The sequence below is a fragment of the Haloferax prahovense genome, from assembly GCF_000723845.1.
In the GTDB taxonomy this organism is placed as follows: Archaea; Halobacteriota; Halobacteria; order Halobacteriales; family Haloferacaceae; genus Haloferax; species Haloferax prahovense.
In genome coordinates, this window is record NZ_LK053002.1 from 56,286 (window position 1) to 170,667 (window position 114,382).

General features: G+C 66.0%; 102 protein-coding genes and 1 pseudogene (2 of these 103 only partly in view). 45 read left to right on the forward strand and 58 right to left on the reverse strand.

Annotated elements, in window-relative coordinates; genetic code table 11:
- From glmM to BN984_RS17290, 3 genes are all read right to left on the reverse strand, one after another.
- A protein-coding gene (gene glmM, locus BN984_RS17280; protein WP_049913475.1) for a phosphoglucosamine mutase crosses the window boundary here: on the reverse strand, positions 1-1,313 show its 5' portion. The gene continues 13 nt to the left of window position 1, outside the view; only the first 1,313 of its 1,326 coding nucleotides appear in the window; the start codon lies at positions 1,311-1,313; the stop codon falls past the left edge of the window.
- Positions 1,314-1,494: 181 nt separating this feature from the next.
- On the reverse strand, positions 1,495-1,809 hold the full coding sequence (locus tag BN984_RS17285; protein ID WP_004978141.1) for a HalOD1 output domain-containing protein: 315 nt from the start codon (positions 1,807-1,809) through the stop codon (positions 1,495-1,497).
- A 176-nt stretch (positions 1,810-1,985) separates the two neighbouring features.
- Complete coding sequence (locus BN984_RS17290; RefSeq protein WP_008094054.1) at positions 1,986-2,627, reverse strand: NADPH-dependent F420 reductase; 642 nt, start codon at positions 2,625-2,627, stop codon at positions 1,986-1,988.
- A gap of 183 nt (positions 2,628-2,810) precedes the next feature.
- On the opposite strand from BN984_RS17290, the gene BN984_RS17295 reads away from it, so the two are divergent.
- Positions 2,811-3,416, forward strand: coding sequence for a hypothetical protein (locus BN984_RS17295; RefSeq protein ID WP_008094055.1), 606 nt, complete (start codon positions 2,811-2,813; stop codon positions 3,414-3,416).
- Between the two features lie 3 nt (positions 3,417-3,419).
- On the opposite strand, the gene BN984_RS17300 is transcribed toward BN984_RS17295, so the two are convergent.
- The 12 genes from BN984_RS17300 to BN984_RS17355 form a co-directional block, all read right to left on the reverse strand.
- Positions 3,420-4,730, reverse strand: a complete 1,311-nt coding sequence (locus BN984_RS17300) for an MFS transporter (protein ID WP_049968867.1) — start codon at positions 4,728-4,730, stop codon at positions 3,420-3,422.
- 48 nt (positions 4,731-4,778) lie between these two features.
- A complete protein-coding gene (locus BN984_RS17305) occupies positions 4,779-5,216 on the reverse strand; it encodes a chemotaxis protein CheW (RefSeq protein ID WP_049968868.1) in 438 nt (145 codons plus the stop codon).
- Entirely contained in the window at positions 5,217-6,260 is a 1,044-nt protein-coding gene (locus BN984_RS17310) for a methyl-accepting chemotaxis protein (protein WP_049968869.1), read from the reverse strand. It abuts the gene before it with no gap.
- A 277-nt stretch (positions 6,261-6,537) separates the two neighbouring features.
- Entirely contained in the window at positions 6,538-7,524 is a 987-nt protein-coding gene (locus BN984_RS17315) for a metal ABC transporter permease (protein WP_008094059.1), read from the reverse strand.
- Entirely contained in the window at positions 7,521-8,339 is an 819-nt protein-coding gene (locus BN984_RS17320; protein ID WP_049968870.1) for a metal ABC transporter ATP-binding protein, read from the reverse strand. The genes BN984_RS17315 and BN984_RS17320 overlap by 4 nt, the downstream gene beginning before the upstream one ends.
- The gene (locus BN984_RS17325) at positions 8,336-9,436 is read right to left on the reverse strand and encodes a metal ABC transporter substrate-binding protein (RefSeq protein WP_049968871.1); all 1,101 of its coding nucleotides are present in this window, start codon (positions 9,434-9,436) and stop codon (positions 8,336-8,338) included. The genes BN984_RS17320 and BN984_RS17325 overlap by 4 nt, the downstream gene beginning before the upstream one ends.
- A gap of 166 nt (positions 9,437-9,602) precedes the next feature.
- Entirely contained in the window at positions 9,603-10,277 is a 675-nt protein-coding gene (locus BN984_RS17330; RefSeq protein WP_008094063.1) for a DUF2306 domain-containing protein, read from the reverse strand.
- A gap of 255 nt (positions 10,278-10,532) precedes the next feature.
- The gene (locus tag BN984_RS17335; protein WP_004978121.1) at positions 10,533-10,739 is read right to left on the reverse strand and encodes a cold-shock protein; all 207 of its coding nucleotides are present in this window, start codon (positions 10,737-10,739) and stop codon (positions 10,533-10,535) included.
- A gap of 149 nt (positions 10,740-10,888) precedes the next feature.
- Positions 10,889-11,482: a TetR/AcrR family transcriptional regulator gene (locus BN984_RS17340; RefSeq protein WP_008094068.1), complete on the reverse strand. Its 594-nt coding sequence runs from the start codon at positions 11,480-11,482 to the stop codon at positions 10,889-10,891.
- A 73-nt stretch (positions 11,483-11,555) separates the two neighbouring features.
- A complete protein-coding gene (locus BN984_RS17345) occupies positions 11,556-12,473 on the reverse strand; it encodes a DMT family transporter (RefSeq protein WP_049968986.1) in 918 nt (305 codons plus the stop codon).
- Positions 12,474-12,650: 177 nt separating this feature from the next.
- Positions 12,651-14,078, reverse strand: a complete 1,428-nt coding sequence (locus tag BN984_RS17350) for an FAD-dependent oxidoreductase (protein ID WP_008094071.1) — start codon at positions 14,076-14,078, stop codon at positions 12,651-12,653.
- Positions 14,079-14,169: 91 nt separating this feature from the next.
- A complete protein-coding gene (locus BN984_RS17355) occupies positions 14,170-14,589 on the reverse strand; it encodes a CopG family ribbon-helix-helix protein (protein WP_008094073.1) in 420 nt (139 codons plus the stop codon).
- 496 nt (positions 14,590-15,085) lie between these two features.
- On the opposite strand from BN984_RS17355, the gene BN984_RS17360 reads away from it, so the two are divergent.
- Positions 15,086-15,406, forward strand: a complete 321-nt coding sequence (locus tag BN984_RS17360; protein ID WP_008094075.1) for a hypothetical protein — start codon at positions 15,086-15,088, stop codon at positions 15,404-15,406.
- A gap of 79 nt (positions 15,407-15,485) precedes the next feature.
- Here BN984_RS17360 and BN984_RS17365 read toward each other — a convergent pair.
- The 4 genes and pseudogenes from BN984_RS17365 to BN984_RS17380 all read right to left on the reverse strand — a co-directional run.
- Positions 15,486-15,827, reverse strand: a pseudogene (locus tag BN984_RS17365) (nitrate ABC transporter ATP-binding protein); the annotation flags it as partial.
- 83 nt (positions 15,828-15,910) lie between these two features.
- Positions 15,911-16,339: a CopG family ribbon-helix-helix protein gene (locus BN984_RS17370; RefSeq protein ID WP_004978112.1), complete on the reverse strand. Its 429-nt coding sequence runs from the start codon at positions 16,337-16,339 to the stop codon at positions 15,911-15,913.
- 351 nt (positions 16,340-16,690) lie between these two features.
- A complete protein-coding gene (locus BN984_RS17375; RefSeq protein ID WP_049968872.1) occupies positions 16,691-18,049 on the reverse strand; it encodes a hypothetical protein in 1,359 nt (452 codons plus the stop codon).
- A 1-nt stretch (position 18,050) separates the two neighbouring features.
- Positions 18,051-18,659, reverse strand: a complete 609-nt coding sequence (locus BN984_RS17380; RefSeq protein ID WP_008094078.1) for a hypothetical protein — start codon at positions 18,657-18,659, stop codon at positions 18,051-18,053.
- Between the two features lie 110 nt (positions 18,660-18,769).
- On the opposite strand from BN984_RS17380, the gene BN984_RS17385 reads away from it, so the two are divergent.
- A complete protein-coding gene (locus BN984_RS17385; RefSeq protein ID WP_008094079.1) occupies positions 18,770-19,342 on the forward strand; it encodes a hypothetical protein in 573 nt (190 codons plus the stop codon).
- Positions 19,343-19,380: 38 nt separating this feature from the next.
- A complete protein-coding gene (locus BN984_RS17390; RefSeq protein ID WP_008094080.1) occupies positions 19,381-19,839 on the forward strand; it encodes a hypothetical protein in 459 nt (152 codons plus the stop codon).
- 21 nt (positions 19,840-19,860) lie between these two features.
- Here the strand turns inward: BN984_RS17390 and BN984_RS17395 are convergent, their stop codons facing one another.
- From BN984_RS17395 to BN984_RS17415, 5 genes are all read right to left on the reverse strand, one after another.
- Positions 19,861-20,316: a high-potential iron-sulfur protein gene (locus tag BN984_RS17395; protein WP_004978103.1), complete on the reverse strand. Its 456-nt coding sequence runs from the start codon at positions 20,314-20,316 to the stop codon at positions 19,861-19,863.
- Positions 20,317-20,481: 165 nt separating this feature from the next.
- Positions 20,482-23,142, reverse strand: coding sequence for a heavy metal translocating P-type ATPase (locus BN984_RS17400; RefSeq protein WP_049968873.1), 2,661 nt, complete (start codon positions 23,140-23,142; stop codon positions 20,482-20,484).
- Between the two features lie 95 nt (positions 23,143-23,237).
- Positions 23,238-24,647 (reverse strand): hypothetical protein, encoded by a 1,410-nt coding sequence (locus tag BN984_RS17405; protein ID WP_049968874.1) that lies wholly within the window; start codon positions 24,645-24,647, stop codon positions 23,238-23,240.
- Positions 24,644-24,901 carry a hypothetical protein gene (locus BN984_RS17410; protein ID WP_008094085.1) on the reverse strand — a complete coding sequence of 86 codons (258 nt, stop codon included), beginning with the start codon at positions 24,899-24,901 and terminating at the stop codon, positions 24,644-24,646. Before BN984_RS17410 ends, BN984_RS17405 begins: the two co-directional genes overlap by 4 nt.
- Positions 24,902-25,044: 143 nt before the next feature.
- Positions 25,045-26,109: a DUF7350 domain-containing protein gene (locus BN984_RS17415; RefSeq protein ID WP_049968875.1), complete on the reverse strand. Its 1,065-nt coding sequence runs from the start codon at positions 26,107-26,109 to the stop codon at positions 25,045-25,047.
- A 198-nt stretch (positions 26,110-26,307) separates the two neighbouring features.
- On the opposite strand from BN984_RS17415, the gene BN984_RS17420 reads away from it, so the two are divergent.
- A complete protein-coding gene (locus BN984_RS17420) occupies positions 26,308-27,954 on the forward strand; it encodes a PAS domain-containing protein (protein WP_049968876.1) in 1,647 nt (548 codons plus the stop codon).
- A gap of 77 nt (positions 27,955-28,031) precedes the next feature.
- Here the strand turns inward: BN984_RS17420 and BN984_RS17425 are convergent, their stop codons facing one another.
- The gene (locus tag BN984_RS17425) at positions 28,032-28,448 is read right to left on the reverse strand and encodes a VOC family protein (RefSeq protein WP_049968877.1); all 417 of its coding nucleotides are present in this window, start codon (positions 28,446-28,448) and stop codon (positions 28,032-28,034) included.
- A gap of 255 nt (positions 28,449-28,703) precedes the next feature.
- Between BN984_RS17425 and BN984_RS17430 the strand changes: the two genes are divergently transcribed.
- The 6 genes from BN984_RS17430 (at position 28,704) to BN984_RS17455 (ending at position 33,807) form a co-directional block, all read left to right on the forward strand.
- Positions 28,704-29,072 (forward strand): hypothetical protein, encoded by a 369-nt coding sequence (locus tag BN984_RS17430; protein ID WP_049913490.1) that lies wholly within the window; start codon positions 28,704-28,706, stop codon positions 29,070-29,072.
- Between the two features lie 418 nt (positions 29,073-29,490).
- Positions 29,491-29,928: a type IV pilin gene (locus tag BN984_RS17435; RefSeq protein WP_008094095.1), complete on the forward strand. Its 438-nt coding sequence runs from the start codon at positions 29,491-29,493 to the stop codon at positions 29,926-29,928.
- Between the two features lie 237 nt (positions 29,929-30,165).
- Positions 30,166-30,594 (forward strand): type IV pilin, encoded by a 429-nt coding sequence (locus tag BN984_RS17440; RefSeq protein ID WP_049968878.1) that lies wholly within the window; start codon positions 30,166-30,168, stop codon positions 30,592-30,594.
- Between the two features lie 154 nt (positions 30,595-30,748).
- Complete coding sequence (locus tag BN984_RS17445) at positions 30,749-32,086, forward strand: M20 family metallopeptidase (protein WP_049968879.1); 1,338 nt, start codon at positions 30,749-30,751, stop codon at positions 32,084-32,086.
- A gap of 16 nt (positions 32,087-32,102) precedes the next feature.
- A complete protein-coding gene (locus tag BN984_RS17450; RefSeq protein ID WP_049968880.1) occupies positions 32,103-33,218 on the forward strand; it encodes an aminotransferase class V-fold PLP-dependent enzyme in 1,116 nt (371 codons plus the stop codon).
- 112 nt (positions 33,219-33,330) lie between these two features.
- Entirely contained in the window at positions 33,331-33,807 is a 477-nt protein-coding gene (locus BN984_RS17455) for a YbaK/EbsC family protein (protein ID WP_049968881.1), read from the forward strand.
- A gap of 208 nt (positions 33,808-34,015) precedes the next feature.
- Here BN984_RS17455 and eif1A read toward each other — a convergent pair whose 3' ends face one another.
- Positions 34,016-34,300 carry a translation initiation factor eIF-1A gene (gene eif1A, locus BN984_RS17460; protein WP_081909257.1) on the reverse strand — a complete coding sequence of 95 codons (285 nt, stop codon included), beginning with the start codon at positions 34,298-34,300 and terminating at the stop codon, positions 34,016-34,018.
- A 148-nt stretch (positions 34,301-34,448) separates the two neighbouring features.
- Positions 34,449-34,748 carry a hypothetical protein gene (locus BN984_RS19510; protein ID WP_147298791.1) on the reverse strand — a complete coding sequence of 100 codons (300 nt, stop codon included), beginning with the start codon at positions 34,746-34,748 and terminating at the stop codon, positions 34,449-34,451.
- A 671-nt stretch (positions 34,749-35,419) separates the two neighbouring features.
- Between BN984_RS19510 and BN984_RS17465 the strand changes: the two genes are divergently transcribed.
- A complete protein-coding gene (locus BN984_RS17465; protein ID WP_004978076.1) occupies positions 35,420-36,670 on the forward strand; it encodes an orc1/cdc6 family replication initiation protein in 1,251 nt (416 codons plus the stop codon).
- Positions 36,671-37,203: 533 nt separating this feature from the next.
- Here the strand turns inward: BN984_RS17465 and BN984_RS17470 are convergent.
- The 3 genes from BN984_RS17470 to msrA all read right to left on the reverse strand — a co-directional run bounded on the left by BN984_RS17470 (position 37,204) and on the right by msrA (position 39,874).
- The gene (locus tag BN984_RS17470) at positions 37,204-37,788 is read right to left on the reverse strand and encodes a hypothetical protein (RefSeq protein WP_049968882.1); all 585 of its coding nucleotides are present in this window, start codon (positions 37,786-37,788) and stop codon (positions 37,204-37,206) included.
- Positions 37,781-38,605 carry a ParA family protein gene (locus BN984_RS17475; protein ID WP_008094106.1) on the reverse strand — a complete coding sequence of 275 codons (825 nt, stop codon included), beginning with the start codon at positions 38,603-38,605 and terminating at the stop codon, positions 37,781-37,783. The genes BN984_RS17470 and BN984_RS17475 overlap by 8 nt, the downstream gene beginning before the upstream one ends.
- 735 nt (positions 38,606-39,340) lie before the next feature.
- Positions 39,341-39,874: a peptide-methionine (S)-S-oxide reductase MsrA gene (msrA, locus tag BN984_RS17480; RefSeq protein WP_008094107.1), complete on the reverse strand. Its 534-nt coding sequence runs from the start codon at positions 39,872-39,874 to the stop codon at positions 39,341-39,343.
- Positions 39,875-40,063: 189 nt separating this feature from the next.
- Between msrA and BN984_RS17485 the strand changes: the two genes are divergently transcribed.
- Entirely contained in the window at positions 40,064-40,468 is a 405-nt protein-coding gene (locus BN984_RS17485; RefSeq protein ID WP_042665409.1) for a CBS domain-containing protein, read from the forward strand.
- 30 nt (positions 40,469-40,498) lie between these two features.
- Here BN984_RS17485 and surE read toward each other — a convergent pair whose 3' ends face one another.
- Together surE and BN984_RS17495 are read right to left on the reverse strand one after the other, a co-directional pair.
- Positions 40,499-41,374: a 5'/3'-nucleotidase SurE gene (gene surE, locus BN984_RS17490; protein WP_008094112.1), complete on the reverse strand. Its 876-nt coding sequence runs from the start codon at positions 41,372-41,374 to the stop codon at positions 40,499-40,501.
- Between the two features lie 30 nt (positions 41,375-41,404).
- Positions 41,405-42,337 (reverse strand): DUF6544 family protein, encoded by a 933-nt coding sequence (locus BN984_RS17495; protein ID WP_008094114.1) that lies wholly within the window; start codon positions 42,335-42,337, stop codon positions 41,405-41,407.
- A gap of 467 nt (positions 42,338-42,804) precedes the next feature.
- Here BN984_RS17495 and BN984_RS17500 point away from each other — a divergent pair, with 467 nt between their 5' ends.
- Complete coding sequence (locus tag BN984_RS17500) at positions 42,805-43,101, forward strand: winged helix-turn-helix domain-containing protein (RefSeq protein WP_049905314.1); 297 nt, start codon at positions 42,805-42,807, stop codon at positions 43,099-43,101.
- Between the two features lie 58 nt (positions 43,102-43,159).
- Here the strand turns inward: BN984_RS17500 and BN984_RS17505 are convergent, their stop codons facing one another.
- The 10 genes from BN984_RS17505 to BN984_RS17550 all read right to left on the reverse strand — a co-directional run bounded on the left by BN984_RS17505 (position 43,160) and on the right by BN984_RS17550 (position 54,022).
- A complete protein-coding gene (locus tag BN984_RS17505; RefSeq protein WP_008094119.1) occupies positions 43,160-44,197 on the reverse strand; it encodes a lipid II:glycine glycyltransferase FemX in 1,038 nt (345 codons plus the stop codon).
- A 52-nt stretch (positions 44,198-44,249) separates the two neighbouring features.
- Positions 44,250-45,338 carry a lipid II:glycine glycyltransferase FemX gene (locus BN984_RS17510; protein ID WP_008094120.1) on the reverse strand — a complete coding sequence of 363 codons (1,089 nt, stop codon included), beginning with the start codon at positions 45,336-45,338 and terminating at the stop codon, positions 44,250-44,252.
- 267 nt (positions 45,339-45,605) lie between these two features.
- Positions 45,606-46,928, reverse strand: coding sequence for an antibiotic ABC transporter permease (locus BN984_RS17515; protein WP_049968883.1), 1,323 nt, complete (start codon positions 46,926-46,928; stop codon positions 45,606-45,608).
- Positions 46,929-47,024: 96 nt separating this feature from the next.
- Positions 47,025-48,035 carry a polysaccharide deacetylase family protein gene (locus BN984_RS17520; protein WP_049968884.1) on the reverse strand — a complete coding sequence of 337 codons (1,011 nt, stop codon included), beginning with the start codon at positions 48,033-48,035 and terminating at the stop codon, positions 47,025-47,027.
- A complete protein-coding gene (gene wecB, locus BN984_RS17525) occupies positions 48,028-49,113 on the reverse strand; it encodes a non-hydrolyzing UDP-N-acetylglucosamine 2-epimerase (protein WP_008094123.1) in 1,086 nt (361 codons plus the stop codon). The genes BN984_RS17520 and wecB overlap by 8 nt, the downstream gene beginning before the upstream one ends.
- On the reverse strand, positions 49,110-50,543 hold the full coding sequence (locus BN984_RS17530; RefSeq protein ID WP_049968885.1) for a nucleotide sugar dehydrogenase: 1,434 nt from the start codon (positions 50,541-50,543) through the stop codon (positions 49,110-49,112). Before BN984_RS17530 ends, wecB begins: the two co-directional genes overlap by 4 nt.
- Positions 50,540-51,580: a Gfo/Idh/MocA family protein gene (locus tag BN984_RS17535; RefSeq protein ID WP_233517301.1), complete on the reverse strand. Its 1,041-nt coding sequence runs from the start codon at positions 51,578-51,580 to the stop codon at positions 50,540-50,542. The genes BN984_RS17530 and BN984_RS17535 overlap by 4 nt, the downstream gene beginning before the upstream one ends.
- Complete coding sequence (locus BN984_RS17540; RefSeq protein ID WP_049968886.1) at positions 51,577-52,680, reverse strand: DegT/DnrJ/EryC1/StrS family aminotransferase; 1,104 nt, start codon at positions 52,678-52,680, stop codon at positions 51,577-51,579. The genes BN984_RS17535 and BN984_RS17540 overlap by 4 nt, the downstream gene beginning before the upstream one ends.
- Positions 52,677-53,252: an N-acetyltransferase gene (locus BN984_RS17545; protein WP_008094127.1), complete on the reverse strand. Its 576-nt coding sequence runs from the start codon at positions 53,250-53,252 to the stop codon at positions 52,677-52,679. The genes BN984_RS17540 and BN984_RS17545 overlap by 4 nt, the downstream gene beginning before the upstream one ends.
- Positions 53,253-53,434: 182 nt before the next feature.
- Entirely contained in the window at positions 53,435-54,022 is a 588-nt protein-coding gene (locus tag BN984_RS17550) for a metal-dependent hydrolase (RefSeq protein ID WP_008094128.1), read from the reverse strand.
- Between the two features lie 366 nt (positions 54,023-54,388).
- Here BN984_RS17550 and BN984_RS17555 point away from each other — a divergent pair, with 366 nt between their 5' ends.
- The 3 genes from BN984_RS17555 (at position 54,389) to BN984_RS17565 (ending at position 57,759) form a co-directional block, all read left to right on the forward strand.
- Positions 54,389-55,468: a DUF354 domain-containing protein gene (locus BN984_RS17555; RefSeq protein WP_008094129.1), complete on the forward strand. Its 1,080-nt coding sequence runs from the start codon at positions 54,389-54,391 to the stop codon at positions 55,466-55,468.
- A gap of 198 nt (positions 55,469-55,666) precedes the next feature.
- Complete coding sequence (locus tag BN984_RS17560) at positions 55,667-56,725, forward strand: glycosyltransferase family 4 protein (RefSeq protein WP_049968887.1); 1,059 nt, start codon at positions 55,667-55,669, stop codon at positions 56,723-56,725.
- Positions 56,726-56,844: 119 nt separating this feature from the next.
- Positions 56,845-57,759 carry a DUF106 domain-containing protein gene (locus BN984_RS17565; protein WP_049968888.1) on the forward strand — a complete coding sequence of 305 codons (915 nt, stop codon included), beginning with the start codon at positions 56,845-56,847 and terminating at the stop codon, positions 57,757-57,759.
- A 196-nt stretch (positions 57,760-57,955) separates the two neighbouring features.
- Here the strand turns inward: BN984_RS17565 and BN984_RS17570 are convergent, their stop codons facing one another.
- A complete protein-coding gene (locus tag BN984_RS17570) occupies positions 57,956-59,806 on the reverse strand; it encodes an asparagine synthase-related protein (protein WP_049968889.1) in 1,851 nt (616 codons plus the stop codon).
- 303 nt (positions 59,807-60,109) lie between these two features.
- On the opposite strand from BN984_RS17570, the gene BN984_RS17575 reads away from it, so the two are divergent.
- Positions 60,110-61,912 (forward strand): hypothetical protein, encoded by a 1,803-nt coding sequence (locus BN984_RS17575; protein WP_008094138.1) that lies wholly within the window; start codon positions 60,110-60,112, stop codon positions 61,910-61,912.
- A 207-nt stretch (positions 61,913-62,119) separates the two neighbouring features.
- On the opposite strand, the gene BN984_RS17580 is transcribed toward BN984_RS17575, so the two are convergent.
- A complete protein-coding gene (locus tag BN984_RS17580; RefSeq protein ID WP_008094140.1) occupies positions 62,120-62,446 on the reverse strand; it encodes a NifU family protein in 327 nt (108 codons plus the stop codon).
- A 452-nt stretch (positions 62,447-62,898) separates the two neighbouring features.
- Between BN984_RS17580 and BN984_RS17585 the strand changes: the two genes are divergently transcribed.
- A complete protein-coding gene (locus BN984_RS17585) occupies positions 62,899-64,419 on the forward strand; it encodes a lipopolysaccharide biosynthesis protein (protein WP_008094141.1) in 1,521 nt (506 codons plus the stop codon).
- A gap of 456 nt (positions 64,420-64,875) precedes the next feature.
- Positions 64,876-67,563: a hypothetical protein gene (locus BN984_RS17590; RefSeq protein WP_049968890.1), complete on the forward strand. Its 2,688-nt coding sequence runs from the start codon at positions 64,876-64,878 to the stop codon at positions 67,561-67,563.
- 189 nt (positions 67,564-67,752) lie between these two features.
- Here the strand turns inward: BN984_RS17590 and BN984_RS17595 are convergent, their stop codons facing one another.
- From BN984_RS17595 to BN984_RS17605, 3 genes are all read right to left on the reverse strand, one after another.
- Entirely contained in the window at positions 67,753-68,736 is a 984-nt protein-coding gene (locus BN984_RS17595; RefSeq protein WP_181950726.1) for a DUF1616 domain-containing protein, read from the reverse strand.
- Between the two features lie 136 nt (positions 68,737-68,872).
- On the reverse strand, positions 68,873-69,988 hold the full coding sequence (locus BN984_RS17600) for a glycosyltransferase family 2 protein (protein ID WP_008094147.1): 1,116 nt from the start codon (positions 69,986-69,988) through the stop codon (positions 68,873-68,875).
- Between the two features lie 322 nt (positions 69,989-70,310).
- A complete protein-coding gene (locus tag BN984_RS17605) occupies positions 70,311-71,567 on the reverse strand; it encodes a polysaccharide deacetylase family protein (protein ID WP_049968987.1) in 1,257 nt (418 codons plus the stop codon).
- A gap of 392 nt (positions 71,568-71,959) precedes the next feature.
- Between BN984_RS17605 and BN984_RS17610 the strand changes: the two genes are divergently transcribed.
- The 4 genes from BN984_RS17610 (at position 71,960) to BN984_RS17625 (ending at position 74,923) form a co-directional block, all read left to right on the forward strand.
- On the forward strand, positions 71,960-73,390 hold the full coding sequence (locus BN984_RS17610) for a twin-arginine translocation signal domain-containing protein (protein WP_049968892.1): 1,431 nt from the start codon (positions 71,960-71,962) through the stop codon (positions 73,388-73,390).
- A gap of 143 nt (positions 73,391-73,533) precedes the next feature.
- Positions 73,534-73,809: a hypothetical protein gene (locus BN984_RS17615; protein ID WP_049968893.1), complete on the forward strand. Its 276-nt coding sequence runs from the start codon at positions 73,534-73,536 to the stop codon at positions 73,807-73,809.
- A complete protein-coding gene (locus BN984_RS17620; protein ID WP_008094155.1) occupies positions 73,806-74,237 on the forward strand; it encodes a type II toxin-antitoxin system VapC family toxin in 432 nt (143 codons plus the stop codon). The genes BN984_RS17615 and BN984_RS17620 overlap by 4 nt, the downstream gene beginning before the upstream one ends.
- 242 nt (positions 74,238-74,479) lie before the next feature.
- Positions 74,480-74,923 carry a hypothetical protein gene (locus BN984_RS17625; RefSeq protein WP_008094157.1) on the forward strand — a complete coding sequence of 148 codons (444 nt, stop codon included), beginning with the start codon at positions 74,480-74,482 and terminating at the stop codon, positions 74,921-74,923.
- A gap of 78 nt (positions 74,924-75,001) precedes the next feature.
- Here BN984_RS17625 and BN984_RS17630 read toward each other — a convergent pair whose 3' ends face one another.
- Both BN984_RS17630 and BN984_RS17635 read right to left on the reverse strand, forming a co-directional pair.
- Positions 75,002-76,300, reverse strand: a complete 1,299-nt coding sequence (locus BN984_RS17630; RefSeq protein ID WP_049968988.1) for a carboxylate--amine ligase — start codon at positions 76,298-76,300, stop codon at positions 75,002-75,004.
- Between the two features lie 373 nt (positions 76,301-76,673).
- Complete coding sequence (locus BN984_RS17635) at positions 76,674-76,913, reverse strand: DUF7120 family protein (RefSeq protein WP_004978002.1); 240 nt, start codon at positions 76,911-76,913, stop codon at positions 76,674-76,676.
- Between the two features lie 191 nt (positions 76,914-77,104).
- Between BN984_RS17635 and BN984_RS17640 the strand changes: the two genes are divergently transcribed.
- The 3 genes from BN984_RS17640 to BN984_RS17650 all read left to right on the forward strand — a co-directional run bounded on the left by BN984_RS17640 (position 77,105) and on the right by BN984_RS17650 (position 79,379).
- Positions 77,105-77,716 carry a hypothetical protein gene (locus BN984_RS17640; protein WP_049968894.1) on the forward strand — a complete coding sequence of 204 codons (612 nt, stop codon included), beginning with the start codon at positions 77,105-77,107 and terminating at the stop codon, positions 77,714-77,716.
- 58 nt (positions 77,717-77,774) lie between these two features.
- Positions 77,775-78,467 carry a hypothetical protein gene (locus BN984_RS17645; RefSeq protein WP_049968895.1) on the forward strand — a complete coding sequence of 231 codons (693 nt, stop codon included), beginning with the start codon at positions 77,775-77,777 and terminating at the stop codon, positions 78,465-78,467.
- Positions 78,468-78,638: 171 nt separating this feature from the next.
- Entirely contained in the window at positions 78,639-79,379 is a 741-nt protein-coding gene (locus BN984_RS17650; RefSeq protein WP_008094167.1) for a helix-turn-helix domain-containing protein, read from the forward strand.
- Positions 79,380-79,778: 399 nt separating this feature from the next.
- Here the strand turns inward: BN984_RS17650 and BN984_RS17655 are convergent, their stop codons facing one another.
- On the reverse strand, positions 79,779-80,012 hold the full coding sequence (locus tag BN984_RS17655; protein ID WP_233514273.1) for a hypothetical protein: 234 nt from the start codon (positions 80,010-80,012) through the stop codon (positions 79,779-79,781).
- A 362-nt stretch (positions 80,013-80,374) separates the two neighbouring features.
- On the opposite strand from BN984_RS17655, the gene BN984_RS17660 reads away from it, so the two are divergent.
- From BN984_RS17660 to BN984_RS17670, 3 genes are read left to right on the forward strand one after another with little or no spacing between them, the layout of a single operon-like run.
- Entirely contained in the window at positions 80,375-81,841 is a 1,467-nt protein-coding gene (locus tag BN984_RS17660; protein WP_081909262.1) for a sodium-dependent transporter, read from the forward strand.
- 1 nt (position 81,842) lies between these two features.
- Positions 81,843-82,166 carry a hypothetical protein gene (locus BN984_RS17665; RefSeq protein WP_049968897.1) on the forward strand — a complete coding sequence of 108 codons (324 nt, stop codon included), beginning with the start codon at positions 81,843-81,845 and terminating at the stop codon, positions 82,164-82,166.
- The gene (locus BN984_RS17670; RefSeq protein WP_049968898.1) at positions 82,163-83,227 is read left to right on the forward strand and encodes a proline racemase family protein; all 1,065 of its coding nucleotides are present in this window, start codon (positions 82,163-82,165) and stop codon (positions 83,225-83,227) included. Before BN984_RS17665 ends, BN984_RS17670 begins: the two co-directional genes overlap by 4 nt.
- 27 nt (positions 83,228-83,254) lie before the next feature.
- Here BN984_RS17670 and BN984_RS17675 read toward each other — a convergent pair whose 3' ends face one another.
- On the reverse strand, positions 83,255-84,721 hold the full coding sequence (locus BN984_RS17675) for an MATE family efflux transporter (protein WP_049968899.1): 1,467 nt from the start codon (positions 84,719-84,721) through the stop codon (positions 83,255-83,257).
- Positions 84,718-85,308: a TetR/AcrR family transcriptional regulator gene (locus BN984_RS17680; protein ID WP_008094178.1), complete on the reverse strand. Its 591-nt coding sequence runs from the start codon at positions 85,306-85,308 to the stop codon at positions 84,718-84,720. Before BN984_RS17680 ends, BN984_RS17675 begins: the two co-directional genes overlap by 4 nt.
- Positions 85,309-85,456: 148 nt before the next feature.
- Between BN984_RS17680 and BN984_RS17685 the strand changes: the two genes are divergently transcribed.
- Positions 85,457-87,469, forward strand: coding sequence for a sensor histidine kinase (locus tag BN984_RS17685; protein ID WP_049968989.1), 2,013 nt, complete (start codon positions 85,457-85,459; stop codon positions 87,467-87,469).
- A gap of 36 nt (positions 87,470-87,505) precedes the next feature.
- Here the strand turns inward: BN984_RS17685 and BN984_RS17690 are convergent, their stop codons facing one another.
- Positions 87,506-88,669, reverse strand: a complete 1,164-nt coding sequence (locus BN984_RS17690) for a pyridoxal phosphate-dependent aminotransferase (protein ID WP_049968900.1) — start codon at positions 88,667-88,669, stop codon at positions 87,506-87,508.
- Between the two features lie 144 nt (positions 88,670-88,813).
- Between BN984_RS17690 and acs (BN984_RS17695) the strand changes: the two genes are divergently transcribed.
- The 7 genes from acs (BN984_RS17695) (at position 88,814) to BN984_RS17725 (ending at position 97,736) form a co-directional block, all read left to right on the forward strand.
- On the forward strand, positions 88,814-90,730 hold the full coding sequence (gene acs, locus BN984_RS17695; protein WP_081909271.1) for an acetate--CoA ligase: 1,917 nt from the start codon (positions 88,814-88,816) through the stop codon (positions 90,728-90,730).
- 143 nt (positions 90,731-90,873) lie between these two features.
- Positions 90,874-92,640 (forward strand): bacterio-opsin activator domain-containing protein, encoded by a 1,767-nt coding sequence (locus BN984_RS17700; protein WP_049968902.1) that lies wholly within the window; start codon positions 90,874-90,876, stop codon positions 92,638-92,640.
- A gap of 198 nt (positions 92,641-92,838) precedes the next feature.
- The gene (acs, locus tag BN984_RS17705; protein WP_049968903.1) at positions 92,839-94,833 is read left to right on the forward strand and encodes an acetate--CoA ligase; all 1,995 of its coding nucleotides are present in this window, start codon (positions 92,839-92,841) and stop codon (positions 94,831-94,833) included.
- A gap of 55 nt (positions 94,834-94,888) precedes the next feature.
- The gene (locus tag BN984_RS17710) at positions 94,889-95,326 is read left to right on the forward strand and encodes a DUF4212 domain-containing protein (RefSeq protein WP_008094189.1); all 438 of its coding nucleotides are present in this window, start codon (positions 94,889-94,891) and stop codon (positions 95,324-95,326) included.
- The gene (locus BN984_RS17715) at positions 95,323-96,972 is read left to right on the forward strand and encodes a VC_2705 family sodium/solute symporter (protein WP_008094190.1); all 1,650 of its coding nucleotides are present in this window, start codon (positions 95,323-95,325) and stop codon (positions 96,970-96,972) included. Before BN984_RS17710 ends, BN984_RS17715 begins: the two co-directional genes overlap by 4 nt.
- A gap of 3 nt (positions 96,973-96,975) precedes the next feature.
- The gene (locus BN984_RS17720) at positions 96,976-97,452 is read left to right on the forward strand and encodes a universal stress protein (protein WP_008094193.1); all 477 of its coding nucleotides are present in this window, start codon (positions 96,976-96,978) and stop codon (positions 97,450-97,452) included.
- A gap of 68 nt (positions 97,453-97,520) precedes the next feature.
- Entirely contained in the window at positions 97,521-97,736 is a 216-nt protein-coding gene (locus BN984_RS17725) for a hypothetical protein (RefSeq protein ID WP_049968904.1), read from the forward strand.
- Between the two features lie 72 nt (positions 97,737-97,808).
- Here the strand turns inward: BN984_RS17725 and BN984_RS17730 are convergent, their stop codons facing one another.
- Positions 97,809-98,252, reverse strand: coding sequence for a DUF5518 domain-containing protein (locus BN984_RS17730; protein ID WP_008094197.1), 444 nt, complete (start codon positions 98,250-98,252; stop codon positions 97,809-97,811).
- Positions 98,253-98,321: 69 nt separating this feature from the next.
- Positions 98,322-102,470 carry a PKD domain-containing protein gene (locus BN984_RS17735; RefSeq protein WP_049968905.1) on the reverse strand — a complete coding sequence of 1,383 codons (4,149 nt, stop codon included), beginning with the start codon at positions 102,468-102,470 and terminating at the stop codon, positions 98,322-98,324.
- 378 nt (positions 102,471-102,848) lie between these two features.
- On the opposite strand from BN984_RS17735, the gene BN984_RS19195 reads away from it, so the two are divergent.
- Positions 102,849-103,217: a DUF1269 domain-containing protein gene (locus BN984_RS19195; RefSeq protein ID WP_244877486.1), complete on the forward strand. Its 369-nt coding sequence runs from the start codon at positions 102,849-102,851 to the stop codon at positions 103,215-103,217.
- A gap of 85 nt (positions 103,218-103,302) precedes the next feature.
- Here the strand turns inward: BN984_RS19195 and BN984_RS17745 are convergent, their stop codons facing one another.
- Positions 103,303-104,553: a tyrosine-type recombinase/integrase gene (locus tag BN984_RS17745; RefSeq protein ID WP_008094213.1), complete on the reverse strand. Its 1,251-nt coding sequence runs from the start codon at positions 104,551-104,553 to the stop codon at positions 103,303-103,305.
- 202 nt (positions 104,554-104,755) lie between these two features.
- On the opposite strand from BN984_RS17745, the gene BN984_RS17750 reads away from it, so the two are divergent.
- Together BN984_RS17750 and BN984_RS17755 are read left to right on the forward strand one after the other, a co-directional pair.
- Positions 104,756-106,225: an APC family permease gene (locus BN984_RS17750; RefSeq protein WP_049968906.1), complete on the forward strand. Its 1,470-nt coding sequence runs from the start codon at positions 104,756-104,758 to the stop codon at positions 106,223-106,225.
- Positions 106,218-106,979, forward strand: coding sequence for a universal stress protein (locus BN984_RS17755; RefSeq protein ID WP_008094217.1), 762 nt, complete (start codon positions 106,218-106,220; stop codon positions 106,977-106,979). The genes BN984_RS17750 and BN984_RS17755 overlap by 8 nt, the downstream gene beginning before the upstream one ends.
- Before the next feature lie 915 nt (positions 106,980-107,894).
- Here the strand turns inward: BN984_RS17755 and BN984_RS17760 are convergent.
- On the reverse strand, positions 107,895-108,710 hold the full coding sequence (locus BN984_RS17760; protein ID WP_004977952.1) for an IclR family transcriptional regulator: 816 nt from the start codon (positions 108,708-108,710) through the stop codon (positions 107,895-107,897).
- 400 nt (positions 108,711-109,110) lie between these two features.
- Positions 109,111-110,358, reverse strand: a complete 1,248-nt coding sequence (locus BN984_RS17765; RefSeq protein WP_008094220.1) for a Zn-dependent hydrolase — start codon at positions 110,356-110,358, stop codon at positions 109,111-109,113.
- A gap of 426 nt (positions 110,359-110,784) precedes the next feature.
- Here BN984_RS17765 and BN984_RS17770 point away from each other — a divergent pair, with 426 nt between their 5' ends.
- The 4 genes in view from BN984_RS17770 to BN984_RS17785 are tightly spaced (at most 15 nt apart) and all read left to right on the forward strand, a layout consistent with a single transcriptional unit that may run on beyond the window.
- Positions 110,785-112,458 (forward strand): ABC transporter substrate-binding protein, encoded by a 1,674-nt coding sequence (locus BN984_RS17770; protein ID WP_008094221.1) that lies wholly within the window; start codon positions 110,785-110,787, stop codon positions 112,456-112,458.
- 15 nt (positions 112,459-112,473) lie between these two features.
- On the forward strand, positions 112,474-113,433 hold the full coding sequence (locus BN984_RS17775) for an ABC transporter permease (protein ID WP_008094222.1): 960 nt from the start codon (positions 112,474-112,476) through the stop codon (positions 113,431-113,433).
- Positions 113,433-114,332 carry an ABC transporter permease gene (locus tag BN984_RS17780; RefSeq protein WP_008094223.1) on the forward strand — a complete coding sequence of 300 codons (900 nt, stop codon included), beginning with the start codon at positions 113,433-113,435 and terminating at the stop codon, positions 114,330-114,332. Before BN984_RS17775 ends, BN984_RS17780 begins: the two co-directional genes overlap by 1 nt.
- Positions 114,329-114,382, forward strand: the beginning of a protein-coding gene (locus tag BN984_RS17785) for a dipeptide ABC transporter ATP-binding protein (RefSeq protein WP_049968907.1). Its footprint extends 2,100 nt past the window's final position; the window shows 54 of its 2,154 coding nt (coding positions 1-54); the start codon lies at positions 114,329-114,331; its stop codon lies off the right edge, out of view. The genes BN984_RS17780 and BN984_RS17785 overlap by 4 nt, the downstream gene beginning before the upstream one ends.

Consider the following 114,382-nt stretch of genomic DNA (forward strand, 5'->3'; position numbering starts at 1 on the left):
CGCGCGCCCTCGACGAGCGAACGAACGTCCTCGAACAGGCGGTCGGCGTCGGCCTCGTCGCGGGCCTCGGCGGTGATGCGGACCAGCGGTTCGGTCCCGCTGGCGCGGACGAGGAACCAGCCGTCGTCGGTGTCGACGCGGATGCCGTCGATGGTGTCGACCTCGTCGTACGTCGCGTGGATGTTCCGGGCGATTCGGTCCATCGCCTGGTGTTTGTCGTCGAACGAGAGGCTCGCGCGGCGGGTGGCGTACGCCGCCCCGCCGAGGCCGGCGACCTGTTCGGACAGCGGGCCATCGCGGGCCACGAGGTCGGTGAGTTTGAGCGCCGCGTAGTGGCCGTCGGGCGCGAGCGTCTCGTCGGGCCAAATCCACGCGCCGGAGGGCTCGCCGCCGAAGACGTAGCCGGGTTCGGCGACCGTCTCGGCGACGTGGACGTCGCCGACCGGCGTGTAGGTGACGCGCCCGCCGGCGGATTCGACCACGTCCTGTACGAGGAGGCTCGTGTCGACGGGGACGGCGACGGCGTCGCCCGGGGAGACGGCGTCCCGCGCGAACAGCGCGAGGAGCGCGTCGCCGGCGACGTACGCGCCGGTCTCGTCGACCGCGACGAGTCGGTCCGCGTCGCCGTCGTGGGCGAGTCCCACGTCCACGTCGAGCGCGGGGACGGTCCGCCGAAGCGCCGTGAGCGTCTCCGCGTTCGGCTCGCTCTTTCGGGCGGGGAACCGGCCGTCCTGCTGGCCGTCGATGGTGTTGACCGTCGCGCCGAGTTCGTAGAGCGCGTCGACGGAGACGCGACCCGTGCCGTTGCCGAGGTCGAACGCGACGGACACGTCGTCGAGGTCGTCGAACGACGAGACGAGGTGGTTCACGTGGCGGGCCGCGGCGTCGGGCCACTCGCGCTCCTCGCCGAGTTCGTCCCACGGAGCGAGCGACACCTCGTCGCGGTTGAGTCGGTGGACGATATCGCGCGTCTGGGCCTTGTCGAAGGCGCGGCCGCTCGGCGTCCAGAGCTTCAGCCCGTTGTCCGACGCGGGGTTGTGAGACGCCGTGATACCGATACCGGCGTCCGCGCCGGCCCAGCCGACCGCGCGGGCGACCGTGGGGGTCGAGGCGACGCCGAGTCGGACCACGTTCGCGCCGCACTCGCGGACGCCTGCGCTCACGGCGTCGGCAAGGACGTCCCCGCTGAGGCGGGCGTCCTGTCCGACGACGACGGTACAGGCGTCGCAGCCGACCGCGCGGCCGATTCGAAGGGCGAGTTCGGCGGTCACGGTTCGGCCAACCGGACCTCTGATTCCACTCGTTCCGAACATACCGTGGGAGACGATGACAGGACGTTTTGGTATGTTTCGCCTACTGTCACGAACGGGCGGTCAGGCGGTACCTACTGGAAGGCGGCGAACCGCGAGGCCGGCGTAACGAATCGCGGGACCGTGTCACCACTCGCCGGAGGAGATGAGCGGTAAGTGGTCGGCGATTAGGCGGTGAGTCGCCTCACTGGAGGGGCTGGGCGTCGCCGATGGGGACCACTTCGATAGAACCGAGCGCGTCGAGCGTCACGCGGTAGCCCGCGTAGGAAAACGAGAGGAGCGCGTCCTCAGAACGGCCGAAGACCGTTTCGAGGGCGTCGGGGTCGATAGTCTGTGCGAGCGGCGGGAGCTGCGTCGGTCGGACGCCCTCGATTGCCGCAATACTCAATACAACGTTCGTACTTAGCAGCTCGGAAGAATCGCGGTCGACGCGGTACGACCCGGTCGCCTCGTCGTACGTCACGCGCGAGTCCTTCCAGTCGTTCGTCTGTGCCATCATGGGTGCCTTAACAGGCGTCTGTGTGCGATGGTGGCCCTTAAATCCATGCTATTTGTGAACAGTTGTAATTCGTGAACGTCACGGAAACGGACGGGTACGGCCGTGGTACTCCGCGAGCGCAATCTGGTGCCCACCATACACAATCAAAAATAGTGATAGTTTCGCGGGTGCGACGGTCAGCCCTGCCGAGCACGAAGCGTTCGGACGGTCTCACGCGCCTCTTCGACCGTGATTTCTCGCTTGTAGAGCGCTGAACCGGGTTCCAGTAGTTCGCCGCCCGGGACGAGCTCGCCGACGTCGACCGGGCCGAAGCCGATGTCGCGGACGAGGTCGGCGACGTGCGCCTTGGCGTCCGAGTCGTCGCCGGCGAGGAAGACCGCGAGGCGTTCCGATTCGGGGAGGTCGGGATGCCCGAGGTCGCGGAGCGTCTCCCAGTGGATGGTGTTGAACGACTTGACTAGTTTCGCGTCCGGGAGTTGGGCCGCGACGAGTTCCGAGGAGGTGTCGTCGCCGAGGTCGATGACGTGGAAGTTCTCGGTGTAGGGGTTCATCGCGTCGACGACTATCTTCTCCGCGAAGTGGTCCGCGTCGGGCAGCGACTCGCGCTCTCGGAACGGAACGGCGAGGAAGACCACGTCGCCGAACCGAATCGCCCGCGTCGGTTCCACCGCGCGAAGTTGCGGGCCGAGCGTCTCGGAGAGGTCCGCGAGCGACTCGACCCCGCTTTCGTTGGCTATCGCAACCTCGTGGTCCGACTCCACGAGGAGTTGGGCCAACGTCCCGCCGAGTCGGCCAGCGCCGAGTATCCCAATATCCATGAACAAAGATGTATGTTAACAAAGTTGAATCTTTGTGTGGTCAGCGGGACCGCGAGCGGCCCCTCTAACTCGGATTATCTACATCGTAATGTACCACATAACCGCATCAGACCTTCTCTATCCCGGAATCTTCAGCTATTCAGTACAATCATAATTTAGTATATATGTGTCGTTGGAAGCGACATGAACAGACGAACATTCCTCGGCGGCGTCGGAGCGGGCGTGGTGCTCCTCTCCGGCTGCCTCGGTGCGGAGGGTAACGCGCTCGACCCGGCGGCCGACCAGAACGACGACCCCGCGGGCGACGAACAGCCCGCGAAACCGGCGACCGACTCGCCCGAGTCGACTCCCGAACCGACGACCGAACAGCCCGCCGAACCGACACCCGAACCCACGCCGGAGCCGACGACCGACGCACCCGAAGACCGCATCGACTTCGAGCGCGAGGACGACGACCCGGACGTCGTGGGCACGCTCCTGACGAAGGGACCCGTGCCGGGCGTCGTCGTCTCCTCGGACCTCCCGTACGCGAAGGCGTGGCAGAACTACGCCGAGACCGACGAGGAGGCTGGAACCTACCGCGTCGGTCTCTCCGTGAACACCTCCTCGCGCATCGGGCGACTGAGCGTCGTCGGTCGAGTGTACGACGCCGAGGGTGACCTCGTGGCCGAGGACACCGACGTGAGCAACAACGTTCCGGCGGACAAGAACGCGCTCATCCACCTCGTCTTCGAGGGCGACCTCGAGGCGATGTACTACTTCGAGGTCGACCTCGTCGTCCCGAACTGAGCGTCAGGCCCCGCCGGCGTACGCCTCGAACTCTTTTCCGCGCAGTGCGAAGTAAACCACGCCGACCACGCCGACGAGCGACGCGACCGAGAAGGCGAGCGTGGGGTCGCTCGCGTAGAGCCAGCCGCCGAGCGCCGCACTCGGGATGACGATGGTGTTCCGCACGAGGTAGTACGCGCCCGTCACCCGTCCGCCGGCGTTTCGCTCCGCCGGGCCGACGATGAGCGCCTTGTGCGCAGGGAGGCCGGCGAACCGAAGCCCCGAGAAGGCGAACAGGGCGACGACGACCCACTGGTCCGCCGGCGCGAAGATGAGGAGGACCGGAAAGACGGCGTACACCGCGAACCCGAGTCCGACGACCGGCTTGAGCCCGGTCCGCTCGGCGAGTTTCGAGACGGGGAGCTTCGTCAGGAGCGCGACGACCATCTCGACGCCGAGGAGGACGCCGAAGAAGGCGGCCGGTCGAAGCGAGACGCCGAACCCGGTGAAGCCGACTTCGAGGAACTCCGTGACGACGATGACGAAAAAGACGTACACCATCCCGTTGGCGAACCGGATGAGCGTGTCCGCGACGAGGAGCGGGCGGAGCGTCTCCGGGAGCGACCAGAGGTCGTCGCGGAGCTGTGCGAGCCCCTCGAACGACTTGCCCAGCGAGTCTTCGCCCGCGTCGTAGAGGACGTGCTGGGCGACGGTGGCGACGACGCCGAAGGCCGCGGCGACGACGAGGACGTACCGGAAGCCCTCGACGAACGTCGCCGTCGCCGCCAACAGCGCGGCCGCGATGAGCGGTCCGAGGAGGAAGCCGACGCGGCGGAAAATCTCGGTGCTGGCGAAGCCCATCGCCAGTCGCTCCGGTGGGACGCTCTGTTTGACGATGGCGAACGTCGCGCCGAGGCCGAACGACTTCCACGCCTGCGTGAGAAAGAGCCCGACGAAAATCCAGAGCCACGGTTCGAGCGAGACGCCCGCGAGCGTCACCTCGGGGACCTGCGGGGCGACGAACCAGAAGAGAAAGCCCGCCGACGAGACGGTCCCGAACAGCGTGAGCGAGAGGCGCGACCCGAGGCGGTCGGAGAGCGCGCCGCCCGGATACGGGTACAGTGCCCCGATGAGGTTGCCGACGCTCCCGTAGAGGCCGACGACGGTCGCGCCGGCCCCGAGCACCCGGAGGTACTCCGGGACGTACCGGCCGGTCATCTGAAACGAGAGACTGAACGCGAACATCGCCACCGAGAGGACGAACACGTCGCGTTCGAGCCCGATGAACTGCCGGAAGGAATCGAAGCTATCGACGGCGTCCCGACGTGTTTTCATCGTCCGAGTGGTTCGCGGGAGCGCTCAAGAAAGTACGGTGCGGTCGGCCTATTCGTCGACCGGCGGGTCGACCCAGACGACGAGACCGTCGTCGCCCCTGACGACGCCGCGGGTCAGGTCGTCGCCGAACGGCGCGTCGTCGACGGTCTCGGGGTCGACCGTCGTCACGCGGTCGACCTCGTCGACCAGCCAGCCGAACACGGTCGCGTCCTCGTCGGCGGCGTCGAAGACGACGACGCGGGAGGCGTCGGGGTTCGAACCCACGCCGAGGAGGGAGGCCGTGTCGACGAGCATCGTCGTCGCGCCCCGGTAGTCCATCGCGCCGACGACGTGCGGCGGCGAGTCCGGGAGCGAGCGGGCCGGCTTGCGGTCGATAATCTCGGTGACGACGTCGAGGGCCACGCAGTAGCGCTCCGCGCCGATTTCGAATTCGAGAACCTGCGTCGGCTCGTCGAGCGCCGCGTCGGGCGCGTCCGTGAGCGACATCTACGCGCTCCGGGCGGAGAGCCCGTCTTCGGCCGCGTCGAGTTCGTCTTCGAGGTCGTCCACCTCGTCGTCGATGTGGCCGGCGAGGAGCGCGACCTCGGAAATATTCGCCGTCTGCTCTTCGGTGGCCGCGGCGACCTGGTCTATCTCGCCGGCGACCTCTTCTGCGCCCCGAGCGGTCTGGTCGACGAGGCTCGCCACCTCCTCGGTGCTCGCGGCCTGCTGGTCGGTCGCGCGGGCGACCTCCTCCGCGCCGGCGGCGGCCTCGCCGACCGCGGCGTCGATGTTCCGGAGCGCGGAGACGGCCGCGTCGACCTCCGAGATGCCGTCGTTGACCTCCTCGTTCGCCTCCTCGATGTTGCCGACGGTCGTCTCGGTCGTCTCCTGGATGTCGCCGACAACCGCCTCGATTTCGGAGACGCTGTCGCGGGACTGCTCCGCGAGGCTCTTGACCTCGTCGGCGACGACGGCGAAGCCGGCCCCCGCCTCGCCGGCCCGCGCGGCCTCGATGGAGGCGTTGAGCGCGAGCAGGTTCGTCTGGTCGGCGATGTCGTTGATGACTTCGACGACGCTGTCTATCTGGTCGACTTTCGCGCGGAGGTCGGTGATTTCGTCGTACACGTCGGTGGTCACGTCGTCGACGGTTTCCATCGCGTCCGCGGCGTTGTCCGCAGAGCTTCGGCCCTCGGCGGCGAGGTCGCGCGCCTGGTCACTCATCGCCTTCGTCTGGTCGGCACTGGAGGCTATCTGCTCGACGCTAGCGCTCAGGTTCGACACCTCGCCGGCGACCTCACGCATGTTGGTCGACTGGTCGCCCGCGAGGTCGCTTATCTCCTGTGCGCTGACGGCCACGCTCTCGGAGGCGCGGGAGAGTTCGGCGACGGCCGTGCCGATTTCGTCGGTCGCGTCGTCCACGTCGTCCACGTCGTCGAGAACCTCGTCGGTCGCCGCGCCGGCGGCACCGGGACCGGAATACGCGTCGTGCTGTCGGGAGGGAGCCCCGTCTCCGGCGGCCGGTTCCCGTTCGTTTCGCTCGATTGCCATACGAACGAGTGTGGGAGTAAACTGATAAGTATTCGCGAACAGTATCAATAGAGATAATCGAGGATTGCCGCTAATCGCCTCAAAACGGCCAAAAATAACGGATTCGGAGTTGATATTGCAGGATGGATACCACACTACCGACGCTGACAGAACCAGGAATCGTCTGTCGGTTTAAAATCACTTGTCCGGTCAAGGCCGGACTCGGCGGGGGCTCTCCAGAGTCGCTCCGGAGTCGCCCGTGACCGCGATTCGGTGGGAGGGCCGAAACGGGGGGTGTTCAGGCCAGTCGGTGCCCGGCGGCGACGGCGACGAAGCCCGCGAGCGCGACGAGGACGATGGAGCCGCCGGCGGCGAGCCCGTAGAGGTACGCGACCGTGACGCCGGCGACGCCCGCGAGTTCGCCCGCGAGAACGCCGTACAGGAGCGACTGCTTGAAGCTCCGCCCGAGCCGCGAGGCGGTGACGACGGGGATGACGAGCAGCGCCGCGACGAGGATGACGCCCATGATTCGCATCGCGCTGACGACGACGAACGCGGTGAGAATCGACAGAAGCGTGTTGACGGCGCGGACGTGGAGCCGCGACGCGCGGGCGGCGGTCTCGTCAAACGTGACGTACACGAGCGGCCGGTAGGCGACCGCGACCGAGCCGACGACGACGAGTCCCATCGAGACGAGAAGTCCCACGTCGGCCCGCGAGACGGTCGCCAGCGAGCCGAACAGGTACTGGTTGATACCGACCGAGATGCCGCCGCCGGTGAGCGAGATGAGCACGCTCCCGAGGGCGAAGCCGCCGGTCAGGACCATCGCCAGCGCGGCGTCGCTCCGGGCGTCGGTGTACTCGATGAGCGCCTGCACGACGAGCGCCGCGACGACCGCGACGACGAGCGCGCCGAGGAGCGGCGGGACCGCGAGTCCGAGCGTCGCCTCGAGGAAGAGCGCGAGCGCGACCCCGGCGAAGGCGGTGTGGGCGAGCGTGTCCCCGACCATCGAGAGGTCGCGGTAGACGAGAAACGACCCGACGAGCGGGCCGACAACACCGATACACAGCACCGAGAGGTACGCCCGCTGCATGTAGGGATAGCCGAGGAAGTCGAGACCGGTGACGCCGGCGAGCCACGAGAACACCCCGCCGACGACCGCCGTCAAGAACCAGTCGAAGAGTCCCGCGAACGCGTCGGCCACGAGGAGCGGCGCGAGTGAACCGGCCGCGGAGAACTCAACCGCGAGGAGGTCGGTCGCCGCGAGCGCGACGGGGCCGGTCACGACTCGTCCTCCGGTTCGTCGCGGGCGTCACCGTGAGAGTGGTCGTGCGGGTAGTCGTGAGAGTTGCCGTGGTGATGGCTGTGGTCGTGGTCGAGCACGCGCTGGTTCGCGCCGTAGGCCGCGGCGAGCGCGTCGCTGTCGGCGAAGTCGTCGGGGTCGCCGTGGAAGTACAGCCGCTTGTTGAGACAGGCGATTCGGGACGCGCGGGCCGTGACGACGCCGATGTCGTGTTCGACGAGGACGACCGTCATCCCCTGTTCGTTCAGTTCGCCGAGGAGGTCGTAGAACGCCTCGCGGGACTCGGCGTCGAGCGCGACGGTCGGTTCGTCGAGCGCGAGCAGGTCGGCCTCCGCGGCGAGCGCGCGGGCGACGAAGACCCGCTGGCGCTGGCCGCCCGAGAGCGACCCGACCCGGCGGTCGGCGAGGTCCGCGATGTCCACGCGGTCGAGCGCCGAGGCGACCGCCTCGCGGTCGTCAGCAGAGAAGCGACCGAACAGGTTCCGCGGGTAGCGACCCATCCGGACGACCTCGCGGACGGTGACGGGCATATCGCGGGCCGCGTCCGTCACGTCCTGTGCAACGTAGGCGACGCGCTCGCCGTCCGAGAAGTCGTGGGCGGGCCGGTCGAACAGTCGCACCTCACCGCGGGTCGGTCGCTGGAGGCCGAGCATCAGCGTCAGGAGCGTGCTCTTTCCCGACCCGTTCGGGCCGACGAGTCCGAGGAACTCACCTTCGGGCACGTCGAGCGAAACCCCGTCGACGACGGGTACATCGCCGTACGAGAAGGCCACGTCGCTGAGCGAGACGGCCGTCATTGCGCGCCGAGCGCCGTCCGGAGCGACGGGAGGTTCACCTCGCGCATGATGTCCACGTACCCCCAGTCGTTTTCCTCCCACTCAGTCATTACGCCGGGAAGCGGCGTGAGCGGGAGCACGTCCTCGGCGTCCGTCTCGGAGACGAGTTGCTGTGCGGCGCGGTCGGACTCCAGCGGGTCCGCGAGGACGTGTCGGATGCCGTGTTCCTCGATGGTCGCCTGCGCCCGCTCGATGTCCCGCGGCGACGGCTCCTCGTCCGGCGAGATACCGGTGAGCGCGACGATTTCGAGGTCGTAGCGGTCGGAGAGGTAGCCGTAGGCGTCGTGGCCGGCGACGAGAATCACGTCGCGGTCGCGGGCGGCGAGGCCGTCCTCGAACGCCGCGTCGAGTTCCGAGAGCGTCTCGCGGTAGGACTCGGCGTTCGCGGCGTAGGCGTCGGCGTTCTCGGAATCGACCGACTGGAAGGCGTCGCGGAGCGTCTCGGTCGCGGTGGCGACCCGCGTCGGGTCCAGCCAGAAGTGCGGGTCGAGCTCGCCGTGGTCGTGGCTCTCCGACTCCTCGGCGTGCTCGTCGTCGTGGTGTTCGGTCTCGTCGTGGTGTTCGGTCTCTTCGCTGTGTGTCTCGTTCGCGTGCGCCTCTTCGTCGTGCTGTTCCGCCTCGTCGTGGGACTCGTCGTCGTGGACGTGGCCGTCGGGTCCGATTTCGTGGAGTTCCACGTCCGCGGAGGCGTCCACCGCGGCGACGTCCGACCCGTCGGCTTCGAGCGACGACCGAATGTCGTCGGCCCACGGCTGAAATCCGGGCATTCCGTGGACGAACAGGTCGGATTCGAGTACCCGGCCCTGCACGTCCGGGCCGGGCTCCCAGCCGTGGCCGTGCTGACCGATGGGGACGAGCGTGTCGACGGACGCGGCGTCGCCAGCGACGTGTCGGGCCACGTCGCCGAAGACGAAGAACGAGGCCGTGGCCGTCGTCTCCGATTCGGCTGACGAGTCGGTCGAATCGGACGAGCCGTCACCGCCGAGACAGCCCGCGAGGCCGACGGCGGCGCTTCCGGCGACTGTCGCGAGGAACCTGCGTCGGGTCTTCGTTCGCATGTTATTAGAAAACTTCTTTGAGATAATAAGTGCTGTTATTCTATCTCCCATTGTTGTTATTCAATGTCAGCCCAGAATTCGTCGAGCGCCGTCACACTTCGCGGCGAGAGGCCGTCGGGACAGCGGTCGGAAGGTGGAGAGAAGAGCGGTCGCCCGCGGTTCGCAGTCAGTCGGCGGTCGAGGCGGCCGCGCCGGGCGACCCGCGTTTGTACTTCCGGATGGCCACGAAGATGAGCGGCGTGCCGACGACGGTGGGCCAGAGCCACGCGGCGACGGTCGGGAGGAAGTCGAAGTTGACAGACGAGAAGGCGGTCACGGTGGCGATGTAGCCGCCGCCCATGCGGCCGATGTGTTCGAAGAACCACTCGCGTGACTCCGCGCGCTCCCGGCGGAAGGCGGCGATGTCGCGGACGCCGAAGCCGGCACCGGCCGCGCCGAAGACGAGCATCACGGTGGCGAAACTGTCGCCGGCGAGGAACCGGAGCGCGCCCATGGCGAGGAGACCGACCCCGGCGGTGGTGAGCAGACCGACCGCGACCCAGTCGACGAGTTCCGGCCTGTCGGTCGGGCGCTTCCGCGAGAGGACGCGGTCGCCCGAGAAGACGAAGTAGTAGCTGAACACCGCGACGAGCGCGAGGAACGTCCGCCCGCGGGTCGGCGCGAGGGCGAACAACACGAGCGACGTGACCGCGACGACGGTCATCCCCGCGACGTAGACCCGGCCCGCCCGACGGTGGCGACGGCCGCCTTTCTTCGTGACTATCGCGCCGAAGCCGGCGAACAGTGCCGCGAATCCGGCGAGGATGTGGACGCCGAGCGTCGCGTCCTCGACGAGTATCATCGCGAAACCTCGATGGAGGCGGTTGACGGGTGCGGACGCTCGGTGCGATTTGGCGGGGCGTGGGGGCTGTGTAGGCTCGGCATAGAACCGAGTCGTTCGAGGAGCGATATAAATCTACTGAGTGAGTACTTACTCAGAGACGAGGGCGAACCACGACCGAGACAGTCGGCTCCGTCGAGAGCCTCGGCTCGCCGTGTAATCGTCTGAAAAGTCGAGGTGTCGTCTGCCGCTACAAACAGCAGTCGCGTCTCGGTGTTACTGCCGAACGACGTTCGCCGCGCGGGGGCCCTTGGGCGAGGACTCGATGTCGAACTCGACTTCGGTACCTTCCGTGAGGTCTTCGCCGCCGACGTCTTCCATGTGGAAGAACACGTCTTCGTCGTCGTCGAGGTCGCCGTCGTCAGTAGAGATGAAACCGTAGCCGCCAGTGTCGTTGAAGAAATCAACTTTGCCGTGTGCCATTACGAACAAATCGAAGGTCGGGCGACGGATAACCCTTCCGAGGGTCAAGGTACCACGACCCTTCGAAAGACATTCGTCCACCCACTCACGGCCGTTTCGGTAGATAAGTGCCAGACTGAGCGGGGACGACAGAAACAGACGGGCGGGTCTCACTCGACCAATAACGAGTCGATGTACGCCGACAGCGACTCCCGGAGATCGTCGCCGACGCCCTCCATCCCGAGCGCGAGGGCAAAGCCGGTGTAGCCGTCGGTCGCCGAGAGGACGAACGCGGCCGTTCCCTCGGGGTCGACCTCGCGGAAGACGCCCTGTTCGACGCCGTCGCGGACGATGTCGGCGATGACGTCGAGGGTGTGGCGCTCCATCCGGAGCAGCGGTTCGCGGAGCGTCTCGTTGTGCGGCGCGTGCGAGAGGAGTTCCATGACGGCGATGTTGACGCCGGCGGCGGCCGGGTCGTCCTCGTCGACGAGGAGGATGTCGCAGACCGCTCGAAGGCGCTCTTCGGGCCCCTCCGCGTCGATTTCGTCGAGGGTCCGCGCGAGGTAGTCCTCCGACGTTTCGAGGAACGCGACGATCATCTCGTCTTTCGAGTCGTAGTAGTAGTACAGCCCCGCCTCGCTCTTTTCGCTCTCCGCGGCCACCTTCTTCGTCGTCAGTCGAGCGTAGCCGTGCGTGGCGAGCGCCGCGCGGACCGCGTTCGCAATCTGTGCTTTCTGCTCGGGCGGCACGGAGTCGGCGGGCATGGTGAGTGAGTGTTCGCTCGCTCGCCTACTTGTGTCCGTTGTTCCGCGGGCGAAGCGCGGGACGCGACGACCGTCACTCCGCAGACCGACCGCGCGCTCCCCCGACCAACTCGCCGAGCGCCCGGCGCTTGATGAGCGCGAAGCCGACGAAGATGGAGAGGAACCCGAGCGCGGTCACGGAGTCGATGAGTTGACCGAGAAAGGCCCAACTGAGGAGCGTCGCGGAGACGGGTTCGACGTAGCCGATGAGGTTTATCTGCGTCGGGCCGAACCGGCCGAGCAGTTCGAAGTAGATGAGGAACGCGCCCGCGCCGCTGACGACGGCGAGATAAAGCAGCGATCCGACGGCGACGCCGGACCACTCGATAGCCGCGAGCGACTCGCCGGTGGCGACGCCCGCGACGGACAGGAGCGCGGCCCCGAACAGCATCGCCCACGCCTGGAGCGTTCGCGCCGGGATGTCCGACGAGAAGGGGCGCGTCAGGACGGCACCGAGGGCGAAGCACGCCGAGGCGACGAAGACGATGGCGACGCCGACCACGTCGCTGGAGAGGAGCGCGTTCGGGTCCGGTTGGGCGACGAGGCCGACGCCCAGAAAGCCGAAGCCGAATCCGAGGACGCCGAGCGGCGAGATGCGGTCGCCGAGGATGCCCGTCGCGAACAGCGCGGTCAGGACCGGTCCGAGGCTGATGACGATGGCCGCCACCGCGCCGGGGACGTGCTCCTGTCCGAGGTAGAGAAACGCGTGGTGCGCGCCGATGAGGAGGCCGCCGGAGACGCCGACGAGCGTCCAGTCGGTCCGGCTGTGCGGCCGCCAGTAGTCGGTCGAGACGGCGGCGTAGCCGAGGACGATGACCCCCGCGAGGAAGAACCGAAGCGCCGCGAAGTGCAGCGGCGGGAAGTACGCGAGACCGACTTCGATAGCGACGAACGAACTCCCCCAGAGGAGTCCCAGAAGGACGAACAGTCCGGTGGCGACCCGGCCGTTCACCGACACCACGCCCCGCTCGGCGGTCGGCGATGCGACTCCGCCGGACTCGTCGGCCGCGTCGGTTTCGTTTCGACACTCCCGCGCTCTGTTGGAGGTATATCCAGCACGTGAGCGTATCGTTACCACACAATCGATAATAGTCGTTTTGTTCGGTTCGAATCTCGAACCGCTCGCGGCTTACAGCGAGCCGCGGAGGACCTTCGCCGCGGTCAAAATCGGGTCCCAGACGGGGCTGAACGGCGGCGCGTAGCCGAGGTCGAGACGCTCCACTTCGGCGACGGTCAACTCGGAGGCGAGCGCGGTCGCCACGGTGTCGATTCTGACGGCGGCGCGGTCGGCTCCGACGATGGTGCCGCCGAGCAGTCGCCCTGTGTCGCGGTCGGCGACGAGCGTGACGGTCGTCTCGACTGACCCGGGGTAGTAGCCAGACCGCGAGCCGGCGGTGATGGTCTCCGAGACGGGGTCGAAGCCCGCGTCGCGCGCCTCGTCGAGGTCCGTCACGCCGGCGCGACCGCACTCGAGGTCGAACGCCTTCACGACCGAGGTGTTCGCGACGGTCCCGATGGGTTCGGGGTCGCCGGCGACGGTCTGGCCGATGGCGCGCCCGGCGCGGTTCGCGGGCAGGCCGAGCGTGTTCCACGTCGGCTCGCCGGTGACGACGTGGTCGATTTCGGCGCAGTCGCCCGCGGCGTAGACGCGCTCCGCGCTCGTCCGCCCGTAGTCGTCGACCGCGATAGCGCCCGTTTCGCCGAGGTCGACCGCGTCGGCGACGAGGTCCGAGTTGGGGCGGAGACCGATACCGACCATCGCCGCGTCGACCGCGAGTTCGTCGCCCTCGCAGACGACGGCCTCGACCCGGTCCGCGTCGTCGCCGCGGAGTCGCTCCACCGACGCGCCGAGGTGAAGCGTGACGCCATTGTCTTCGAGGTGGTCTTCGACCCGCTCGCCGACGGCGTCGCCGAAGGAGCTGAGGACGTGTCCGGAGCGCTGGAACAGATGGACGTCGAGGTCGTGGGCGGTGAAGGCCTCAGCCATCTCGACCCCGACGAACCCGCCGCCGACGATGGCGACCGACTCGGGCGGTTCCATCGCGCCGAAACGGGCCGCTCGCGCCTCGTCGACGAACCCGCCGCCGCCGAGGTCGGCGACCGAGGCCTCGTTCGGGTCGGTGAGGAACGACCGAATCGCCGCCGCGTCGTCCAGCCCGTGGAGCGTGAACGCGCCGTCGAGGTCGATGCCGTCTATCGGTTCGCGGAGCGCCCGCGCGCCGGTGGCGACGAGGAGGTCGCCGTAGGGCTGTTCGAACGTCCCGTCGGGGCCGTCGACCGTGACGACCCGCTCGTCGGTGTCGACGGCGACGACCTCGTGTTCGCGCCGGAGGTCGATACCGCGGTCGGCGGCCGCCTCGGGCGACAGCGAGAGCATGTCGGTGAGCTTGTCGACCTCGCCTTTGACGAAGTAGGGCGTGCCGCAGTGGGCGTAGGAGACCCAGCGGCCCTTCTCGAAGACGACGACCTCGCGGTCGGCGTTGGCGCGGGCGAGCTTGCTCGCGGCGGAGAGTCCGGCGGCGTCGCCGCCGACGACGACGAATGGTTCGTCAGACATTGTGAGAGAGTGGTACGCCCGCCGACACCTAACTTCCTTGGCCAACGACGAGTGCTTACGCAAGTTCGAAGAGGACGCCAACCCTTTCGAGTCAAAACGAGTCCGAGTCACTGACTTCGGCACTCATCACGTCGACCGGGACGAGGGTGTATTCGACGGAGACTGACTCGCCCGCCCCCCGGACAGTCGCAATGAACCGCAAGACATCGTCGTAAGCGGCTTCGACGACGAACGTCTCAACGCAGCCCGCGTTGTCGCCGAGGCAGTTGTGCGAGTTCGACCGAATCGACGCTTCGAACTTGTGGCGGAGTTCCATCATTCGGCCCTCTATCTTCGGTTTATCGTACCCAAAGACGACGGTTACCGTCGCTAAGACCTGTTGACCCTCGTAGTCAGTCTGTTCGTACTCCGCAAGGAGCGACTGGCACGCTTCACGAATAACCGCGCTTCGGCCGCTGTAGCCGTGTTCTTCCGCGAACGCATCGAGGTCGTCACGGAGCCACTCGGCCATCGAGGTGCTTACAATCGTCATGTGTTAAATTTCTATTCTAGAATAATAGAGATAGTGGATAATAGAACAATGTATTAATATCGCGTTCGTTTCAGGTGTTGTCATAGAGGACCTGCGGACGACACCGCTCCCTCGCGGAATCCGGGAGCGTCAAGGACTCGACGCTTTGGTCGGCTTGGGAGTTCCTCACGCACTGTAACTGCGGGTCTAACGGCTGACCCACTGCGAGAGTAATGGCAAAAAACATACATCACGAGGTGTGGATGGTTCTGTCATGAGCCCTCCCCTCTCGCGTCGACGGGTTCTCACACTCGGCGGTTCAACCGGAACAGCCGTCCTCGCCGGGTGCCTTGATGCCGTTACGGGAAGCGAACAGCAGGTCTGTACGTCGGGGTATCGTGACGTCGGAGACGCGTTCGCGAAGCGGTCGATAGTGAACTATCTTCGGTATGCGTCGTTGACCGTGCCGCAGTCGATTCCGACTGGCGGGAAACTGGTGGCGAAACTCACAAACGAGTCCGGCGACCCGCTCACCACGCTGGGCAAACCGCGATACATGATTCAGCGATTAGGGTCTGACGGCACGTGGCGGAACTCCATCGGCGTGCCTGAAGGACACGAGTGGTCGCCGTCTCAGCGGGTACTGGACCCCGGCGAAGAACTCCGGTGGGAAATGCGACTCCGCGCGAACGAATTTTCAGGCCCGTTCGAACGGTGTACGACACACACTCCAGCCACGTACCGATTCGTCTACTGGGGGTTCTCCGAACACGGCGCGGGCATCGCACTCGCCGCGCCGTTCGAGCTCGTCGAATAGCGACGGGAGGAACGCACGCATCGACAGCATGCGACGGGACGCTCACCGGCGTTGTAACGACGCAGCAGCAACCACCGAGCTATTCGTGGCTGCTGTCTACCGGACTGCCGAGTTCGTCTCTGATTCTCGCGACGTACTCGACAAACTCGTGGGCTGTTCGTTGACGCGGGCGTTCTAAATCGATAGAGATGCTCGAACGGACGGTCCCCGGGTCGGCGTCCACCACGACGACGCGGTCGGCCAGCGTCACCGCCTCGTCGATGTCGTGGGTGACGAACACGACGGTCTGTTCGGTCTGCGCCCAAATCTCGAGCAGTTCAGCGTGGAGGCGGTCTCGCGTCCGCGCGTCGACGCTCCCGAACGGTTCATCCATAAGTAGAATCTCCGGGTCGACAGCGAGGGCACGAGCGATGCCGACGAGACCAGCAACTGCGGTGGCAATTCCCCCGCCTGCAGGCGGGCGAAGATGCCAGCCGGAGAATATCCGAACCGTGAAAATCGAAATTAGCTCATATCCGCGAGCGGACCGAAGTCGTCGACCGGAAGCACCGAATAATCGATCGTAAGCGTGTCTTTCGTCGCTCTGATTTTTCCGACGAACGTCGAGATGTCTTCGAGCGACCCCTCGAGAACGAACAGTTCCATACAGTGGTGCCCCCCGACGTGGCTGTGGAAGTTCGACGCAACGATGTCCTCGTACTCGTGGCGGAGTCGCATCATCTTCTCTTCGACGCTCGTCGTCTCGTAATCGAAGACGACGGTTACGACGCCCATCAGTTCGCGGTCTTCGAGTTTCTTGTCCTCGAACTCACCGAGGAGGTTCCGACTCGCCTCTCGGAGTACTTCGCTCCGACCAGTATATCCGTGGTCCTCGGAAAACTGGTCGATTCGCTCGAGTAGTTCCTCCGGCATCGAGACGCTAACGACGGCCATATAACAATCAAACCGCCATCAAATATTAAGCCTTATTATCGGATTGGGTAGCATTGCGACGGAGGACACCCAACCGTTGCCAATCTCCCGCGTTTCACCGAGGGGAGGAGGTGCTATCTAAGTAGCACCTCACCCGGAGTTCGTCCATCGAGCGCTCGATTCGGTCGAGTGCGATAGTAGTGCGCGGGTTGCATGAACCAGTTGTGAGCGCCCCCATGACTCGCCATCCACGAGTTATCGAAGCGGTCGTCTCGAGAGTTTCCGAGAGTCGATGCAGAGACGCGGCAGTCGGACCGTAGCATACCGTCCAACAGTTCGCGGGGACGCGCCCAAAACGAAGAAGACGGCCCGTCAGCGGTGGACGCCGCCGCGCTCGGCCGCGAGCGTTCCGAGCACCCACGCGCTCACATCAGGCGTCTCGCGCGCGGCGAACTCGGTGGTCGCGTACTGCGCGAGCGCGTTTCGCGCCGCTCGGGGGTCGTCGTCCGAATAGTAGTCGTCGCGGAAGTAGTCGTCGCCGCGGCCGACCATGTGGGCGACATCGACCAACGCGCGCCGCGTCAGGTGCGGGTTCGACCCGTCCGACCGAGCGGCTTCGAGGGCTTCGAGCGCACCGAGTTTCGCGTCTCTGACCGCGGCCGCGGACTCGACCGACTCGTACCGGCCTCGCTTGACCGCCGTGACGGCGTCCTCGAACGCCCGGCGGTGCGTCTCGGCGGTGTGTGCACCCACGAGCGCGGTGGCGAATCGCCCGCTTCGGAGGGCTTCGGGGACGGTGTGGACGTTCGAACCGAAATCGATGAAGGTCTCCATCAGCAGGTCTTTGGCCGGCGTGGATTCGAGTTCCCCGGGGTCGAACCCTTCGGCCTCGACGACGGCCTCAAGCTCTCCCTCCTCGGGATACTCGGCCAAGCGGTCCGCGACGACCTCGACGAGCGAGGACGCGGTCGACTCGAACGCGTCGGTGAAGTCCAGCGGGTCGGCAATCGTCGCGAGATAGCGGTCGCGGACGTGGCGCGCGCCGCCGAGCGACGCCCGCGCGGACTCGACCGCGTCGAGCAGTTCGCCGACCTGCGGGGCGCTGTCGGTGTAGCGGCCGTACTCGTCGGCGTTGTCGAGATACCGGACCGCGGCCGCGACGAGGTTCTCGACGGCCTCGTACACCACGAGCGCCCGGTCCGGTTCGTCGCCGAGATACCGCGTACCGAGCCTGAACGACTCGATGTCGGCGCGGACCGCCTCAGCCTCGTCACGCACGTCCGATTCGGTGAGGTCGCCGACGGCGGCGTCGTAGGTCCCCTTCGCCATCGCCGCTGCCCCGCGAGCGTAGCGCAGTCCCCGAAGCGCCTCGAAGGGCGATTCGTCGGCGTCTGCGGGGGCGAGGTCCTCGGCGGCGTCCGCGTACGCCTCGGCGTAGATGTCCCGGACCGCCTCGTTCGGGACCTCTTCCGGGGACATCGTCTCGGGACAGGAATCGAGGAGTTCGCGGGCGCGAGCGCGGCCCTGTTCGAGGAACGAATCGGCAATCGGGGCCGGAACGCGGGCCGGGAACGCCGGCGACCCGAGTTGCCTGACCTGCCGGAGCCCCGCAGCGTCGAGGGCCGGGTCGTCCGATTCGGATTCGCCCGCGTCGAGCGCGGTACACCCCGCGAGCCCGGCGACGCCGACCCCGGCGAGCGAGGCGAGCACGTCGCGTCGCGTCCGGGGCATCTCAGGCGTCCTCCGTCTCGGTTCGGAGCGACGGCGGGAGGCGACAACTGCTTCCGCCGCCGTGTCCCCAACTCGACTCGTCCGTCGAGTACGGAAGTCGAATCAGCGAGGCGACGACGTGGCGGTCGTCCACGGAGCACTCGACCGAGGCGGCGCGGAGCGGGTGACAGAAGTCGAGGTGGACGACGCTGTCCGGCGGGTTCGTGACGTACAGCAGTTTCACCCGGTGGCAGGCGTCCGTCCGGTGCTGGGTGATGACGAGCGTCTGCTCGTCGAGGTCCGTCTCGTCGATGAACGCGCGGGCCTCGTCGATGCCGTCGGGTTCGGCTGCGACCGCGACGTTCTCGCGCTCCTCGTCGGTGGCGACGAGGAAATCGTCGAGATACGACGACCCCGTGTCCTCGTCTTCCCGGGCGGCGTCCCGGAAGATGGCGGTCTCGGCGTCGTTGCGAACTGTCAGGGCGTCGTAGTCGGTGACGAGCGCGTCCGGGGAGGGGCCGTGTGGCTCGTCTAAACTGGAACTGGACCCCTCGCCGGAACACCCGGCGAGCGCGGCGACAAGGGACGCGCCGCCAGCCTGGAGGACCTGTCTGCGGGTCGGCAGGGACATGTGTCGGTTTCCCAACCGAACGCCAGCGGTATGTGCCTTCTGATGCGCCGGGTCGCCGCCGGCCGAACCGCGGGACATTTCCCCGACGGCCGCCTCGTCTCGACCGACAGATGCGCGAGGACGAGTTGGCGACGCGGGTGGTCGAGCACTTCCGGGCGGCCTTCGACGACGTGGAGATTCACCTCGAAGAGCCGTACGACCACTACGGGAACCGCGGCGTCGCCGACGTGTACGTCAGGGTGCGGACGCCCGAACCGGTCGATTACCTCATCGAACTCAAGGCCGACGCCGCCGTCCGCCACGCCACCGGCGCGAACGAGGTGCTCCGCCAGTACCGCCGCATGGAGCGCTACTTCTACAAGGACGACGAGCACGCCATCCGGACGAAACTCGGCCGCGAGGGGCCGGGCGTCCACGCGCTGTTGCTGTTCGCGCCGACGAGACGCTGCGTCGAGCACGTCCGGGAACACGCCGCCCTGTACGAGTCGGTCGACCCCGACGCGACCGTCGAGGGCGTCGAGGCGGTCCGAAAGGTGGCCTTCCTGACCAACCTCGACCGCGCGCCCGAGGGCGAACTCGGCTTTCTCTCGCTCAACGGGCCGCTCGCGTTCGACTCGGTCCCCTTCCGCGAGGCCGTCCCGTCGGGGTCCCGCCTCGCGGACGCCCTCTGGGGCGACGACTAGCGGACACGCTCATACACCCCCCGTTCGTAGGGGCGGGCATGGGAACGATTCGAGAGTCGGTTCGAATCCCGTTGGGGGACCTCCGTCAGCAGGTCGCTGACACCTTCGGCGTCGCGGCGTCGCTCGTCGAGATACACGGCATCCGGCTCGAAGACGGGGCGCTCGAAGTCGACGCGAGCTACCCCGACGGGGAGGACGTGCCGGTCGTCGAACTGTTCGTCACCGACCCGACCGGGAACACCGAGTCCTACGTCACCGAGTTGGACGGCGCGAAGAACCTCCTCATCGCCGGCGAGGACGTGCTCGTCGAACTCGTCGACTACGACCCCGAGCGCGGCGAGGTGTTCGTCTCGGTGAAACACCGACAGGACGGCGAGATGGTGACCGTCCTCGGCTGCGGCGAGAAGTGGGTGATCCCGGTCGAGCGCGACGGGGTCGAAGAGTCCATCCGCTGTCGGATTCAGAGCGCCGTCGGGCCGACGGGCGACGACTCCTGACCGCGACCGCGGTTCGGAGCGTTACCCCTCGTATTCGACGTAGGAGACGCAGTACCCCTCGGGAGCGACTTCGCCCGCGACGATGGCGCACGCGCCCACGCCGTCCCCGTTTTTGTCCTCAATGTAGTACCGGCAGGTCGAACACTGCTTGCCGTCTTTCGGCTCGTCTTGGTACGAGACGGCCTCCTGCGACGAGAGGCTGTCGGGGTTGCGCTGGGTGCCGTCGAGGGACGTGGCGGTCGCGTACGCCTCGGGAACGCCCCCGGTCGACCCCGACGACTGCGTCGTGGTCGCGGTCGCCGTCGTCGTCTCGGTCGCGCCGCCACCGCCGCCGGAACAGCCGGCCAATCCGGCCATCGCGGCGGTCCCGGTGAGCCAGATGAACCGTCTCCGTGTGCGGCCGGTGTCGCGGGTATCCCGACTCCGCGTCGGTCGGTCGGTCGCGTCTCGGCGTGGCGTCCGCTCGTCGTCTCCCATGCCAACTTATGACGCGCGGCGTCGGTAAAACCGAGCCAGCCGGTTCCCATGCGGCAAGAATTGCGGACGCGTTGATGGTGTCACGCCACTAAGTAACACGGATACGCGAATCGGGCCGCGAGAGAGCGAAGATCGGGAAGTGAGGGGCGACGAGTCCCGTGAACCTCAGTCGTCCGGTCGAATCCGGGCGAGTCGCATCGCGTTGCCCGTCACGCCCATGGTCATCCCGGCGTCGCCCGCGAGGACCGCGAGCGCGACCGAGACGTAGCCGAAGGGCACGCCGACCGCGAGGACGGCCTTGATGGCGAGCGACGCCCAGATGTTCTGCCGGATGACGCCGTTCGCGCGGTGGGAGAGTTCGTAGAGGTACGGGAGCTTGGAGAGGTCGTCGGCCATGAGGGCGATGTCGGCCGTTTCGAGGGCGGTGTCGGTGCCGGCCGCGCCCATGGCGACGCCGACGGTGGCCGTGGCGAGCGCCGGGGCGTCGTTGATGCCGTCGCCGACCATGGCGACCGAGCCGTACTCGTCGAGGAGGCCCTCGACGGCGGCGACCTTGTCCTCCGGAAGGAGACCCGCGCGGAAGTCGTCGACGCCGACCTGCTCGGCGATGGCGCGGGCGGTCCCCTCGTTGTCGCCGGTGAGCATGACGACCGAGAGGCCGGCCTCGCGGAGTTTCGCGACCGTCTCGCGGGCGTCCGGGCGGACCTCGTCGGCGACGGCGACGACGCCTTCGAGGTCGTCTTCGGTCCCGACGAGGACGACCGTCTTGCCCTCGGACTGGAGTCGCGGAATCGTGTCCTCGACGAGGTTGAGACAGCCGTGGCGGTCACAGAGCTGTCGGACCTCCGCCGAAAGCTCCTCGCCGGGGCCGGTGACGTGGACGTGTTCGAGGTCGAAGCCGAGCTCCTCGAAGAAGCCGGGCTTACCGGCGAAGTGCGGGACGCCGTCGAGGTCGGCGCGGACGCCCTTGCCGGTGACGCTCTCGAAGTCGTCGACCTCGCGGGCGGCGACGCCCGTGCCCTCGGCGTGGGAGACGATGGCCTCGCCGATAGGGTGTTCGCTCCGGGATTCGAGGCCGCGCGCGCACCGAAGCACGTCCTCTTCGGAGTTCCCGTTGAGCGGGACCACGTCGGTGACGGTGAGTTCGCCCTTCGTGAGCGTTCCCGTCTTGTCCACGGCGATGGCCTCGATCGAACCCATCGCTTCGAGGTGCGTGCCGCCCTTGATGAGCACGCCGTTTTTCGCGGCCGACGTGATGCCCGAGACGACCGAGACGGGCGTCGAGATGACGAACGCGCAGGGGCAGGCGAGCACGAGCATCGTGATGCCGTAGACGAACCACGTCACCCAGTCGAGGCCGAACGCGAGGGGCGGTATCGCCGCGACCGCGACCGCGACGACGACCATGACGGGAGTGTAGTACGACGAGAAGCGCTCCACGAACTGCTCGCGTTCGGTCTTGTTGGCCTGTGCGTCCTCGACCATCGAGACGATGCGCGAGAGGGTGTCGTCGCCCGCGGCGGACTCGACGCGGACTTCGAGGTAGCCCGCCTCGTTGACGGTGCCCGCGAACACCTCGTCGCCCTCGGCCTTGTCGACCGGGACGGACTCGCCGGTGATGGGGGCCTGGTTGACCGCGCTGTCGCCCGCGACGACCGTCCCGTCGACGGGAATCTTTTCGCCGGGCTTGACGGCGACCACGTCGCCGATGTCGAGTTCTTCGACGGGAACGACCGTCTCCACGCCGTCGCGGAGGACCGTCGCCTCGTCGGGCGAGAGGTCCATCAGCTCTCGGAGGGAGTCGCGCGTGCGGTCCATCGAGTAGCGTTCGAGCAGTTCGGAGACGCTGAAGAGGAACGCGAGCGTCGCGGCCTCGAAGTAGAGGCTCGTCGGCCCGGAGATGAGACTCGCGGTCACGGCGCTGAGAATCGCCGCCGACATCAGGAAGTCGATGTCGAGACTGCGGTTCTTCGCCGAGTAGTAGCCGTTGCGGAGAATGGCCTGTCCACCGAGCGCCGCCCCGAGAATGTAGAGCAGTTCGACGACCGTGAACGAGACGCCGAGGACGCTCGCGACGACGAGTTCCAGCCCGAGTAGGTACTCCGCGGCGATGCCCGCCGCGAGGAAGCCGCCGCTTATCCACGTTTTCACCGCGCGCGTGCTGCGCCAGACGCTCTCGCGGTCCCCGCCGGCGTCAGCGTCGGCGTCGGTGTCCGCCTCGTCGGCGTCGGTTCCGGTGACCTCGTAGCCGGCGGCTTCGATGGCCGAGACGACCGAATCGAGGTCCGCGTCGGCCGCGAGCGTGACGACAGCGGTTCCGGTCGTCGGGCGCGTCTCGTACGACAGCACGCCCGGCGCACCGTTGAGCGCGTTTTCGACCTTTCCGGCGCAGGAAGCGCAGTCCATGTCCGGAACGGTGAACGAGACCTCGCGGGTCGAGGGGCCGTCTTCGACGGCGTAGCCCGCGCCCTCGATGTTGCCCCGGATGTCGTCGGGCGTGGTCCGGTCGGCGTCGTACTCGACGACGAGTCGGCCGGTCGTCGCCCGCGGGTCGATGTCGCCGACGCCGTCGAGTTTCCGGACGCTGGACTCGACCTTGTTCGCACAGGAGGCGCAGTCCATATCCGGCACGGAGAACTCCGCGCGGGTCGAATCGGCGGGCCCACCGGCGGAGTCGTCGCCCCCGGTCTCGCCGGCCGCCCCCGACTCCGACGCACCCTCGACCCCGCAGGCGTCGTCGCACCCGCATCCGTCGCCATCTGGCGGGTTAGTGGACGCGTCCGCCTCGTCGTCGGGGGCGGGCTTGCGTCCGTCGTGTTCGCTCATACTCGGCAGTAGTCAGGGACAGTTTAATAATTCACCTGTTAGTAACCGGGGTGTTACTGTTGCAATTTCACAACTCAATCGAACTGAGTTAATAATTAGAGGAACGGCGGGCTCGCCGTCGGCAGCGAGATGAGCCACAGGCTGAGAACCGTGTAGAGAATCATCACGGCGACGAAGGGGAACTGGCTCCGGACAGCCTGCAGTCGGCTGGGAAACGTCCGGTAGGCCTGCGAGTGCGCCACCCACACCGCGAGCAGGTGGCCGACGAGGACGAACGCGACGTTCAACCCGCCGAACCACGCGGGGAGCGTGAGGACGACCGGGTTCGCCGGCGACGACAGCGGCGACGACAACGCCCCCACCAGCATCGGCGACAGCGAGACGAAGAAGCCGACGTAGTGCGCGAGGTGATAGCCGGCGGCGATCGCGAGCAGCGAGGGCGCGAATTTGACCGCGAGGTCGAGCGGCGTCTCGAAGGTGTCGATGCGGCGGGCGGTCACCCGCGCCGCGAGGACGTACAGGCCGAGGAAGACCGCGAAGCCGCCGAGGTAGAGCAGTCCGTAGACGAGAAGCGGCGGAAGCCCGACGCCCGCGAGCGACCGGATGGCCGCCGCGCCCTGCTCGGTCGTGACGAAGCCGCTGAAGGTGAGTTCCCAGACGAGGACGACCGCGACGGCCACGTCGCCGAGGTCCGTCAGGTCGTCGTCGGTGACGAGTCGCATCCCCGGGAGGCGGAACGAGAGGCCGTCGTCGTCGAGCCGAACCGGTGCGACGCGGCCGTAGAAGTGCAGGAAGGCGGAGACGGGGTCGACCCTGTCGAACCACGTGTCCGCGCCGACGGCGACCGCACCGGCGAGCGTGACGACCGAGTAGGCGACGAGCGCGGTCGCGAGAACCGACGGCCGGGTCGTGACGTCGGTCGCGGTCTCGACCCAGACGAGCGCGAGAATCCCAGCCACCGCCGGCCAGCGACCGAGTCGCTCGGGATACGAGACGAAACCGTTCGGAACCGCCGAGACGACGGTTCGCCACGGGTTCAGCGCGCGCCACGTGTCGGCTACGAGGTACGAGAACATCGTGTATCCGGCGCGGAGTCCCGCGAAGACGACGATAACGGCGAAGCTGACGGTCGGGACCTGCGGGCCGGTATAGCCGAGATAGACCACGAGTGCGAGGAGCGCGAGGCCGAGGACGCCACCCGTGACCCGCAGGGCGCGCAGGACGCTGTCTGAGATACCCGCTTCGGACCCGGTCTGCCACAGGTGGACGCGCTCGATGAACCGGCGGTCGGTGACGAAACTGGCGAGGAGTGCGGAGGCCCCGACGGTCGCGCCGCCGGTGGCGAGATAGAGCCACTGCGGGACCGCGAGGTTGTCCTCCGACGCGCCCGCGAGGCCGACCGCGGCGTTGCTCGCGGCCGCCGGGTCGGCGAGAAGCGACAGGAGGCTCGCCAGTAGGAGACCGAGACCGAATCGTCTGAGGGAGAGGGGTCGGAGTCGGGTCATGATGCGAAGACGATAAACAGCATGAGGAAGCCGAAGTACAGCAGGACGAGGACGCCGAGCGCGCGGATGCGGAACGACTTGAGTTCGTCTTCCTCCTCGTAGTACGCCTCGCGGTACGCCTCGACCTCCCCGGCGTCGAGGTCGTCGGGGTGTCTCGCGCCCCGGTGGAGGACCAGCAGTCGCTCGGTCGGATACGCCTCGCCGCACGCTGTGCAGGTGTGGCGGTCGCGCGTCGCGTCGGTGTCCGTGGTCATCCGATAGTCACTCGAAGTTCGGGGAGGGTGGCTTCTGAACGTTTCTATCGCGGGTGTTCGCGCCGTTGACATCGAACGGGCCGGGGCCGGCGGCGGGCCGCGAGTGCGAGCAGCGAGACGCGCGACAGCGGCGGGGCGACGCCTCAGACGTCGAACCGCATCGATTCGAACTCCATGAACGCCGTCTCGTAGCCGTCGTGGCGCGCAACCTGTGGTGGCACGTCCACCGAGAGCGTCAGCGAGTCGCCAGATTCGACGCCGTCGACCCCCACGCCGTAGTGATAACTGAGGTCGGGGTCGAGCGTCCGGTCGAGTCGCGCCCCATCGAGCACCGCGGTTCCGCCGCGTTCGAGCGTGGCTCTGACGCCCATCATCGGCAGGACGAACTCGTTGTACGGGGTCCGCGCCGAGACGTAGAGGTACGAGCCGTCGACGCCGAACCGGGAACCGTCGTCGACGACGAGGGAGTCGAACAGGGCGTCGGCGCTCGTCCGTCGGCCGAGGTGGCGACCGGGGAGGTCGTCGACGGCGGGCGCTTTCCCGGTCGGGACACCCATCATCTCCATCGCGGAGACCGCGCCGCGCGACCCGGCATCGTCGCCGAGCCGACGCAGTTCCACGTCGTAGAGGTCGTCCGTCTCGAAGGCGAACTCGAACGTCGCCGTCTCGGCCGCGTCGAACCGCCCGGCGAACGAGCCGGTTCGGGAAAGCGAGGTGCCGCCGATGTGCACGCGGGCCTCGTAGTCGCCCTCGCCGTCGAGAACGTAGTTCGAGCCGTAGTGCATCCCCATCTGCTGGGAGAGCATCGGGTAGGCGACCTCCTCGCTCACGAGGTCGCCGTCGCGGAGAATTTCGATGGAGACGCCGGCGTCCAGCGGGAGGACGGTCCCCGTCTCAGCGTCCCACAGCGACGCCATGAGGTGAATCGAGTCGTCGGCCTCGACGACGGTCTTCCCGAGTTCCGAACCGGCGGCGGTCCAGAAGCGGTGAGGGTACGAGTAGGTGAGCGCGACGCCGTAGGGACCGGCCGTCGTCTTCCCGTACATCTTCATCCCCTCGGTGATGGCGGGCAGGTAGACCGCGGCCGGACGGTCCTCGACGAGCGGCGGGTCGCGCCACGCCGACTGCCGTTCGAACCCGCCGAGACACCCCGCGGTGGCGGCGATAGCACCGATTCCGAGCGTCTTGATGGCGTCGCGTCGTTTCATGGTGTCTCGATAGCGTCTCGTCGGCTCATGGTGAGAGACCGCCGCGCGTCTCCGCGAAGCGGTCGAGTTACCGCAGCTAGCGGCCCGGTGCCAATGTCGGTTGCGCTTCCGCGTCGGGTTTCGAGGGGTGGTGCCGTCGTTATCAACTGCCGGTTTCCCGCACCACGTTTATATCTCCGCTCGCGCTCCGTTCGGACGATGAACGACTCGCCGTTCGACGGTCTCGACGCCCGCACGATGGCGCTGGCGTACCTCGGCTTCGGGACCGCAGGCATCCTCGGCGGCGAGTTACTCCTGTCGGCCACGCTGGGTGCGCCCCCGGCCCCCGAAGCCGAACTCGTCAAGGGGTTGGTTTTCGTCGCCGTCTCAACCGCGTTCGTCTGGGCGCTCGCCTCCCGGAAAGACCGGCGAATCGAGCGCCAACAGGCGTCGATTCGTTCGTCGCTGGACCAGCTTCGAACCGTGGTCGCCGCGTCCCCGGTTCCGATTATCGCGGTCACGCCCGAGGGGCGCGTAACGAGGTGGAACGACGCCGCCACGGAGGCGTTCGGCTGGGAGCGCGACGAGGTGCTCGGCGAGCCGCTCCCCTACAGCGCGGGCGAGAACAGCGAAAACAGCGAGGAGATTATCCGGCGGACCATCGACGAAGACGGCCTGTCGGACGTTTCGGTCGAGCGACGGCGCTCGAACGGCGACCTCCGGGGGTTTCGGCTCTCGACGGCGGTCGTCCGCGACGCCGACGACGAGCCCGTCGAAATCGTCGGCGTCTTCGTCGACGTGACCGACCAACGGCGACGGGAGCGTCGCCTCCGCGAGTTCGAGCAGGCCGTCGAACGGGCGGGGCACGCGATTTACCTCACTACGCCCGACGGGGAGATTACGTACGTCAACCCGGCGTTCGAGGAGACGACCGGCTACGACGCCGCGGAGGCGGTCGGCGAGCCCGCGTCGATTCTCAGTTCGGGCGAGATGCCGGACGCGTACTACGACCGGCTGTGGCGGACCATCCAGTCCGGCGAGACGTGGCGGGAGCGGATTATCGACCGTCGGAAGAGCGGTGAGCTCTACACCGCGATACAGACTATCGCACCCATCGCGAGCGACGACGACATCCACGGCTACGTCGCCATCCAGTCGGACATCACCGAGTCGGAGCTGACCAGACAACGGCTCGGCGTCCTCAACCGGATGTTCCGGCACAACCTCCGAAACCGGATGAACGTCATCGAGGGCTACGCGGAGCTGATTCGCCGGAACGCGGCCGGCGTCACCGACGAGGACCTCACCGACGCCGCCGAGACCATCGTCGAAGCGGCGAGCGAACTCGTGGCGCTCTCGGAGAAGGCCCAGACCGTCTCGGACGCCCTCGAATCCGAGGCGACGCCGCGGCGCGTCTCGGCGCTCGTCGAGTCCGCCGTGTCGCGAGCCGAATCGACGTATCCCGAGGCGACGATACGAACGGACATCGAAACGGGGCTCTTCGCACGAGTCGACAGCCGCGTCGGCGCGGCGCTCGACGAGTTGATCGCGAACGCGCTCAAACACGGCGGCGAGACGGTCCACATCGACGTGTACCAAACGGAAGACGACGACTCGAAGCTCGTCGTCCGGGTCGCCGACGACGGGCCCGGCATCCCCGACGAGGAGTGGCGAGTCATCAAGCGCGGCGAGGAGACGCCGCTCGAACACGGGACCGGGATGGGGCTGTGGCTGGTCCACTGGGTCGTCAAGAAGGCGGGCGGAAGCATGGAGTTAGAACCGTCTCCCCTCGGGGGGACGGCCGTGACGCTGAAACTGCCGGTCGGAGCGGAGCGACCGCGAACGTGGTTCCCGAGCGAGGAGTGACCGCGCACCCCGCGATTGATCAGATACCACAAGCCCGACTAGCCGAGAGGTGACGCCCGTCGGGTCGAGCGTCCGATTCAGGTTTCGAGAAGTTCGACGAGGTTTCCCTCGGGGTCGCGGACGAACGCGATTCGCGTGCCGCTTTCGGTCGTCTGCGGTTCGCTGAGCGTCTCGGCGTCGGACGGGAGTTCCGCCACCGCGGCGTCGACGTCGTCCACCGAGAGGCCGAGGTGGGTCGCCCCGGGGCGGTTGAGCGTCGGTTCGTCGGTGTCGGCTCCGACCGGGTTGTACTCGACGAGTTCGATGCGTACGTCGCCGCCGTCGAGGTGGGCGAACCGCGCCGATGCGCCGTCGACGGAGACGGCGGTGGCGAACTCCTCGCCGCCGACTTCGAAGCGGGAGACGACCGGGAGGTCGAGCGCATCGCGATAGAATTCGAGCGTCGAATCGAGGTCACGAACGGTGATACCGACGTGGTGCGCGTTGGTGTTCACGGTTCGTCTGCGCGCGCAGAGCGTCAAAGGCGCTTCGTTCGAACCACGGTCGGCAGACGGCGACCGGCCGACACCGACCCGGGTTCGCCGCGCCGCCGTCTCGGTCCACTGGGTAGTGCTTCTCGTGCGCGCTCGCGAGGCGCGACGCGGGTCGGGGCCCCGTCGCCCAGCAGAGACCGTATCGCATATACCCGCTGGGCCGCCCAGATAGGGTACGATGGAACCGACAGGCACGCGATGCGAGGTGGTGCGGCCGTGAGCGAACCGTTCGTCGAATCGCTCCCCGGACGGGCCGTCCCCAAGTCGTTCGTCGCCGAACTCGAGACGAAAGAGGCGATTCAGCAGGCCGTCGCCGTCCGCGGTTACAACCTCGAACGCGACGGCGAGACGGTTCAGCACGCCTACCAACTGGTCGTGAACGTCCGCGGGAAGTACATTCTCGGGCTTCATCTCACGAACGGGACGTGGCGCGTCGTCTTCGACACCCGCGACCACCCGAAACTCGCACAGGAGGGCCCGCGCGCGGCCTACGAGGCCGTCCACGACGCGCTCTACGAGCGCGCGCCTTCCGACGCTGAGATAGACTTCGAGTCGACGCCGCGATTCTGGAACGCCACGCAGTAGGTCGTTCAGCGAGTTTTTTCTGCGTTTCAGCGTTCTCACGACCGTCACCGGTGCGTGCGAACGCGCGCGCCGCGGCGACGACCGGCCGAACCCACACCACCGTGTCCGCAGAAACTCGGGTGTGACACGGTTCGGACGGACGCGCCGTGCGGTCGCGGAGCGAATCCGAGGGGGAGAGCGTCAGAGCAGCGGTTCACCACCGGAGGTACCCGCCGATGGTATGCAGGTGGGATTGAACGGCTTAAATCCAGAATTCAGGCGTTAGGAGCGTCCTAACCGCTCGAATAGACCGGTAAGTCGCTGCGAAATTAAATATATCCGGAACATACGAAAGGCCAACAGGAGCCGGAACATGTGGCCGCTCGAAGTCCCGTGTGGTGGGCACGAGGTGGGTCTGAGGCCGGTCCTGGGTAGAACAATGGATATCAAGAAATTCCTTAGCGAATCACGCGCAGTCTCGCCGGTCATCGGCGTCATCCTCATGGTCGCGATTACAGTCATCCTCGCGGCCGTCATCGGAACCTTCGTCCTCGGTCTCGGCGACCAGGTCGGCGACACCGCCCCGCAGGCGAGCTTCAGCTTCGACTACGACGGTGCGCAGGAAATCACTATCACGCACGAAAGCGGTGACGCCATCGCCAGCGACGACCTGAGTGTCGTCGTCCCGTCGGACCTGACCGCACCAACCGTGACGAAGAACGACGGTGCTGACGACAACATGAACGCCGGCGAAACCATCGTCATCGAACTCGATGGCTCCGAGACCCTTGACAACGGCGACGAAGTGCGCCTCGTCTGGACCTCCGAATCGGGCTCCAACTCTGCGACCCTGCAGAAGTACACCTACAACGCCTGAACGGTCCGCAGCGTCACAGCCAACGAACCTCAATTTTTTCGGATGTTACCCCGAGAGCGACATCTATCTCCGATTCTGGTACGGATCACGCATGATACGTGAAACGTCTTCTCAATACTAGTTTATATCCTCAGAGAACGTCAGGGAATCTGTTAGGTTAGCAGGCAAGCGTTCGAGGACTGACTCACATTTTTCTCAACGGTCGCCTCTCGTCCGGCACACCTAGGAGAAACAACTATGCAAATCAAGACAATGTTTACTGAGTCCCGTGCAGTCTCGCCGGTCATCGGCGTCATCCTCATGGTCGCGATTACCGTCATCCTCGCGGCCGTCATCGGGACCTTCGTCCTCGGCCTGGGCGACCAAGTCGGCGACACCGCCCCGCAGGCGAGTTTCAGTTTCAACTACGATTCAACTAGTGGGTCCGAAGAGTTGACAATCACTCATGAAAGCGGAACTGCAATTGACGAAGCGCGTATCGTCGTAACTGACGGAACGACGGATACGAGCTGGGACGAAACTGACGACAAGATCCAAGCGGGTGATGACTTAGTCATTGACCTTTCGTCCTCTCCCCTCTCCGGTGGTGAGACCTACCGCGTCGTCTGGACCTCTGAATCCGGCTCTAACTCTGCGACCCTGCAGAAGTGGACCTACAACGCCTGATGGTAGAATCGGCGACGAGCCCCACCGCCTCTGATTCGGAACAACGATTTCTTTCGGAACCATCCCACGGAGAGACATCCACCTCGCACCGATAGTATTGTATTTATAGCACAAATTTACCCGTCCGCGGAGCGTACGCTCGGGCAGAGACCCCATGCCCAACGACCCGCCCGCCGTCGTCTACCTCCGCGAGCACCGCAAGGACATCGTCGACCTCGCGGCGACGCTCGTCGGCCACGACACGCAAAATCCGCCGGGAGACACGCGGGAGCTCGCGTCGTGGGTCGAATCGTTCTTTTCCGAACTCGGTATCGAGACCGAGCGCGTCGCCTCGGACCCGACGAAGCCGAACGTCGTGGCGACGCTCCCGGGTGCGACAGACCGGACGCTCGTCCTGTTGGGGCACCTCGATACGGTCCCGTTCGAGGCCGACGAGTGGACGCGCGACCCGCTCGGCGAGCGGGAGGGAAACCGGCTCTACGGGCGCGGCGCGACCGACATGAAAGGCGCAGTCGCCGCGATGCTCGCGGTGGCGAGAGCGTACGTCGAAACCGAGGTGGTGCCGGCGACGAACCTCGTGTTCGCGTTCGTCAGCGACGAGGAAGTCGCCGGTGAGGCGGGGTTGCCGACGCTGCTGGACCGGCGCGGGCTTTCGGCCGACGCCTGCGTCATCGGCGAGACGACCTGCGAAGGCGACCGACACTCGGTGACCGTCGCCGACCGCGGGAGCATCTGGCTGGAGCTCGAAGCGACGGGGACCGCCGCCCACGGCTCCCGACCGATGCTCGGTGAGAACGCGATTCACCGCCTCTACCGCGCAGTAAGCGACATCGAATCCGTACTCGGGGACAGGCGGTTCGAGTTCGACCCCGCGGTCCGGGCGCTCGTCGAGGAGTCCGCGGAGTACTACGCGCCGCGGTTCGGCGCGGACGCGGCGCGGGAACTGTTCGAACGACCGTCGGTCAATCTGGGCGTCCTGTCGGGCGGCGACCGAGTGAACGTCGTCCCCGCCGCGGCGCGGGCGAAACTCGACATTCGCGTGACTGCGGGCGTCGACACGGAAACGGTACTCGACGGCGTTCGGGAGATCGTCGCCAGTCACGACGGTGTCGAGATTGTCGACGCGGACTGGTCGGTCGGGACGTTCGAGGACCCCGACGGCCCGCTGGCGAACGCCGTGGGCTCGGTCGCCGAGGGCGTCACCGGCGGGCGCGTGTACCGCCGGAGCGCGACCGGCGGCGGCGACGCGAAACGGATGCGGAACGCGGGCATCCCGACCATCGAGTTCGGTCTGGGAACCGAGACGGCTCACGCGGCCGACGAGTTCACCACGGTCGGGGCGCTCGCCGGCAACGCCGAGGTGTACGCCCGACTCCCCGACGAGCTGTTGCGGCAATTCGATAGTGGTACCAGAACGTTTGATTCGACGGGCGTGTCACCAGCAGGCACGACTCCTTCGCGACGCGGACGACGAGAGAATACCTCGCGATGACACCCGATAACGCACTATGACACCCGACGAACTCCGAACGACGATTCCGGCCCTCGACGACGTCACGTATCTCAACACCGGCGCGCACGGCCCGAGCCCGCGCCCCATCGTGGAGCGGGCAACCGAGTTCCTCGAATACCACGAGTACGACTCGCCGGGCGACGACGGCCCCTACCCGACCGCGTTCGACGCCTACGAGGCCGTCCGCGAGGACGTGGCCGCGTTTATCGGTGCCGAGATCGAGGAGGTGGCGCTGACCCAGAGCACTACCGACGGTATCAACCGAATCGCCACCGCACTCGACTGGGAACCGGGCGACGTCGTCGTCCGCACCGACCTCGAACACCCGGCGGGCATCCTCCCGTGGCGGCGGCTCGAACGCGAGGGCGTGGAGGTCCGCGTCGTCGAGAGCGACGCGGGGCGGCTCGATATGGATCAGTACACCGACGCCGTCCGCGACGCCAAACTCGTCTGTTTCAGCGCCCTGACGTGGAACTACGGGACGCGGCTCCGCGTGCGCGAACTCGCCGACATCGCCCGTGACGCCGACGCGCTGTCGGTCGTCGACGCGGTCCAGTCGTTCGGCCAGTATCCCGTCGACGTGGAAGACTGGGGAGCAGATATCGTCGCCGGCGCGGGCCACAAGTGGCTGCTCGGGCCGTGGGGCGCGGGGTTCCTCTACGTCCGGCGCGAAATCGCGGAGGAAATCGAGCCACACGCCGTCGGCTACCGCGGCGTCACGGAGCCGAACGCCGACGGGCTCGACTTCGCGCCGGGAGCCAAGCGCTTCGAGGTCGGAACCACCAACCCCGCCCCGCACGTCGCGCTCCGAGAGGCTATCGGCATCGCCGAGCGCATCGGTCTCGACCGGACCGAAGCGCACATTCGCAATCTCGCGAGCCGATTCATCGAGGACGTCCCAGAAGGACGGCTGTTGAGCCCTCACGACCCGGAATCGGGACTCGTCTCGTTCGAAGTCTCCGACCCGGAGGGGACGGTCGAGCGTCTCAAGTCGGCGGGCGTGGTCGTCCGGACGCTCCCCGAGCCGAACGCGGTCCGCGCGTCGTTCCACAACTTCAACGACGAGTCGGACGTGGCGGCGCTTCGCGACGGACTCGACGGGGAGTGGTAGCTCCGTAGCTCGCGGGGGTGTCGAGAACGCGATTCGCGTGCGGTCGTTGACTCCCTCGCAGAATCTGCCTCGTCAGCGAACGTTCATATCCGGCGAGGGGGTACCCCTGAGTATGCATCCCACGGCACGCAATTTCGCCGACCAAGTACGCGATTCTCACGGGTTCGAAGTGACTATCGAGGAGTTTCCGGAGGGAACCAAGACGGCCGACGACGCGGCCGCGGCCGTCGGCTGCGACGTCGCCCAAATCGTCAAGAGCATCGTGATGCGCGTCGGCGACGAGACGGTTGTCGTCCTCACGAGCGGCGCGAACCGCGTCGACGAAGCCACGCTCGCCTCCGAGTTCGGCGTCGAACAAGGCTCGGTTCGAAGCGCCAACCCCGGCGAGGTGAAGGAGGCGACCGGCTGGAGCATCGGCGGCGTGCCGCCGACCTGCCACGCAACCGACTGTCCCGTCCTCGCGGACCCGACGTTCGAGTCGTTCGACCGGATTTGGGCCGCCGCGGGAACGCCCGAGGCGGTGTTCCGACTCACGCCGGAGGACCTTCAGACACTTTCGGCGCCGCGATTCGTCGACGTGTTCGAGTGAGGCGGGGGCGAAACGAGCGGACCTCCGGCAGGCGGTTCGCGCTCGCGCCTTCGTTCTATTTTGCCGGGCGCGACGAGAGCAACACCACTATGTCCGCTGTTCTGTTCCATCGGTACTAACGGAGAATCGCTGGAGAGAAAACGTGGGGTTATCGGAGAGCCACGGCTGGTTCGTCAGGCGAGATAAACTCTCCTTTCGGAGAAAATGATTACTGGATGTGACCTTCGCGCCGGAGCTGGTCCGCGTCCTCGCCGGTGTATCGCCATTCGATGTTGGCTTTCTCGTCCTGCCAGTCCCACGGTTCAACGAGCACGACGTCGCCCTCGTTGATCCACGTGCGGTACTTCATGCGGCCGGGGATGCGGCCCATGCGGTTCTTTCCGTCTTCACAGCGGACTCGGACGTGATTGCCACCGTTGTGCTCTGTGACGACTGCGAACAGCTCGTTGTCGTTGGGCATTCGAAGGTTTCGACGCCCTTGATTTTCACTCACGTTTTTGCTCGGACCCGGAGACGGATAACTTATCGGATACTCGTGATACCAAATGTCATGACGTTGAAATCGCGGTGGCGGCGGTTTCGAACACCACGTTGTCCGCTGTTTTCCGACAGATTGGCCGCCGGTAGAGGTTGGTTCGCGGTCACACACCATGTGGTTTCGCTCGAGGCCTCATTTTGGGATACCGGTCGCGGTCGGTCATCGCCGAGTCGTCGCTGAAGCGTTCGGACGCGTCGCGGGGGTTCGAGGATTCCCCAGTAACACCACTATGTCCGCAGTTGTTCGTCGTCTCGGCCCCTGCAAAGACGCTTTCTCCGAGTCGCGAGGTTCCACCGAGCCACGGAGGACAGATATCGTCGGTAGACGAGGTATCGGTAGACTGAGTCACCGCCACAGTATCACCGCTATCACCGCCGCGGTTGTCCACGTCCTTCTCGGTCACGTGTTCTCTCTCAGAGCGTTCATAGGAGTCAAGCGGAGCGAGGAACGAGAGTCGAGAGAACGGGTGTTCGGGTGAGCAGGCGAGCGAAGCAGTCGGGTCGACCCCGTCGTGTGAGAACTAACGACGCGTTTGTGTGGTAATCGCTTCAGTACGCGTTCCGTGGGTATTACCTGAGAGTGGTTGATTGGAATTGGATTGCCGTTCGTCGGTTAGTGGTTGACACGGACACCACTTTGTCCGCTGTTCTCGGTGCGTGTGAACGTAGGGACGAGGCGGTGCGAAAACGGGGAACACTCACACCACTTTGTCCGCTGTTCTCGGTGTGAGACGGTACCCCCCGTCGCCGTGAGCCGGTCCCCTACTGTCGGGTCCCTATCAACCAACTTAGTTCAGGAACGTTAGAATACGAATTAAAGTGGCCGTCCTCACACAGCTTCCATACAACTATAATTATTGTCTGTATTACGGAGTTAGTTTAAGCTATTGTATATTAAATCTTTCTCTATATCAGAACACGCGGCTCCGTCCAGTTGTTCCACCGGTTACCTTCGTTTCCCAGAACAGCGGACAAAGTGGAGGGGGTGTGTCCCCGCCCGAGTATATAAAACACGAGAACAGCGGACACTCCGGACGCGGTGGTTTTATCAACGAAGTGGTCGAACCGTGATAGTATGCCCCTATTCGAGCGGGACACCGAGATCTATCGGGACCGGGACGCCCTCCGCGAGGATTACCAACCCGAGGAACTCGTGGGGCGCGACGAGGAACTCCGTACCTTCCAGGCTGCGCTGCAACCGGTTATCAACGGCGAGCAGCCCAACAATATCTTCCTCTACGGGAAGACCGGCGTCGGCAAGACCGCCGCGTCGCGGTACTTACTCGGGCACCTCCGCGAGGACGCGAGTCACTACGACGACATCGACCTCAGGGTCGTCTTCCTGAACTGCGACGGACTCACGAGTTCGTATCAGATCGCGACCCGACTCGTCAACGAGTTCCGGTCGGAGTCGAACCAGATTAGCACGACGGGTTACCCGCTCGGATCCGTCTACGAGATGCTCTGGCAGGAGCTCGACGACTGCGGCGGGACGATAATCATCGTTCTCGACGAGATCGACCACGTCAACGACGACAGCATCCTCTATCAACTCCCGCGAGCGCGGGCCAACGGGAACCTCGACGCGGCCAAAGTCGGTCTCATCGGCATCTCCAACGACTTCTCGTTCCGCGACGACCTCTCGCCGAAGGTCAAAAGCTCCCTGTGCGAACAGGAGATTCACTTCCCCGCGTACAACGCGAAGAACCTCCGCGCCATCCTCGAGCAGCGCGCCAAGGTTGCGTTCCGCGAGGGCGTCCTCGCCGACGAGGTGATTCCGCTCTGTGCCGCCTACGGCGCGAAAGACGCCGGCGACGCCCGCCAGTCGATCGACCTGTTGATGAAAGCCGGCGATTTGGCCCGCGACGACGACACCGACCGCATCGAGGAAGAACACGTGAAACGCGGTCGGCGCGCCCTCGAGCGCGGCCGCATCAAAGAGGGAATCAACGGGCTGACCGAACACGGTCACCTCGTCCTCTACTCGCTTCTGACGCTCGAACTGGAAGACGAAACGCCGATTCGCTCCCGCGACGTCCGCCCCCGCTACACCCGCTTTACCGAACTCGCCAACCGCGACCCGCTCGTCCCGCGACGGATGCGCGACCACCTCAGCGAGCTCGCGATGCTCGGAATCGTCTCCGTCACCGAGCGAAACGAGGGTCGACGCGGCGGGACGTACCGCGAATACGCCCTCGATATGGACGTCGGGCTCATCGTCTCGGCCATGCGCGACACTATCGAACTCGTGGGCGTCCACGAGACGGTCGAACCCTTCCTCGACGGCGAGAAGACGAGCACGCTCGACGATTTCATCCAGCAGTAGGTGACCCGACTGAAGTTACTGCGGACATGATGGTGTTTGTCTCGAACCCACCTCCGCCGGAACGGCTCTCTGCCGTGTTTTGGAGGCGGTTGCTACTTCGACTCGTTCCTCAAAAGCATGCGTTCGTTCGGATTCGCCGGCCGTTTTCGTTACCGGTTTCCGACTGCTCGGAACACCACGATGTCCGCAGTAAATCGGCTATTTTCGCCGCTTATTCGAACAGCGGACAGTGTGGTGTTCCCAACTTACGCGACCGGCTGTTCACCAGGTAGCGGCCATCTCCGCGGCTCGCCGGCGGTACAACAGCGGACATACCGGTGTTCGGTGTCGCGCCTTTCCACGTTCGAACGCGACGTTCACTCCGCGTCTACGACAACAGCGGACGCCGCGGTGCGCAGCCGTCGTTTTCTCCGCTCCGCTGTCGATTGTCATCGGGCGTTTCGATAACCGGGCGGCGGGCTGTCGGTCTCGAACACCACACTGTCCGCTGTTCTCCGGACGTTCGAGCCGGTTTTGTTCGACTCTTCGGCTTCTCACTCCTCGCGAGTTTCGAGGACGGCGTCGGCGATTTTCTCGGGGTACTCGGCGGCGACGCGGACGAGAGCGTCGTGGAACTCGCGGCCGGTCAGGTCGCGCACGTCGTATTCTCGGCGGAGGTACGATTCGACTTCGAACTCGGCGTCGTCCAGTCGATCGAGCGTCGCAGTCCGGACGTAGATGCTCTTCGCGGTCGTCGCCTCGAACTCGAACGCCGGACCACCCGCTGTCTCCGTCGCCTGCTCCGTCTCGCCGGCGCTTTCCACGCCGTCTTTTTCCGCGGTCGACTCGACCGGCTCTCCGGGTTCGTCGCGTTCGCTGCTCTCGGGGTCCTCGCTGCTTTCGCTCGCGTCGTCGCTCTCGCTCGCTTCATCTGACTCCGAGTCGGTTTCGGGGTTCGAGTCGGGCGCAGAGTCGCCCTCGGACTCGGCTTCGACCGCTGGTTCGGGGGCTGACTTCTCGGACCCGTCGGGGGCGTCTTCGTCCGGGGTCTGCTCGTCGTCGAGTTCTGTGTCTGGTTCCGATTCCGATTCCGATTCCATCGCCTCGCCGAGGCCGGCGAACCGGTTTTCCTTAGGCATCGTCGGTCCCTCCGCGCTCGACGATTTCCGCGAGTTGGTCGAGTCGGTCGAGCATGTCGTTCGACGGGTCGTACTCCCGGAGGGTTTTCCCGTCGCGCCAGGCGCGACTGAACGCGATTCGGTGTCTGATTCCCGGCCCCTTGGAGTCGGGGTCGTCGAACAGGTCCGAGCGGGCGAACGGCGGGATGAACTGCTCGAAGGGGGAGTCTTCGAGGTCGCGGATGATGCGCTTTTCTTCGTTGTTTCCGGTGAGGTCGTTGGGGACGATAGCGAGGATGTCGAGGTCGACCTCGCGGCGAATCGGCCCGATTTGCTGTTCGAACATCCGCTCGAAGCCGCTCACGCTCGGCTCGCTCATGAGGAGCGGAACGACGACGTTCCCGGTTCCGATGAGCGCCGCGTCGGACAGCGGGCCGAGGCTCGGCGGCGAGTCGATGACGATGTAGTCGTAGTCGTCGTCCAACAGCGGGTCGACGATTCGGCGGCGGACCCAGAGCACGCCGAACGTCGAGTTCCGGACTCGGTCTTCGATGTCGTCGAGGTCGACGTGGGCGGGAAGCACGTCGAAGGCCTCGCGGTCGCGTATCACTTCGCGCACGTCCACGGGCTCGTCGTCGGTCAGCACGTCGCCGACGTTCGGCTCCGACGACTCGTAGGCGTCTTTCATCCCGACGCCCTCGGTCGCGTTCCCCTGCTGGTCGAGGTCGACTAAGAGCACGTCGCTCCCCCGCGCGGCGAGCGCGTCGGCGAGGTTGATGGCAATCGTCGTCTTTCCGACGCCGCCTTTCTGGAGAGAGACGCTCACGGCTCGCGACATCTATCGAGCCTCCTGCGGAGCGCGATGTTCACAAATTGTACACAGTCTACGCTGTGTCTGCTGTTTGAGCGGTGCAAACTCCGTCTGAACTGTGGACTGTGCGGACATTTGAGGAACTTGAACGGACCTTCCGCGGCGTACCACATAATTTTATCCACGACTTTTGAACCGTTGGGACTGCTTCTACATTCTATAATTTCTACAATGTCTACAAATTTTAAAAATTGTAAACTGTCACCTGCCGGTATCCGGTGATTCGCCCGCGCTCTCGGTTTGTGGACCGTTTCAGTCGTCCGAGGCGTTCGGTTTCCGAACGCCGTTCGCGTTCTGCGAAGCTTTCACACTGTGCGAATCGTTCGCGGTGTAGACTACCTCAACACTCTACAACCTCTACAATTCATACAAATTTCACAATTTGTACAAATTGTACACAGCTCGAGACCCGCAAGCGGTGCAAACTTCCCAGACGGCTTCAGATTCGCCCGCCGTTCGAACCGTTTGGACTGCTTCGCCAGTTCGCACTCTCTTCGCTGTCTCCACTGCGCTCGAAGTTCACGCTCTCCTCGCAGTCTGCACTGTCACCGCGGTTTACACCTTCCTCGCAGTCCGCCCGGTGTCGACTGTGCGAACTTCGTTTCGACCGTCGCGCGATTCAAACTGAACCGAAGAAAGCGATATTCAGCGTCTCTCGCCCGCAGATACTGCGGACACAGTGGTGTTGTCCGCCGTCTCGGCTCAGTTGGCGAGTTTGTCGGCGAACTTCTCGCGGACCTTCTCGATTTTCGGGCTCGCGTGGAACTGGCAGTACGCGTCGTCGGGGTTCTTTTCGAAGTAGTCCTGATGGTACTCCTCGGCCTCGTAGAACGTCTCTAACGGGGCCAACTCCGTGACGACCTTGTCGTCGTACTCCTCGTCGAGGGCTTCGACGTAGGCCGACGCCTGTCGCTCCTGTTCGTCGTCGTGATAGAGGACGATAGAGCGGTATTGCGTTCCCACGTCGGGGCCCTGTCGGTTGAGCTGTGTCGGGTCGTGGACCGCAAAGAACACCTCGAGCAGTTCGTCGTAGCCGACGGCCACGGGGTCGTACTCCACCTGCACGACCTCGGCGTGGCCGGTGTTCCCCGAACAGACCTGCTCGTAGCTCGGATTCTCCGTCTTCCCGCCGGCGTAACCCGACGTGACTTCGCTGATTCCGTCGAGTTCCTTGAACGCGGCTTCGACGCACCAGAAACAGCCGCCGCCGAACGTCGCAGTCTGTGTGCTTCCCATAGGCCCGGTTACGTCGCCGAGGAATTAAGCCCCGCGGCGGGGGCAGTCGCGGCCGAGGTCTGGTGCTCGCCGACGACCGCCGACCCACGCCGGCGCTCCGACGAGCGAGCCCCGGACGCGTCCGTGGGTTTTCCCGACCGGAGTGTACCCGAAGCCAACATTTAACCGGCCTGTCTGTCAGCAATTACTATGGAAGATGTATTCGTCGCGAGGCTCATGTCCACGACCCTCCACACGGTCACCCCAGACACGCTCGTCGAAGACGCGGCGCAGTTGATACTGGACAACAACATCAGCTCGGTCATCGTCGTCGACGAGGACAACCGGCTCGAAGGTATCCTGACGACGACCGACTTCGTCGACATCGTCGCGAAGAGCCAGCCGAAAGCGCAGACGACCGTCGAGCGCTACATGACCACCGACGTGATTACCGCGGGAGCGCAGGACTCCATCGTCACCGTCGCGGAGTCGATGACCGAACACGGCTTTCACCACATGCCCGTCGTCGACGACGAGGAGGGCGTCATCGGGATGATTACCACCTCGGACCTCGCGGCCTACCTCTCGCAGACCGGACAGCTGGCGCGGTCGTAACGCGGTCTTCCCCCTGCCGGCAACTCCGCGTTACTCTACCTGTTCGGAGAGGCTCTCGACGACACTCGCCAGCCGCGGGTCCGTCGCGTGGCCGTGGTGGACCGCCAGGGGCGAGACGCTCACCTCGCCGTCGACCATCGCGCGGCGGTCGCTCCCGACCGGATAGCGGTCGCGGTGTTCGTCGCCGAGCGGGAATGGGTTCTCGAAGCCGACGGCGTCGGGCCACGAAACGTCTTGGAGCCGGACGTAGACCTCGTCGTCGTCGAGGCCACCTTCGCGGTCGCCGTCCGGGAGTGCGCCGGCGTCGGCGTGGTGGTCGACCTGCTGGTCGTAGTCCGCGAAGGGGCGGGTCACGCGCATCCGGGGACTCGGCACGTCGGCGGGGGCGTTGACGTTCAGGAGGTCGACCTCGTCGAACACGTCGGTCCCGAAGACGCGCTCGGTCAGCGCACGGGCGACCCGGGCGGGGCGGGAGAAGTCGTACTCCTCGGGCGGGTGGCAGAAGAAATCCCGCGCGTGGTAGCTGGAGACGGCGATGGCGGGCGTCCCGAGGAACGCGGCCTCGACGCCCGCGCCGACGGTCCCCGACCGGCCGACGACGTAGTTGCCCGCATTCGGACCGTCGTTGATACCGGAGACGACGATATCGAAGTCGGCGTCGAGGCCGCGGAGCCCGTAGGCGACGCAGTCGGCGGGGGTCCCTTCGAGGGCGTACCCCCACGGGTGGTCGCGGCGGACCGCGTGTTCGTTGCGGGCGCGGCCGACGCCGCTTTGATTCTCGGCGGGCGCGACGACGGTCACGTCGCCGACGGCGGTGAGTTCCTCGCGCATGGCGGCGATGCCGGGCGCGTCGATGCCGTCGTCGTTGGTGAGGAGGATTCGGAGCGGAGACGAGGAGTCGGTCATCTAGTCGTGGGTTTCTGTCGGTCGTCGTAGCTATTCCGGATTCGGACTCAGAGAGGTATTCGACCGCCGCGTCGCCGTCGGCAGCGGGTCGTACTCCGCGTCGTCGATGGTCGCCCGCCAGTACGGCAGGTCGCCCGGCGGGAGGTTCCACGCCACCTCGGCCGCCGTGGGCACGCGCATCCCGTCCACTTCGCGGTAGTCGCTGAAGTATCCCGTCCACGGGCACCGCTCGTACTCGCCGTCCCCCGTGTCGCGCCACCGGTCCGCGGTGACGCGCACTACCTCGTCGTTCTCGTCGAAGTGGAACACGACGGTCGCGGTCGACCCGCGATACTCGAGCGTCGCGCGGGCCGAGCGGTCGTCTCTCGGTTCCCACCTGACGCCGTGGCCGGGGAGGAACGCGGTCGGGAACCAGACCATCTCGGCGAGGTAGCGGGCGAGTTCACCCTCGTCCAACTCCGGCGACGGCGGGGCGTCCGCGACGGTGACCACCGAAAGTAGCTTCGCCTCCAGCGACCCCGCACCGCCGACGAAGGCGTCCACGACTCGAATCGGAAGGAACGGCGCGAGGTCGATTCGGGCGTCCCAGACGAACCCCGGCGGGTCGACCGTGTAGTGTTGGGTCGCGGTCATCGGCTTCCACGGCGAGTCCGCGTCGCCGAGTCTGAACGCCCCCGTCTGGCGGAGCCGGACCGACTGAACCCGGCGGGGCTCGCCCGGAAGCACGCGTTCGAGATACCGGCGAACTGGGGCGGGCAGGCCGCTGAGGTCGGCCTCGTCGAGCGTCTCTCCGTTCTCAGTGTCGCCCGTGGTCGTTTCGGCGTGTTCTCGCTGGAGTACGTCGAGCAGTCGCGCGGCCGTACCGTCGGTTCGCGCCCGAACCGCGGCGAGGAGAGCGCCGACAGCAAGAACACCGACGACAATCGCGATGCCGAGTCGTCCGGGGGTTCGCGTCCGTGACATACCGGACGATACGCGAGAGACGAATATGAGTCTCGTCGTGACTCTCGCGGACTGACACTGGCCGCCTTCGGGCCGCGGGCGAACCGTCGCTAACGACGCCTCCCCGGATTTCTGTCAACGGTTCGTCCACAAAATCGAGATACTCACGAACGCGTGAATATAATTCAAACGATGACTTTATGTAATTAAGTTCGTACTAACGAACGAATGCGCACCGAACCGATGCGGCCGGCATGCCGGGAACCCGCCGCCATCGCGGTTAATCTCCCGTTAATTCGTCTGTTTTCGGCAGATTCGACTCCGTCGTGGTCGACGGCTTCTCGGTCTTCGACCGCCACGACGGCCGCGAGCGATGCGGGTCGTCGTCTCCCCCGGTCCGCCTTCTCTACTCGCCGTCGTACTTCCTCGAGAGCGCGCCCCGACTGTCACGCCGACCGACCTGTCTCCCCAAGCGAGGTGGGCGTTGCGTGAGCCACGTCGGTGAGACCGACGACGTGCCGTGGGACGACGTGGGCTTCGTCATCAGCTCTCGCTACCGGGTCTCGGTCCTCGATAGGCTCTCCGAGGGGCCGGCGACGCCGACGCAAATCGCCACCGACTCCGAGAGCGCGGTCGCTCACGTCTCGCGGGCGCTGCAGGAACTCAGAGACCGCTCGCTCGTGGAACTCCTCGTTCCGGAACAGCGTCGAAAAGGGCGGGTGTACGGCATCACCGACGACGCCGAGAACATCTGGGACGTCATCCAGACACAGCAGATGACGTGACTGCGGCCGTCTCGCAGTTTTCTCACGGACGGTGCGGCGCGTCGTGCGACCCGGTGATTCACTTCGTCGCGATTCGCTCCGTCCCCTTGTTCAGGAGCTGGTAGGTCCGCTTGGCGAGGTTCATCCCGACGCCGGTCGACTCGACGACGTAGTACGGGACGAGTTCGCCGCCGAACTTCGACTTGTAGTTGCAGAGCCGCTCCGTGTTCGCGCCGACGAGGTCGTACTTCGTGACCGACGCGAGCGCCTCGTCCTCGACGATGTCCTCGATGATGGTCCAGTGGAGCAGGCTGTTGATGCTGACCCCGTCGTACTCGCCGCGCGCGCCGCCGAGCCAGAAGTAGCCCACCTCGTCCGAGAAGGGGACGATCATCCCGCTGAGGTACTTGCCGTCTGGGTCGCGGGCGACGTACACGCGACACCGGTCGCCGAGGTTCTCGACCAGCGACTCGACGAACTCCCACGGCATCCCGAACGGTTCGTCCTGTTCGTCGTACCGTGAGACCACGTCGTCGTAGACGACGCGAGCGCCGTCGAGCCCTTCGTCCGCGATGGTGATGTCGAGTTCGCGCGCCTGTCGAATCTCGCGGCGGAGGCTGCTGCTGAACTGGGCCTGTATCTCGTCGAGCGAGCGCCCGCCGAGGTCGAGCCGGTAGGTGAAAGCGGGCTTGACCGCGAAGCCGGTCCATTCGAACGGGCGGGGGTCGAGGTACGCCGGCGAACACAGCAGGCGGACGAACGTCCGGTTCGAGCGGATGCCGAGTTCCTCGACCACGAGGTCGGCGAACTCGCGGTTCACCGACTCGTAGGCGCTCTGTTTCGGGCTGTTCGGCATCATCACCGGGCCGATGTACGGAATCGCCATCGCCGGCGGCGGTGAGACGACGACCCGTCCGAGCGGGTTTCGGCGGACGAACGTCGGGAACAGCGCGACCGGTTCTTGGCCCTTGAAGACGCCGAACAGGTGCATTTCGCCGTCGAAGTGCTCGTCGATAGCGGCGAGCACCGCGGGGGTGTGGAAGACTTCGGTGCCAGACGAGGGGAGCGCGGCTCCCCACTCGTCGAGGCTCAGGGGTTCGATACGGAGTTGTGACATGTGTCGTAGTCGTGTGATTGGATGGTCGTCGGGCGGTACGTCGGGCGGGTCGTCACCGGTGGAGGAACCCCGAGACGAGTCGCGACGGGAGGCTCGTCCCGTTTCCCCGGGACAACATCTCGATGCCGGGTCCGAGACGGCTCTTGTACAGGTGCGCGATGGTTCTGACCGGGAGCGCGCCGTGCTCGATTTGGTAGAACGTGACGAGTTCGGGGTTGTACTTGCTCTTGTAGCGGTTGAGCCGGCGGTTGTTCGCGCCGACGAGGTCGTAGCGGCGCATCCCGGCGGCCATGCCGTCGCGCATGATGCGCCAGTCCAGCAGGTCGTTCACGTCGATGCCGAAGTCCCGCTGGGGCCGGACGCCGCCGAGCCAGCGGTAGAGCGTGTCCCCGTACTGGAGGACGAGAATCCCGCTCACGAACGTCCCGTCGTACCGGAAGACGTAGGGCCGGACCTGCCCTGCCGGGAGCGAGTCGTACAGGTCCATGACGAACTGCGGCGGCACGTCGAACGACAGGTCCTGTTCCTCGTAGCGGTCTTTGACCAGCGTGATAATCGAACAGATGTCGTCGCGGTCGCCCTCCTCGATACCCGAGACGAGCTTTCGACCGTCGCGGATGTTCCGTCGGGCGCTCCGGCTGAACGACATGAGGAGGTCCTCTTCGCCCCGGGTCAGGTCGACGTTGTAGGTGTACTTCGGCGACACGTCGCAGCCGCTCCACAGGAACGTCCGCATGTCGGTGTAGTAGTCGCCGACGCGGACGTGCGTGTAGTTCGGGCCGATGTGTTCGTCCAGCCACTCGGTACAGCCGTCGATGAACTGGTTGCGGCGGCGCTCGAACTTCCGGCTCTTGATGTTGCCGGCGTCGAGCATCACGGGCCCGAGATAGGGGACGCCGATGTGCGGCGGCGGCGAGAACGCCGTCTTGACCAGTCCCTTCCGAATCTCGAAGACGGGGAACAGGCCGACCGGCTCTTCGGTCTTGAAGCCGACGAGCAGGTGGAGCTTCGAGTTCGAGTACTTCGCCTGGAGCCGCAGCGCCTCGTACTGGTGAAAGAGGCTCGCCTGACTCGACCGCTCGACGTACGTGTCCCACTCGTCGCGGTCGCGGTGGTCGAACTCGGTAATCTCGATGGTCATGGGTTGAGGGGTGAAGGGAGTTCGTACTGCATCCGTTGCCACCGACAACGCCGGCTGTGGTCGACGCGTCCGGTCCGGCCGGCCCGACCGTACCGACCGAAATCAGCCGACTCACCCGCCGACTCTGCGGCCCCGTAAATCGACCCGCGATTCGGTCGGGCCGCGTCAGCGTGTATCATTCGAAAAGACATTCTCGAACTACTGTGACGGGAGGATGGGGATTTGTTATGAAGCGACTAGCCGGCGTTCGCGCCGGCCTGCCTCCCGTCAGGGGCGCTCTGCCGCCGCTCGTAGGCGCTCGATACCGTCGGCGTCGATGCCGTAGCCGTGCGTCGGTTCGCCGGAGATTCTGGTGGCGACGTACTCGGCGATGGCGTAGGCCATCCACGCCTGACACCACCGCATGAGCGTCATGCGCTTGGTGTAAAAGCGGTGTTTGCGGAAGTAGAACCGACCTTCCGTCGGGACGTACATGTTCGCGAGCGCCCAGTCGATGGCGCGTTCGGCGCGGTCGTACTGCCCGGCGTAGGTGAACACGAGGATGCCCTGCGCCGTCGCGTGGATGTCGCGCGGGTAGGGGTGCTCCTCGTCGAAGTTGGGCGCGCCGTCCTCGTCGAACAGCTCGCGGGCGTAGAAGTCGAGGCCGCGTTCGAGCGTCTCGTCGTACCGCCCGCTGCCGACGAGCTGCTCGTAGCGCTGGAAGCACTCGATGATGAAGCCGTTGTGGTGGTTGTCCATCGAGAGGTGCGAGGCGCTCGCGGGCTCGCGGTAGTACCATCCACCGCGGTCGGTCTGCTTCGACGCGACGAAGTCGTACACCTTCTCGGCGCGTTCGAGCAGTTCCTCGTCGCCGAAGTGGTCGTACAGCTCGACGAACAGTCGCGCCCCGATGGCGAGCGCGTTGAGGGTGTAGCTGTCCTTCGGGTGCGAGAGGTAGTAGTCCATGACCGCGCCGTCGTCCTTCGGCCGATAGTTGAGGTCGTTGAGCATCACGTCGACGGCGGTCTTGGCGATGTCCGGGTAGTCCGGGTCGAACTCCCGGCCCGCGAGGAGCGCCTTGACGCCGTAGGACGTGGAGACGATGTTCGGCGAGTGGGGAATCCCCGACCGCGGGCCGTTGCGACCGGAGATGTGCTGGATGACGTGACGGTGGCTGCCGGCGAAACCGCTGTAGCCCTTGGCCTGGTTTTCGACGAGCCACTCGGTCAACGATTCCGCGTCGTCGCGGTACGTCTCCGCCGGGCGGTCGCCGTCGAACCACTCGGCCAACTGGGCGCGGGTCCGGTTCGCCATGGCAAACAGCGTGATGCCCTTGAAGTTCCGGCGCTGTTCGACGAGGAACAGCGGGCGGACGTTGACGGGCGAGCGCTTGATGAACTCCTGGACCACGAGGTTGAACCAGCGGTTGTCGATGGGGACCGACAGCAGGAGCCTGCTGCTCATGCCGTCGCCGTAGTCCCAGCCCTTGTAGTCGCGTTCGCGAGCGTAGTCGAGCACGTCGTCGAGCACGTCGACGTACCGCTGGAGTCGCTCCGTGTCGGCGTCGGTGTCGCCGTCGCGGCGATACTGTGTCTTCGATGGTGGATTCATGATATAGAATAGCCTCTCTGAGGGGTATTGGCTGTCCGAGAGGTAGCCCGCTGGCGGCTTTGTTATGGGGCCGATACCGGCCGACGCCGCCGTATTCTACCGGGAGAGCGAGTGATTCGCCCCGGCGGCGGTCGCGCCGTCGGTGGTCGCGCTGTCGGTCGTCCTCCCGTCCGAGTCGTCGCCGGAATCGCGCTCGGCGAGGAACTCGCGATAGTAGTCGCCGAGGGGGCCGACCCACGCGCCGCGGTCGAGCGCCCGTTCGATAATGCGGCGGTAGAGCCGGCGGTAGCCGGGGAACTCGTCCTCGTTGAAGTACCGCGGGTGCCACAGTACCGTCATCACGGCGTCGTTCGCCTCGGCCTCGTCGAGGAGGCGCTCGCACTCGGCCCACGCCTCGTCGAACGCCGACCCGGGGTCGGGAAGCGACACCTCCATCAGCGTCAGCGGGAAGACGACGAAGCCGTCGTCGAAGGGGTGGAACGGCTGGTAGCCGTGCTGGAAGCCGTTTTCCGAACTCGAACCGGGACTGGCGTCGTACTTTAAGCCGAGTTCGCGGTGGTAGCGCCACGTGTTCGGCCCGAGTTTGAGGTGGTGCTGGCGGCCGCCGACGATTTCGTGGCCGAGGACCGCTTCGAGTTCGCGCTTTTCGGTCCGGAGGCGGTCGAAGTCGTCGCACGACCGGAACGAGCCGTGGATGCCGACCTCCCAGCCGCCGTCGTCGAGGGCGCGGACGGCGGCGGCGACCGACTCCGAGTCGAGGTCGTACCGGCCGAGGTGTTCGACCCAGTTCTTCGGTTCGAGCCAGTCCGAAAGCGACCCCGTCTCGAGGAGGCTCGGCTCGTTGAGGAAGTAGAACGACGAGCGGACGCCGAGGTCGCGTTCGAGCGCCATGACCTCCTCGAACTGCCAGTAGGGGTTCTCCCGCCGGAGGAGCGTCCGGAGGTGGTAGCCGGGGTTCGACTTCGCCGCGTAGTACAGCCCCTGATACGTCTTGTACGGGCGGTCCACGTCGTGGGTCAGACAGACGGCGAACCCCGGTTCGCTCGGTTCCGTGGCGGTCACGCGGTGGTCATCTCGCGCATCCGCATCTCCCTTCCTCTCACGCATACTCGTACTCCGAGAGCGCGGCGACGATTCGCTCGGCGGCGCTCCCGTCGCCGTACAGCGAGGGCTTTTCGGGAAGCGGGTCGTCGTCGGCCAGCGCCGCCCGAATCGCCGTGGCGTCCGCGCCGACGAGGGTGTTCCAGCCGGCGTCGACGGTTTCCGTCCACTCGGTCTCGTCGCGGAGCGTGAGACACCGGGTGTCGAGGTAGAACGCCTCCTTCTGGACGCCGCCGGAGTCGGTGGCGACGCGCTCCGCGCCGTCGAGCAGGCGGACGAAGTCGAGGTAGCCGACCGGTTCCACGAGGACGACGTTCTCGGCGTCGGCGAGCCGCGACCAGAGGCCGCTGGCTTCGAGCGCCCCCTCGGTCCGCGGGTGGACCGGGAAGACGACCGGGAGTTCCGACGACGCGAGTCCCTCCACGATGCCTTCGAGGCGGTCGTAGTCGTCGGTGTTGGCGGCGCGGTGGACCGTCGCGAGGACGTACTCGCCGTCTCGGAGGTCGAGGTCGGCGAGTATCGACGACCGCTCGCGGGCGGCCTCGCGTACCCGGAGGACCGCGTCGTACTGCACGTCGCCGGTCACGGAGACGCCGTCGCGGATGCCCTCGGCCGCCAGCGTCTCGGCGGCCGACTCGGAGGGCGCGAACAGCAGGTCAGAGCAGTGGTCGGTGAGCACGCGGTTGACCTCCTCGGGCATCTCCCAGTTGTGGCTCCGCAGGCCGGCTTCGACGTGCGCCAGCGCGGGCTCGCGCTTCGAAGCCACGAGCGCCGCCGCGAGCGTCGAGTTGGTGTCGCCGTAGACGAGCACCACGTCGGGCTCCTCGTCGGCGACGACGGCGTCCAGACGGGTCATCATCTCGGCGGTCTGGGCGGCGTGGCCGCCCGAGCCGACCCCGAGGTTGTAGTCGGGTTCCGGGATGTCGAGTTCGTCGAAGAACACGCCCGACATCGACTCGTCGTAGTGCTGGCCGGTGTGGACGAGCACCTCGTCGTGGTCGCGTCTGAGCGCGTCGGAGACGGGGAACGCCTTGATGAACTGCGGGCGCGCGCCGACGACCGAGAGCACCTTGAGACGGCTCATCGGCCCGAACCTCCGTGCGGTGCGTCGGCCGCAATCTCGGGGTCGGTGTCGGCGTCGGCCTTGGACGACTCGCCCCGCGGCCCACCGCCGATTTCGTACACGCGGTGGCCGATGTCGCCGAGGGTGCCTCGGCCATCGACGACGACGAGGTCGTCGAAGGCGGCCCAGTCGATTTCGTCGAACTCCTCGTGCGGCGTGACGACCACGGCCGCGTCGATAGCGTGGGCCGGCAGGTCGGCGAGCGAGACGGGGGTCGCGCCGAAGGACGCGACGACCTCGTCAGAGAGCATCGGGTCGACCGCGAGGACGGTCGCGCCGAGTTCGTTCAGGCGGTCGATGACGCCCGCGGCGGGCGTCGCGCGGGTCTCGGCGACGCCGGGGCGGTAGGTGACGCCGAGGACGGCGACGGTCGCGCCTTCGACGCCGCGTCCAGTCGCGGCCAACTCGTCGCGGAGTTTGTCGGCGGTGAACGCCGGCATGCTGTCGTTGACCTCGCGGGCGGTCAGGAGCAGCGGCGTCTCGGCCTCCACTCGGCTCGTGATGAAGTACGGGTACCACGGGATGCAGTGGCCGCCGACGCCCGGGCCGGGCGCGTGGATGTCGCAGTACGGCTGGGTGTTGGCCGCGTCGATGGCCTCGGTCACGTCGATGCCGAGGTCGTCGCGGAGCCGCGCGAGTTCGTTCGCGAGCGCGATGTTCACGTCGCGGTAGACGCCCTCGAACAGCTTCACGGCCTCCGCGGTCGTCGCGTCGCGCACGGGAATCACCTCGTTCGAGGTCAGTTCGCCGTAGACGAGTGCCGCGACGCGGGTGCTCTCGGCGTCGACGCCGCCGACGATTTTCGGGTGCGACTCGGTGATGTCGCGGAGCGCCCGGCCCGACGAGGTCCGCTCGGGGCAGAACGCCACGCCGAACTCGCCGGCCGAGAGGCCGCTTCGCTCCGCGAGGTACGGGACGACGAGGTCTTTGCTCGTCCCCGGCGGGACGGTGCACTCGACGACGACGAGGTCGCCGGGCGCGAGGCCCCGTGCGATGCTGTCGAGGACGGCCTCGAACGCCGCGAGGTCGGGTTCGCGGTCGTCGGTCAGCGGGGTCGGGACGATGATGACGTGAATCGCGGCTCCCTCGGCCGCGGCGACGCCGTCGGCGGTCGCCCGGAGCGCGCCGCGTTCGGCCTGCTCGGCGACTAATTCGGGCAGTCCAGGCTCTTTCGCCACGTGGCATTCGCCGTCGTTGACGCCGCGGACCACGTCCTCGCTGATGTCGACGCCGGTGACGTTGCCCGTCGCGCGGGCGTAGACCGCCGCCAGCGGGAGGCCCATCTTCCCGAGGCCGTACACCGCGACGGGGACCTCGCCGGCGCGCAGAGCCCGCTTCTGTTCTTCGGGCGAGCGGTCGGAGCCGTACAGTCCGGGCCGTTCGCGGCTCATTGCCGACCCTCCGGAGTTTCCGTGGTCTCCGCGGTTTCGACGCTCCGAATCGTCGCTTCGGCGTCGGCCTCGATGCGCCGGGCGAGTTCGATGGCGCGCAGGCCGTCAGCCGGCGAGACGAGGACCGGGCCGCCGTCGGTCGCGGCGTCCACGAACGCCTGTAGCTCGCGTTTCAGCGGCTCGCCAGTGTTAATCATCGGCTGTTCCATGACCACCTCGTGGCGGTAGCGGACGCCCCCGTTGTCCCGGAGATAGTCCGGCCGCGACTGGCGGAAAATCTGGACCGACTGGTTCAGGTAATCGACCCGGATGAGCCGGTCGCGCGCGGTGATGTCGAGGGTCCGCGTCTTCTGCTGGGTGAGCCGACTCGCGGTGAGCGAGGCGATGACGCCGTTCTCGAAGGTCACCTGTGCCGTCGCGTACTGCTCGTCGGGCGTGGCGGTCGCGGCCACGCGGTCGACCCCGGCATCGACAAGCGAGAGCACCACGTCGATGTCGTGAATCATGAGATCCATGACGACGCCGTCGCCCATCTCGCGGTTCAGCGGCGGGCCGAGCCGGTTCGCGGTGATGGCGATGGGTTCGACGCCGTCGAGGAGGTCGGGAAGGGCGCGGACGGCCGGGTTGAACCGCTCGATGTGGCCGACCTGCAGCACGACGCCGCGTTCCTCGGCGAGCGCGGCTAACTCCGCGCCCGCGTCGAGGTCGTCGACGAAGGGCTTCTCGACGAGCGCGTGGACGCCGGCGCCGATGCACTGCCGGGCGACCGATTCGTGGTAGGGCGTCGGCACCGCGACCGTCACCACGTCGACGCGGTCGAGGAGTTCCTCGATTCCGTACGCGTCGGTGCCGAAGTCGGCGGCGACCTCGGCGGCGCGCTCTGTGTCCGCGTCGGCGACGCCGACCAGTTCGACGCCGCGAAGCTCCGCGTAGACCCGCGCGTGGTTGGTTCCCATCGACCCGACGCCGACGACGCCCGCGCGGACCGGGCGCTCTCGGCCGCCGTCTGTTCGCAATCCGGTGGTTTCTCGGCTCACCTCGCCACCTCCACGTAATTGGCGACCGCAGTCCCGACGCGCTCTACGTCGGCCTCGCTGAGTCCGGGGTGGACCGGCAGCGAGAGCACCCGTGCCGCGGCCTCCTCCGCGACGGGGGCCGACACCGCGAGGTGTTCGTACGCGGGCTGCTTGTGGACGGGCTTTGGGTAGTAGACGCCCGTGGCGATTCCCTTCGCGTCGAGGTACGACTTGAGGGCGTCGCGCTCGACGCCGTCGCAGGCGACGGTGTACTGGTGGAAGACGTGGGTCCGGTCCGACGGCGTGTGGGGCGTCGTGACCGGCGAGTCTTCGAGATACTCCGTGAGCGCGGCGGCGTTGGCCTGTCGCGCGCGGGTGAACTCGGGGAGCCGTTCGAGCTGGACCCGGCCGATGGCCGCGGCGATGCTCGTCATGCGGAAGTTGTGGCCGACCTCGGCGTGCTCGTAGCCGGAGACGCGGCCGTGGTCCACGAACCGGGCGGCGCGCTCGGCGACGTCCGCGTGGTTGGTCGTAATCATCCCACCCTCGCTCGTGGTCATGTTCTTCGTCGGGTAGAACGAGAAGCACGCGGCGTCGCCGAAGGAGCCGACGCGCCGTCCCTCGACTTCCGCGCCGTGGGCCTGCGCGGCGTCCTCGACGAGCAGGAAGTCGTACTCCTCGGCGAGTTCCGTGAGCCGCGTCATGTCCGCCGGGAGACCGTAGAGGTGGACCGCGATGACCGCGTCCACCTGTTCGCCGGCCCTGAGCCGCGCTTCGAGCGCGTCGGGGTCGATGTTGTACGTCCGCGGGTTGATGTCGACGAAGCCCACCTCGGCCCCCGTGAACGCGACGGCGTTGGCCGTCGCGATGAACGTGAAGGGCGTCGTCAGGACGCGGTCGCCGGGGCCGACGCCGAGCGCGTGGAGCGCGGCGTGGAGCGCCGTCGTCCCGTTCGAGGTGGCGACGCCGTGGTCGGCGCCGCAGTAGTCTGCGAACTCCCGCTCGAAGCCCCGAACCTCGGGGCCGTCGGCTATCATGCCGCTGTCGAGGACGGCCGCGATTCGGTCTCGTTCCGCCGCCCCGAGCTGGGGCGCGGCGATGGCAATGTGGTCTGAACTCATCGTCGTATCCTGTTTGCTCCCCGCAGTTGCTCCGGCAGTTCGCGGTGGACGGCGGGGACGCCCACGGCGAGGGTTCGCGGCGGCACGTCGTTCACGACGAGCGCGCCGGCGGCGACGAACGCGCCCTCGCCGACGGTCACGCCGGGGAGGAGCGTCGCGTTCGCGCCGATAGAGGCGTGGTTCTCGATTGTCGGGCCGACCAGTTCCGCGTCGGTGCGGACCGGATAGGGGTCGTTCGTCATCACCACGCCCGGGCCGACGAACACGTCGTCGCCGATGCGGGTGTTGGTGGGGATGTAGACGTTCGTCTGGATGCTCACGCGCGACCCGATGGTCGTGGTGCCGTCGACGACCGTCTCGGTCCCGAGGAGCACCTGGTCGCCGATGGTCGTGTGCTCGCGGACGAGGACGTTGTGGCCGGTGACGAAGTCGTCGCCGATAGTCACGTCGTGGTAGACGATGGTGCCGGCGCGGATTCGCGCCCGGTCGCCGATGACCGGGTCGTCGCCGTCGCCGTAGCCGATGGTGACGCCGTCGTCGACGTGGGATTCGACGCCCATCTCGGCGCTCATCGTCGTCCACCTCGCGTCGGTCGCGCTCCATCGACTGTCTGTGTCGACTCGGCGAACGGCCGAATCGACTGGAAAATCTGGAATTTCATATCATGTCGGCGGGGAGTCTGCCTGCCTTAGCGAAATTCAGTCTCGGTGAGGGCTTTGTTATGGAGTGATTGCCGCCCGAAATCCGCTCGCAGTCACTTCGTAACGCCGCGTCGGATTCCGGTCACAGAGCGCTTGAGAAGTTCTACGCCGGGCGCTCCGTCGCCGAGCCAGAGCCAGACGGCGCTGCCGAGCAACGCGAGTTCGAACGCGACCAGCACCCACGCTTCGGGTCGGCCGAGGAAGACGACGAAGCGGCGCAGGTAGAACCACGTCTGGGCGAAGAAGCCGCCCATCGACGACTCGCTGCCGTGGGACAGCGGCCAGAGGAACGCCCGAATCACGTCGTAGTTCCCGAAGAAAAAGCCGTTGTACAGCAGGTCCGCGGGGATGTGCGAGAGGTAGCCGAGGGCGAAGGCGACGCCGACCGTGGCCGCCCCGTAGCGCCGCGCGACGGCCACGACGAGTATCGAGACCGGCACCGAGACGAGAATCGAGTGCGCCACCGAGATACCGCTCGGGAGGATGCCGAACGACCACGCCAGCGGTTTGTCGACGAGGTCGGGGAACTGCGTCCCGACGAGCACCGCCAGCGCGGCCCAGCCGTCGAGCTTTCGGCCGGTCGCTCGAGCCCACAGCGAGACGAGGATGTAGCCGACAGCGGCGTGCTCCCACGGGAACATCAGCGGTCGCTCCCGGTCGGTTGGCCCGTGGTCTCGGTCGGTTGCGTCCGCATCGTCGGTTCTCTGTCGGCGGTTCGTCGTCGCGGGGTGGTAGTGGGGATACGTGTCTGAAACATCTGGTGTGTGTCGGGCGCGTCGGGTCGGCTGTGGAGGATCGTGGTTTCCGCCCGCGTCGGACGCGGAGTTGGGCGAAACGGCGCGCGAGCGCCCGGTCAGGGAACTCGTGTGCTCGTCCGGGTTTTGTTATGGCGACTGTAACTGCCTCGGGGCGATTTTCGTGGCCGGAAGCCGGCGTCGATTCGAGCGGCGGCGGCGGGTAGACGCCGTATAACTACTCCCGCGGGGCGCGTGGCATCTCCAGAGAGTATGCGATACCTGTTCTTCACCAACACGCCCGCGCACGTCCACCTCTACAAATACGCCGTCAGAGAGCTTCAGGCGATGGGTCACGACGTGCTCGTCCTCGGCCGCGACTACGGCTGTACCAAGGACTTGCTCGAGTACTACGACCTCCCGCACGAGATTTACGGCTCCTGCGGGACGACGAAGTACTCGCTTTTCAAGTCGCTCCCGTTCCACTACGTCAACATCTTCCGCGCCGTGCGGCGGTTCAAGCCGGACCTCATCTTCGGGATGGGCGGCTACGCGGCCCACGCCGGGGCCGTCTCGCGGACGCCCGTGATCCTCCTTCTCGACTCCGAACCGACCTCGTTGGACCACGTCGTCTCCCGGCCGTTCGCCAAGGCGATTCTGACGCCCCACACCTTCGGGAAGGACCTCGCGGACAACCACTACCAGTTCCGCGGGTTCAAAGAGACGGCCTACCTCCACCCCGACGTGTACGAGCCCTCGGTCGACATCCGGGCCGAACTCGGCCTCGACCCCGACGAGAAGTTCGTCGTCGTCCGGTTCAACGCGTTCGGCTCGCACCACGACGTGGGCCACGGCGGGTTCACCCCCGAGCGCCGCCGCGAACTCATCGAGATGCTGGGCGAGCGCGCGACCGTCTTCGTCCTCGACGAGAGCGAGGAGCGCCGCGACGGCGACCTCGACACCCGGCCGTTCGACTTCCACCCCGCGCTCGTCCACGACGTGCTCGCCGAGGCGAACCTGCTCGTCGCCGACACCCAGACCATGGTCACCGAGGCGGCGCTGCTCGGGACGCCAGCAATCCGGTCGAACTCCTTCGTCGGCGACGACGACATGGGCAACTTCGTCGAACTCGAACGACAGGGGCTCATCTCCAACCTCAAGTCGTTCGACGACGTGATGGCCCGCGCCGAAGAACTCCTCGACGACGACGGCGCGAAGGCCCGCTGGGCCGAAAAGCGCGACGCGTTCCTCGCGGACAAGGTCAACCTCACCGACGTCATCGTCCAAGTGGCGCTGAACTACGGCTCCGTCGAGACGGTCGACTCGCTGACGCGACACACCGTCCCGGCGTAGCCGGTGCTCCGCCGTCGTCGAAACTAACCGCGGGGCCGCTGTCCGCCCTCGGAGGCGGTCAATCGACCCATAACTAACCGCCGAACCGCCCAATTTTCGCGCATCGACCGGCGCGCGCCCGCGCCCGTCTCGACGCGTCTCGTGACTCGGATTCGGGATTCCCCGACCACGACCCGAAGAACCAACCAGAACTAACCCATGAAGCCCAAGCAAACACTCCTCATCGTCGGCCCGAAAGGAACCGGTGGCATCGACCGATACATCACCGAACAGCGTCGCTACCTCGAAGACCGGATGGACGTTCGCGTCTACACGCGCTACACCGCGCCGAAGGGCGAGGGGCTCGAACTCGCGGCACGGATGCTCCTCTCGTCGCTCATTGCCGTCGTTCTCTTTCCCTTCCAGCGACGCCCGGACATCGTCCACGTCCACTCGTCGCACACCTACTCGTTCTACCGCGCGGCGTTCTTCACGCTGTTTTCGAAGTACGTCTGGCGGGTTCCCGTCGTCCTCCACATCCACGGCTCGTCGTTCGACGACTTCCTCGCAACGGACTCGCGGGTCGTCCGCCGACTCCAATCGCTCGTCTTCGACGCCGTCGACGACGTGGTCGTCCTCTCGGAGTACTGGCGCGGCCTCGTCTCCCGGCTCGCCGGCGAGGAGAAAGTCCACGTCATGGCAAACGCCGTCGAACCCGCGGAGTACGACCCGACGTACCCGACCGATCCGGTCCACCTCGTCTTCGTCTCGAACCTCATCGAGCGCAAGGGTATCCGCGAGTTCCTCGACGCCATCGAGATACTCGAATCGACGCCCGGCCTCGATTTCGAGGTGAGCATCGGCGGCCGCGGCCCCCACGCGGACCGCGCCGAGGCGGTCGCCGCCGCCCACGACAACGTCTCGTACCTCGGTTTCCTCTCCGAGGAAGACAAGCGCGACCTCATCAGCCGCGGGACGGTGTTCGTCCTCCCGACCTACGCGGAGGGGCTTCCCATCGCCATGCTCGAAGGGATGGCCGGCGGCAACGCCATCGTGACCACGCCCGTCGGGAGCATCCCCGAAGTCATCACCGACGACCGCGGGATTCTCGTCGCGCCGGGCGACGCCGAGGAGTTGGCCCGGGCGCTCGCGCGACTCGTCTCCAACCCCGAGGAAGCCGTCCGCATGGGGCAGACGAACCGGGTGGCCATCGAAGAACGCTACTCGTGGCAGTCGAACGCGGACGAGTTGGTTGCGATGTACGCCGAAGCGGCGTAGCGTCGGGGCCAGTCTCTCTTTCCTCCGAAATCCCTGCGGAGACGGCGCTCTTCTCGATATGCGCTTCGAAGGTCGTCAACGGGTCAGCTTTTTAATGTTAACTCATCTACAATTACTGGATGGACGATACTGCACTCGAATCGCTGGTGCGGGACGACATCGGTGGTCGGGCGCTCGCGAGCGTCCTCGCGCACGCGGAGCGCGGCGATGGAACTCTCACGTACGACGCTGTGAGCGATGCTGTCGACGCTGAGACGTGGGGTCGGCTGCTCAGGACCGGCGTGCTCGTGGCCGCTGACGGCGTGTTCGTCGTCGACGACCCACCGGCCGTTCGGGACGCACTCGCCGACGCGGGTATCGAGGTCGGTGCTGCGACCGCTCAGCCCGCTCCGACGACTGACGAATCGGCGTGGAGACCGGTCGACAAACTCGCCGGAGCGGGCGCAATCACCCTCGTGGCCGGCTATCAGGTGCCAGCCATCAAAGCGGCGATTGTCGGTCCGATGGACCTCGTCCTCGGGCCGCTCGCCGGGGTGCTCCCGTTCCCGCTGCTCGTCGTCGTTCTCGCGACGGCGGTTGCGCTCGTCTCGACGGGCTTCCGTCGCCGGTTCCTCGACGAGGACGGAATGGACGCACAGAGAGAGCAGATGCAACGGGTTCGAGAGAAACTCAGCACCGCGAAGCAGCGCGGGGACGATGCCGCCGTGGAACGTCTCACCGAGCGTCAGCAGGAGCTGATGCGAGACCAACTCGGGACGATGAAAAACAACCTCCGGCCGATCGCGTGGTCGATGCTCATCACGGTGCCCGTCTTCCTCTGGCTGTCGTGGTTCGTGATGAACCCCGCAGGCGCCATCGTCACGGCCGCGCCGGTGATTCCGATAGCCGACCGCATCATCTGGAGCGCGCGGTTAGTCGGACCGATGCAAGTTTGGATGGTGTGGTACTTCGTGAGTTCACTCGTCTCCAACCTGTTCGTCAAGCGAACAGCTAGCCGGCTGTTCGACCAGAACCCCGCCCAGAACCCCGCGTGAGGAGCGCAGTCGGTGGTCTCCAGCACGCGCCGTTGTCACCGCCGGCTGTGGCTCCTGTGGCTGTACTCTCTGCTTCGGTAGCTACTCGTTGCTTCGGTAGCCGCTGCCGCCGCGCCGTCCGCCTCCTGTAGTTCTGACGCGCTCCACGCGACCGACGGTCCGACCGAAAAAAGCGTGCTGAGTGTCTCTTCCGGCCTCAGTCGGCCGGTTGCGGCGTGTCTTCGGCTTTCGTCGTACCGGCGGCACCCTGCTCGGTCGCACGGTCCTCGCGGTCGATGTACTTGCGAACCCAGAGTTCGCCGGTGATGATGCCGGAGATGGCGCTCATGTGTTCGGCCTCGCCCGTGAGTTCCTCGCGCTGGAGGCGTCGAATCTCGTCGGCGTCGAAGTACGGGCGCTCGCAGGCGGAGTTGAGCAGGTCGTCGATGCGCTCGCGGAGCGCGCGGTTCGTCCGGTACCAGTCGCCGATGGTCGAGCGACCGCCGTAGGTGTGCACGTCGCCGATGAGGCGCTCGCGGATGCGGTCCACCGAGGTGCCGACGACGAAGCCGGCGGCGTGTTGCCACATCGGGCGCGCCGGCGGGACTTTCGTCCGCTCGTAGGGGATGTCCGCGAGTCGGCTGTCGAGGCGGCGGACCAGTTCGACCTTCGGGTAGGCCGTCCCGGCGGGTATCTTCCCGTTGGTGAGGGGAATCGAGCCGACGCGGTGCGACAGCGGCATCCGCGTCACGGCTTCGAGGAACTCGGTGTCGCTGAAGGGGACCCGGGTTCCGGCTTGGCTCTCGGCGATGGGGTTGCTGGCGAAGTCGCACCGCGGGAAGTAGTTGCGGTAGTAGCAGTCCATCGCGGTGCTGTAGAGGTCCGGCTGGTCGCTCTTGCGCACCTCCTCGCGGTAGGTCGTCATCGGGTCGAACTCGGTCCGCAGGAGCCGGCGGGCGTCGTCCACGTCGATTCGGTGTTTCGCGCGGTAGAGCGCCGCCTCGGGGGATTTGCTTCCCTCGACGGCGGCCCGGCCGATGCCGTCGCCCATCATCCCGCCCTGTCCGCAGCCCTCGATGAGCACGTCGGGCATGTCTTGGATGTTGAACACGTTCGCGAGGTTGACGAACGTCGAGAGGCCGACCATCCCGCTCGTCAGTTGGACCGATTTGTCGAGCGAGTCGACGAGCGCGTTCGACTCGACGGGCACACGCCTGTTTTCGAGGCCGAGCACCTCGGAGACCTTCGCGGCGAGTTCGAGGTTGCTCCCGTTCGCGGGGTTCGAGTCGTAGGTGTAGGTCGTGAGGTCGTGGTAGCGGCTGAGTTCTCCGGCCATCGAGCGACTGTCGAGGCCGCCGGAGAGCCACAGGCCGATGTCGCCGTCTATCGTGTCGGCCATGTCGGCGATGACCTCCTGATAGGCCGCGGTGAGGTCGTCGAGGTAGGAGTCGTCGGGGCTCTGTTCGAACGTGTGGTGCCAGTACGACTCGATTTCGGGGCCCGTATCGGCCCGGTAGTCGAGGACGGACCCCGAGGGGAGGAACTTCACGCCCTGCACGAGCGTCTTGTCGCCCCAGACGTGCCCGATCATGAGGAGGTCGCTGATGGCGCGCTCGTCGACCTGCGGGTCGTCCAAGAGGGTCGTCAGCGCGCCGACTTCCGTCCCGAAGGCGAACGGCTCGCCCGCGACGTAGAAGCACTGTCGCGTCCCGAGTTTGTCGCTGGCGAGTACGACGCGCTCTGCGTCGCCGTCGACGCCGACGACGAGGAACGAGCCGTCGAGTTCGGGGAGGAGCGCGTGCGGGTCCTCGAACAGCCGGTCGAACAGTCCGTCGGCGTCGAGGGCGAGTTCGTCGAGGTTCGTCACCGCGCCGTATATGGCTCCCACGCGCGAGCCGTCCTCCCAGACGGTGCAACCCTTGGGGTCTCTCGCGCCGTGGTGGAGGACCGAGACGCCGAAGCGGCCGGTCGACCGCGTCGCCGACTCGTACCAGTCTTCGTGGTGGAGTTCGGCCGCGCAGGCGTCGAGCGTCGCCGCGTCGAGCGCGCCGCCGACGAAGCCGGTCATCGAAGACCCTCGCGTCCGGTTCGATCGGCGGTCTGTGGCGTGACTACTGTGAGTGACATCGTTGCCCGATATCCGCGTGCGTCGGGTTTTGTTATCACGCGCCTATACGGCCGCGCGGCGGCGTCGAGCGCCGTCGAACCGACCGGAACCGAGGCTCGAACGGGTCTCTGTGCCGGGGAGACCCCTCGGCGCTCGGCTCTTCGACGGCTGGCAGTCCGAAACGGGGAGAAGAACGACCGTACCGCCCGGAGATACCGATTACATTCTCAATAACAAACTACGCTACTCGCCTTCTCTCACGGGATGAAGCAACGTGATTCGCGGCTCACGAGAACACTCCTCCTCGTCGGATTTCTCGCGATAGCCGTCGGTATCCTCGTCGCTCGCGCGTCGCCAGCGCGCGCGTACGAGGTCTCGATTTACCAGTCGACCCCGGTGGTCTTCTGGGTCGGCGTGGCGGTGGCGGTGCTGACCGCGTTGGTCGTGGTCGTTCGCGCCCCGAACAGTCGGTTCGCGGCCGGTGGGGTGGGGCTGGCGGCCCTCGCGATAGCCGCGGTCTCAGCGCTTCCGCTCGTCCGGGAGTACTACTTCTACGGGTTCAACGACTCGTTGACGCACCTCGGCTGGGCGAAGTCGCTCGTCTCGGAGACGCTGACGCCGCTCGAAATCGTCTACCCGAGCGGCCACGTCTCCGCTGGGATGTTCAGCGCCGCCCTCGGCGTCGAAATCACTACCGCGATGATGCTCGTGGTGTTTTTCGTCTCGGTCGTCTACCTCGTGTTCGTCCCGCTCATCGTCTCGCTCGTCGTCCCCGACCGCCGGGCGGTCCTCATCGCGATGTTCTCGGCGCTGTTGTTCCTGCCGGTGAACCTCAACGGGTTCAAGCTCATGTTCTTCCCCTACTCGCTGGCGTCGTTCCTCGGACTGGTGCTTCTGTACCTCTTCTTCAAACACCAGTTCTCCGGCACCGACGCCGCCGAGAGCCGGTGGCGCGGCCACGTCACGCCCGTCTCCGTCCTGTTCGCCATCGGGACGGTCGCGCTGGTGTCGTACCACCTGCAGGTCGCCGTCAACTACCTCGTGTTGTTCGCCGTCGCCGCGGCCATCCAACTCGTCCAGCGCTGGCGGACCCCGGACGCCGTGGCCGAGCAGCGACCGGTCTACGGCCTGACGCTCGTCTTCGCCGCGGCGTTCGTCTACTGGCTGACGCAGTACACCGTCGGCTTCTCGACGGGCGGCCTGTTCGTCGAGGGCGTGCTCGGGATTCTCTCGGGAAGCTCCGAGGCCGGAACGGCAATCTCCCAGCGCACCGGTTCCGTGACCGCCGTCGGCGGCGGCATCTTCGACGTGTTCGTGAAGCTGTTCCTCGTGAACGCGGTGTACGCCCTGATTACATTCGGCGTCTTCCTCGGCGTCCTGTTCGGGCGGCTCCCGAAGCTGTCGGGTCAGGGCCGGTCGGTCCTGCGGACGCTGACGTTCAGTCTCGTCGTGTTGGTGCCGTACTTCTTCGCGCACCTCCTCGGCGTCATTTCGGAGACGAATTTCTTCTTCCGCCACGTCGGCTTCGCGATGATTCTCGCGACCATCGTCGGGAGCGTCGGGCTGTTCTACGCGTTCGAGTGGCTCGCACGGACGAGCTACTGGTCGAAGTACGGGTCGGCGGTCAAGGCGGGTACGCCCGTCGTGACGGCGCTCGTCATCGGGCTCACGCTCATGGTGATGTTCCCATCGCCGTACATCTACCTCCCCTCGAACCACGTCCCCGCCCAGCAGATGAGCGCGTACGACACCGCCTTCGAGATGTCCGACGAAGACATCCGCTACGTGGGCATCCGCGGGAATCCCGACCGCTTCGCCGAGGCGCTGCCCGAGCGAACCACGCCGGCGCTCGGTTTCACGACGCCCGACGAGGCGCTTTCCGACCTGCCGAGCTACTACGACGGCCCGCGGTATCTGATGGTCTCGAAGACCGACTACGACCGCGAGGTGGTCGCGTACCGCGAACTCCGCTACTCCGGGGCGAACCTCACGGCCGTCCAGAACCAACCGAACGTGAACCGCGTCATGTCGAACGGCGCGGCCGACCTCTACTACGTGTCCGGGTAGCGACACGGAGTCTGATTTTTCGTTTCACGACGACACCGGTGGCGGGACCGTCGGTTTGCCGGTGCTGCCGCTGTTTCTCTCCCTTGCTTCCTCGTCCACTTCGAACCGGAGACGCATCTCTCGGATTCGAGTGCGTCGCGGCCGCGTCGCGGCCACTTCCGAGCCGCGGGTCAGAAAAACGGTGAGGGAAGTCGACGGTCCACCGGCTCAGAACGGCGGGCTGTAGTCCTCGTACTCTTCCATCTGTTCCATCTCGTCCGTCTTCGACGGCATCACGGCGGCCCGCGGGCCGCCCGCCCGCCGCACGGTCACCGAGGACACGTCGTCGACTTCGTCGGCGATGCGTCTCTTGATGGCCTTCATCGTCATCGGCGCGATGCCGCATCCGGAGCACGCGCCGCCGATGGCGATGGTGACCTCGCCGGTCTCGTCGTTCACGTCCTCGATTTCGAAGTGCCCGCCGTGTTCCTGAATCTGCGGGACGTTGTTGCTCAGGTAGTTCCGGGTCTGCCGTTCGAGTGATTGCGCGCTCATAGGCGTTCGTCGATACGGCCTCATTTGTAATAAATCTGGGTTATTAGGGGTGCCTAAATACGAGCGATTCAGGGCTCGTGTGGCTATTTTAGGTCACACGAACTTTCTGAACTCGGTTTATTATCACTTTTCGAGCACCCTAAAACACCGCGATTTTCAACTTCCGAGCCGGCACGGATATTCCTCGCGCTCATCGGTGCGTGCTGAATGTCACCGCACGGCTTCGGGCCGCCGACTCGGTCTCGCCGCTCGTCGCCTCCCACCGCCCGACCGTTCTCGTTTCATCCTCGGTCAAACAGCGCCTAATTCTCGCGGCCGCGGGACCCGCGACCCCGCCGGAATCCAGTAGCGAGTCAATAATTAATCGGCTCCTGAGCCGATGTGTAGCCGAGTGTTACCGTTCGTGAATACGCCGGGTCCTCGCCGAAGCGGCGACCCGCGAGGTGCGTTCGATGAGAGATAAGATTCGCTCGGTCGTCCGGACGATTCGCCGCCGGTTCGTTCCCGGCGACGACGACAGCGACCTCACGGAGCGGACGGTGAAAAGCGGGATGTGGGTCTCGGCGATGAACGTCCTCGACCGGGTGCTGAAGGTCGTCATGTTCATCGTCCTCGCGCGGTTGCTCGGCCCCGAGGCAATCGGGCTGATGGGGATCGCGCTCCTCACCATCTCGGCGCTTCTGAGCCTGACGAACCTCGGCATCGACGCCGCGCTCATCCAGCGCGTCGACGACGACGTGGACGAGTACCTGAACACGACGTTCACGCTCGAACTCCTCCGCGGCCTGCTGATGAGTTCGATTCTCTACCTCGCCGCCCCGTCGCTCGCCTCGCTGTTCGGCGAACCCGCCGCGCGGGACCTCATCCGTACCATCGCGTTGGTCCCGATTTTCCTCGCGCTGCGGAACCCCGCGATGGTCTACTTCAAGAAGGACCTCGCGTTCCACAAGGAGTTCGCCTACCGGGTCAGCGGCACGACGGCCTACGTCGTTGTCGCGCTCGGCTACGCCGCGGTCAGCCCGACGGTCTGGGCGCTCATCTTCGGCTACCTCGCCGACGCCAGCGTCCGGTCGGTCGTGACCTACTTCCTGCACCCGTATCGCCCCCGCCCCGCGCTAAACCGCGCGTACGCCGCCGAACTCATCGGCTACGGGAAGTGGGTCACGGGGTCGTCCATCGTCGAGTTCCTCTACGGGCAGGGCGACGACGCGGTCGTCGGCTGGCTCCTGACGGCGACCTCGCTCGGCTACTACCAGCTCGCCTACCGCATCTCCAACGCGCCGGCGACCGAAATCGCCGTCGTCGTCTCCAGCGTGATGTTCTCGACCTACTCGAAGCTTCAGGAGGACCAACGCGCCCTCCGCGAGGCGTTCTTCAGCACCTTCCGGCTCACCGCCTTCGTCGCGCTGCCGATGTCGGTCGGCATCTACCTCGTCGCGCCCGCCTTCGTCGGGGCGTTCCTCGGCGAGGACTGGCTTCCGATGGTGCTCGCCATGCAGATTCTCGTCGCCTACGGGCTCTTTCGGACGCTCTTCGCGACGTTCAACCCCGTCTGGCGCGCCGTCGGCCGTCCCGACGTCCAGACCAAACTCGGCTTCCTCAGGGTTGCCCTGCTCGCGATAGCCATCGTCCCCGCGACGAGCGCCTACGGCATCGAAGGGACCGCCCTCGCGGTCACGGGCATCCTCGCGTTCCCGATGGTCCCGCTCTACGCGCGCGAGATGAAACGAACGCTCGGCACGACTTACCGCCGGTTCCTCCGGGAGCTCTCGTACCCCGTCGCTGCCAGCGGCGCGATGGCGCTGGCGGTCCTCGCGGCGCAGAACCGCGTCGGGTCGCCCCTCGTCGAGTTCGCGCTCCTCGTCGCCATCGGCGTCGTCGCCTACGCCGTCAGCGCGGCGTCGCTCATGACGCTCTTCGACTGGCGGGTCAAACAGAACCTCCGCGAACTCGTCTCGGTGATGTCGAAGTGAGGTGGGCGTTCGGCCGCCCCACCGGAACCCGGCGAGTGGTCGATTCGACTGACTCTCATTGCTAGCTGAACCTCGGCCGTGAATCAAACCTATCAGAACTCCGTCAGAATATGTGGGTACGGTGAAACGAACGCCCTCGCAAGATTCGGTGGGAGCGTAATTACCAGTTCATAGATTGATTATCTGACGAGGAGAGACGTTTCACGGACCGATTCTAATTCGACACCGGATGTCGATTTGACCCGTATAGTACCGATTAAGTGGTCGTTTTTGACTGCCAATTTGGTCGTATATACATCTATAATTGATATCTTTTTGAGAGAATATAAGGTGTGTCTCTGGAATGCAACTGGTAACTAACTGGCCTCCATCCGAATCAATTCCGCAAGTAATCGTAGCTAACCCGATTATACCTCGCAATAATGATTATCACCTTAACGAGGGCTTTCCTCGGGTATGGTACGACTAACCGATGGAGATGACGACGAATCTGCGGCGGATTCAGACTCCATCCTCGAATCGCAACTCAACAGGCGGAACTACCTCAAACTCGGTGCGGCGGCCGCATCGACTGCCCTCTCTGCCGGCGTCGCGTCGGCTGCGTCTGGACCAGAGGAGCGCTTCGGTATCCAATGGGACCGCGTCGTCAACGCGGTGGACGACCTTGGAATGGACCCCAACGGAAACGAACCGATAGACGACCAACTCGACGCCGCGTACGGGAGCGGGACGCTCATCGAATTCCCTCCGGGTGAGTATCTCGCCACCGAGACGCAGTACTGGAACGACGACGTCTCCCGCTTCGGGATGGTCGGCACCGGCAGTTCCCACAAGGACGTGCAGTTCGTCTTCCCGTCGGGCAACAACGGCGAGAAGTACCGGTTCCTCGAAATCACGAGCGGGGACCACCACGTCCTGAAGAACTTCTCCATCCAGCAGACCGACGACGACACCACCACGGCGGACATCTGGATGATAAACGACGACGGCGGCCTCATCGAGGACGTCGAGTGGCTCGGCCGCACCCCCACCGACAACAACGCCCGCCGCCAGCTCCTCGCGTACGACTGTTCCTCCGTCGACGGCGTCAACGTCGCCCGCCGCGTCTACATGCGCGAGGGTGCCGAACTTCCCGGCTACCCCGACGGCGTCGCGGGTATCCGCGTGCAGGGCGGTTCCGTCGGCGAGATTCGCCTCGTCGACTGCCACATCGAACAGCGCGGGTCGTCGTCGTTCCGCGCGACCCACACCCGCGGGGTCCTCCGCGTCGAGGGCGGGTTGTTCAAGAACAACGACAACACCAACATGCGCATCTCCGCGGGCGACCACCCCGACAAGACCTCGTGGATCAAGGGCGCGACCGTCATCATGGACGCGGACAACCTCAACGAGCACGCCCGCGACGGCGACAGCCTCGACAGTCCCGAGGGCCTCCGCATCGACTCCACCGGCAACGGCTACGCCGGCGTCCTCATCGAGGACTGTGACTTCATCTTCAAGTCTTGCCCCACCTCGCGCGGCATCGTCTCGTCGCCGACGTGGGCCGGCCACGGCGGCTTCACCCTGCGTAACTGCCGCATCCAGAACGACACGTCGGTCCAGACGATTCACGCCGACTCCGTCGACACCGACACCGCGGACAAGCCGTGGGGCGTGAACCTCGAGAACGTCTCCATCACGGGGAGTACGCGGTCCCAGCCCGCCGGCGCGGCGGTCTGCATCGACAACGACCGCAACGGCTCGACCGTCCAGAACAGCTGTATCCACTTCCCGAACGGCGACGTGGACGGCGTCCTCGTCAACGACGCCACGAGCTGCGAGATTCTGGACTCGAACATCAACGTCTCCGGGCAGGCGACGGTGTTCAGCGGGGCCGACGTGGACACGAGCAACATCACGAGCAGCGACTCCTGTCCGCTCCCGAGCGCCGACGGGAGCACCGGCGGCGACTCGTCGACCACGGACGACTCGACCGATTCGACGACCGACGATTCGACGACTGACTCGACGGACGACTCGACGACCGAACCCCTCCCGAACGAGATTCGCCTCGTCGGCACGGGCACGACGACCCAGTACGAGTTCACCGTGACGGACTCGCTGCAGGCGTCGGGCGACACCATCGAGGAGTGGGACGACATCTCCAGCGGCACCGCGACCGGCTGGATTACGACCGAGGGCGTCGAGGACACCTACACGTTCTCCGGCGACGTCGACTCGTTCTCGTTCCTCGAAGGCGAGTGTGAGATTTACGTCAACGGCGAGCAGGTGACCGAGAGTACCGTCACGGACGCCACGACGGACTCGACGACCGACCTCTCGCACGAACTGCGCCTCGTCGGCACGGGTACCCAGACCCAGTACGAGTTCACCGTCAGCGACGCGCTCGAAGCCTCGGGCGACACCGTCGAGACGTGGGACACCATCGACGGCACCTCCGCCAGCGGCTGGATTACGACCGAGGGCGTCGAGGACACGTTCAACTTCGCGGGGAGCGTCACCTCCTTCGGCTTCGTCGAAGGCGAGGCCGAGATTTACGTCGACGGTGAGCAGGTGACCGAGAGCACGGTCACCGACGCCACGACCGATTCCTCGACCGGTTCGAGCACGGACGGCTCGACGGATTCGACGGACGACTCCACCGACAGCCAGAACGAACTGCGCCTCGTCGGCACTGGCGTCGAGACGCAGTACGAAGTCAGTGTCAGCGGCACGCTCGAGGCCTCGGGCGACACCGTCGAAGAGTGGGACGACGTGTCCGAAAGCTCCGCGACGGGGTGGGTGACCACCGAGGGCGTCGACGACACGTTCACCTTCACGGGCACGATTACGTCGCTGTCGTTCCTCCAGGGCGAGGCCGAGGTCTACGTCAACGGCACGCGGGTCGACCCCAGCGTGTTCTCGCTGCCGAACACCCTCGTGGTCGAGGGCGACGGCACGGAGACGACGTACGACTTCATGGTCTCCGGCGACATCCTGAACGACCCGCTCGTCGGGCCGACCGAGAGCGACGACAGCGTCACCAACGGCAAGGTGACGGGCTCCGTCACGGACAACGTCGACGCCTTCCGGTTCTCGGGTGACATCAAGAAGATGAACCTGACCGGCGACGCGGCGCTGACCTTCGAAGACAACGACGGCTGAGACGACAGCACGGCAGAATAGCGGACCAGTAGACGGCGCGTCGCTCGCACGGTGACGCCGCAGGCAGCAGAGGCACCCAGTTTTCGCGTTTCGACGCGGTTTTCTCCGTTTTCCCCGCGCGTCCGAGCGACCGCCGCGTCCGGCGACGCAGTACGCCGAGAACTGAGTTCGGACGTCAGTACGACGCGGTTACGCCGCGTCGTCGCTGGCGGCCGTGTCTTCAGTCGGTTCCTCGGTCACGGTCAGCCAGACGTACGCCGAGCGGTACGCCGTGTCGGTACTCGGCTCCGCCGGCGCGTCGCCCTCGTACAGGAAGTAGGTGAGCCGGAGATCCTCGCCGGTCAGCTCCGGGGCGAAGATATGGCGGGCCTGCCACGTCTCGCCGTCTCCGACGGTCTCCGTCCGCGACCCGAGGACCTGCCGCTCGACGACCGTCGTCTCGCCGTTCACCCGCTCGACGCGCTGGAGTTCGGCCACGAGCGTGTAGCTCGTCGCCTCCCCCTCGGCGTTCTCGACGGAGACGAACAGTTCGGTCTGCTCGCCCACCGTTAGTTCCTCGGGGTAGTCGGCGGCGACGAACTCGCCGCCGGCGTCCCGCGTGAGAAGCGACAGGCTCGAATACGACTCGCCCGTCCCCGGTGCGACGAGCGCGTAACTCAGGCTCGCGACGGCAAGGAGGACGGCGAACGCGAGCGCGACGTTCAGGAGCGAGTCGACCCGAGAGGACTGGTCGAACGACCGGACCACGTCGGCGTACCAGCGCCGAATCGGGACGTGAAAGCGCTCTCCCTCGGGGAGTCGCCGCCGCCGTACCTCGCCGATGGCGAGGCCGCCGACGATGATTGCCGACAGCGCGAGCAGGACGGGCGCGGCGTTCAGTCCGACGCCAGCCCAGAGGAGCGCCAGGCCGACCACCGGCAAGAGTGCGACGCTCATCCCGAAAGCGAGCGCAAATCGCTCCGTGAGGCCGAGGTCCGGCTGCCACTCGAACCGGCCGAACGACGGTCCCTCGCCCGGATTGCCCGACGACCCGGCGGGAAACAGCGCGAGCAACAGCGCGTAACCGGGAAGAAATAGCAGCACGGGGAGTCCGACGAGGGCTTGGACGGTCGGCACGACGTCGAGAACCGCAACGAGGCTACTCGAGACGACGACGAGGAGCGCAGTGGGCACGTCCAACGAGAGTTCGTCGAGTGCCTGGTTCAACCGTCCTTTTCTGTGTGATGTAGACCCCATTACCGGTTATATGACGCGACTAGGCTGTTGTTATTGAGCACCTCACACCCCTGATTTCGGCGGTACGAGGTGACTAACTCCCGACTATCTCGCGACCGTCTGGTTCCTTCTCAGCTCTCTCGTCGCTCTCGTCGGCACCGCCGACGCGGGACGACGGCTGTGCCCCGTTCGACGCGCCCCGCTCGAACGACGCGGACGGCTCCGCCGCGACTCGCAACCGTTCGTTCTCGCGGCTGTCGAGGACCATCGCGCCGCCGAGTGACCCGAGGCCGACGAGGAGTCCGGTGAGGGACTGCCGACCCGGTCGGTCCTTCGACGCGACCCCGCCGACCAGTCGGAGCGCGCCGGCGAGGACGCTCACGACGCCGAGCGCGTAGAGGACGGCCACCGGGTGAACGCCGCCGTCGAGGTATCGAACGCGGAGTCGCCAGACGAAGTCCCTGAGCAGGAGGAACGACAGCCCGGGGACGAACGTCGAGTACCTGATACCGCTTTCTTCATCGCCGTAGCGCGCGCGCATCGGCACGGTGGCGACGCGCTTTTCGGCGACGTTCAGGTTCACGAGCAGGTCGTTCAGGAAGCCGTACTGGTCGTACAGCCGGTCGAAATCCAGCTCCGAGAGCGCCTCCGCCGAGATAGCCGTGTAGCCGTTCTGCGGGTCGCGGATGTGCCAGTAGCCGCTGGCGATGCGCGTCAGCCCGGACAACAGGAGGTTGCCGAACAGCCGCCACGGCGGCATCCCCCGGCGGGTGTCCCGCGCGGCGAGTCGGTCGCCGACGGCGTAGTCGGCGTCTCCGTCGACGACGGGGTCGATGATGGCGGGCATGATATCCGGGTCCATCTGTCCGTCGCCGTCCATCACGACGACGATGTCCATCCCGTCGGCGAGGGCGCGTTCGTAGCCGGTCTTGACGGCCGCGCCGCGCCCGCGGTTGACCGGGTGTCGAATCGGGACGACGCGCCCGTCGAGCGACGCACCGCCGTCGGCCGCGGCGACGACCGGTTCGGCCGCTCGCTCGTTCGCGCGCGCCGCGTGCCGCCGAATCTCCTCCCACGTCCCGTCGGTCGAGCGGTCGTCGACGACGTACGCGCGGTCGACGAACGCGGGGAGCGTGTCGACGACGCCGCCGACGAACCGCGCCTCGTTGTACGCGGGCACGACGACGCCGACGGCGTTACCGCGGTACATCGCCCCTCGCGTGCGACCCCTGTGTTGAACGCGGCGTGTCGACCGGTCCGCCGCCGTCGGGCGTGTCGTCCCGCGGCCGCGAATCGAGTTGGAGAGTGCGTAGGAACATCGATACTTCGACCCGGTGATTGGGCCGTTCGGGTCTTTGTTAGTCGTCAGCAACACGTATGCAAAGCCGAATTTCAGGCGTTTAGGACGGTTAGAACGGTTGTCTAACGTTCACGAAACCGCGACTAATCGAATCCGTATCACGTCCGTCGAGACTGTCTTGAAAAGCAGCATGTCGCCGTACTCGGGCCGGCGTGCCGGGCGAACCGCCGCGTCAGATGGTGTTTCGGATCGAGTCCCAGTAGCTCGACGCGGTGACCACGTCTAGCCCGAGTTCGTCGATGTAGTCTATCGTCTCGGCGAACGCCGCCGGGCTGACGGAGCGTCCCTCTCCGGTCACGTCGTGGTACATGAGCACCGCGAGCTGGTTGTACTGGGCGGCGAAGTCGAGCGCCTCCTTCGCCTTCTGTACGTCGTCGCCGTCGGTCCGGCCGACGATTTGCGGGTCGGATATCGCGCCGGTCGGTCCCCCGACGGTCACGAACCCGAGGTAGTGGTAGTCGCTCGCGACGTCGAGCGCTGACTCGTTGTACCGGCCGTACGGCCAGATGATGAAGTCGGCCCCGCGTTCGAACCCGTTTTCGACGAGCCACGCCTTCGACTCCCTGATGCTCGCGCGCTGGTCGGCCGGCGAGAGGACGCGGAACGAGTCCGACTGCTGGGGGTGGCTCACCATGTCCCACCCCGATTCGACCATCTCGTCCATCCCCGACCGCGGGATGCGGTGGCTCGACCCGACGGTCCACGGGATGACGCCGACGACGCCGGGGAAGCCGTGGGACTCCAGTATCGGATACGCCGTGTCGTACTGGCTCCGGGTGTTGTCGTCGAACGTTATCATCACCGCGCCCGCGCCGGCCCGCGGTTTGGCCCGGAGCGAGTCGACGTAGAACCGCGCCGCGGTACCGCCGCCGGTGTACATCTGGATGCTTATCTCGGTGACGTTCGTCAGGTCCGGCGACCCGGTGACGCGCTGTGGCCCGAGGTCGAGGCGCTGCCAGCCTGCCTTCCAGATGTGCCGACCGAGAAGCAGCGTGTTGTCGTAGTCGGGCGCGGCGAGGCGAACCGTGATGCCCTCGGTGTCGGGCGTTTCGAGGTTGACGGCCAGCGAGAGGTCGGCCTCCGAGAGGTCGATACCGTCCTCGAACGTCCGGTAAATCCACACCCGCTCGTCGTCCGGCGTCGCTTCGAGCCGGAGCGACTGCGCCCCGCAGTAGACGACGTCCTCTTCGACGGCGTACCGCCCCGCGAACGTCCCCCAGAGCCGTTCGTCCTCGAAGTCGTCGACGAGCCATCCAACGTCTCTGAACCGCTCTCGGCTGTTGAACGCGACCGCCAACGGGTCGCCCGCCGCGTCGACGCTCGGGTCGTCGTAGCTGAACCGCGGCGTCGGTACCGGCGGCTCGCTCGTCGCGGTCGCTTCGGGAGTACCGGCTGATTCACCGCCCCTCGCGACGCAGCCGCTGAGCACGGCGGCGCTCAGTCCGAGATACGAACGCCGTGATAGTTTCATACGGACAACTGTCGTCACGAGTCGATAGTAATGCCACTCGTAATTTCCGTAGCCACGGACTGACGGCGTCGGAAACCGCGAATGTCGCCGATTTTGACCTGTTTTTCGCACAGTCTCTCGCCCGTTTCGTCGCCGCAGACCCGTCCGGATTCAGGGGCTTTCGCCCCGCCACCCCCGGTTACACACCGTTTACCAATCACCTCCCCGGTCCAACTGACGGGAAACATGTGTAACCGACGTCGGTCCCTCTCTCTCCAACTCTCGTCTCGCCCTTCGAGGCGACCCGCCCCCGACGCTCGACGGACGCCCGACAGTCACCGGGAACGCTCCGAGCACGCGGGTGGTTGCCAGTGAATCGCAGAACCTACCTGAAGACGCTCGGCGCGGTCGGTATCGGTGCCGCGCTCGCCGGCTGTAACACGCCGGACGAGGAGACGCCGACCGAGACGCCGACGACCGAGGAGACGCCGACGCCCGAACCGGACCTCACCGTCTTCCACGCGGTCGACGACCTCGGGATGGACCCGACGGGCCAAGAGCCGGTCGACGACATCCTCGACGGGGTGTACGGCGACGACACGGCCGTCGAGTTCCCGCCGGGTGACTACCTCATCACCCGCGAGCACGACTGGGACCGCGGCGTCTCGAACTTCCAACTCGTCGGCCTCGGCGACTCCCACAAGGACGTGCAGTTCGTCTTCCCGCCGGCAGACCCCGGCGAGCGGTTCCGGATGCTCCGAATCACGAGCGGGGACCACCACGTCCTGAAGAACTTCTCCGTCCAGCAGACCGACGACGACACCACGAGCGCCGATATCTGGCTCGCCAACGACGACGGCGCGCTCGTCGAGGACGTCGAGTGGCTCGGCCGCACCCCCACGGACAGCCACGCGCGCGACCAACTGCTCCTCTTCGACTGCACTTCGGTGGAGGGCGTCAACGTCGCCCGTCGCGTCTACATGCGCGAGGGCGCGGCGCTCCCCGGCTACCCGAACGGCGTCGCCGGGATTCGCATCACCGAGCGGTCGGTCGGCGAAGTGAGGATGATAGACTGCCACATCGAACAGCGCGGGTCGTCGTCGTTCCGCGCGACCCACACCCGCGGCGTCCTCCGCGTCGAGGGCGGGTTGTTCAAGAACAACGACAACACCAACATGCGCATCTCCGCGGGCGACCATCCGACCAAGACCTCGTGGATCAAGGGCGCGACCGTCGTCGTCGACGCGGACAACCTCAACGAACACGCGCGGGAGGGCGACAGACTCGACAGTCCCGAGGGCCTCCGCATCGACTCGACGGGCCACGGCTACACGGGGGTTCTCATCGAGGACTGCGACTTCATCTTCCGGTCGAGTCCGTCCTCGCCGGGCATCATCACCGTTCCGACCTACGGGAGCCACGGCGGCTTCACGATGCGCAACTGCCGCATCGTCAACGACACCGGCGTCCAGACCATCTACGCGGGTCCCGTGGACACCGCCATCGCGCGGGAGCCATGGGGGATGGTCCTGGAGAACGTCACCATCTCGGGGGCGTGCGAGAGTCAGCCCTACGGTTCGGCGGTCGTCGTCGACGAGAATCGAAACGGCTCCCGCATCGTCGATAGCTGTATCCACCTGCCGAACGGCCGGGTCGGCGGCGTGCTCGTCAACCGCGCGTCGGACTGCGCTATCGAGAACTCCAGCATCAACGTCAGCGGTCCGCCGACCCGGACCCGCGGCGTCGAACTCCTGCTCGATAACGTGTCCTACACCGCGACCTGCGCGTTCCGCGACGAGTGAACGGGCGTCGGCCAAGGCGCTATCGGAACCCCCAGTCGTCGGCAATCGCCGTGACCGCGCTGAATATCGCACCCAGTCCGGTCAGCGTTACGCCAGTCAAGATAGTAGCAAACCTTACCCAGTAGTATGTTCTACCGCCGAACATGGCCACGTCGGTGAAGATGGACGACGACACGAAATCACGCCTCGAACGGTTACAGGCCGAGATTCGGCTGAAGACCGGGACGCGAGTGACGCAGCAGGAAGTCTTGGCGCGGCTCGTCGAGAACGCCGTCGAGTCCAAGGCGGACCTCATCGACTCGTTCCGCGAGAAACGTGTCCCGCTTTCGGAGTCCGAGCGCGAGCAGTTCCACGACGGGATGGTTTCGTCCGGCGTCACGACGACCGAAGAAGACATCGACGACGTGCTGTACGGATGAGCGTCCTCGTCGATACCGGCGTGTTCTTCGCGCACCACGATACGGATGCCGACAGGCACGACCAAGCCGTCAGCGCGTTCGACGAACTGTTCGACGGGGAGTTCGGACAGCCGTACACGAACGACTACGTTCTCGACGAGACGGTAACGCTCACGCGCGCTCGAACGGGTTCGTTCGAGGCTGCGGATACCGTTGCCAGTCGCATTCTCGGCGAGGAACCGTTTCCGAACGTGTTCGAGACGATTCACGTCGAACCGGACGACGTCCGGGCGTCGCTGGAGACGCTCCGCCGATACGAGGACCACGACCTCAGCTTCACCGATGCGACCATCGTCTCGCTGTGCGAGTCGCGTGGCATCGACGCCGTGTTGAGTTTCGACACGGATTTCGATGGACTCGTCGACCGCATCGAACCGGGGCTCCGGTAGGTTTAACAGCGCCACGGGAGCGCCGACAGAGAAACGAGCGGTCCGCTCAGTGACCCCTGAAGTTGAGTCCCGGCGTCAGCGTGATACCAGTCCCTCGGTCCCGCTGCAAACCGACAAATGTATTCGTAATAACATTTATCGGGACGTGCGCCGCAGTTCGACCTATGGTTCGGCTCTGTCGTCGGTACGGTCCCGGACGGCTCCCGTACGCCGAGCGAAACGACGTCGGCGGCGGGATAGCGATGGCTGCAACCGGGTTGTTGGCAATCACCCTCTGGTTCGGTGCTGCGGGGCTGCTGACTCTCGTCGGCGCGATGAACGGGACACTCGGGTTCGTCTTCGGTCTCGGACTGGTGGCCGTTCCGATAGCGATACCGACCTCGTTTATCGTGGGCACGCTGCTCTGGCGACGGCTGCGACCCGACGACGACCGCCAACGATACGGTACGCTTTTCGGCGGGCTGACTGCACTCGGAAGTCTTGTCACGGGCGGATTCGGGCCCGCTTTCCTCGTCGGCGTCTCGAACTTCACCCGCGGTGAGATGGTTCTACTGGAGGCGGTCGTCTTCACCGCGCTACTGCTGCCAGTGAGCGTGGTTTTCGCCGTTATCGCTGCCGGTTGGTTGGTCGTTCCGCTCGGCGCGTTCGGCGGATGGTATCACGAGCGCGCGAAGGCGCGCTCCTGACGAGGACCGACTGCTAACCGCGCTCCGCGGCGTTCCACAACGCCACGGTGAGCGGCGGTGCACGGACACCCAGTCTGCTCAGCGACCTCTGAAGTTGAGTCCCGGCGTCAGCGTGATGCCGGTTCCTCGCTCTTTCACGTCGTCTCCGTCACCGTCGCGGCCGGCGGTCGATTCCTCGTCGTCCTCGTCGTCTCCACGGTTGAACAGCGCGTGGTGCACGTAGCGGGCGAAGGGAACCGGGTCGTCGAGGCGCGCGAGGTCGAATCTCGGCTCGTGGTAGATAGAAGAGGCGACCTCCCAGACGGTCTTGACGAACGACGGGCGCTCGACGAGCGGCGAGTCGTCGCGGCGGACGCTCATCACGTAGCCGAGTTCGCCCCAGAGGTAGTGAGTGCCGACGCCGAGTTCGTACCCCGGTTCGATGCGGTGTTTCTGCCCGGTCGCCTGCAGCCAGTAGTAGTACGGGAAGTCGGCGCCCGCGCGGACAGTCGAGGGGAGTGACTGCCACATCCGGGGGTTGATTTCGATGAGTTTGAACTCGCCCGTCTCGGCGTCCTTGAGGTACTCGATGCACGCGAGGCCGTGCCAGTTGATGTGACCGAGGAGCTTCCGCGCGACGGATTCGAGTTCGGGGTCGTACACCGAAGTCCGGTAGACGCCGCCGCCGCCGGTGTAGGAGTTTCCGCGAATCTGGAGGTGCTGGAACGTCGCGAGGGGCTCGCCGTGGTCGTACAGCGCCGCGAACATGTACTTGTCCTCGGTCGGAACGTAGTCCTGCACGATGGGGTCGTGTTTCATCTCGGCGTATATCTCGTCGGGGTCCGGACGGTCGCCGGGGCGGACGTGGCGGACGCTCTTGACGATGTCGTACTCGTGGGGGTCGTAGCTGTCGACGTACTCGCCGGCGACGACGTTGTACCGCGGCTTGATAATCGAGGGCTCGTGGAACGCTTCGACCTCGCTGAACAGGCGGGTCCGCGGCATGGGGACGCCGGCCTCGACGGCGGCCTCGTAGAGGAGCTTTCGGTCGTGGACCCGGCGGAGCGTCTCGAAGTCGGGGACGACGAGGTCGACGTACTGCTCGAACTCGTCGAGGTACTTCGAGAAGATGTAGCCGTCTTCGGGCCGCGTCGGGATGATTGTCTTCACGTCTGGTCGGGCGGCGATGCCGACGAGGGCGTCCTTGTAGGCAACGAGGTCGTCTTTCGGGGCGGGAATGCGGACGAGTTCGTCGCAGAATCGGGACGAGGCCGCCGGCGTGTCGTCGTGTTCGGAGGCCATCACCGTGTGGATTCCCCGCTCGCCGAGCGACCGGATGCAAGTGTAGTTGCCCGATGGAACGAGCACCGAGTTCCGGGCGTGCGCGCGTTTGGACATGCCTGAACCGTCGCGCGGTGACGGAATTAGTATGGGTCCGCTAACGGGTTCGAGGTCGGTGCCGGGAGTCGGTTCCTCCCGACCTGACTCGGCGGTCGGTGTGCGGTCTGCCGTCCGCGACAGGGCCGGTGCGCGCCGTCGCGCGAGCGTCGCGTCGGCGACCGAACTGCGGATTCGAACGCGTCGGACCGGATTCGATTCGTGAGAGTCGAGAAAACCGACGGTTTCGGCTCGGTTATCCACAGCATACCGGGGCGAGAGAGACGGTCTCCACGGTCAGCGGGTCTGCCGAGTCGGCGAAACGAGCGCTCTCGACGAGAAATAGTTCGGCGCGGTGCCAAGATGTCGACGGTTCTGGCGGAGCGTCGCCGCCTCAGAGCACGTCGTCGTCGAGGCCGCCGGGGTCGCCCGCGGTGTCGAAGAGGTTGTTCTGGGCGCTCTGGACGAAGTCGGACTGGACGCCGTCCTCGTCGTCGACGGGGGCACCGTAGGCGTCCATTCCCATCGAGAGGAGCTCCTCGACGGCCTGTTCTTCGCTGATGAACTCTTCGTCGACAAGCTGTTCGAACTCGACGAGCAGTTCGTCCGGGAGATTGACTTCTACGACGGGCATAGAGACGCGTTCGTGCTCGATGTACTTGAGCGGCCGGGTGTGAGTAGTTCGTGCCGAGCGTGGTACTCGGTCGCTCCGCGTGACAGTCCGCGTCGCCCGACAGTCGTAACCGCGTGTCTTATCAGCGCCCGGTCAGTCCGTCCACGCGACGAACGGCGTCGATTTCCGACGCCCCTGAGCGAGGGACCGACGTGACACGCGACACAGACCCGGCGACCGAGGACGCCGCCCCCGCCGAGAGCGACGAGCTCGGCTGGCTTCCGGAGCGCGTCGAACTGCCGAGCGACGAGTGGGTCATCTACCCGCCCGGCGAGCCGCGGCCGGCGAACTTCGCGCTCCGCTTCGAGAAGGCCGTCCCCGCGGTGCTCGTCGGTATCGACCCCGGCGACTCGCTGGGCGTCCACGTCCTCCCGCATCCGGGTGGCCTCTCCGTCTCGGCGCGGTTCGGCGGCGTCGTCGACGACTCGGTCCGCGAGTTCGAGCCGCCGGCGTCGGACGAGGACCGCGAGGCGGTCGCCGCGTGGGTTCGGACGTGGGTCGACCGCGTGGACGACCGGGCCGAACGGGCGCGCATTCGGGCGGCTTGCGCGCCGGTTCCCAACGCCGGCGACCGCGCCTCGCGGGCGCTCTTCGAGCACTTCGGGAGCGCGGACGCCGTCGCGGCCGCGGTGCTCGAACGGAACACCGCCGCACTCAGGCGTGCGTCGGGGGTCGCCGAGCAGACCGCGACCGACTTGGTCGTCCACTACGGCACCGACGCGGAGTGGGAGTACTACCGCAGCCACCGCGACGCCGCCCCGTGACTCAAATCGTGATTTGACTCTCGCGTAGGGTTATTCCCGTCCGCGACGATTAACGGGTATGTCCCTGACACGACGCACCTTCCTCGGTTCGACCGCCCTCCTCTCGTTCGGTCTCCTCGCCGGTTGCGTCGGCGACGGCGGGTCGGACGACGGCGCGACGACTGACGACGAGACGACCGACGGGCCGACGGACACGACGGACGACCTCCCGGATGGAAACGGCACTGACGACGGAACCGGCGGCACCCGCCCGTCCGGCGGTCCCGGCATCTCGCTCGTCGGCGTCGACGACGCTCCCGACGTGCCCGTCGAACACGAAGTCGAGATAACGGAGGACCTCGCGAACGACGACCACCCGCCGCAGGTCCGCATCACGCTGACGAACACCGGCGACGAGGTCGTCGAGGTCGGCGAGGGGAGAACCGTCTTCTTCCAGTACGTCTCGGACACGACGAACGACCTCATCTTCCTCCCCGCGGACGGCGAGTATCCCGCCGAGGCGGGCTGTTGGCGGCTCGAAGACCACATCGCCGTGACCGAGGAGTACCGGATTCTCTCGCTCGAACCCGGCGAGTCGCGGTCGGAGCTGCTGAACCTCTACGGCGTCGCCCAGTCCGAGAAGGAAGAAGCGAGCTGTCTCCCGGTCGGCGAGTTCCGCTTCGAGGCGGACTTCGCCGTCGGCGGGCTCTCGGGGTCCTCTGACGACGACAGACGGGAGGCGACGTGGGGCTTCTCGCTCACGCTGGAGTAGTTCTCGGCCGGGCGGTCCCGATTTTCGCCATGGAGGCGAAGTAGCAATCGGGTACGCCGACGGCGGCTTCACGTCGGCTGCAAGCGCCGACGTCGATCCGAGACGTCCGACTCCGCCCCGCCCTCCCATGGTCGGTTGGATATATACCACACGGGAGTGTAACCGTCTCGTATGTCGAACGCTAGCGCACCGAATTCCGAACTCACGGGCCCGACCAGACTCACGCTCAAGGTCTGGCACCCGGACTGCTGGACGCTGGAAGTGACGGAGAACGTCGACGCCGGGGTCACCGCTCACACCGTGTACAACACGCCCGAGGACACGGTCAAGGGACACTTCACGGTCTACGCCGACCGGGTCGAGGACATCGACGACTTCGTCCGCGCGACCGAGCGGTCGCGGCTTACCGACTCCGTCTCCGAGTTGAGCCCCCGCCACGAGTTCGACAACGGCGCGTCGAACGTCGGCAACACGACGCGGGAGATGATGGTCGAGTACGACCCCGAAAACAGCATGACCGACTCGCTTCTGTCGCACGGCTTCGTCCACGACGCGCCCGTCCGCGTCGACGACGGATGGGAGTACTGGCCGGTCATCGACACCGACGACCGGGCCGACCTCCGCGAACGCCTCGACTCGCTGGAGGCGGCGAATCAGGCCGAAATCATCGTCACCAAGGTCACTTCCGTCGCCGGCGCGAAAAACCACGTCTCACACCAACTGGACAAGCTCTCGAACCGCCAGCGAGAGGTGTTCGAACTGGCCTGCCGGCGCGACTACTACACGTGGCCGCGGGAGACGACGACGCGGGAACTGGCCGACGAACTCGACATCTCGAAGACCACGCTGCTCGAACATCTCCGGAAGGCCGAGGCGAAACTCCTCAACCAGTACGCGGAGTCAACTCCGTAACGCCGTCGACGCCGCTCGTTATTCGATTCGATAACTTTCTCTCCGGTTTACTCCGGACACGGTGGTGTCGGTTCGACGGGTCGCGCCCGCGGTACCGACAGCGTCTTTCCGTTCAGTCGGCCCCCTGTGGCGCGCGCCACGTACAGTCCGTACAGCGTTCGATTCCGTGTCGCGTCTGCGTCTCCGAACCGCACTCCGGGCACCGTTGGGCCGACAGTCGCCCCGTGACTGAGTTCGTCATGGCTGAGTCCTCGGCGGAGGGCGAGTTATACTAGTGTCTGTCCATGGGAGGGTGGCCCTCGTGAGAGGCCGGTCGACCACCGACTCCGTCGCCGTCGGGGTGGCCGAGTCGCTGTCGGTTCTGGGCTAGACAGGCGAAAAAACGCGGTCGAGGACTGCCTACTCGTCGCGCGGCGCGACGCGCCGGCTCCCGCCGTCGTCGGTCGGGCGAGCGTACACGCCGCAACTCCGGCTTCGGAGTTCGCCCGCGCGCTGAAGTCGGCTACAGGCGTGTTCTATCTCGATAGGATGTCCGTCCACTCCGGCGAGTATCTCGTCTATCGGCGTCGGTCCACGGCGGTCGAGAAGCGCGAGCACCGCCCGCTCGACCTCGTCCGCCCGCTCGTCTCTCACGCACACCGACGCGCTTCCGAGTCGCGTTTCGTCCGGCGTTCGTCTCGCGGCGTCCGGTCGTCTTCGGCTCGCTCGTCGCTGGTCGTGACCATACCGGTGGTGTTCGCTTCGCGATTATATACCCATCCCCGACTATGATACGGTCCGACCGGCTGTCCCGGCCGAAACCTTCCCACTTGTTGATACTTGTGGAAGAGCTATTAATCGCGGTTTATAACGTCTGTAGCACTCGAATCCGAGGTATATACCGATAACTACCGAATCGTCTCAACAGCGTTTCTATACATCTTTCGTTGACAACCCCGACCATAGTAGCACATCCGTATAACTACCTTCTGTTCAAGGGTTTGGGTAGCTGTATCATGTCAGACTCAGAGGCGAGAACGGCGCGAGAAGAGTGGGGAAGCCGGTTCGGTTTCCTCATGGCGATGCTCGGCGCGATGGTGGGCGCGGGCAACATCTGGCGCATGCCGTTTACGACGGGCGAAAACGGCGGCGGTGCCTTCCTCGTGGCCTACATTCTCTTGTTGTATCTCATCGCGGTCCCCGGGCTGATGGCCGAGACGATGATCGGCCGGTACACGAACCACGGAGTCATCGGAGCGTTCAGAACGGTCCTCGGGAGCAAGCGGGCGCAGGGTCTCGGCCTCGTGGTCCTCATCGTCAACGTGGCGCTGATGTCGTACTACGCGCCCATCATCGGCTGGGCGCTCTACTACGCCGGCCACTCGGTGCTCATGACGTTCACCCAGCCGGGGTTCCAGCCGCAAGCATTCTGGGAGGGCTTCATCAACAATCCGACGCTCGTCGTCGGGATGCACACGGTGACGATGGCCGGCTTGGCCGGCGTCCTCGTGTTCGGTATCCGCCGCGGCATCGAGCGCGTCGTGAAGTGGATGATTCCGCTGCTCGTCGTCGCCCTCGTGGCGGTCTCGATTCGCGGCATCACCCTCCCCGGCGGCATGGAGGGCGTCGCATTCGTCTTCACGCCCGATTGGGGGTACCTCACCCGCGGCAGTACGTGGGTCGCGGCGCTCAGTCAGGCGCTGTTCTCGACGGGCCTCGGGTGGGGCATCGCGCTGACCTACGGGAGCTACCTCAGCCGGTACGACGACGTGCCGCTCGGCGGCGGCCTGTTCACCGCCATCGGGAACACGAGCATCGGTCTGCTCGCGGTGTTCGCCACGTTCCCCGTCGTCTTCGCGTTCGGACTCGAACCGAGCGCCGGGTCGAACCTGCTTTTCATCTCGATGGCGCAGGTGTTCCCCGAACTCCCCGGCGGGAGTCTGTGGGCTATCGTGTTCTTCGTCTCCTTCTTCTTCGCGACGTTCACCTCCGGCCTCGGTATCACCGAGGTCGCCGTCACCACCGTCTCGGAGGAGACGCGGCTCTCTCGGACGGGTGCCGTGCTCGCGTCCTGCGGCGCCATTTGGGTGTTCGGCCTCCCGAGCGCCTACTCGTCGGCGTTCCTCGGGCAGATGGACTTCATGTTCGGGAGCTTCGGCCTCCCGCTCGCGACGCTTTCCATCATCGCGCTCGTCGCGTGGAAGTTCGGCCCCGAACGCGCCCGCGTCCTCGACCTCAACCGTAACGCTGGCATCTACGTCGGCGCGTGGTGGAATTCGGTCGTGAAGTACGTCATCCCCGTCGTGATGGTGTTCATCCTCGGCTACGGCGTCTACTCCAGCATCGGAACCGCGAACCAGCGGTTGATGTTGCTCGGCGTCGCGTTCATGGCCGGACTCGTCGTCGTGAGCACGCTCGTGATGAGCGTCGTCGGCGACGAGCCGCCGTCCGGTTCCGCGGCCGTCCCGGGAGGTGACGACTGAGATGGCGCTGTCGACGCTCACGTGGGTCTCGATGCTCGTCTCGCTCCTCCTGTTGCCCGGCGTCGCGGCCGCGGTCCTCGTCCGGTCGCTCCGCACCGAGGAGCGCAAACTCGCGCTCTTACGGGAACAGGACGACATCGATAGCTACTCGCCCCGGGCGCTTTCCGACCTCCGCGGGTGGATTCGCGCGAACCCCGACGACCCCTACGCGCCGATTGCCCGCCGCCGCTACAACGAGTGCGTGCGGTCGCTCCGAGCGATTGACGAGCCGCATTACGACTGGTCCGACGAGCAAATCGCCCGGCTCGAACTGGTGGACGAATGAACGGAAACGACGCCGACGAACTCGCGGACGAGAGTGAGTTCGAGTTCGAGTTCGACGACCTCGCCACGGACGCGTCGTTCACGACCATCGACACGCACACCGAGGGCGAGCCGACCCGCATCGTCGTCGACGGTATCGACCGCGCCGCGCTCGCGGGCGACTCCGTCCGGGAGCGCCGTGACTCGTTCGCCGAAACCCACGACTGGGTGCGCGACCTGCTGATGCGGGAGCCCCGCGGCCACGACGACATGTTCGGAGCGGTCGTCGTCGCCTCCACCCGTCCCGACGCGGACGTGGGCGTCTTCTTCATGGACAGTCGGGGCTATCTCGACATGTGCGGCCACGGGACCATCGGCGTCGTCTCCGCGCTCCTCGAACTGGGGCGACTCGACCGATGCGAGACCGTCCGCGTCGAGACGCCGGCCGGACTCGTCGAGGCGACGCCCGAATACGCGTCCGACGGCGGCGTCGAGCGCGTCACGATAGAGAACGTCCGGTCGTTCGTCTACGACGAGGCGACCGTCCCGGTCTCGTTTCTCGACTCGCCGCTCCGCGTCGACGTCGTCTACGCGGGCAACTTCTTCGCGCTGGTCGACAGCGACCAACTCGACCTACCCGTCGAACCGCGGCACGCATCGACCTTCGTCGATTGGGGCCTCGAAATCCGCGACGCCGTCAACGAACGCCTCGATATCGTCCACCCGCTCACCGGCGAGGCGGGCTCGGTCTCGATCACCGAGATATACGGCACGCCCGACGAGGTGGATCGAAGTATCGTCGTCTTCGGCGAGGGGCAGGTCGACCGCTCGCCGTGCGGGACCGGGACGTGCGCGAAGATGGCACTCCTCCACGAGGCCGGCGCGCTCGACATCGGCGAGTCGTACCTCCACGAGAGCATCGTCGGCACGCGCTTCGAAGGTAGACTCGTCGCGGCCGACGAACGCGGCGGCGTGACGCTGACGACGCCGCTCATCACCGGGTCGGCCCGAATCACGGGGAAACACACGTTCGTCAAAGACGCGAAGGACTCGCTTTCCGGGTTCAGCATCTCGGCGAAGTAGCGGGTTCGGACCGCCTCTTTTTCCGAATCAGTCCATCCCGCTCGATAGCTCCACGTCGTCGGTCTCCAACTCGCCGCCGGCCGGTGTCCCGCGCACGTCGCCCTCGCGCCACGTCCCCCGGCGGAACCAGAGCCACGCGATGAACGCGCCCGCGACGTTCGAGACGAAGAACGCGATCCAGATGCCCCGAACGTCGGTGCTTCCGAGGAACCAGAAGTCCGTCGGCAGGAGTCCCTGCGACGCGACGAAGGCGACCGGAAGGCGGATGCCGGCGAGCGTGACGACCGATATCACCGCGGCGATGAGCGTCTTGCCCGCACCACGGAAGCCGCCGGTGAACGCCCGCATGATACCGATGAAGCCGAACGACAGCGAGACGTACCGCAGGAACTGCGCGCCCACGTCGAGGACCGCCGCGTCGGTGGTGAACACCGAGACGATGGGCTCAGGAACGAGGAAGATGGCCAGTCCGAGCAGGCCGAGGACGAAGAACAATCCCTTGGCCGCGACGTAGTTCGCCTGCTCCGCTCGGTCGTACTTCCCCGCGCCGATGTTCTGACCGGACATCGTCTCGACGCCGCGGGCGACGGCGATAGCCGGGAGGAAGATGACCGAGAACACGCGGGTGCCGATACCGAACGCCGCGACGACGGAGGTCGAAAACAGGCCGACGACGATGAGAAGCGCGTTGATGGAGAGCGCGCGACCCGTCCCCTCGATGCTGGCGGGGATGCCGATGCGGAGAATCTTCCGCAGGTACCGGAAGTCCGGTCGCATGTCCGTGAGGTGAATCTGGATGCCTCTGGTGCCCGACACCATGATGGCGATGCCGACGACCATCGCGAGGACCCGCGAGATGACGGTGGCGATGGCCGCGCCCTGAATCCCGAGTTCGGGGAACTGAACCGGCCCCAGCGCCCACCCGTTGATGAAAAACGGGTCGAGGACGACGTTGAGGACGACAGTCCCGAACATCACGAGCATCGGCGTGATGGTGTCGCCCGCCCCGCGCATCAGCGAGATGAATACGAAGAAGCCGAACATGAACGGCAGACCGAGCGCGATGACCTGCATGTAGGCCGTCGCGCCCGGCAGCACGTCCGGCGAGGCCCCGAGGAAATCGAGGAACGGGCGGACGAGCGGGTAGCCGAGCGCGCCGAGCATCGCGGACCCGAGGAACGCGAACGTGACGGTCTGGGAGGCCGCGTACTCGGCTTTGTCCGTCTCCTCGGCCCCGGTGTGCTGGGCGACGAGGACGCTCCCGGCGACGGACAGCCCCATCCCGAGCGAGATGAGGAGGAACACCATCGGGAAGGCGAACGAGATGGCCGCGAGCGCCTCCGTCGAGTACTGGCCGAGCCAGAACGTGTCCGCGAGGTTGTACGCCGTCTGGAGCAGGTTCGTGACGACGATGGGGAGCGACAGGTAGAGAAGCGGCTTGACGATGCCGCCCTCGGTGAGGTTGAGTTCCTCTTGTCCCTTGAACAGACTCATCGCTCCACCTCCGCACCCGGCGTCCAGCCGAGGTGGAGTTCGAGGGCGTCTTCGACGACCCGCCGGGTCTCAGCGGGGTGTTCGTCGAGCGCGACGGCGCGGGCGTGCGCGCCGTTGCTCATGGTCGTGACGAGCCGCGCGATTTCCGCCGGGTCGGCCTCGTCGAACGCTCCTGTTTCGACGCCGTCGCGGACGATGTCGGCGACGGTTCCGCGCATCACGTCGTCGAGGTCGAGGAAGCGCTCGCGGAACAGCTCGTGGTAGGGCGCTTGCGCCTTCAGTTCCATGAGCGCCACGGGGAAGCCGTCGACGTCGGGGTCCTCGGGGTTGAACACCGCGTCGAGAACCGCGTCGAGCCGCTTCCGCGGGTCGGACGCGCCGCACGACAACTTCGACTCGAATCGCTCGATTCGGTCGTCGAGGAAGGCGTTGAGGAGCTCCTCTTTCGTGTCGAAGTGGTAGTGAATCGCGGCGCTCGTCACCGACGACTCCTCCGCGATTCGCTGCACCGTCAGGCCGGCGTACCCGTGTTCGCAGAGCGCCCGGTTGGTCGCTTCGAGTATCTCGGCCCTGGTCTCTGCGTCCATCTTCTGTCCCGGCTTACTGACCGGTCAGTTAAGAGACTTTGGACCGCCAAATCCTTCGTTAGGGCGACTCACGGCCGGCCGTCTGCCAGAGTTTCTAAGTGGCCGACCCGGGTACTCGAGTGTAGTGCCTCTCTCGCTGTCACCGTACGTGGGTGCGCTTCTCCTCGCGACCGCAATTTCCGCCGGGGTCGCGAGCTACGGCTGGCGGTACCGAGACGAGCCGAGCGGGCGGTGGTTCATCGCCCTCGCTCTGAGCGCCGGCGGCTGGTCGCTGTTCGAGGCGTTTTACCTCCTCGCCGACTCGGTGTCCGTCCGCCTCCTGTGGTTCGTTCTCATCTTGATACCCGCGGAGGCGGCGGTCTTTTTCACCCTGCTTTTCGCCCTCGAAATCGCGGGCTACGAGCGGTTGGTCTCTCGCCGCACCGCCGCGCTGTTCGCCGTGTGGCCCACGTTGACTGTCGTGGGGGCGGTAACGAACGCGCTCGGACTCCACACGCTGCTGTGGGAGTCGCTGTCGTTTTCGACCACCGGTGGAATCACGACGGCCGATGTCGTCTACGGACCGCTGTTCTGGGTGGATATTGTCTACAGCTACGTCGCGGTCGGGGCCGCGCTCGTCGCCCTCGGCATCCACTGCCTGCGGAGCCGACAGATATACCGAAAACAAGCGCTCCTCCTGTTCGTCGCGGTTCTCGTTCCCCCCATCGTCGGGGCGGTGTATCTCTGGACGCCGTTTTCGCCCGCGAACCCCATCGCCATCTCGTTCGCCGCCACGTCGTCGCTGCTCGCCATCGGGCTCTCGCGGTACCGAATCCTCGACATCAGCCCCATCGCGCGGGACCTCGTCATCGAGCGGATGGCCGACCCCGTCATCGTCGTCGACCGAAAGGGCCGGCTGGCCGACACCAACCCGTCGGCGAGGGCGCTTTTCGACGTGGTGCCCTCGTCGCTGGGGGCCCCCGTGGCCGACGTGTTCGACGCGGTGGCCGCCGAGGCCCTCGAAACCGGCGGGGAGCTCCGGGTCGTCGACGACAACGACGAGGCGCGCTACTTCGAGGTCGACAGGTCGGCCGTGACCGACGGCCGGGACGCGGTTCGCGGCCATCTGCACATCCTCCACGACATCACCGAGCGCCGCGTCCGCGAGCGGTGGTTCCGCGCGCTCACGGAGAACGCCTCCGACCTCATCTTCGTCCTCGACGCCGACGGCTCGGTCAGCTATCTGAGCGACTCGGCCGCCCAGACGCTCGGCACCGACGAGGACCCGAGTGAGGTTCGGTCGCTGGCCCGGTTCCTCCACCCCGACGACGAGGATGCCGCCATCGAGACGTTCCGGGAGGCGCTGGCGCGCCCCGACGAGGACGCCACCGCCGAACTCCGGTTCCGTAGTTCGACCCGCGGGTGGCGCGTCTTCAGCGTCCGGTGTCGGAACCTCCTCGACGATCCCGTTGTCAGCGGCGTCGTCGTCAACGCCCACGACGTAACTGACCGGCGCAAGCACGAACAGCAGCTCGAAACGTTCGCGAACGTCGTCTCGCACGACCTGCGAAATCCGCTGAATGTGGCGGAGGGCTACCTCGAACTGGTGAAGGAGGCGGAGCGTCCCGACCCGGACCACGTCGAGCGAATCGAGGCGGCCCACGAGCGCATGGGCGAGATTATCACCGACGTGCTCGCGCTCGCCCGCGGCGGCACGGTCGACGAGCGCGAGACGGTCTCGCTCGACGCCGTCGCGACCGAGGCGTGGGCGAACGTCGACACTAAATCGGCCGCGCTCGAGGTGGCCGAAAGCGCATCGTTCGCGGCGGACCGGACTCGGCTCCTCCAGCTTTTCGAGAACCTGTTTCGAAATTCCGTCGAGCACGCCGGCGACGGCGTGACCGTCACCGTCGGCGCGACTCGGGACGGCTTCTACGTCGAAGACGACGGCCCCGGCGTCCCGCCGGAGGACCGCCCGAAGCTCTTCGAGTCGGGGTTCACGACCGCAGTCGACGGCACCGGCTTCGGCCTCGCAATCGTCCGAACCATCGCCGACGCCCACGACTGGTCGGTCGGATACGAGGACGCCGCGGACGCCGGCGCGCGGTTCGTGATTCGGGGCGTCGAACGCGCGGAGGACTCGGTTCTGGAGTCGAGTTCGGCGTCGTCTGACGACGTCTAACCGCTGCCCTGCGGACCGCGAGCCGGGACGACCGGATTACCAGAAGCGGTTCTCGTCGAGCCGTCGCAGCGCCTCCTCGATGGTCGCCTCGTTGCGGGAGAAGGTAAACCGGACCCAGTCAGCGGACCCCTCGGTGTAGAAACTGCTCCCGGGGACGACCGCGACGCCGGCCTCGCGGACGAGTCGGTGCGCGAACTCGGTGTCGTCGGCGTCGCCCGGGTAGCGCGTCAGCATGTAGTACGCGCCGTCCGGTTTCACGGGGTCGAGGCCGACCTCCCGGAGGCCGTCGTACAGCAGTTCGCCGCGGCGTTCGTACGAGTCCGAGAGGTCGTCGTAGTAGTCCGCCGGGAGCGACAGCGCCTCCACCCCCGCCCGCTGGAACGGCGTCGGCGCGCAGATGCTCGTGTAGTCGTGGACCTTCCGGAGTTCGGCCGACAGCGGCTCGGGCGCGAGCGCGAACCCGACGCGCCAGCCCGTCACGGAGTACGTCTTCGACAGGCCCGTGCAGACGACGGTCCGGCCCGCGAGCCCGTCGATTTCGACGGGGCTGACGTAGTCGTCGGCGTAGACGATGTGCTCGTATATCTCGTCGGTGACGACGACGAGGTCCTCCGCCTCGGCGACCTCCGCGACGAGTTCGAGCTCGGCGGGCGAAAAGACGTTCCCCGTCGGATTGTGCGGGTGGTTGAGAATCAGCATAGACGCGTTCTCGGCGGCGTCCCACAGCGCGTCGGCGTCGAGTTCGAGGCCGTCGGTGATGTCGAGCGGCATCGGCTCTCCCTCGGCGAACTGGACGGCCGGGATGTAGCTCTCGTAGGTCGGCTCGAAGTAGATGACGCCGTCGCCGGGGTCGCAGAGCGCGAGAAGCGTCGAGACCACCGCCTCGCTCGTCCCGGTGGTGATTGTGACCTCCGTCTCCGGGTCGTAGCGGACGCCCTTCCAGTCGGCGTAGCGCTCCGAGACCGCCTCGCGGAGTTCCGGGAGCCCCCACGTGATGGTGTACTGGCTCGACGTGTCGATCGCGTCTTTGGCGGCCTCCTTCACCCTCGCCGGCGTCTCGTCCTCGTCGGGAATGCCCTGTGAGAGGTTGATGGCGTCGTGTTCGTGCGCCTCGCGGGTCATCTCCCGGATGACGGACTCGCGGGTTCCCGCGACGCGCTCGCTCCCGATGGGCCGGGAGAACGCGGTCGGATGTGGCATACGTGGGCTGGGACTGGCTGACACAAGAAGCTTGGCGGACGCCATCGGTCGCCCGAGTCGCACACCCCGACGAACGTTTTAATGCGATGAGGCCGACGTACCTCCTGTATGTCGAACCGTCGTGGGCCGGACTTCGAAACGAGGATGGCCGAAGACGAGGAGATACCGCCTCCGGCGTCGTTCGCCGAACAGGCCACCGTTACCGACGACTCCGTCTACGACGAGTTCGAGGAGAACTGGCCCGACTGCTGGGAGCGAGCGGCGGCGACGATCGACTGGTTCGACCCCTACGAGTCGGTCCTTCCGGCCGACGAACCCCCGTTCGAGTGGTTCGCCGGGGGGACGTTGAACGCCTGCTACAACTGTCTCGACCGGCACGTCGAAGCCGGGGCCAAGAACCGCGTCGCCATCAAGTGGGAGAGCCACCTCGGCGAGACGCGAACGTACACGTATCAGGACCTCTACCGCGAAGTCAACGAGTTCGCGGCGGCGCTCCGCGCGCAAGGCGTCGAGGAGGACGACGTGGTCACGCTGTACATGCCGATGATTCCCGAACTGCCCATCGCCATGCTAGCCTGTGCCCGCATCGGCGCACCCCACAACGTCGTCTTCGCGGGACTGTCGGCGGACGCGTTGGCGACGCGACTGGAGAGCGCGGACTCGGCGTTCCTCGTCACCTGCGACGGCTACTACCGGAGAGGGAGCGCCATCTTCCTGAAGAGCAAGGCCGACGACGCCCGTCTCAAGGCCGCCCACGACCTCGAGGAGATGGTCGTCGTCGAGCACCTCGGCGAGACCGCACACCTCGGAGCGGGACAGCACACCTACGACGAACTGGTCGACGCCCACGCCGGCGCGGAGGTCGACCCGGTCCAGCGGGCGGCCGACGACGTGCTGTTTCTCATCCACACGTCGGGGACCACAGGCGAACCGAAACGAGTCGAACACGTCACCGGCGGCTACCTCGCCCACGTCGCGTGGACGTCGCAGGCGGTGTTGGACCTCAAGCCGGAGGACACGTATCTCTGTACGGCGAACATCGGCTGGATTAGCGGCCACTCGTACGTCGTCTACGGGCCGCTGGCGCTCGGGACGACGACGGTCATGTACGAGGGAACGCCGAACTACCCGGAGAAGGACCGCATCTGGGACCTCATCGAAGAGAACGCCGTCGACGTGTTCTACACGGCTCCGACGGCGATTCGGTCGTTCATGAAGTGGGATACGTCGCTCCCCCAGTCGCGGGACCTGTCGAGTTTGCGCCTGCTCGGAACCGTCGGCGAACCCATCAACCCGCGGGCGTGGAAGTGGTACTACGAACACATCGGCAACGAGAACTGCCCCATCGTCGACACGTGGTGGCAGACCGAGACCGGCGGCATGATGATAACGACCCTCCCGGGCGTCAAGAACATGAAGCCCGGCACCGCCGGGCCGCCGCTCCCGGGCGTCGGCGCTCGGGTCGTCGACGGCCGCGGCGAGGAAGTCCCTGCGAACGAGGCCGGGTATCTCGTTCTCACACGCCCGTGGCCCGGCATGCCGCTCGCGCTGCGACACGGCCAGCGGTGGGGTGAGGAGGCGGCGATGTTCGACGTGGACGGGTGGCACTACTTCACCGGGGACGGCGCGAAAGTGGACAACGACGGCTACGTCACCGTGCTCGGGCGCGTTGACGACGTTATCAACGTCTCGGGTCACCGCCTCGGGACGATGGAAATCGAGTCGGCCATCGTCGACGTCGAGGGCGTCGTCGAGGCCGCGGTCGTCAGCGTCGACGACGCCGACACGGGCGGTATCCACGCGTACGTCACGCTGGAGACGGGCGTCTCCGGGGGCGACGACCTCCGCGAGCGAATCGGCTCCCACGTCCGCGAGCGCATCGGTCCGATTGCCACTCCGGACGCCGTCGTCTTCACGCCCGACCTCCCGAAGACGCGGTCCGGGAAGATCATGCGCCGGTTTCTCGAGAATATCACCAACGGCGAGGAGTTCGGCGACACGTCCGCGCTTCAGAACCCGGAAATCGTCGGCGAGCTCGAATCCATCGTCCGAGACAGCTGACGACGTTTCGGATAATATTGTCTCCGCGAAATTTTGTTTCTGCCCTGATGAGCGGTGGTCTTTCTTGCTCCCTGACTTCTCTGCGTAGCTGTCTTCCTTTCACCGGAAGATTTAGTTCGCTCTTCGATATTATTCCGAAACGAATGCCGGGCGGAGACCCCGAGCCGACGCCGTTGTCCGCGGGTGGGTACGAGCAACTGCGACGGTCGACCGAGACGTACCGCGAGGACCTCGTGCTTCGACTCGGCGCGGAAGTCGGGCTCACACCGGCCGAGATGAGTCAGTTCGAACCCGCACACGTGACCCAGCGGCGACACCGGGGAACGGAGCACTACTTCCTCGTCGTTCCGACCGACGGTCGGGAGGCGTACCTGCCGAACGAGGTCGAACACGACGTCCGCAAGTACGTCACGACGACAGACATCGGCGAGACTGAACGGGTGCTTCCGGTCACGCCGCGGCGTCTGCAGATGCTCGTGGCGTCGGTCGGAACGCGGGCCGCCGAACGAACCGGCCGCGATGGGTTGGCGGACGTTTCGACTCGCGACCTGCGTCGGCACTTCGCCCGAACGATGCTCGGTGACGGCGTCCCGCCGAGCGTCGTCATGCGAATCGGCGGGTGGGACCGAATCGAGAGTCTCGCGCCGCTCCTCGACGAACCGAGCGAAGACGAGGTGCTCGATGCGCTCTCGCCGGACGCCGTCGACAGCGGCGGGCGTCCCGCGGGCGGCGACTCCGACCGAGTGCGTCAGGTCGTCGAGACCGTCCGAAGCGTCGGGTCGGCACTCTCGGGGGTGAACACGCGAGGCGAGGTCGAACAGGCCGTCTGTGACGGACTCGCGGATTCGAGCCACTACCGTTTCGCTTGGATAGCGTCGGACGAAACCGATGCGCGAGCGGAACTCACCGTCGCCGGATTCGACGAGGAATCGCTCGAAGCGGTCCGGCGGTCACTCGCCAGTCGAGACGCGGACTTCGCTCGACGCGCGTGCGATACCGGTGCCGTGCAGACCGTGCGCATCGACCTGCCGCCGAACTCCGAGAGCGGCCACCTCGCTGTCGTTCCGCTGGTACACGGCGAAACCGCCTACGGCGCGCTCTACGTCGCGCTCGCTGAGGAAGCGGCCTCCGACGCCGAGACGGACATACTGGTGACGCTGGGCCGCCACATCGGGCAGGCTATCGCCGCCGCGGAGCGTCGGAAGCTACTCCTCGCCGACACGGTCGTTCAACTGGAGTTCGAATCATCGGACGAACAGGACGTGCTCGTCGGACTCTCCGCGGACCTCGGTTGTTCGGTTCGGCTCCGCGGCGTCGTTCCTATCGAGGAGCGGTCGCTGCTGTGCTTTCTCACCGTTCGGGGGGTGACGACGGACGCGGTGTTCGACGAGTTGCAAGCCACGGACGCCGTCGAACACATCCGCCTGATCCGCGACCGGGGAACGGAGTCGCTCCTCGAAGTCGCGCTCTCCGCGGGGTCGACGATTACGACGCTCACGTCCTACGACGGAACCGTCTCGCGGTTCGTCGCGGAGGACGGCGTGGCCCGTCTGGTCGGCGAATTTTCGAACGAAGCGCCGCTCCGAGACGTGATGTCCGACCTGACCGACGCGTATCCCACCACCGAACTCGTCTCGAAACAGGAGGTCGAACGGCCCACGCGAAACACCGCCGACTTTCGGGAGTCGCTCGTGGCGCGACTCACAGACAAGCAACAGTCCGTCCTGCGAGCGGCCTATCTCGCCGGGTACTTCGAGTGGCCCCGCGGTAGTACCGCCGAAGACCTCGCCGATTCGATAGACATCTCGTCGCCGACGCTCCACCAGCACCTCCGAACCGCACAGCAGAAACTCATGACTGCGTTCTTCGACGACGACAGCGACGAACACGCTTCGACCCTAAACCCTTAGGCGTGCGACCAGTTAGCACACGAACGTTCATTATTGATTGATGAATTATTAATATATTTTGATAGTAGTTCATCCCGTCTGTATTCCTTTTTGAGGCCTATTGTACCGAATTTAGACTGTTATCCATAATCGTGATGTTAATTTTCGATAATTAGTTACCCTACTTATGCCCCTTGTGGAGACTCGTTAACACGACATATGGCACAGGGTGACACCAAACTGGAGGCACGGCTGGAAGAACAAGACGAGTTCGAACCCTCCGAGGAGTTCGTCGCGCAAGCGAACGTCTCGGACGCCGGCATCTACGATGAGTTCGAGGAGAACTGGCCCGAGTGCTGGGAGCGGGCCGCCGAGATGCTCGATTGGGACGAAGCGTACGACGAGGTGTTGGACGATTCGAACCCGCCGTTCTACGAGTGGTTCACCGGCGGCGAACTGAACGCCTGTCACAACTGCGTGGACCGCCACGTCGAAAACGGGGACAAGAACCGCGTCGCCATCAAGTGGGAGGGTGAACACGGCGAGACGCGGACCTACACCTATCAGGACCTCTATCGCGAGGTGAACGAGTTCGCGGCGGCGCTGCGCGACCTCGGCGTCGAGGAGGACGACGTGGTCACGCTGTACATGCCGATGGTTCCCGAACTGCCCATCGCAATGCTCGCGTGCGCCCGCATCGGCGCACCACACAACGTCGTCTTCGCCGGCTTCTCCGCCGAGGCGCTGGCGACGCGGATGAACGCCGCGGACTCCCGGTTTCTCGTCACCTGCGACGGCTACTACCGCCGCGGCGACCCGCTCGACCACCTCGACAAAACCAACGAAGGACTCGACAGCGTCGACCACGGTGTCGACGCCACGGTCGTCGTCGACCGCCTCGGCGACGACGGCTTCGGCCACGACCTGAAGGGTAATCAGCACGACTGGGACGACCTCCTCGACGAACAGGGCGGCGAGCGCGTCGAGCCCGTCGAACGCGACGCCGAGGACATGCTGTTCCTGATGTACACTTCGGGGACGACGGGACAGCCGAAGGGTGTCAAACACACCACCGGCGGGTATCTCTCCTACGCGGCGTGGACCTCCCACGCCGTGCTCGACATCGAGAAGGAGGACACGTACTGGTGTTCGGCCGACATCGGCTGGATTACGGGTCACTCCTACATCGTCTACGGGCCGCTCGCGCTCGGTTCGACGACGGTGATGTACGAGGGGACGCCCGACTTCCCCAACCGCGACCGGATGTGGGACATCGTCGAGAAGTACGCCGTCGACATCTTCTACACCGCGCCGACGGCGATTCGCGCGTTCATGAAGTGGGGCAGCAAGTACCCAGCGTCGCGGGACCTGTCGAGTCTCCGCTTGCTCGGAACCGTCGGCGAACCCATCAACCCGCGGGCGTGGAAGTGGTACTACGAACACATCGGCAACGAGGACTGCCCGGTCGTGGACACGTGGTGGCAGACCGAGACCGGCGGCATGATGATAACGACCCTCCCGGGCGTCAAAAACATGAAACCCGGGTCCGCCGGGCCGCCGCTCCCGGGCATCGACGCCCAAATCGTCGACACCAACGGCGACGAAGTGAAACCCGGACGGGCGGGCTATCTCACGGTGAACAAGCCGTGGCCGGGGATGCTCCGGACGCTCTACAAGAACGACGAGCGCTACATCTCCGAATACTGGGAGGAGTACTCCGACACCGACAGCGACGACCCCGACGACTGGGTCTACTTCCCCGAAGACGGCGCGAAAGTGGACGACGACGGCTACATCACCGTACTCGGGCGCGTTGACGACGTCATCAACGTCTCGGGCCACCGCCTCGGGACGATGGAAATCGAGTCGGCTATCGTCGGCGTCGAAGGTGTCGCCGAGGCCGCGGTCGTCGGCGGCGACCACGAGGTGAAAGGCGAGGCCGTCTACGCCTACGTCATCACCGAAGACGGGTACGAGGAGGGGGAAGACCTCCGCGCGCGCATCATCGAGGGCGTCGAGGACGCCATCGGACCCATCGCCAGACCCGAACAGGTCGTGTTCACGCCCGAACTGCCGAAGACGCGCTCGGGCAAAATCATGCGCCGCCTCCTCGAAGACGTGGCGAACGGCGCGGAACTGGGTAACACCTCGACGCTCCGGAACCCCGAAATCGTCGGGGAGATAGAAGCGAAAGTCCGCGCACAGAGCGACTGAGCGGCCGCCTTCGGCCGCCCGTATCGAGCGTAACTACGAGACGACCAACCGATCTATGTCACGCGAATCAACCGAGTCAGAAATTGACTCACACACCACGAGCACCGACCGGAGCACAGCTCCCGAACACGACGAGGTAGACTACCTGTCGAGGGAGGTGAACCTGCTGAAACCGAGCACCCCGTTCATGCGAGACCACCTGAAAATAATCTGGGCCGGATTCATCGCGTGGGCGCTCCTCACGTTCGGACCGCCGGTGCTCACCTACTTCGCACCGGCGACGATGACCGCGGAGCTTCCGGTCATCGGCTTCCCGGCGCACTACTTCCTCGTCGCCGTGTTGTCGCCGACCAGCTCACTCGTCCTCGCGTTCGTCTATTCCCGCAAGCGCGACCAACTCGACAGGCGGTACGGCATCGACCACGCGGCCTCGAAGTCGCGCTCGAAGAGTGAGAGCGAGGCCGCCGTCACCGACGGAGGGAGCGTCGAATGACTGCGAGCGTGTTCCTCCAGTCGGGCGACCTGCTCCCCGAGGCGCTCAACATCTCGTTCAAACTCGTGCCGGCCATCATGGTCGTCGGGATGTTGGCCCTGTTTCTCGCCATCGGCTACGTGTTCAAGGTCGCCGACACGGAGGGCATGTGGGTCGCCGGCCGGTCCATCGGAAACGTCGAAAACGGGATGGCAATCGGCGCGAACTGGATGTCGGCGGCGTCGTACCTCGGATTAGCGGGATTGGTCGCCCTCGCGGGCTTCTACGGGCTCGCGTTCATCATCGGCTGGACGGCCGGGTACTTCGTCCTCCTCATCTTCCTGGCCGCGCAGATGCGTCGGTTCGGGAAGTACACGGCGCCCGACTTCGTCGGCGACCGATTCAACTCCGATACGGCGCGGGCGATCGGCGCGCTGACGACCATCCTCATCGGGTTCGTCTACTCGGTCGGACAGGCCCGCGGGATGGGCCTCGTCGGACTGTACGTCTTCGGGACCGACTACGTCACGATGGTCGTCGTCATGATGGCGATTACGGTCGGCTACCTGACTATCTCCGGCATGATGGGTGCGACCAAGAACATGGCCGTCCAGTACGTCATCCTCATCGTCGCGTTCCTGACGGCCGTCTACGTCGTCGGGTTCACCGGCGGCTACTCGACCGTCCTCCCGCAAATCGAATACGGCCAGCTCATCGGCGAGTTGTCGGCCGAGTTCTCCGAACCGTTCGCTAACGCGGGGTTCTACCTCTGGATCGCCACGGCGTTCTCGCTCATCTTCGGGACCTGCGGGCTCCCGCACGTGCTGGTGCGGTTCTACACCGTCGAAAACGAGAAGACGGCGCGTCAGTCGACCGTTTGGGGGCTGTTTTTCATCCTGCTTTTGTACTGGAGCGCCCCGGCGCTGGCGGCCTTCGGTGTCGACCTCTACGACGCCTCCCAGTACGGCCCGACGTTCGCGGCCAACGGCGGCATGAGCGGCGGTGAGGGCGACCTCATCGTGGTGCTCGCGGCGCAGCTTTCGAACCTGCCGACGTGGTTCGTCGGCCTCGTGGCGGCCGGGGGTATCGCCGCCGCCATCGCGACGACGGCGGGGCTGTTCATCACCGCCTCGTCCGCCGTCTCCCACGACATCTACACGAACATCATCAACCCCGACGCGACCCAGCGCCAGCAGGTGTTCGTCGGTCGCGCGACCATCGTCGCGCTCGGTATCATCGTGACGATAACCGCGTTCGACCCGCCCGCGCTCGTCGGCGAACTGGTCGCGCTCGCGTTCTCGCTCGCGGCCATCGTGCTGTTCCCGATGTTCTTCCTCGGCCTCTGGTGGGAGAACACCAACCGTCAGGGCGCCCTCGCCGGTATGAGCGTCGGCCTCGCGCTCTGGGTCGCCGCGGTGGTCAACGACCTCATCTTCCACTTCAGCGACGCCTTCGCCGAGTTCGTGCCGGCCATCGGCGCGGCGCTCGTCGGCACGCCGCTGGTGTTCGTCATCACCATCGCCGTCTCGATGGCGACGGACGAACCGCCGGAGCGAATCAAGAAGATGGTTCGGCAGTGTCACAGCCCCGAACCGATGGGTCAGCAACAGTCCGCAGAAGACGTGGTCATGAGCGCAGACGGAGGGCAGTCCCCCGCGGACGACTAACCAATGTACGAACATATCCTCATTCCGACTGACGGAAGCGACGCGGCGGAGTACGCCGTCGAACAGGCGGTCGACATCGCGTCGAAGTACGGGGCGACAGTCCACGCGCTGTACGTCGTCGACGTGGACGCCACCAGCTATTCGCTGGGAACGGAGCAGGTCGACCGCATCCGACAGGGCCGCCTCGACGACATGCCCGAAGTGAAGGAGGCGGCCGACAAGGCGACGGGGTACGTCGCCGACGCCGCAACCGAGCACGGACTGGCCGTCCGCGAACACGTCGTTGCGGGCGAACCGGCGCGAGCCATCAGGAAGTTCGTCGAGGACAACGACATCGACCTCGTCGTGATGGGCTCTCACGGCCGCTCCGGGCTCTCCCGGGTCGTCCTCGGAAGCGTGACCGAACGCGTCCTGCGGCGGACCCGACTTCCGGTGCTCGTCGTCGACGTCCACGAAAAGGAAGCGGAAGCAGAAGCGTAACCGATGTACGACACCACCCACGCGAGGACGACCACGCCACTCGGGGCTCCCGACGGGGTGACCCGCCGATGAGCCTCGTGGAGACGATTCGCACCCACGTGCGCGAACACCGCTCGGGAATGCTGACCGACCTGCTGTTCGCCCTCGTGTGGGTGACGGTCGTTTCGGTCCTGTTCGACGTGCTCGACGGCCCACAGTGGGCGTTCTACCTCTGTATGGGTGCGGGCGTCGTCGCGTACTTCGGCTTTTTCGCCTCGGTCGAAGCCGTCCGCGGGCAGCGCTGACGCCGGATTCACTCCCGGACTATCTTCTCGTACGGATTCGGGGCGGTTACGGGTTCGCGCTCGCCGGCGCGGTCACTCGTTCGTCGCCGTCGGTGACGGCGGGTCGGACGTCGTCAGCGCCGCGCCGACCCTCGCGCCCGCTGCGCCGAGGAGCGCGGACAGGCCGAACCCGAGCAGGCCGACGGCGACGACCCCGCCGAGCACCATCAACCAGCCGGCGACGACGAACCACGTCGGACCGGACAGTCCGGTCGCGAACGCAAGCACGTCGAACAGTACCCAGAGGATGGGAAGGCCACCGACGAGTCCCGTCCGAACACCGACGCCGGTCGCCGTCCCGTGCCGCCGCTTCGCCAGCGCGCCGACGACGAGCCCGGCGAAGAACACCGCGGTGAGGGACATCGCCGACCGTCCGTCGAGATAGCTCCACGAGACGAACGCCGCCGCGACGAGGCCGCCGGCGAGGGTGTACCGCCGTCGCCACGACAGTTCGCCTGGAGGGCTATGGTTTTCCATACGCCCAATAATGTATACTATCTAATAACTCTGTGGACGACCCGCCGAAAAGAGTGGACCGCTCCGCGGCTACTCGTCGCGCGCCCGCCGCCGGTAGGCGACGCCCAGTCCGGCGGCCAACAGGACGGCGACGACGACGGCAATCGTCCACCTGGCGCTGTCGCCGTCTCCGGACCTATCGTCGGCGTCGGCGTCCGCCCCGTCGACCGACGCCGCCGTCTGAGCCGCTTGCGGCTCTTCGACGGTGATGCTGCCGACGACCTGTTCGCCGACCGCGAGTTCGTACGTCCCGGGCTCGTCGAAGGCGTAGCTGAGCGTGGCCGTCCCGTTCTGGAACGCGCCGAGTTCGACGGTCCCGCCGGCGACGCGCTCGCCGTCGGCCAGTAAATCGAGCGCGTGGACTCCGCCCGCGCCGCCGATGTTCGACACGTCGACCGCGATTTCGACCGCTTGACCGACCGACACGCTCGTCTCGGTGACTTCGGCGGCGGTCGTCTCGAAGACGGGGACGGTCGAGCCGATGGTAAACAGCGACAGGCCCGGCGAGGTCGCCTCGAAGACGTAGTGCGTCTCGGACTCCTCGACGAGGCTTGCGTCGAGCTTGCGCCACTGCGTGTGCTCGTCGCGGTAGAGCGCGACCGAATCCGGGCTGATACCCGTCGTCTCGAAGTAGCGCTTTCGCACGCTGAAGGTGAACGTCACGTCCTCGATGTCGTCATCGTGTATCGAGTGGTTGACCACGACGTAGCCCGCCGAGGTCGCGCCCGTCTCGCGCTGGAAGCGCTCGCCCGTGGCCTCGTCGTCGGCCGCCTCGTACGTCGTGACGTTCAGCGTGAAGTCCTCGCCGCTGTTCACGTTCATCGAGAGCTGTGCGACCGAGATGTTTTCGGCGGCGGGCGAGGCCGACCCGTCCGCTGCTTCGGCGGAGTCGTTGGTCGCGTCGGTCCCGGCCGTTCCGTTCTCGACCGCCCCGGTCTCGGTGTCGTTCGCGACCGGTTCCAGCGCGATGACGACGGCGCGGCTCGTGTCGACGTTTCTGACCGACACGTTCGACCGCTTACTCGTGCCTTCGCCCTTCGTGTCGACGACGACCTCTGAGTCACCGCCAGTCGCCTCGGAGGACTCCGATGTCGACGACGAGGACGAAGACGAGGACGACGATGATGACGAGGACGACGATTCGGCGTTCACGGTCACGGTCGCCGTGTCCGACCCGACGTTGCCGGCGGCGTCGGTCACGGTCAGCGTGACGGTGTAGGTCCCGGTCGAGTCGTAGCTGTGCGTCTCGGAGGCGTTCGTCGAGTTCGACCCGTCGCCGAAGTCCCACTCGTAGGCGTCGATTGCTCCCTTGTCGGTGGAGCCGCTGGCGTCGAACTCGACCGCGTCGCCCCGCGTGACCGACTTGTTGCCGCCGGCGTCGGCGGCGGGTGCGGTCGTGTCGTTGACGGTGAGGACCAGCGAATCGGAATCGGCGTTGTCGCCGCCGTCGGTCACAGTCAGCACCACGGCGTACGTTCCGGGGTCGGCGAACGTGTGGTTCGGAGTCGCCCCCGTGGCGTTCGCGGAGCCGTCGCCGAAGTCCCACTCGTAGGTGGCGATTGCCCCGTTATCCGTCGAGGCCGAGCCGTCGAAACTGACGGCGGTGTCCTCGTCGACCGTCTGGTTCGTTCCGACGGAGGCCGTCGGCGAGGTCGTGTCGTCGACCGTCACGGTGAGCGTGTCGAACGCGGTGTTCCCGACGGTGTCGGTCACGTTCAGGACGACGGTGTAGGTCCCGGGGTCGGCGAAGGTGTGGGTCGCGTTCTCGCCCGTGGCGTTCGCGGACCCGTCGCCGAAGTCCCACTCGTACGAGTCGATTGCCGAAGCGTCGACCGACCCGCTCGCGTTGAACTCGACGGCAGTGTCCTCGTCGACCGTCTGGTTCACCCCGGCGTCGGCGGCGGGTGCGGTCGTGTCGTCGACCGTGACGACGAGCGAGTCGGAATCGGCGTTGTCGCCGCCGTCGGTCACGGTCAGGCTGACGGTGTACGTTCCGGGGTCGGCGAACGCGTGGGTCACGTCCTCGCCCGTGACGTTCGCGGAGCCATCGCCGAAGTCCCACTCGTAGGCGTCGATTGCTCCGTTGTCGGTGGAGGCCGAGCCGTCGAAACTGACGGCGGTGTCCTCGTCGACCGTCTGATTCACCCCGGCGTCGGCGGCGGGTGCGGTCGTGTCGTTGACGGTGACGACCAGCGAGTCGGTCTCCTCGTTCCCCGCGGCGTCGGCGGCGGTGAACGTCGCCGTGTACGTTCCGGGGTCGGCGAAGGTGTGAGTCGCGTTCTCGCCCGTCTCGTTCGCGGAGCCGTCGCCGAAGTCCCACGACGTGCTCGTGACGCCGACGGCGTCGGTCGCCGTCGCGTTGAAATCGAGCGCGACGTCCTCGTCGACGGTCGCGTCCTCGCCCGCGTCGACGGCGGGCGCGACCGTATCGATAGTGACGCTGTCGGACTCGTTTCCGGCCCCGTTTTGCTCGTCAGCGTTCTCGGCGGTGCGGACCGTGGCGGTGTACGTGCCGTCGGTTCCGGTCTCGTACGGCGACGCGAGCGCGTACGTGTACGGGTCGGTTCCCGACTCCGAGAAGTCGCCCTCGGTGAACGTCGTCGAACTCGGTCCCGAGACAGAGACGGAGATGTTCGTCAGGCGCTGCGACGAGTCGAACGACACCGAGAGGTTCTGTCCCGAAGGGTTCGTCGCGGCGACCGCCGAGACGGCCGGTGCCGGTTCCGCGAGCGCGTGGAACTGGCTGCTGCTGCCGTAGTAGAGGTAGCCGTTCCACGCGAGCGGCGTCGGATAGAGGGTGCTCACCGGCGAGTCGTACGACCAGCGCTCGGTGCCGTCGGTCGCGTTGAACGCGTGGACGGTGTCGTTACCGAAATCCGAGATGTAGAGCACGTCGCCCGCGACGACCGGCGCGCCGCGGAAACCGCTCCCCGACGCGTTCCAGAGTCTGCTTCCGTCGTCGGCGTCGAGCGCGACGAGCTCGCCGCCGCGGCTCCCGGCGTAGACGACGCCGTCGGCGTACACCTGACTCGAATCCACGTCCCCCGGCATTGAGTAGTTCCAGCGCTCGGTGCCGTCGGTCGCGTTTATCGCGTACACTCTCCCGGTTCCGCCGGTTGGGCCCGCCGTGCTATCGCTCCCGACGAACACCGTGTCGTTCGCGACCGTCGGGTCCGACTGGCTCTCGTCGAGGAGCGTGTAGTTCCAGATTTTCGCCCCGGTGGTGGCGTTCAGCGCGGTCAAGTTATCGTCGTTACCCGACACGTAGACGGTGCCGTCGACGACCGCGGGGTTCGACTCCACCAGCACCGGTTGGTACATCGTGTAGTACCAGAGTTCTTCGCCGGTCTCGGCGTCCACCGCGGTCAGGTTCCCGTCGTTGCTTCCGAAGTAGACGACGCCGTCGACGACCGCGGGGGCCGACCGGACGTTCGTCTGCGTCTCGTAGCTCCAGATTTCGGTGCCGTCAGTTGCGTTTATCGCGTGTAGCTTGTAGTCGTTGCTTCCGAGGTAGAGCACGCCGTTTGCGTACGCGGGCGTGGTCCACGTCGACCCCGAAGCGCCGCCGGGCGTCGCGTTCCACTTCTCCTCGCCCGTTTCGGGGTCTAACGCGTAAAGACTGCCGCCGTCGTGAAAGGCGGTGTAAAGCGTGTCGCCCACGATGGTCGGCTGCATCACCTGCGGAGTCATGTCGGTGATGTTCCACGCCTCCACGGGTTCCGTGAGCGGCCCCGTCTGATTCGGGTAGTAGCCGAGGTTGCCCGGTCCGCCGTGGAACTTCGCGTTGGCCTCCTCGACGGTCACGGTCTGCGCGGCGAGTCCCCCGGCGGCGACGTCGTAGGTCCCCGCCCCCCAGAGCGTCTTCGTGAACGTGACCTGTTCGGTCGCGCCCGCGCTGGGGGTCCCGGTTTGGTACGCCGCGACGTCGCCGTCGACGGTGAGCGTCGTGTTGTACGACTGTTGTGTCCCGCCGCCGTTCTCGACGGTGACGTTCACGGTGACGGCGCTTCCCTCGTAGAGCGTCGTCGGCGTCACCGAGAGGTTCGTATACGAGATATCCGCGCCATTCGCGACCGCCGATGCGCCGACCGGAACCCACGCGACGAGCGAAATCACCGTCACGAGCGTCAGAAGGAGCGTGTTGGCCTGCTGTCGCGTTATCCGTGGTCTCTGCGTCACCTGCTGTTCGCCTCCCTGTCCGCCGCAACCTTCCCTGTGGTTCCCTTCGATGTCATTTCCCTGCCGAATTCGGTTTCACCACCGATAATCAGGCGATTCAGACTGTCTGGGTACGGATATAATAATATCGTATAAAACCGGAGTGTACCGTGTAAATATTATCGCAGACGGACGAGAGACATTGTAGCTAATGCTACTAGGAAACACTATCATCTGTAGTGAAGACCGGGCTTTGCTCTACTATGCCAATACAGCACTCCAAACTTGTATTTTCGAAATACAAAATACCATATTTAATATAGTAGTTTGAACAATCAACACTACTGGCGAAACTAAAATTATCAAATTGAAGATTTTAGCTAGCCGGATATACTATCTATGGTCCCTCCGTCTGAAGTCGGGCCGTTCGGACGTCTCGAAGTCAAACAGGCCCAGAGCCTCGGCGGCGTGGGCGCGCTCGGCGTGAAGTTCACCGATATCGGTATCGACGACGCGTTCATCAAAGAGGTCGCGAACACGGTCGACCCCGGTGACTCCGCGTTGTTCCTCCTGTCCCGCGCACAGATGGAGCGAATCAGAGCGGGATTGTCCGACGACAAGTTCGAGAGTATCGAGACGAACCTCTCCCCGAGGACGAAGACCGACTCCGTGAGGCGTTCGCCGTTGAACAGTTTGGCCGTTCTGGACCCTCATCGGGCCGTTCTTGTACAGAAATACGTTGCTCCTCTCTGGCTTATCGCACGATAGTTGTGTATCGCGACATGTGATTTATACAGTTGTTCACTCCAAATCGTCGCCGGTCGCAGAGCACGCGCCGCGGCGCAACCGACAGCTACTGCGCTATCTGTTCTTCGACGGACACAGACTCGTCCGCCGATTCGAACACCTCGGCCAGCGTCTCGCGCATCGCCTGCCGGCGGAACGACCGCCGGCGCTCCTCGGAGAGGTAGTTCGACATGACGACGTCGGCGCTCTTCGACCCCTGGTCGGCGGCGACGCCCTCTAACTGCGCGAGCATCTCGTCGACCGCCGCCTGATAGGCCGTGTACCAGAAGCGCCGACAGAGCTTCGCCGTCGGGACCTCGCCGTCGACGGTCACGCCGGCCTCGTCGGCGAGGCGCTTGAACCGGCGGTTGACCGTCTCGCGGGCGATGTGGCCCGCGGCGGCCCGCGAGGAGGGAAACAGCGCGCCGTTCCAGTCGTCGTCCTCGGCGAGCGCGTCGATGCGGGCGGCGACGGCGTCGACGCCGTAGAGGAGCGCGACGGTTCCCGGCCCGTTCTTCCGCTCTTCGAACGCGATGTGGGGGTCGTCGCCGGAGAGGACGAGTTGCGACGCGCGGAGCGACGCGAGCTCGTTCGGGCGGAGCCCCCAGCCGGCGAGTCCGAGGACGAGCAGGCGGTCTTCGAGGTCGTCGGCGACGGCGTACACCTCACTCACTTGGTCCGCGGTCATCGTGCGGTTGTCGGGCTGGCCCTGTTCCCAGCGGAACTGTTTGGCGGCGTTCCCGACGGGGTTGTACCGCGCGCGCCGGAAGTCGACGAGGTACTCGTAGAACGACCGGACCGTCTGGAGGTACTTGAGCTTCGTCCCGTCGGTGGCGAGTTCGGCGTCGAACTCGTCGAGGACCGCGAGACAGCGGTCTATCTCGTCTGGCTCGGCGTCTCGGTCGTCCAGTCGTGAGAGCAGGTCGGCCGAACCGTGTCGGTCGCGGTAGACCCGGGCGAACCGCGCGAGGTGGGTCCGGCGGGTCGGTAGCGTCGAGTCCGCGAGGCCGCGCCGCGATTCGAGCATGTCGAGGTACGTCTCGAACGCCTCGACGGTGCGGTCGTCGTCGATACCCCAATCGTAGCCTTCGTCGGTCGCCTCGTCGCCGAGGCCGACGACGCCGACGAAGAACTCCCGCGGCGTGAGGTCGTGTTTCTCGCGGAGCGCGTAGGCGATGCCCGACCAGCCGCGTTCGGTCAGCCACGAGTAGGTCGGAACGTCTCGCGTCGGGTCCATCCCGTCGCGATCCATCGCGGGCGCTATCGTCTCCCAGTAGAACGCTTCGAGTTCGTCGAGCGACTTCCGCGACCAGTTCACCGCGGCTCACCCCGCGCGGACCGGCCGCCGCGTCGCGTTCCGTGCGCCATCGTTCTGCATGCAGGGCGTGCCGCGGACGGATTAACACTTTCTCTCGCTGGGACCGACGGCGGTCGGCGAGTCGTGCCCGCCGGCCGACCCGTCGACCCTCAATATGACGGGTAATAGATATATTGGGGAGACGCGATAACAGGAAATCACAATGTCCGATGGAAACGACGGCGGTTCGGTGCTCGGGGCGGACCCGCCCGGCGACGGGGTACGGGTCGGCGACGCGGACCCGGCGGTCGACGTCGGTGCCGCGGCCGACGAGGTGACGGTCCTCGAAAGCGGGACCGAGTTGGAGCGGACGATCGGCCTCCGCGGCGGGTTGGCAATCGGTATCGGGACGATGGTCGGCGCGGGTATCTTCGTCTTTCCCGGCCTCGCCGCGGGGCAGGCGGGTCCCGCGGCCGCGCTCTCGTTCGCGCTCGGGGCGGTCATCGCGCTGTTGGTCGCGCTCCCGACCTCGGAGTTGGCCACGGCGATGCCGAAAAGCGGCGGCGCGTACTACTTCATCTCCCGCGCCATGGGCTCTGCGTTCGGCGCGGTCGTCGGCATCGGGCTCTGGCTGGGGCTCGTCTTCGCTTCGGCGTTCTACCTCGTCGGCTTCGCGCAGTACGCCATCGCCGTGCTGGCGGAGTTGGGGGCGGCGTCGATGGTCTCGGACCTGCCGCTCGTGGCGCTCCTCGGGGTCGGCTTCGGGGTCGTCTTGACGGCTCTCAGCATGTTCGGGACCGAGAACGCGACGAAGCTCCAGAACAGTATCGTGAGTCTGCTCCTCGGCATCCTCCTCGTGTTTCTCGTCTACGGCTCGCTCGACACGCTCGGGCTGTTCGGCCGTCAGACCGTCCCCGAGGAGTTCATGCCCTACGGGACGCTCAGCATCTTCACCACGGCGGCGCTCGTGTTCACCTCGTACCTCGGATTCGCGCAGGTGGCGACGGTCGCGGGCGAGATAACGAAACCCGGGCGGAACCTCCCGCTGGCGATGGTCGGCTCCGTCGTCGTCGTCGGGGTGCTGTACGTCGTGACCATCCTCGTCTCGACCGGCGCGTTCGGGAGCGCCCAACTCGCCGCCTTCGGCGAGACGGCCATCGTCGAGGTCGCGCGCTCGTACCTCGGCTTCCCCGGCGCGGTCGCCATCCTCATCGCCGGGCTCTTGGCGACGGTGTCGAGCGCGAACGCCTCGATTCTCAGTTCGTCGCGCGCCCTCTACGCGCTCAGCCGCGACGCGCTGGTCCCGCCGCAACTCGCGCGAATCAACCTCCGGTACGGGACGCCCCACATCGCGCTCGCGCTGGTCGGCGGACCGACGGTCGTCCTCGTCGCCGTCGGCCGGACGGAGGTACTCGCCGAGGTCGCGTCGTTCCTGCACCTCGTCACCTACGGGCTCATCTGCGTGGCGCTCATCGGGCTCCGTCGCTCGAACCCCGCGTGGTACAACCCGTCGTTCCGCGTCCCCGGCTACCCCGTCGTCCCGGTCCTCGGGGCGCTCGCGAGTTTCAGCCTCGTCGCGTTCATGCAACCGCTCTCGCAGGCGGTGGGCGTCGCCGTCGCGCTCGCCGCGTTGGTCTGGTACTTCGCCTACGCCCGAGACGTGCGCCTGAAGGGGGTGAGCGCCGATGCGTGACTCTCCCGACGTTCGCGTGCTCGTCCCCGTCGCGGTGCTGGAGGGGCAAGTGATTCCCGACCAACTGATTCACCTCCTCTCGGAGACGACGGTCGTTCTGCTCGCGTACCACGAGATACCCGAGCAGACGGCCCCCGAACAGGCCAGAGAGCAGTTCGAACCGAAGGCCCGCGAAGAACTCGACGAACTCGTCTCGGTGTTCGAATCCGCCGGTGCGACCGTCGAGACGCGACTCGTGTTCACTCACGATGTGGACCAGACGACGGAGCGCATCGCCACGGAGGCAGAGTGCGACGCGGTACTACTCTCGAACCCCGCACCGACCATCGACCGCGTCATCGTTCCGATAAAGGAGGCAATCAACCTCGAGACGATTACCAGGGTCGCCGCGGCGGTCGGAAAGCGCGGAGACGTCGAACTCACGCTGTTCCACGCAGTCGAAGACGACGGGGCGGTCTCGGACGGCGAAGCCCTCCTCGACGAGGTCGCGAACGACCTGGCGGTCCTCGGCGTCAACCGCGAGCACGTCTCGCGCGTCGTCGTCGTCGCGCAGAATCCGCTCCAGGCGCTCATCGAGGGCGCGGACGACCACGACCTGGTCGTGATGGGCGAGGAGAAGCCCACGCTCCGCGGCCGACTGTTCGGCGAGACCTCCGACCGAGTCGCCGAGCAGACCGTCGGTCCGGTGCTCGTGGTCCGGCGACCGCTCGACCCCGAACCTGACGACGCCGACGGTACCGGCGACTCGGAGTGAGGGCGGTTCGCCCTCGACCGTCTCCGGCTCGCCACTGAATACTATTGTACTATTATTTCAATTATCACGATACGGATCGACTGTTTTGATAGATGCAACAAAATCCAGGTAAGAGAATAATTTCTACAATTTTTACAAATTTTAGACTATTTGAGGGAATGAAGCGTTAGAGATGCGATATGAGAATACGAGCCTGTCGAACGTTGATTCACACGTGAATCCAGATTATAATCGACAGTCGATTCGGACTTGATTATCATTGCAAAATAACTGAATTACTATCTCGGTCAGACGCCCGTCTTCGACGCGTCTCGCCCGCCTCGACTCACTCGGTCGGCGCGGAGCGTCTCCCATCGGCGACTCGCCCGGCCAGCTCAGTCGTCCGCGAACGACATCCGACTGCTGTGGACGTGCGCACTTCCATTACACCAGTAATTATGTAATGCAGTGTGGGTCGTTTGACGGGCGTTAGTCACTGCCCGTTCCTCCGGCGAGACGTATCGGTAGCAACGAGATCTATGGGGAACTAGCTGTAATCTAGCGTATCGTTGTATCTTCTCTAACAGATGTCGCGACTGTGTTCATATATAGTCAATACATCGCGATACTCGTTGTCGTGTGTCGTCTCTCAGATATTCCGTTCTCGAAACTTTTCGGGGCGCGTTGACCGTCCGACGTTCGAAACCGTCAATCTCGGCCGACGAGTCGTATCGAGGGGCCGAGCGCGGCTTCGACAGCATGACGCCGAGATTCGGGGGACTGGAGACTCGTTCGGCCCGTCGATCGTACCGAGAGCGGTCTCCGACTCGCCCGCGACTCGGACGAGACCGTTGGTTCTCCGTTTGTGAACCGTATCGACGCGCGGTCGGCGCGAAAGCGATACCGTCGTAGAAGCGTTGAGGACGACGCGGACCGCTAACTGAACGTCGGGAAGTCGTCGTCGGACTCCTCCATGTTGACGTTGACTTCGATGACGTTGGCGGTGTTGACGACGCTCTCGATGAGTTGTTCGTGGTAGTCGGGCTGTTTCATCCGGCGGACCGGACCGGAGACGCTGATGGAGCCGAGGACGCGTCCGTGACGGTTCGTCACCGGCGCGCCGATGGCCTGCAGGCCCTTGATCTCCTCCTCGTCGTTGAGCGAGTAGCCCCGGTCGCGAATCGTCTCCAACTCCTCGAAGAGCTCCTCGCGGGTCGTGATGGTCGCCTCCGTCTTGCCCGGCAGGCCGTACTGGTCGATAATCCACTCGACGCGCTCTTTCGGGAGGTGCGCGAGAATCGCTTTCCCCGTCGCCGAGAAGTGGAGGTAGTCGGCGCGCTGGAGCTTGTTCACCTGGTAGTCGCTCCCGACGGCCTTCTCGCCGCTCACCTTGTAGAGATTGATACCCAGCCCGTGCTGTTCAGTCGCCAGGTGCGCGTACTCGCCGGTCTTCTCCGCGAGCTCCTCGATTTCGGGCTTTCCGATGCGGTAGAGGATGTTCTGGTACCGGACGTACTCGCCCACGAGGAGGAACTGCAGCGACAGCCGGTAGGTGTCTTCTTCCTTCACGACGAACTTCTCGGCTCGAAGCGTGCTCAGGTAGTTGTAGACGACGCTCTTCGAGAGGTCGAGGTGATTCGCCAACTCCGTCACCCGCGCGCCGTCTAGCTCCTCGAGCGCCCGAACGACATCGAACGCACGAGACACCGTCTTCAGGGTCCGCGGCGAACCGGTCGTGTGTTCGTCTGCCATAGTCAAGTTCGAAGCCGCGAAGTCATATGTGTTTGTATTTGACGAACGGTCACTTCTGAAATCGCCGGAAAGTCGCACCGCTTGCCGCAAAATAGCGTGATCAGCGTGATTTTAATTTCGAATATCGTCTGTAACGTGTCCGAAACGAGCGAATTCGACTACTTAGCCACTGTGTTCTCATTGTACAAACACCGCGGTGTTCTAACCGATTCGAGACTCACCGTACAGCGAGAAAACACGTGTATCAGGGACTCTGGGTGGAGAATAGTGCATCGTGGTGGCGGGCGTTTCGACTACGCGGTCGTCGCGAGCGGCGGGCGGCGGTCGATTCGAACGCACCGATAGGGCGGGTCCGCGGAGAAGGGAACCGAGAACAGCAGTCGTCAGTCGGGCGGTTTCGTCACTCGGTCGCGAGGTCGGCGAGCGCGCCGGCGAGCACGCGAGTCGCGTCGGCGCAGTCCTCCCAGTCGGTCCACTCGCGGGGGTTGTGCGAGATGCCGTCGCGGGAGGGGGCAAAGAGCAGTGCGGCGTCCGTGACGGCCGCGACGTGCATGGTGTCGTGGCCCGCCCCGGAGTGGAGGTCGAGGGTTTCGAGGTCGGCGTCGGTCCCGGCGTCGTGGAGCGCGGCGCGGCAGCGCTCGCTCATCTCGACGGGCTTGCGGTCCCACGGGTGCGAGAGCGCGGCCTCGACCGGGCGCTCGGCCTCGATGCGGTCGAGGCTCGCCGCCGCCTCGTCGATGACGTACTCGATGGAGTCGTACGCCACGTCGCGGATGTCGACGGTCAGGTCGACTTTCCCGGCGATGACGTTGGGCGCGTTCGGCGAGACCTCCAGTTTGCCGACGGTCCCGACCGCGGTCTCCGAGACCTCGTTTCGCTCGGTCGTCGCGCGCTCCACGTCGAGGACGAACTCGCTGGCGGCGGCGAGCGCGTCCGACCGGTCGTCCATGAGTGTCGACCCGGCGTGGTCGGCCTCGCCCGTGATTTCGACGGCACACCGGGAGAGACCGACGATGCTCGTGACGACGCCGGCGGGGACGTTCGCGTCTTCGAGGCGCTCGGACTGCTCGATGTGAAGCTCTATCCACGCGTCCCAGTCGGCGGCGTCGACGCGCCCGTCGCCCCGGTAGCCGATGTCCGCGAGGGCGTCGCCGAGCGGAATCCCGTCGGCGTCCTCGATGTCGAGGGCCTCTTCGACGCTCAACTCGCCGACGGCGACCGCCGACCCGATGAGGCCGCCGCCGAACCGCTGGCCCTCCTCCTCGGTGAAGTTGACGACCTCGACGGGTCGGACGGGTTCGATTCCGGCGTCCTGCATCGCGCGGACGCTCTCCAGCCCCGCGTAGACGCCGAGCGGACCGTCGAAGATGCCGCCTTCGGGGACCGAATCGAGGTGACTTCCCGTGGCGACGGGGGCCGCGTCGGGGTCCGCGCTCTCGGGAACCCACCGACCGACGATGTTGCCGACCTCGTCGATGGTGATGGAGAGACCGGCGTCCCGAAGGCGCTCGCAGAAGAACTCTCTCGCCCGCCGGTCCGCCTCGCTGCCGCTCAGGACCGTCCGCCCCCGACCCTCGTCCGTCGGGACGGCCCCGAACTCCGCGTTCGACTCGATGTCGCTGCGGAGTCGCTGCTGATTGACTCGCATGGTTCCCGGATTCGTGACTAACCCTATTTTACTGTTTGGAATTCGGTCACATGCGTGACAGTACTGAGTGGCCGCGAACTCCCCGAAATCAGCAGGCACGGCGCGCTGGATGTGGGTTCTGGGACTCTGCCCACCACCCGTGTCGTTCGAGGGCGCACATCGGCGACGTTCGAGGACGCGCGTCGGCGACGGTTCGGTCGCCGCGAGTGACCTGCGGGACGCCGATGCGGGCCGTCGTTTGCGACGAGAGGGTTGACATTCGTGGAGTAATCCCGGACACGGACGAGATAGAATTGGTCATTCTACAGTTCACTCGCGTTCGGCGCTCGGAACAGTATCTGATATTACATCTTCTCCGTCTCGATATGGGGGTTGTACTCACACAACCACAATTTTTATCACACAGTAACGGATTTGAGCGACTGTATGCAAGAGAATGGCAAGGGGAGCGACTCCTCCGACAGCACCGGCGACGGCACGCGTCGCAGTCGTTTCGACCGCCGTACCTTCCTCGGGGCGGCGGCGACGACCGGCGCGGCGGCGCTCGCCGGGTGTACGGGCGGCGGTTCGGACGACAGCACGACCGAAGATTCGGGGTCCTCGGGTGGAAGCGACGACACGGAGAGCACCGACACGACCGCCGCGAGCGGCGGGAAGCAGGGCGGCACGCTCCAGTGGGGCGGCGCAGTGCCGGTGCAGGGGCTCGACCCGCACATCGACACTTCGGCGGCCTCGAAGCGCGTCCTGGAGAATATCTACGAGGAAGTCGTCGCGCTACAGGACGACTACTCCATCCAGCCGCACCTCGCGGAGTCGATGGAGCAGTCCGACGACAACACGCTCCTGACGTTCAACCTCCGGGAGGGCGTCACCTTCCACAACGGCAAGGAGATGACCTCCGAGGACGTGCTGGCGAGCTACGAGCGCGTCCAGAACGGCGACTACCTCGCCACCGGCTTCTTCGACTACGTCGAGGAGCTTCGCGCCCCCGACGACTACACCTTCGAGGTCCAACTCACCGAACCCTTCGCGCCGTTCCTCGCGAAGATGGCGACGGCGGAACTGTCGGTCATGCCCGCCGAGAACGCCGAGAAGGACATGGTCGAAGAACCCATCGGGACCGGCCCGTACGTGTTCGAGAGCCGCGAAATCGAGACCTCGTTCACGATGTCGCGCAACGAGGACTACTGGGGCGCGTCCGACGAGGACGGCCCGTTCATCGACACCATCGTCAAGAGCGAGGTGCCGGACCCGAGCGTCCGCCTCCAGTCGTTCCTCGCCGGCGAGTACGACTTCATCAACGGCATCGCGCCGAAGGACGTCTCCCGCGTCGAGCAGGCCCCCGACGTTCGGTTCGAAAAGCAGTTCCCGAAATCGCTCGTCTACCTCGGCCTGAACTGCGACGTGGCTCCGTTCGACAACAAGGACGCCCGCCTCGCGCTCGACTACACCATCGACAAGGAGAAGGTCGCCGAGGCGGCCCTCTACGGCACCGGTCAGACCACCGCGTCCCCGGCGACGCCCGGTAGTCCGTGGGTCAACCCGGACATCGAACCCCGCCCACGTGACCTCGAGAAGGCCCAAGAGCACCTCGACGCCGCCGGCATGTCCGACGGCTTCACGGCGACGTTCAAGATTCCGCAGTCCTACCCGACGCAGGTGCAGGCCGCGGAGGTCATCGCCGCCGATGCCGCCGAGGTCGGCATCAACCTCGAAATCCAGCAGATTACGTGGAGCACGTGGCTCTCGGACGTCTACTCCAACCGCGACTTCCAGGCGACGACGAGCTCCTACCTCGCGCTCTGGTACCCCGACGTGTCGTTCTACAAATTCCTGCACCCCAACGGGGCGTTCTTCTTCACCAACTGGGTGAACGAGGACTACAACGCGCTCGTCGAGGAGGCGCGCACTATCTACGACGAACAGGAGCGGGCCGACCTCTACCACCAGGCGACGGAGATTCTCCACGAGGACCGCGCCGGCCACCTCTTCCTGTGGTGGCAGCCGAGCCTCTACGGGGCCGCCTCGCAGTACAAAGGTGACATCGGCGCGCCCGACGGGTCGACGCTGCAGTTCGGCGACAACTGGCTCGACCGCTAACACAGATTCCACACAATGTCGATGTACAACTACGTCTTTCGGCGCGTCGGGTTCATGGCGGTGACGCTGTTCTTCGTCACGCTCATCGCCTTCGCCGTCACCAACATCCTGCCCGGTGACGTGGCCCTGCTCATCTTGGGCCCCAACGCGACCGAACAATCGCTCGAAGCGCTCCAAACCCAACTGGGACTCAACCGCCCGCTGTACGTGCAGTACATCGACTGGGTCGTCGGGCTCCTCCAGGGGAACATGGGCGAATCGCTCCGGTTCGGCGAACCCGTGTCGCAACTCATCGCCGAGCGTCTGCCCCGGTCGATGATGCTCGCCGTCGCCGCGACGCTCGTCGCCGTCGTGCTGTCGGTCCCGCTCGGCGTCTACGCCGCCGTCAACCAGAACGAAGCGCCCGACGTGAGCGCCTCGATGTTCGCCTTCGTCGGCATCTCGATGCCGATATTCCTGTGGGGGCTGGTGTTCATCCTGGTGTTCGCCGTCTGGCTGAACCTCTTTCCGACCGGGGGGTACGTCTCCCCGAGCGAGGACCTCGTCGGGTCGCTCACGCGACTCGTCCTCCCCGCGGGAGCGATGGGCTTCGCGCTCACCGCTTACATCATGCGGATGACCCGGTCGTCGATGCTTGAGGTTCTCAGCGAGGAGTACATCAATCTCGCGCGTGCGAAGGGGATGAGCCAACGGGTCATCGTCCTCAGACACGCGCTCAAGAACGCAATCATCCCCGTCATCACGGTCATCGCGTTCCAGTTCAGCTACGCGTTCGGCGGGGTCGTCGTGCTCGAAGAGGTGTTCTTCTGGCCCGGCATCGGTCGGCTGACGCTGACCGCGATTCAGAGCCGCGATATCCCCTTGATTCAGGGGTGCATCCTCGTGGTCGCACTTATCTACATGTTCTCGAACTTCGCCGCAGACCTGCTGTACGCGTACTTCGACCCGCGCATCCGCTACGGAGGTGACGACTGATGGCGACCGAACAGGAGACCGACCGCGGTCGCTTCACCATCACGCAGTCACAGCGCGACCGCATCGCCCGGTTCGTCCGGAAGTTCCGCAGCAACACGAAGGCGATGCTCGGCTTCACCATCGTGGTGCTGCTCGTGCTCGTCGCCATCTTCGCGCCGATTATCGCGCCGTACCCCATCGACGCGACGAACATCGAAGACCGTTCGCAGGCCCCGTCGGTCGAACACCCGTTCGGCACCGACGACCTCGGCCGCGACATCTTCAGCCGCGTCGTCATGGGAAGCCGCATCTCGCTGTACGTCGGCTTCGGAGCTATCTCCGGCGCGCTCGCCGTCGGGGCCGTCGTCGGTGTCGTCGCCGGCTACGCCGGCGGGTTAACCGACGAGATACTGATGCGCGTCATGGACGCCGCGATGGCGTTCCCACCGGTGTTGCTCGCGCTCACGCTCCTGGTCGTTCTCGGCCCGGAGTTGAGTAACGTCGTCATCGCGCTCGCGTTCGTCTACACGCCGTACATCGCCCGCGTCTCGCGGAGCGCGGCGTTAGCCGAGCGCAACGAGGCGTACGTCGAGGCCGCCATCGCCCGCGGCGAGAGCGACTCGCGCATCGTCTTCAGCGAGGTGTTCCCGAACTGTATGGCGCCCATGCTGGTTCAGGGGTCGCTGAACGTCTCGTTCGCCATCCTCGCGGAGGCGAGCCTGTCGTTCCTCGGCCTCGGCGCGCAACCGCCGCGGCCGTCGTGGGGGCTGATGATTAACACCGGTCGCGGCTTCATGGAGACCGCGCCGTGGATGTTGCTGTTCCCAGCGCTGGCTATCGGTATCGCCGTCGTCGGGTTCAACATGCTCGGCGACGGACTGCGTGACGTGCTCGACCCCAAAGTGGAGGCGATAGAATGAGCGCACCAACCACCGCGACTGACCGCGAGGCCGACGACGGCCCGCTGCTC

What these genes read in the sequence shown, in the direction of transcription:
- BN984_RS17565 (WP_049968888.1), top strand. Translation starts at nt 56,845, where the DNA reads ATGGACGATACTGCACTCGAATCGCTGGTGCGGGACGACATCGGTGGT.
- BN984_RS17550 (WP_008094128.1), bottom strand. Translation starts at nt 54,022, where the DNA reads ATGTTCCCGTGGGAGCACGCCGCTGTCGGCTACATCCTCGTCTCGCTG.
- wecB (WP_008094123.1), bottom strand. Translation starts at nt 49,113, where the DNA reads ATGAGCCGTCTCAAGGTGCTCTCGGTCGTCGGCGCGCGCCCGCAGTTC.
- BN984_RS17570 (WP_049968889.1), bottom strand. Translation starts at nt 59,806, where the DNA reads ATGACCGGCTTCGTCGGCGGCGCGCTCGACGCGGCGACGCTCGACGCC.
- BN984_RS17760 (WP_004977952.1), bottom strand. Translation starts at nt 108,710, where the DNA reads ATGGCAGACGAACACACGACCGGTTCGCCGCGGACCCTGAAGACGGTG.
- BN984_RS17370 (WP_004978112.1), bottom strand. Translation starts at nt 16,339, where the DNA reads ATGGCCGTCGTTAGCGTCTCGATGCCGGAGGAACTACTCGAGCGAATC.
- BN984_RS17700 (WP_049968902.1), top strand. Translation starts at nt 90,874, where the DNA reads ATGCCGGGCGGAGACCCCGAGCCGACGCCGTTGTCCGCGGGTGGGTAC.
- BN984_RS17290 (WP_008094054.1), bottom strand. Translation starts at nt 2,627, where the DNA reads ATGGATATTGGGATACTCGGCGCTGGCCGACTCGGCGGGACGTTGGCC.
- BN984_RS17385 (WP_008094079.1), top strand. Translation starts at nt 18,770, where the DNA reads ATGCGCGAGGACGAGTTGGCGACGCGGGTGGTCGAGCACTTCCGGGCG.
- BN984_RS17530 (WP_049968885.1), bottom strand. Translation starts at nt 50,543, where the DNA reads ATGAGCCGCGAACGGCCCGGACTGTACGGCTCCGACCGCTCGCCCGAA.
- BN984_RS17475 (WP_008094106.1), bottom strand. Translation starts at nt 38,605, where the DNA reads ATGTCGCGAGCCGTGAGCGTCTCTCTCCAGAAAGGCGGCGTCGGAAAG.
- BN984_RS17330 (WP_008094063.1), bottom strand. Translation starts at nt 10,277, where the DNA reads ATGATACTCGTCGAGGACGCGACGCTCGGCGTCCACATCCTCGCCGGA.
- acs (WP_049968903.1), top strand. Translation starts at nt 92,839, where the DNA reads ATGGCACAGGGTGACACCAAACTGGAGGCACGGCTGGAAGAACAAGAC.
- BN984_RS17585 (WP_008094141.1), top strand. Translation starts at nt 62,899, where the DNA reads ATGAGAGATAAGATTCGCTCGGTCGTCCGGACGATTCGCCGCCGGTTC.
- BN984_RS17420 (WP_049968876.1), top strand. Translation starts at nt 26,308, where the DNA reads ATGAACGACTCGCCGTTCGACGGTCTCGACGCCCGCACGATGGCGCTG.
- BN984_RS17455 (WP_049968881.1), top strand. Translation starts at nt 33,331, where the DNA reads ATGCATCCCACGGCACGCAATTTCGCCGACCAAGTACGCGATTCTCAC.
- BN984_RS17675 (WP_049968899.1), bottom strand. Translation starts at nt 84,721, where the DNA reads ATGAGTCTGTTCAAGGGACAAGAGGAACTCAACCTCACCGAGGGCGGC.
- BN984_RS17285 (WP_004978141.1), bottom strand. Translation starts at nt 1,809, where the DNA reads ATGATGGCACAGACGAACGACTGGAAGGACTCGCGCGTGACGTACGAC.
- BN984_RS17580 (WP_008094140.1), bottom strand. Translation starts at nt 62,446, where the DNA reads ATGAGCGCGCAATCACTCGAACGGCAGACCCGGAACTACCTGAGCAAC.
- BN984_RS17485 (WP_042665409.1), top strand. Translation starts at nt 40,064, where the DNA reads ATGGAAGATGTATTCGTCGCGAGGCTCATGTCCACGACCCTCCACACG.
- BN984_RS17355 (WP_008094073.1), bottom strand. Translation starts at nt 14,589, where the DNA reads ATGGCCGAGTGGCTCCGTGACGACCTCGATGCGTTCGCGGAAGAACAC.
- BN984_RS17375 (WP_049968872.1), bottom strand. Translation starts at nt 18,049, where the DNA reads ATGCCCCGGACGCGACGCGACGTGCTCGCCTCGCTCGCCGGGGTCGGC.
- BN984_RS17725 (WP_049968904.1), top strand. Translation starts at nt 97,521, where the DNA reads ATGAGCCTCGTGGAGACGATTCGCACCCACGTGCGCGAACACCGCTCG.
- BN984_RS17780 (WP_008094223.1), top strand. Translation starts at nt 113,433, where the DNA reads ATGGCGACCGAACAGGAGACCGACCGCGGTCGCTTCACCATCACGCAG.
- BN984_RS17635 (WP_004978002.1), bottom strand. Translation starts at nt 76,913, where the DNA reads ATGCCCGTCGTAGAAGTCAATCTCCCGGACGAACTGCTCGTCGAGTTC.
- BN984_RS17775 (WP_008094222.1), top strand. Translation starts at nt 112,474, where the DNA reads ATGTCGATGTACAACTACGTCTTTCGGCGCGTCGGGTTCATGGCGGTG.
- BN984_RS17515 (WP_049968883.1), bottom strand. Translation starts at nt 46,928, where the DNA reads ATGAATCCACCATCGAAGACACAGTATCGCCGCGACGGCGACACCGAC.
- BN984_RS17730 (WP_008094197.1), bottom strand. Translation starts at nt 98,252, where the DNA reads ATGGAAAACCATAGCCCTCCAGGCGAACTGTCGTGGCGACGGCGGTAC.
- BN984_RS17510 (WP_008094120.1), bottom strand. Translation starts at nt 45,338, where the DNA reads ATGACCATCGAGATTACCGAGTTCGACCACCGCGACCGCGACGAGTGG.
- BN984_RS17540 (WP_049968886.1), bottom strand. Translation starts at nt 52,680, where the DNA reads ATGAGTTCAGACCACATTGCCATCGCCGCGCCCCAGCTCGGGGCGGCG.
- BN984_RS17625 (WP_008094157.1), top strand. Translation starts at nt 74,480, where the DNA reads ATGGCTGCAACCGGGTTGTTGGCAATCACCCTCTGGTTCGGTGCTGCG.
- BN984_RS17715 (WP_008094190.1), top strand. Translation starts at nt 95,323, where the DNA reads ATGACTGCGAGCGTGTTCCTCCAGTCGGGCGACCTGCTCCCCGAGGCG.
- BN984_RS17720 (WP_008094193.1), top strand. Translation starts at nt 96,976, where the DNA reads ATGTACGAACATATCCTCATTCCGACTGACGGAAGCGACGCGGCGGAG.
- BN984_RS17350 (WP_008094071.1), bottom strand. Translation starts at nt 14,078, where the DNA reads ATGTCTGACGAACCATTCGTCGTCGTCGGCGGCGACGCCGCCGGACTC.
- BN984_RS17600 (WP_008094147.1), bottom strand. Translation starts at nt 69,988, where the DNA reads ATGTACCGCGGTAACGCCGTCGGCGTCGTCGTGCCCGCGTACAACGAG.
- BN984_RS17755 (WP_008094217.1), top strand. Translation starts at nt 106,218, where the DNA reads ATGCGTGACTCTCCCGACGTTCGCGTGCTCGTCCCCGTCGCGGTGCTG.
- BN984_RS17650 (WP_008094167.1), top strand. Translation starts at nt 78,639, where the DNA reads ATGTCGAACGCTAGCGCACCGAATTCCGAACTCACGGGCCCGACCAGA.
- BN984_RS17450 (WP_049968880.1), top strand. Translation starts at nt 32,103, where the DNA reads ATGACACCCGACGAACTCCGAACGACGATTCCGGCCCTCGACGACGTC.
- BN984_RS17620 (WP_008094155.1), top strand. Translation starts at nt 73,806, where the DNA reads ATGAGCGTCCTCGTCGATACCGGCGTGTTCTTCGCGCACCACGATACG.
- BN984_RS17670 (WP_049968898.1), top strand. Translation starts at nt 82,163, where the DNA reads ATGAACGGAAACGACGCCGACGAACTCGCGGACGAGAGTGAGTTCGAG.
- BN984_RS17615 (WP_049968893.1), top strand. Translation starts at nt 73,534, where the DNA reads ATGGCCACGTCGGTGAAGATGGACGACGACACGAAATCACGCCTCGAA.
- BN984_RS17415 (WP_049968875.1), bottom strand. Translation starts at nt 26,109, where the DNA reads ATGAAACGACGCGACGCCATCAAGACGCTCGGAATCGGTGCTATCGCC.
- BN984_RS17305 (WP_049968868.1), bottom strand. Translation starts at nt 5,216, where the DNA reads ATGTCGCTCACGGACGCGCCCGACGCGGCGCTCGACGAGCCGACGCAG.
- BN984_RS17690 (WP_049968900.1), bottom strand. Translation starts at nt 88,669, where the DNA reads ATGCCACATCCGACCGCGTTCTCCCGGCCCATCGGGAGCGAGCGCGTC.
- BN984_RS17320 (WP_049968870.1), bottom strand. Translation starts at nt 8,339, where the DNA reads ATGACGGCCGTCTCGCTCAGCGACGTGGCCTTCTCGTACGGCGATGTA.
- BN984_RS17300 (WP_049968867.1), bottom strand. Translation starts at nt 4,730, where the DNA reads ATGAAAACACGTCGGGACGCCGTCGATAGCTTCGATTCCTTCCGGCAG.
- BN984_RS17645 (WP_049968895.1), top strand. Translation starts at nt 77,775, where the DNA reads ATGTCCCTGACACGACGCACCTTCCTCGGTTCGACCGCCCTCCTCTCG.
- BN984_RS17660 (WP_081909262.1), top strand. Translation starts at nt 80,375, where the DNA reads ATGTCAGACTCAGAGGCGAGAACGGCGCGAGAAGAGTGGGGAAGCCGG.
- BN984_RS17520 (WP_049968884.1), bottom strand. Translation starts at nt 48,035, where the DNA reads ATGCGTGAGAGGAAGGGAGATGCGGATGCGCGAGATGACCACCGCGTG.
- BN984_RS17390 (WP_008094080.1), top strand. Translation starts at nt 19,381, where the DNA reads ATGGGAACGATTCGAGAGTCGGTTCGAATCCCGTTGGGGGACCTCCGT.
- BN984_RS17440 (WP_049968878.1), top strand. Translation starts at nt 30,166, where the DNA reads ATGCAAATCAAGACAATGTTTACTGAGTCCCGTGCAGTCTCGCCGGTC.
- BN984_RS19195 (WP_244877486.1), top strand. Translation starts at nt 102,849, where the DNA reads ATGGTCCCTCCGTCTGAAGTCGGGCCGTTCGGACGTCTCGAAGTCAAA.
- BN984_RS17380 (WP_008094078.1), bottom strand. Translation starts at nt 18,659, where the DNA reads ATGTCCCTGCCGACCCGCAGACAGGTCCTCCAGGCTGGCGGCGCGTCC.
- BN984_RS17435 (WP_008094095.1), top strand. Translation starts at nt 29,491, where the DNA reads ATGGATATCAAGAAATTCCTTAGCGAATCACGCGCAGTCTCGCCGGTC.
- BN984_RS17295 (WP_008094055.1), top strand. Translation starts at nt 2,811, where the DNA reads ATGAACAGACGAACATTCCTCGGCGGCGTCGGAGCGGGCGTGGTGCTC.
- BN984_RS17470 (WP_049968882.1), bottom strand. Translation starts at nt 37,788, where the DNA reads ATGCCTAAGGAAAACCGGTTCGCCGGCCTCGGCGAGGCGATGGAATCG.
- acs (WP_081909271.1), top strand. Translation starts at nt 88,814, where the DNA reads ATGGCCGAAGACGAGGAGATACCGCCTCCGGCGTCGTTCGCCGAACAG.
- BN984_RS17590 (WP_049968890.1), top strand. Translation starts at nt 64,876, where the DNA reads ATGGTACGACTAACCGATGGAGATGACGACGAATCTGCGGCGGATTCA.
- BN984_RS17400 (WP_049968873.1), bottom strand. Translation starts at nt 23,142, where the DNA reads ATGAGCGAACACGACGGACGCAAGCCCGCCCCCGACGACGAGGCGGAC.
- msrA (WP_008094107.1), bottom strand. Translation starts at nt 39,874, where the DNA reads ATGGGAAGCACACAGACTGCGACGTTCGGCGGCGGCTGTTTCTGGTGC.
- BN984_RS17340 (WP_008094068.1), bottom strand. Translation starts at nt 11,482, where the DNA reads ATGCCCGCCGACTCCGTGCCGCCCGAGCAGAAAGCACAGATTGCGAAC.
- BN984_RS17545 (WP_008094127.1), bottom strand. Translation starts at nt 53,252, where the DNA reads ATGAGCGCCGAGATGGGCGTCGAATCCCACGTCGACGACGGCGTCACC.
- BN984_RS17445 (WP_049968879.1), top strand. Translation starts at nt 30,749, where the DNA reads ATGCCCAACGACCCGCCCGCCGTCGTCTACCTCCGCGAGCACCGCAAG.
- BN984_RS17410 (WP_008094085.1), bottom strand. Translation starts at nt 24,901, where the DNA reads ATGACCACGGACACCGACGCGACGCGCGACCGCCACACCTGCACAGCG.
- BN984_RS17770 (WP_008094221.1), top strand. Translation starts at nt 110,785, where the DNA reads ATGCAAGAGAATGGCAAGGGGAGCGACTCCTCCGACAGCACCGGCGAC.
- BN984_RS17395 (WP_004978103.1), bottom strand. Translation starts at nt 20,316, where the DNA reads ATGGGAGACGACGAGCGGACGCCACGCCGAGACGCGACCGACCGACCG.
- BN984_RS17765 (WP_008094220.1), bottom strand. Translation starts at nt 110,358, where the DNA reads ATGCGAGTCAATCAGCAGCGACTCCGCAGCGACATCGAGTCGAACGCG.
- BN984_RS17560 (WP_049968887.1), top strand. Translation starts at nt 55,667, where the DNA reads ATGAAGCCCAAGCAAACACTCCTCATCGTCGGCCCGAAAGGAACCGGT.
- BN984_RS17495 (WP_008094114.1), bottom strand. Translation starts at nt 42,337, where the DNA reads ATGTCACGGACGCGAACCCCCGGACGACTCGGCATCGCGATTGTCGTC.
- BN984_RS17310 (WP_049968869.1), bottom strand. Translation starts at nt 6,260, where the DNA reads ATGGCAATCGAGCGAAACGAACGGGAACCGGCCGCCGGAGACGGGGCT.
- BN984_RS17405 (WP_049968874.1), bottom strand. Translation starts at nt 24,647, where the DNA reads ATGACCCGACTCCGACCCCTCTCCCTCAGACGATTCGGTCTCGGTCTC.
- BN984_RS17465 (WP_004978076.1), top strand. Translation starts at nt 35,420, where the DNA reads ATGCCCCTATTCGAGCGGGACACCGAGATCTATCGGGACCGGGACGCC.
- surE (WP_008094112.1), bottom strand. Translation starts at nt 41,374, where the DNA reads ATGACCGACTCCTCGTCTCCGCTCCGAATCCTCCTCACCAACGACGAC.
- BN984_RS17680 (WP_008094178.1), bottom strand. Translation starts at nt 85,308, where the DNA reads ATGGACGCAGAGACCAGGGCCGAGATACTCGAAGCGACCAACCGGGCG.
- BN984_RS17665 (WP_049968897.1), top strand. Translation starts at nt 81,843, where the DNA reads ATGGCGCTGTCGACGCTCACGTGGGTCTCGATGCTCGTCTCGCTCCTC.
- BN984_RS17505 (WP_008094119.1), bottom strand. Translation starts at nt 44,197, where the DNA reads ATGTCACAACTCCGTATCGAACCCCTGAGCCTCGACGAGTGGGGAGCC.
- BN984_RS17575 (WP_008094138.1), top strand. Translation starts at nt 60,110, where the DNA reads ATGAAGCAACGTGATTCGCGGCTCACGAGAACACTCCTCCTCGTCGGA.
- BN984_RS17630 (WP_049968988.1), bottom strand. Translation starts at nt 76,300, where the DNA reads ATGTCCAAACGCGCGCACGCCCGGAACTCGGTGCTCGTTCCATCGGGC.
- BN984_RS17335 (WP_004978121.1), bottom strand. Translation starts at nt 10,739, where the DNA reads ATGGCACACGGCAAAGTTGATTTCTTCAACGACACTGGCGGCTACGGT.
- BN984_RS17555 (WP_008094129.1), top strand. Translation starts at nt 54,389, where the DNA reads ATGCGATACCTGTTCTTCACCAACACGCCCGCGCACGTCCACCTCTAC.
- BN984_RS17710 (WP_008094189.1), top strand. Translation starts at nt 94,889, where the DNA reads ATGTCACGCGAATCAACCGAGTCAGAAATTGACTCACACACCACGAGC.
- BN984_RS17325 (WP_049968871.1), bottom strand. Translation starts at nt 9,436, where the DNA reads ATGCGAACGAAGACCCGACGCAGGTTCCTCGCGACAGTCGCCGGAAGC.
- BN984_RS17750 (WP_049968906.1), top strand. Translation starts at nt 104,756, where the DNA reads ATGTCCGATGGAAACGACGGCGGTTCGGTGCTCGGGGCGGACCCGCCC.